Origin of the sequence: Actinoplanes sp. NPDC020271 (assembly GCF_044388125.1) — a bacterium.
GTDB lineage: Bacteria > Actinomycetota > Actinomycetes > Mycobacteriales > Micromonosporaceae > Actinoplanes.
In genome coordinates this window covers 1-113678 of sequence record NZ_JBIRWQ010000029.1, presented here as the reverse complement: position 1 = coordinate 113678, position 113678 = coordinate 1, and the positions used below count along the sequence as shown (strand labels likewise).

The following is a 113678-nucleotide window of genomic DNA, read 5'->3' as shown; positions in this document are numbered from 1 at the left end:
TCCAGGTCCGCGGCCCCAAGCCGGCTTGGCTCCCGGTCATGCTCGTCCAGCCCTTCGGCCCCCTCGCCTACCTTGCCTGGGGCCGCCGCCGCCCATGAGGGCACCGCGACATCCTCGGGCTCCGGGCCGGCGACGGCGGCGAGGTCGCCAAGTGCTGGCTACAGGTGCTCACCGTGGTGATCGAGCCCGGACAGCCACAGTGGGAATCAGCCGGGGAGGGTGACCGGCGGTCAGAGGGTGACCCAGGTGCCGGGGGTGTCGCGGAGGGCGTCGACGACAGCCGGCGCGGCACGGTAGGTGACGTGGCCGCGCGGGCACATCAGCTCGTAGATCAGATCGGCGTGGTACCGCAGCAGCATGTCGCGCAGCGTCTGCTCGTCGGGCACCCCGGCCAGGGTGCCCTCGAGGAGGTCGCGTTCGACGGCGCCACTGCGGCGGGGCATCACCTCGTAGCCCGCGGTCGCGAGGACCGTGAGCATGGCCGGGAACCGCCGATGGATCGCCTCCGCCATGACGTCACCGCAGGCCGGGCAGAGCAGCTGCTTGCGCACCGTCCATCCCATCCGCCCAGCCTGCCCCAACCGCCACCGCGGCACCACCGGAGATTGCCGGGCGAACGGATCGGGTAAGCCGATCCCGTGACCACGCCGTACCCCAGCATCGAGCTGATCAAGCTGAGCGACAGCGACCGGATGGTCGGCGACCCGGCCGAGGACATCCGCGGGCGCAAGGTCCAGGACCGGGACGGTCACGAGCTCGGGCGCGTCGACGACCTGCTGATCGACCCGGACGAGCAGAAGGTCCGGATGCTGCACGTCGCGCACGGCGGGATCCTGGGCTTCGGCGCGAGCCACTCCTATGTGCCGATCGAGGCGATCCGGGCGATCGACGACGAGGTGGTGCACGTGGCCGAGCCGAAGCAGATCGTGGCCGAGGCGCCGGTCTACGACCCCGAGCTGATCGACGCCACCGAGTACTACAACGAGCTGTACCGGCACTACGGTTATTCGCCGTACTGGAGCGCCGGGTACCTCTACCCGGGCTACCCCTATTACCGCATTTGATCGGCCTGGTGCCACGAGCGCCACAGCGCGGCGTAGGGGCCGTCGGCGGCGAGCAGTTCGTCGTGCGTGCCGAGCTCGATGATCCGTCCGTCGTCCATCACGGCCACCCGATCGGCGTCGTGAGCGGTCTGCAGCCGGTGGGCGACGGCTATGACGGTACGGCCGTGGAGCACCGCCGCCAGCGCCCGTTCCGCGTCGCGGGCCGCGGTCGGGTCGAGCAGCGCGGTCGCCTCGTCGAGGATGATCGTGTGCGGGCCGGCCAGCAGCACCCGCGCCAGTGCGAGCTGCTGGGCCTGAGCCCCGTCGAGCGGCTGTTCGCCCAGGTCACGGTCGAGGTCGTCGGCCCAGTCAGCGCCGACCGTGGCCAGGGCCGCCCGCAGTTCGGCGTCGGGGGCGGGCACCATCAGGTTGTCGCGCACCGACTCGCGGAACACGTGGTGTTCCTGTGTCACCAGGACGACGTGGCTCCGGAGCTGCTCGGGCGGGAGATCCGCGACCGGGACGCCGCCGACCGTGACGGTGCCCGCGGTGGGGCGGTCGACGCCGGCCAGCAGACGGGCCAGGGTGGACTTGCCGGCGCCGCTGAGTCCGACGACGGCGAGGCGCTCGCCCGGGCGTACCGTCAGATCGACGTCGTGCAGAACGTCGCGCCCGGCGTCGTAGGAGAAGCGGACCCCGCGCACCTCGATCCGGTCACTGTCCGGAAGTGATCCGGCGAACGCCGGCGGTGGCGGGGTCGCCGCCAGACCCTCGACCCGGGCGAACGACGCGGCCGCCGACTGCAACTGCTCGATCCGGATCAGCAGCGTGTCGAGGGGATTGACCAGCTGGCGCAGGTACAGAACGGCCGCGCCGAGCGTGCCGAGCGTCACCCGATGGTCCATGTAGAGCACCCCGCCGAGCAACAGGACCAGAACCACCGGCATCGCGTACGACGTCTCGACCACCGGAAAGAACACGCTCCGCAGTCCGAGGGTGATCAGTCGTGTCCGGCGGGTGTCGGCGATCGCGGCGTGCCCGGCCGCGAGCCGCCGGCCGGCCAGCCCGAACGCCTCGATGGTCCGGGCGCCCGACGTGGTCGCGGCCAACTCCTCGGCCAGCCACGAGTTCGCCTCGCCCTCCCGCAGGTACGCGTCCCGGGCGCGCCGCAGATACCACCGGGTCACGAACCAGACGCCGGCGAGGCCGAGCACGCCGGCGACGCCGAGCAACGGGTTCAGGACGATCACCGCGACGATGATGAACGCCATCTCGGCCAGGCCGATCAGGATGCGCGGCAGGATGTCGCGCAACGTGGTCGCGACCGCGTCGACGTCCGTGGTGCCGCGGGCCGCGACGTCACCGCTCGGCACCCGCTCGACGATCGACGCCGGGAGGGCGAGCGCGCGCCGCAGGAACGTCTCGCGGATCCGGGCCGAGGTGCGTTCCCCGAAGCGGAACGCCAGGGCCAGCGCCCAGCGGGACAGCAGCATCTGGACGATCGCGCAGGCCAGGACGGCCAGGGCCAGCCGGTCCACCGCGTCGGCACCGCCACCGGCGGCGACCGTGTCGATGACCCGGCCCAGCAGCCACGGTGCGCCGAGACCGGCGATCGCGGCCAGCGAGTTCAGGGCGATCATGGCGGCGACCGAGCGTTTGTCGGCGGCGATCAGGCGGGCGGTGGCCCTGACCACCAGCCGCTGGCCGGCGACCGGAAGTGCGGTGCTCATTCGTCGCCTCCGAAGACGCGGGTCACCAGGGCGCGGTAGCCGGGTTCGGCAACCAGCAGCTCACGATGGGTCCCGGTCGCGGCGACCCGGCCGTCGACCAGATAGTGCACGGTGTCGGCGCGGTCCAGCAGCACCGGGGAGGTGGTCGCCACGACCGTGCCCCGGCCGGCCCGGGCGGCGGCGAGACGTTCGGCGATGGCCGACTCGGTGTGCGCGTCGACCGCCGACGTGGGTTCGGCGAGCAGGAGCATCTCCGGGTCGGCGTGCAGGGCGCGGGCCAGCCGGAGCCGCTGGCGCTGGCCGCCGGAGAGGTTGCGGCCACCCCACTCGACCGGGCGGGCCAGGTCGTCGGCGACGTCGTGGGCGACCGCGGTGTCGATCGCGGCGCGGATCAGGTCGTCGTCAGGGTCACGGCGGCCGGCGACGACCTCGCGCAGCGGGCCGGCGAACAGGTCGGCGTGGTTCTCGGCGACCAGGATCCGGTCCCGCACGACGTCCCGCGCGACGTCCTCCAGCCGCTGCCCGCCCCAGCTCACCGGCTGATGCTCAGGGGTACCCCCGGCCTGCGGAAACACCCCGGAGGGCCAGCCGTGCTCGTCGGCCGTCCCGGTCGGCTCGGCCGGGAGGTAGCGGCCGAGCCGATCGAGGATCTCGACGGCGTCGGCGGGGCGGGTACCGGCGAGGGCGGTCAGCCGTCCCGGCTCGGCGGTCACGCCCGACACCGGGTCGTGCAGGCGGGACGGCCCGACCGGCCCCTCCCCGCCCCGCGGATCGTCCAGCGGCAGATCGAGGAAGCCGGTCACGCGACGGGCCGCGACCAGTCCGTACGTCACGTCGAACCCGCAGAAGATCAGCACACTGACCGGGATGATCAGCATCGCGGTGTACCCGTAGACCGCCACCAGTTGCCCCGCGCTGATCTGCCCGGCCGCCGCCATCCGCGCCGCCACCCAGATCACGATCGCCAGGAACACCATCGGCAACCCGTCGCCGAGCGCGTTCACCCAGCTCGACGGGCGGCCCACCCGGTAGCCCTGGTCGCGCAGCCGGGCCGACTCCCGCACGTACCGCTCGAGGTGGGTGGCGCTGCCGCCGAGCCCGTTGAGCACCCGCAGCCCACCGACCACGTCGACGAGCCGGGCGTTGAGCGCGCCCTGCCGCTCCCGGTACCGCGAACCGGCCCGCTGGGTGCCGTTGAGCAGCGGCCCGACCAGCACGCCGAGCGCCGGCACGCCGATCAGCACGACCAGCGCGAGCTGCGGCGCCGTCCGGTGCAGCAGGGTGGCGACGACCGCGCAGGCCAGGACCGCGGCGACGCCGACACCGCCGACGTTCATGGCCCGGCCGATCAGCCACACGTCGGAGATGCCGATGGTGACGACCTCACCGGCGGTGATCCGGCGGGGCAGGGCGGCACCGAGCCGGGTGGCGTGGGTCAGCACCTGGTCGGCGGTGCGCAGGGCGGCGGCGATGCGCAGTTTGGTCATGCTGCGGTGGCGCATGATGCCGAGCCCGGCGCCGGCCAGCCCGCAGGCGAACACCGCGGCGGTCCAGAGGATCAGCGGGCCGGGCCGGCGCGGGGTGATGCCGCGGTCGATCGCCTGCGAGATCAGGTACGGCATGGTGGCCAGGCTGAGGAACCACAGTGACCCGAACAGCGCGCCGAGCGCCACCCGGCCCTTCAACTGGCGTGCAAGCCACCACAGGTACTGACCGGGTCCCTGTTCCACACCGGACATCCTGCCGCCGGAGCCCAGCCGTCCGGAACCGATTTATCCGGCTTGCGTCATCGAGGTTTCAACCGAGAAGACAGCGCATGCGCAGGCTGCGGATGTGGTCGTCGGTGCGGGACAGGTCGGCCTGCACCGTCTCCACCGGCTGGAATCCGCGCGCCCGGTAGAACCCGATCCCCTTCGCGTCGCCGAGGAAGACCGACAGCCACACCTCGGTTCCACCGGCCGACCGGATCTGCTCGATCACCCGGTCGAGCAGCAGCGTGCCGAGGCCGCGCCCGCGCTCGGCCGGGTCCAGGTAGATCAGGTGCAGCTCGCCGACCCCGTCGCCGGTCATCCCGCCGCCGGCCGCGCCGACCAGCCGCCCGTCCTCCTCGGCGACCTGGTAACCGAACCACTTGGGCGGGTTCGGCGGCACTTGCCGGGCGACCCGGGCCTGACCGAAATAGATCTCGACGGTCCGGTCGATGTACCCGGCCGGCAGCAACTCGCTGTACGCGGCCCGATACGCCGAGGTGCAGATCTCCGCGATCCGATCGGCATCGGCGCTGGTCGCGGAGCGGGCAACGGCGGTCAACGATGATCGAGGCACCTCGACACCTTAAAGAATGTCCCGCAGTACGGCGATCACGCGGTCGACGTCCGCGGGCCGCGTGCGCCAGTTGCTGAACGCGGCCCGCAGCGCCGGCACGCCGCGGTGGACGGTCGGCGTCAGGAACGCCTCCCCCGACGCCGCGACCGCCTTCAGCACCGCCGCCGGGTCACCCTCCACGGCAAAACACACAACATTGAGGCGTACGGGCGAAAGCAGCCTCACCCCGGGAAGAGTCGCCACCGCGTCGCCGAACCGGTGCGCCAGCGCCACGTTGCGTTCCACGATCTCGCGATGCCCGGCCGTGCCGTAGGCGGCGAGCGCGAACCAGGCCGGCAGCGCGCGCAGGCGCCGCGAGTTCTCCGGCGTGAGGTGGAAGGGATCCGGGTCGGGGCCGGGCTCGGTGAGGTAGGCGGCCGAGTTCTGGAAGACGCTGACCTGCAGATCCGGGCGGCGGGTGAACTGGACGGCGGCGTCGTAGGGGACGTTGAGCCACTTGTGCAGGTCGATGCAGAGGGAGTCGGCGAGGTCCAGGCCGGCGACGAGATGCCGGTGCGCGGGGGTGAGAGCGGCGAACCCGCCGAACGCGGCGTCCACGTGCAGCCAGAAGTCGTGTCTCTCCTTCAGCGCGGCGATCGCGACCAGGTCGTCGAAGTCGACGGTGTTGACGGTTCCGGCGTTGGCGACCACGATCGCGGGTCCTTCATGCTTCGACAGAGCCGCGTCGAGCGCCGCGACGTCCACCGCTTCCCGGTCCTGGCCGACCGGCACGAGACGAAGCTGGTCGCGACCGATGCCGAGCATCGACAGCGCCTTGTAGACGCTCGAGTGCGGCGAGCCGGACAGGACCGAGACGTCACCCAGAGCGGCCACGCCCTGCCGCGCGACGCTGACGCCGCGGCGCTCGCCGAGCCACTCCCGGCCGATCGCCAGGCCGACCGTGTTCGACATCGTCGCGCCGGTCACGAACGTACCGGAGAAATCGCCCTTCAACCGGAACAGGGAGCGCAGCCAGGCGACGGTCTCGCGCTCCAGATCGACCGCCGACGAGTCCTGCCGGGTGCACGCGTTCTGGTCGAACGTGCCGGTCAGCCAGTCGCCGACCAGCGCCGCCGGGGTCGCCCCGCCGGTGACGAACCCCAGGTAACGAGGACCCGCGCTGCCGGAGAAACCGGGCGCCCAGCGGTCACGGAACAACTCCAGCGCCTTCGCGCCGCCGAGCCCCTGCACCGGCAGCGGCACCGGGATGGCCGCGGGCGGCGGCACCGCGGCCGGCCGCTGGTCGAGGCCGTCCAGGATGCCGGCGGCGTAGTCACGCGCGGCGGTCAGCAGGTCGGGCAGGTCACCGAGGTCGGCGGCGAGGCGAGAGTCCACCAGGGCACGGTAGGCCGGTCGGGACAGTGTCGTCGCGGGCCACTTCGTCGCGGCCGGCTCTCTCAGCCGTCGCCCCGCTCGTTGACGCTCGGGACGCCGTTGGTGCAGGTTAGCTGGACTTTCACCCGTACCTGGCCGTCACGGGCACTGCGGAACTCGCCTTCGGTCCGCTGCGTCTCGTGCACCCCGAAACCCTGCGCCGGCGACATCGAGAGGATGCCGTCGCAGTCGGCGACGACCGTCCCGCCGCTGGTCCGGAACGACTGCTTCGTGACCACCGCCGACCGGGTCACCGACGGCTCCGCGGCCGGCTCGGCGGACGGAGTTGCGGCGGCTGAGACCCGCGGCAACGCCCGCTCGACGTCCGCCTCGCTCACCGTGTCGGTCTCCCGGCCGGTCAACCCGGCCAGACCGATCCCGACCACCCCGACGAGCACGGCGAGGATCGCCGCCACCAACCACCCGGCGACGATCACCACGCGCTGCCCCGACCGACTCATCGGGCCACTATGCGCCCGCGAACGCTAAGGCGCCCCCGGGACAGGGATAAAGCAAGGTTAAGAACGAGGCGTACGGCCGTGGGAGCGGATACCTTGCAGCCGTGGCGAGACTCCTGGTGATCGAGGACGATCCGGCGATCCGGAACACGCTGCTGCGGGCCCTGCGGGAGCGGGGCCACGCGGTGGCGGCGTCGCCGGCGGCGATGGACGGCCTGCAGACCGCGCTGGCCGAGCGACCGGATCTGATCGTCCTGGACCTGGGACTTCCCGACCTCGACGGGCGGGAGTTGCTGCGGATGCTGCGGGCGGTCAGCCGCATCCCGGTGATCATCGCGACCGCGCGGGACGAGGAGACCGAGATGGTGCGGCTGCTCGACGCGGGCGCCGACGACTATGTGGTGAAACCGTTCACGGCGGCACAGCTGGACGCGCGGATCCGGGCCGTACTGCGGCGGGGATCCGCCCTTGACGACGCCGACCCGGCGCTGGTCGTCGGCGGGCTGCGCATCGACGTGGCCGCACGCGAGGTGACCCTGGACGGGACGGCGGTCGACCTCACCCCGCGCGAGTTCGACCTGCTGCACCACCTCGCGCAGCGGGCCGGGCAGGTCGTCACCAAACGTGAACTGCTCGGCGAGGTGTGGCAAGTGCCGTACGGCGGGGCCGACAAGACGGTCGACGTGCACCTGTCGTGGCTGCGGCGCAAACTCGGGGAGACCGCGCAGGAGCCGCGCTATCTGCACACGATCCGTGGCGTCGGCGTCAAACTGAGCGAGCCGGCGTGAGGGCGCGGCTGGCGCTGCTGGTCGCGGCGACGACAGTCCTGGTGCTGCTCGCGTTCCTGGTGCCGATCGCGCTGCTGCTGCGACAGGTCGCCCATGAGCAGGCGATGAACCGGGCCAACGCGGTGGTGCAGGCCATCGTGCCGATCGCCGGAGGTGACGTGCGAGCGCTGGGGCTGGCGGTGACGACCACGGCCGTACCGGTGACGGTCTTCCTCCCCGACGGCACCCCGGTCGGCGCGCCCGCGACCGTGACACCCGCGGTCCGGCTCGCCGCGGCCGGCCGGCAGGCCCTGACGGTCGCCACCGGTGACGGACGGGAACTGGTGGTACCGGTCGTCGGCGAGACCGGCACCCTGGTCGTACGGGCCGTGGTCACGAACGCCGAACTCGGGCGCGGCGTGTCCCGGGCGTGGCTGACCCTGGCCGGGCTCGGCATCGCCCTGCTCCTGGTCGGCCTGGTCGTCGCCGACCGCCTGGCGCGCACCATCGTCGCACCGATCACCCAGCTCAGCGAGGTGTCACACCGTCTCGCCGGCGCCGAGCTGACCGCGCGCGCCGCACCCGCCGGCCCCCCGGAACTGCGTGAGGTGGCCGGCGCCCTCAACCACCTCGCCGGGCGGATCCAGGACCTGCTCGCCGCCGAACGCGAACGGGTCGCCGACCTGTCCCACCGGCTGCGGACCCCGCTGACCGCGCTGCGGCTCGAGGCCGAGTCACTGCGGAACCCGGACGAGGCGGCCCGCGTCGCGTCGGCCGCCGACGGCGTCGCCCGGGCCGTCACCGCGGTCATCCGGCAGGCCCGGCGCGAGGTCTCGGCCGCCACGGCGCGGTGCGACGCGACGGCAGTGGTCGCCGGCCGGGTCGCGTTCTGGCGGGTGCTCGCCGAGGACACCGGGCGGGCCGTCACCGAATCACTCCCGGACAACCCGCTGCCGGTCGCGGTCGCCCCCGACGACCTCGCCGCGGCGTTGGACGCGCTGCTCGGAAACGTTTTCGCGCACACGCCGGACGAGACGCCGTTCTCGGTCACACTCACGTCCCGCCCGGCCGGCGGCGCCGTGCTCACCGTCGCAGACTCGGGCCCGGGCTTCCCGCCGTCAGCGGCCCGGCGCGGCTCCTCCGGCGGCGACTCGACCGGGCTGGGCCTCGACATCGCCGGCCAGATCGCCACCACCATCGACATCAGCGGCGGCCCCACCGGCGCCGTGGTCACCCTGGAACTCGCCGGCCCCTGACGCCCCGAGCCGTCGCGCAGCGCAGGGTCGCGGCATACCTTCGCAGCCGATATATTGCGGGGGTGGAGACGCCGCTGCGGGAACCGACGTTCCTGATCCTGACCGCGCTCGCCGGGGAGCCGTTGCACGGCTACGGGCTGATCGCCGAGGTCGACCGGCTGTCGGAGGGGCGGATCGCGCTGCGGCCCGGCACCCTCTACGGCGCGCTCGACCGGCTCACCGACGCCGGCCTGGTCGACGTCGACCGGGAGGAGACCGTGGACGGGCGGCTGCGGCGCTACTACCGGCTGTCGGCGCCGGGAGCCACGCTGCTGACCGAGGAGACCGAACGGATGCGGCGCAACGTCGAGGCGGCCAGTTCCCGGCTGAGCCTGCGGGTCAACCCGGCCGGAGGGCTCGCATGACCTCGCTGGAGCGCCGCTACGCCCGGCTGGTTCGCTGGTTCTATCCGGCCGGTCCCCGGCAGGCCGAGCTCGTCGGGACCTGTCTGGACTTCGCCGAACCGTCCCGCCACTGGCCGGCGTGGCGCGACGTCACCGACCTGGCCGCCGGGGGCCTGCGGGAACGCATCCGAGGGACCGGGCTGGAGGCGGGTGCGCGACTGGCCGGTGTCCTGTCGCTGATCACGCTGACCGCGCTGGCCGCCGGGTGGTTCGTGACGGAGCTGATCACGCCGACGACGATCTGGTGCCCCGGGTTCGGCCCGTTCCTCACGCCGGCCGGCCTGGTCTGGACGTCCTGGCTGCTCGCGGCCGTGACCCATGTCCTGTCGCCGGGTCGCTGGGCCCGGCACGCGATAGCCGTGGCTCTTCTGCTCACCGTCGCTGTCCTCCCGTTCGCGGCGCTCATCGGGCAGATCCGCCCGCCGGTCTTCGTGCTGCTCCCCCAGTTCGCGCTGGGCGTGGTGGCTCTGGCCGCCACCGCGCCGACCCCGATCGGCGCCGTTCCGGGACGGCGTCGCATCACTTCGGGCTCGCTGTGGGTCCGCCTGCTCCCGATCGCCGGTGTCGCCGCACCTGCCCTGGTGGCGCGGGAAAGGGCCGGCGAAGCGTTCGATCCGGCATTCGACTACGTCATGGGCGCGAGAGTGCTGATGCCCGCCGTCGGCGAGATCCTGCTGCTGGTCGCGCTGCTGCTCGCGGTCGGTCTCGCGGTCCGCGGCGACTACCGCGGTGGCTGGACCCTGCTGGTGCTGGCCGGCCCGATCGGCATGCTCCTGCTCCACGTGATCGCCCCCGAGGTGAACGGATACGCGACCGGCTCCTACAACGCGACCTACTCCTCGCTGGCCGCCTCCGCCCTGGTCATCGCCGTCGTCGCGCCTGCCCTCGTCCTCCTTGCCGTGGCCTCCCGCCGCCGCAAACCCGCCGCCACCGCCACACACTGCGGGTCATGCGGTGCTCCGCTGCGCCGGTCACCCGAAGCAGACACACCGAGATGAGCGCCGCCGGCTCCGTCCCCCGCGGTGAACCCGCCCGGACAGCGCCGCCCGGCGCGACCCCTCAGCCGAACGCCGCCCGGCGCGACCCCTCGGCCGAACGCCGCCCGGCGCGACCCCTCGGACAAGCGCCGCCCGAAGTGGACCCGTCCGGACGGGGTGCCGCCCGGACGGGCGCCGTCCGGTCAGCCGCCCGGAGTGGACGCGCCCAAGTAGGTCAGGACTGCCCGGACGCGTCGGTTCGTGTCGTCGTGCGGGTGCAGGTTCAGCTTGGCGAAGATCGACGTCGTGTACTTGCTGATCGCGCCCTCGCTCAGGAACAACCGGGCCGCGATCGCCGTGTTCGAGATGCCTTCCGCCATCAGCCCGAGCACCTGCCGTTCCCGCTCGGTCAGCGCGCCGAGCGGGTCGGCCCGCCGAGGCCCGCCGAGGAGTTTCGCGACCACGGCCGGGTCGAGCGCGGTCCCACCGTTCGCCACCCGGGTGAGCGAGTCCATGAAGTCGTCGGCGTCGAGCACCCGGTCCTTCAACTGGTACCCGACCCCGCCGTGCTCGTCGGCGAGCAGCTCACGGGCGTAGAGCTGCTCGACGTGCTGGGAGAGGATCAGGACCGGCAGGCCGGGGATCTCGCGACGGGCGGCGAGCGCGGCCTGCAACCCCTCGTCGGAGAAGGTCGGCGGCAGCCGGACGTCCACGACGGCGATGTCGGGCCGCTCCTCGACGAGGGCTGTGAGGGTGGCCGGTCCGCTGCCGACGGCGGCGACCACCTCGTGCCCGTAGGCCTGGACGAGGCGGACCAGCCCGTCCCGGAGCAGGAACAGGTCCTCGGCGATCACCACACGCATGGCACCGACACCGTAGCGCGCGTCGGCCCGCCGGCCGGACTGACCACCTGCAGGCTGCCGCCGAACGCCGCCATCCGCCGCGCGATCCCGGCCAGCCCGGACCCGTCCGGCATCGCCGGGATGCCACCCACCCCGTCGTCGGTCACGGTCGCGACCAGGGCATTTCCGGTGTACGCGAGGTCGACCGTCACGTGCTCGGCGTGCGCGTGCTTGGCCACGTTCGCCAGCAGCTCGGCGACCGCGAAGTAGATCGCCGACTCGACGGGCCGTTCCGGGCGGGCCGGCACCCCGGCGTGCACCTGCACCTCGACGGGGACGTCCAGCGCGAGCGCCCGCACCGCGTCGACCAGCCCGCGCTCGACCAGGACCGGCGGGTTGATGCCCCGGACCAGCGACCGCAGCTCCTCCAGCGCGGCCCGCGACGACGCGCGGGCATCGGCGAGGACGGCCTTGGCCGCTTCCGGGTCGCGGTCGATCATCCGCTCGGCGGCCTGCATCGACATGCCCATCGCGACCAGCCGGGCCTGCGCGCCGTCGTGCAGGCCGCGCTCGATCCGTTCCAGCTCGGCGGCCTGGGTCTGTGTCAGGTCGGCCTGGATCGTCTCCAGCTCCTGAACGCGCCGCCCGAGCCGGACCCCCGCGTCCGGCCCGAGGAACCGTTCCGCCACCGGCCGGAGGATCCGCCACGAGAAGGCCGATGCCACCAGGGACAACACCAAGATCAAAAGCCCGATGGGGGTACGCCCGGAAACCACCAGCCCGAGCCCACCCGCCACACCGAGCAGCGGCAGCGCCGTCACCGGGAACACGGTCACGCCCGCCACGGCCGCCCACAGCCCGTCCCGTTTCACCTGCGGATCGTGGAAGCGCGCGTTCATCCCCGCCCGCCGTCGCGCCTCGCGCTGGGACCTGTGGTACTCCACCCCGTCCCACCAGAAGCCGGTGGCCATCCGCGTGACCGGCACCGGCGCACGGTAGGTGACGTCCCGATCGAGCCCGAGCCATCGCCGCGACAATCGTCGCGCGGCTTGTGCGAGCGGCCGGCTGGTCAGCGCATGCGTCATCCACAGCGCACCGGCCAGCCACAGCAGAACCGCGCCCACCTGCCCGATCCCGACCCCGATCCGGCCGATCAGCGGCGCGCCCGGCCCCGGGCTCCAGGTCCCGGCGAACAGTGCCCCGCCCCACCCGACCACCAGCGCGACCAGTGGCAGCGCGGATGTCAGCCCGGCCAGGACCGGTCCTCTGCAGAACCCGGCGGTGATCTGTCGCAACCTCATGCCGGAGAAACTACGACCGCCGGGCCCTCGCCCGACACCAGGCGAGCCCCCGTCCCGGGTGGGGCTGTCCCCACCACCGGTCCGGTGACCGGTTTCATCACATCGGAGTGATCCTGAGCGGGGTCGCGCTCGGCGCCACGGTGCGCGCGCTGTTCCTCGCCCCGATCCGGCAACCGAGGTGACAGCCGGCTCGTTCCGTACGTCGTGAGTCTCCCGATCTTGCTTGCCACCGCTCTGCTGGCCGTCCCGTCAGCGCCCGTGGCCCCCTCGTCACCCGGCGCCGGCCTGAACTGCACCGGGAACCCGGCGGCCAGTGCCCGCGCCGGCCGCACCCCGGTCCTGCTGATCCACGGCACCACCTCGAACTCGCGGTCGAACTTCTCCTGGAACTGGGACCGGGCGTTCGACGCCGAGGGTCGCGCGCACTGCGACGTCGACCTGCCCGACAGCGGCAACAGCGACATCCAGGTCGCCGCCGAGCACGTCGTGCACGCCATCCGCCGGTTGCACCGGCTTTCCGGTACGAAGATCGACCTGCTCGGCCACAGTCAGGGCGGGATGATCGGGCGCTGGGCGATGAAGTACCACCCGGACACGCGCGCCATGGTCGACGACTATGTTTCCCTGGCCGCGTCCAACCACGGCACGCAGGAGTTCGTCGTGCAGTGCGCGGCGCAGACGGTGTGCTCGGCGGCGTACTGGCAGCAGCGGGCCGGTTCGGCGTTCCTGACCGCGCTCAACGACGGCCCGGAGACGTGGCCGGGGGTCAGCTACACACAGATCTACACGCGCTACGACGAGATCATCCTGCCGTACGGGCTGGCGGCCCTGCCGGCCGCGCCGAACGTCACCAACGTCGCCGTCCAGGAACTGTGCCCGCTGGAGACCGTGGAGCACTTCGGGATGGCGTACGACAACGCGGCCTGGCTGCTGGGCATGGACGCCATCCGCCATCCCGGGCCGGCCCGCCTGTCCCGGGTCAGCCGGGCGACCTGCGGCCGGCCGCTGATGCCGGCCGTCGACCCGCTCCAGTTCCCGGCGAACTCGGCGGCGGCCCTGGCCCAGTCCGCCAAGTCCATGCTCACCACCCCGCAACTCCCGGCCGAACCCCCACTGCGCCACCCCTGACCCCGTCAGCCGCGCCCCGGAGGCCTCCCCCGACCCGCACCGGCCCGTGCCGCGAGTCCCCGCCCGCGGACGGGTCTGTTGCTCTGACCTCGACCCGCCACGGAGGCCGCCCTTCCGGCCTGAGCGTTCTGGGCGCCCCGCGCCCTGCTCAGGCCGGAAGGGTCCCCGCGGGAGCGGCGGAGAAGGACCACAGCGGACACGGGACCTGAATCTCTTGAAGTTGATCTTATGGATCGGATTAATCGACTTGACCTGAACCTAGGGTGAGGTGGAACCGTTCCGGCATGAGCATGGAGATGGCGGCCTGGAACTCGATGTACCACGCGATGCACCAGAAGGACGACAAGCGACCGTTCTCCCTGGCCACACTGAGACGCATCGCCGGGTTCGCCCGGCCGCACCGGCGCGCGCTGACCGGCTTCCTGCTGGTCAGCGTCGTCGCCGCGGTTCTCGCGGTGGCCAGTCCGGTGCTCGCCGGGCGCGTGGTGAACGCGATCGTCGACGGCGCCGACACGGATCTCGTCGTGAAGCTGGCGGTGGCGATCGGGGTGGTGGCGCTCGGCGAGTCCGGGTTGTTGCTGGTGCAGCGGTGGTTCTCGTCGCGGATCGGCGAGGGGCTGATCCTGGACCTGCGGACGGCCGTTTTTGATCACGTGCAGCGGATGCCGGTGGCGTTCTTCACCCGGACCAGGACGGGTGCGCTGGTCAGCCGGCTGAACAACGACGTGATCGGGGCGCAGCGGGCGTTCAGCGACACGTTGTCCGGCGTGGCCGGGAACGTGGTGACGCTGATCCTGACGCTGATCGTGATGCTCGGGATCTCGTGGCAGATCACGCTACTGGCGCTGGTGCTGCTGCCGATCTTCGTCTGGCCGGCGCGACGGATGGGCGGGCGCCTGGCGAAGCTGGAGCGGGAGGCCGCGGAGCACAACGCGGCGATGAACACGCAGATGACCGAGCGGTTCTCGGCGCCCGGTGCGACGCTGGTGAAGCTGTACGGGCGGCCGGATGCCGAGTCGGCCGAGTTCGCGGCGCGGGCCCGGCGGGTGCGGGACATCGGCGTGCGGACGGCGATGGCGCAGTGGCTCTTCCTGACCGCGCTGGTGTCCGTTTCCGGCGTCGCGATCGCGCTGGTCTACGGCCTCGGCGGATATTACGCGCTGCGCGGAACGCTCGACCCGGGCAACGTGGTGGCCCTGGCGATCCTGCTGACCAGGCTCTACGCGCCGCTGACCTCGCTCGCGAGCGCGCGGGTCGAGGTGATGAGCGCGCTGGTGAGCTTCGAACGCGTGTTCGAAGTCCTCGACCTGAAGCCACTGATCGAGGAGAAACCGGACGCGCGGGCGGTGCCGGACGGGCCGGTGTCGGTGGAGTTCGACGGGGTCCGCTTCGCGTATCCGTCGGCCGACAAGGTCTCGCTGGCCTCGCTGGAGGAGGTGGCGATGCTGGACACGCGCGGCGGGACGGAGGTGCTGCACGGTGTGTCGTTCACGGCCGCGCCCGGCGAGATGGTCGCGCTGGTCGGCTCGTCCGGGGCCGGCAAGTCCACGATGGCGAGCCTGCTGCCGAGGCTCTACGACGCGGGCGAGGGCGCGGTCCGGCTGGGCGGCGTCGACGTGCGCGACCTGAGCGCCGCGTCGCTGCGGGCCACGCTCGGCATGGTCACGCAGGACGGGCACCTGTTCCACGACTCGGTGCGGGCGAACCTGTTGCTGGCCCGGCCCGAGGCGACCGAGGCGGAGATCTGGGCCGTGCTGGACCGCGCGCACATCGCCGACCTGGTGAAATCCTTGCCGGACGGGTTGGACACGGTGATCGGCGAGCGGGGGTACAGGTTGTCCGGCGGCGAGCGGCAGCGACTCACGATCGCGCGGTTGTTGCTGGCCCGGCCACAGGTCGTGGTCCTCGACGAGGCGACCGCGCACCTGGACTCCACCTCCGAGCAGGCGGTCCAGGCGGCGCTCGGGGAAGCCCTCGCCGGGCGGACCGCGGTGGTGATCGCGCACCGGCTGTCGACGGTCCGGGCCGCCGACCAGATCCTGGTGATCGAGGAGGGCCGTGTGGTGGAACGCGGCACCCACGACACGCTGCTCGAGGCGGGCGGGCGCTACGAGGAGCTCTATCGGACGCAGTTCGCCGCCGCCTAACCGCGGAATCGGTCCCGGAAGCCGTCGGGGCGGATCGGGACCCCGTCGATCACGTGACGGCGGCCGTCGTGCAGGAGGCTGAGGTCCAGCCCGGGCACACGGTCGCCGTGGTCGAGGCCGGCCACCCGCTCAGCCAGCGCGCGGGCGTCGACCAGCTCGGCGAAGACCTCGCGCAGCGCCGCCACGTCCTCGTCCGGGACGAACAGCACACCCTGCGCCCGGCTCGCCTGCAACACCCGGGCCGCGACCGGGTGCCGCTCGGCGTGATAGGTGTCGAGCAGTTCGTCGCCGGCCTCGCCCCGGATCACCTCGGCCAGCTTCCAGCCGAGGTTGAACGCGTCCTGCAGGCCGAGGTTCAGCCCCTGCCCGCCGGCCGGTGAGTGGAGGTGCGCGGCGTCCCCGGCCAGGAACAGCCGGCCTGACCGGTACTGCACAGCCTGCCGGGTGGTGTCGGTGAACCGGCTCGCCCACCGCACCTCGCCCAGCGTGAGCCCGTCACGGGCCAGCGCGTCGGCGAGTTCGGCGTCCGGGATCGGGTCGTCCCGCCCGGCCGCCGCCTGCACCGGGCCGGCCGCGAGCATCCGGAACACGCCGTCGCCGAGCGGCAGCACGGTCAGCATCCCGTCGCCCTTCGGGGCCGGCAACTCCCAGTCGGCCGGACCCGCGCCGGCCAGCGTCACATCGGCGACCAGCGCACACACCCGGGCGTCACGACCTTCAAAGGCGAAACCGGCCTGCTTGCGTACGGCACTGCGCGCCCCGTCGCAGCCGACCAGCCACGCCGCGCGGACCCCGTCGACCGTCACCCCGGTCTCGTCCTGGCCGAAGGCGGTGACCGCGGTGCCGTAGCGGATCTCGGCGCCGAGCGAGACCGCCCACTCGGCCAGTCGCTCCTCCACCCGGGCCTGCGGGATTCCGACCTGATAGGGGTAGGGAGTGTCCAGTGTTGAATAGTCCAGCGGGATGCCCGCGAAGTGCCCGCGTGGCAGCAGCACCGGCGCCTTCGCCAGGATGTCGTCGAGCAGCCCGCGGGAGGCGAGCACCTCGGCCGAGCGGGGCTGCAGATTGAGCGCCTTGGACTGTCCGCTGCGGGCGGCCAGCCTCTCCAGCACCAGGACACGGGCGCCGCCGAGCGCCAGCTCCCCGGCCAGCATCAGCCCGGTCGGCCCGGCCCCGGCAATGATCACGTCGTAACTCATTCTCTGTCCTCTCCGGCATGCTCTTCAGAACCTTGCGCGCGGCCTCGATCGGTGCCGGCGGTCATGCCCTGAGGTCCGCCTTCTTCGTGTAGTAGAGGTGGAAGATCAGGGTAGGGGCGAGGATCACCGGCCAGCTGACGTTGAGCACGGCCGGCGCCAGGTCCAGCGGCAGCAGGTAGGCCGCGAGCAGCGTGACCACCACGTTGACGACGCTGGCGCAGCCCCAGACGAAGGTGATCACCCGCAGACCGTGCCGGAAAGCCGCGTCGGACTCCCACCGGTTTTCCCATTTCCGCAGTCCGTCCGGGCCGACCTTGGCGAGCACGAACGCGCGGATCAGGTACATCAGCGCGGGCCGCCCGACCCACACGGACGCCAGCAGCCACACCCCGAGCAGGCCGCCGAGCAGCCCGCCCCACGCGTCGCGGATCAGCATGGTGCGCGGGTCGCCGGTCATCGCCGAGACGCCGACGCTGAGCGCGACGATCGAGAGCACGAACAGGGCCAGGTAGTCGATCTTGCGGGACCGGACGAACCGGACGACCACCACGGCGGCCGGGACGACCGCGGAGAGCAGCAGCGACCACCACTGGTCGACGCCGGCGGCGCGCAGGCCGTAGAAGACGACGAGCGGCAGCCCGAAGTCGACGATCATCGGGAGGAACAGGGATTTCCGGGTGGCGACCGTGGTCATGCGGGATCCTTCCGAACGGCGCGGGTGAAGAGGGCGACCAGCTCGGCCGCGTAGGCGTGCGGGTCGAGATCGGGCGTGCCGGCCGCGGCGTCGATCGCCGCGCGCAGCGTGACCGCCATGACGACCGGGTCGAAGGCGCGGAACTCGCCGGCCTCCTGCCCCTCGCGGAACATCGTGGCCAGCCGCGCGGTCGGATCGTCGACGTCGGACGGCCGCACCAGCGGCACCCCGTCGTCGGTGCGTGCCGACGTCGCGATCTCGATGACCGCGCGGATGGCGGCCGGGTGCTCCGCGATGAATTCAAGGTTCGATTCGACGTACGCCGTGAGCAGCTCGGTGCGGTTGCCGGCCGCCCGCATCCGCTTGCCCATGTGCTCCGCGGCCTCGGTCAGCACCGCCCCGACGACGGCCCGCACCAGCTCGGCCTTGTCGTCGAAGTGGTACGAGATCAGCCGGGTGCTGCTGATCCCGGCCCGTTTGGCGATCCGCGCGAAGGACGCGTTGCCGTAGCCCAGCTCGGCGATCGTGTCGATCGCGGCCGTGACGATCTGCGCCCGTCGCGCGCTCGCCGCCACCGTGTCGTTTACTCGCATGAGTAAATTTTTACTCGAACGAGTAACAAACGTCAAGCATCGATTGAGAGAGCGGTGCTCTTGACAGAGAGCAGAGGTACGCGTTTCACTGTTAACAGCAGAGAGCAGTGCTCTCACGATCGAGGGAGAACGTCATGCGATACCTGGCCCCGAAGCGCGCGTCGAACGCTTTCAACGACTTCGCCAAGTGGCTCACCGCCCGCGGCGTCAGCCTGCTGGGCAGCCGCGTGCTGGCGGTGCGCGGCCGCCGGAGCGGCGAGGTCCGCACCACGGTCGTCAACGTGTTCACGCACGTAGGCGAGCGCTACCTGCTCGCGCCGCGCGGGCACACCCAGTGGGTGCGCAACCTGCGCGCCGCCGGTGAGGGCGAGCTGCGGCTGGGCCGGCGCTCCCAGCGGTTCGTCCCGGTCGAGATCGCGGACCGGGAGAAGCCCGAGCTGATCCGGCTCTACCTGCGCAAGTGGGCGTGGGAGACCGGCGCGTTCTTCGACGGGCTCAAGGCCGACTCGCCCGAGGCCGACATCGAGGCGGCCGCGCCCGGCTTCCCGGTCTTCCGCATCGCCGGGATCTAGCAGACCGCGCTGACCTTGCCGTCGTTCCAGTGCCAGATCGTGCCGTGCTGGAAATGCTGGTAACGCCCCTTGCCGTCCGGGGTGTCCGACTCCTCGTCGATCGGGTAACCGATGCAGCCGGCCTCACCCCGGTTGCCCTGCCACAGCTCGAGGATCCGCCCGGAGACGATGTGCGCCCCGGTCCCCGCCGACCAGTAGATCGAGCCACCGTCGAACTGCTGCATCCGCCCGCCCCCGTGCGCGGACTGCTCGATGCCGAAGGGGCAGCCCAGCCGCCCCTTGTCCGAGCCCAGCGCCACGAACTTGGCCAGGATCCCGCCGTGCACCCGGAGCCGGCAGTAGGTCGCGCTCTTGTCCGAGGATTTGCTCTCGTCAGCCCGGGCGGTCGTGGCTCCGCACACCGTCGCGGCGGCAAGACCGAGGGCGACCGCTGTCAATGCTCCCAGTTTCATGGCCATCCAGAGGGGTCGGGCGATCAATACCCGGATATTCCTATCATTTCGGATTGCGCCGGGTGAGGCTTTCGCCCCATGATCAGCCAGCCGCAACACATCCAGCGCCGTTCGTCCCCACCGCGCCCCTGACCACCGCAAACACCTGGAAAGCCCGCCTGCCACGAGCACCGGCCACACTGACGCAGAACGGCTGAACGCGCAGCCGAGCCGCCCTGCCGCGGGACGGCCGCGAGGTCCCCTGGACTCCGGTGGGCGAGCCGCTTCGACTCGAGACAGGACCGGATCGCACGGGTATCACGGCGGGGCACAGCAGTGGGGGCGGGCCGGGTCGCGTGGGATCACGACGGGGGCTGTCGGTGGGACGGGGCGGGGCGTGGGGCTGCCGGGGCGGGGCGAAAGGCTGGAAGGGTCGGGCGGGGAGACGTACGTCGTACGTGGGGAGATCTTGTTTTTGGGGTTTGGCTATTAACATTGCCCGGTGCTCTCCCCCGGAATCGTGCTCAACAACCGCTACCAACTGACCCAGCGCATCGCCGCGGGCGGGATGGGCGAGGTGTGGCGCGGCGGTGACCTGCTGCTGCATCGCGAGGTCGCGGTCAAGGTGCTGCTCCCGGCGCTGATGAACGACCGTGAGTTCATCACCCGGTTCCGTTCCGAGGCGCGGATGATGGCGCAGCTGCGGCACCCCGGGATCGTGCAGGTCTACGACTACGGCGAGAACGCGGTGGTGAACGGCGAACGCTTCGACTACCTGGTGATGGAGTTCATCGAGGGTGTCTCGCTGTCGCAGAAGATCCAGCAGGCGGGGCGGCTCAGCCCGGGCGAGACCATGCAGATCGTCGCCGGGATGGCCGACGCGCTGCACACCGCGCACCAGTCGGGCATCATCCACCGTGACGTGAAGCCGGGGAACCTGCTGGTCCGGCCGGGTGGCGCGCTCGTCCTGGTCGACTTCGGCATCGCCCGCTCGGTCGGTGTCACCAGCATGACCGGGACGAACGTGGTGCTGGGCTCGGTCAACTACATGGCGCCGGAGCAGGCCGAGGGCAAACCGGTCACCGCCGCCACCGACGTGTACGCGCTGGGCGCCGTCGCGTTCGCGTGTCTCACCGGCCGCCCGCCGTACGTCGGCGACAACCCCCTGGCCGTGCTCGGTCAACTGGTCCACGGGCAGCCGCCGGTGCTGCCGCCGGACGTGCCCCGCGGGGTCGCGTCGGTGGTGCTGCGCGCGCTCGCCAAGGATCCGGCGCAGCGTTTCCCGAGCGGGGCCGCCCTGGCCGACGCCGCCCGCAACGCGCTGCGGGCCCCGGCCGCCCCGCAGTTCCCGCCGACGCAGCAGCACCAGGCGCAGCAACCGCCGGGGAACTGGGGCACGCAGACGATGCGGCGTCAGCCCGAGCCGCAGGGCTATCCGACGTACGCGTCGGCGGCCGCTCGTCCGGTGTCGCCGGTCCCGGCCCCGGCCGCCTACGAGCCGCCGCTGCCGTCCGCCGACGAGGAGCCCGCTCGCAAGCGCAACACCGGGATCATCGCGGCCGCGGCCGGCCTGATCCTGGTCGGTGGTGGCGTGCTGTGGGCCGTCACCCACGACTCCGGCAAACCGGCCGATGCCTCACCGACCGGTGCCATCGAGCAGGTGGTGCCGACCGGGAAACCGGCGCCGGCGAGCCCGACCCACAAGGGCGGCAAGAACGGCGGCCAGAAGGCGACGCCGGCGAAGACCACCCCGCCGGCCGACCTGGACGAGGGCGACGTCACGCTGCCGGACGAGGACGAGCCGTCCAGTGCCCCCGCCGCGACCAACAAGTACGATCCGGCCCAGGTGTGCGGCGACGGCTACAAGGAACTGGACTCGCAGGCCCTGAAGTCGGGCGGCGTGGTCCAGGGCCAGGTCTACTTCCTCTACCGGGACTCGGACGGGTCGAACTGCGTGGTCACGCTCCGCACCACGGGGCTGGACAAGAAGGGCACGGCGTCCTCGTTCCTGGAGGTCCAGGGGCAGGCTCCCAAGACGCAGGCCGGCAACGTCCAGTACTACGCCGGCCCGGTCATCGCGGTCGCACCGTCGACCTGCGTGAAGTGGGGCGGCTCGGTCGGGACGGCGACGTTCAAGAGCGAATTCGACCACTGCCCGTAATTTCCTCAACGCCGCCCGCCGGTCGCCGATCACAAGCGGCATGACCGGCGGAGACGTACGAGGAAAGGCGATGGCCCGCACCGTGGTGCTCGGCCTGACAGTCGGCGTGTGCGCGCTGGCCGCCCTGGCCATGTGCGGCGTCACCGACCTGTGGGCGATCGGGAGTGTGCTCGCCGCCGACCTGGCGCTGCTCGCGACCTGTGCCCGCCTGCTGCTCCCCGCGACGGCGGACGACCCCTCGGCTGCGGTCGCCCCGCAGGACGGGCTGACCGGCCTGCCCAACCGGGCCGCGATGATGGCCCGGGTCGAGCGGGCGCTGCCGATCGCCGACTCCGAACAGGAAGCGGCCGGCCTGGTCGTGCTCGACCTCGACGACCTCGCCGACGTCAACGACACCCTCGGCCGCCGCACCGGCGACCTGCTGCTCCAGTCGGTGGCGGCCCGGCTGCTCGCCGCGGTACGCGACACCGACATGGTCGCCCGGATCGGCGACGACGAGTTCGCGGTGCTGCTCCCCCAGGTCGGCTCGGCCCCCGCCTGCCTGGAGACCGCCCGCCGGCTGCTCGACGCGGTGCAGGGCCCGGCCGACCTGGACGGCTTCCAGGTCCGGATCAACGCGGCGATCGGCGGCGCGGTCTTCCCGGCCCACGCGGCGACGCCGACCGAGCTTTTCCAGCGGGCCGAGGCGGCGATGCGGTACGCGAAGCAGTCGCGGACGCACGCCGCGCTCTACGAGGTGGGGCTGGAGGGCGACCTGGCGCCGCGCAAACGGTCCACGGCCGTCCCGGCCCGGACGAAGCGCCCGGCCCTCCCCTTCCGCTGACGGCTCAGAGGCGGTCGATCTCGGTCAGGTCGATGTCGATCGCAAACGGGACGGTCAAGGCCACCCGATCGTGGAAGATGCCGAGCGGCACATACTGACGCGTGGTCGGATCCAGCTCGTAGACGTAGAGGACGATCTTGCCGTCGGCGTCCTCGACCCGCCAGAACCACTCGATGCCGGCCTCCGCGTAGAGCTGGGGCTTCCGCTTGCGGTCGCGTTCCTCCGAGTCGGGTGAGACGACCTCGACGGCCAGCAGCACGGCATCCGCTGGATACCATGTTCCCTCCGGGCCGATCTCGGCGGCCGCGTCGACCACCATGACGTCCGGCTCCACCCGCTGGCGTGGCCCGAGCACCACCGACATCTCCGTCGGACCCGGTACTGCTCGAAGGGCGCGAGCCGCAGTAGCGCGTGCGCCAGCAGGCTGACCGCCTTCATGCGGAACAGCTTCTGCGGGCTCATCGTGATGATCGCTCCATCGATGAGCTCGGTGTGCGGCGGCAGGTCGGGGAGCTGATCGAGATCATCAGCGAAATACCCCTCCGTCGGCGGCCGGTGCCATCCGGCCATCGGTTCGGCGCCCATACATTCGACCTCCTGATGAAGCGGCCTTCCGCCGCCCAGGCTAGACACTACGCGCGGGCTATACGTCAGCCCAGGAGGCCGGGGCGGCGCCAGGGGTGGCCGTGGACGTGGTGGGCGAGGAACGCGAACGCCGTCGCGTACCAGACCTTGGCGTGTCCCGGTGTCAGGATCCAGTGGTTCTCGTCGGGGAAGAACAGGAACTTGTGCGGGCTCGACCCGTCCTCCGCCTTCGACCGGGACAGCAGGTCCCACCAGAGGCGCAGCCCCTCGCCGATCGGCACCCGGTAGTCCTTGTCGCCGTGGATGACCAGCATCGGCGTGGTGATCTCGCCGGCGAAGCGGTGTGGTGAGTTCGCCTCGATCGCCGCCGGGGTCATCTCCCGCGCCCAGTAGTCGGAGTGGTCGGTGGTCGCCCACATCTGGTCGAGCGCCCACAGCGACGCGTGGGTGACGATCGCGGCGAACCGGTCGGTGTGCCCGGCGATCCAGTTGGCCATGTAGCCGCCGAAGCTGCCGCCCATCGCCGCGGTCCGGGTCTCGTCGACGTCGGCCCGCTGCACGGCGGCGTCGGTCAGGGACATCAGATCGGTGTACGGCGCGGCCCCCCACTGTCCCCAGCCGCGCCGGATGAACTCGTGGCCGTAGCCGGTGGACAGCGCCGGGTCGGGCATCAGCACGGCGTACCCCTGAGCGACCGCGAGCCACGGGCACCAGCGCCACGACCAGCCGGTCCAGGAGGCGAGCGGCCCGCCGTGGATCCACAGCAACAGCGGCGCGGGAGTGCCGGCGCCGGCGTCGTGCGGCAGGGCGAGCCAGGCCCGCAGCGGGGTGCCGTCCGCCGCCGTGGTGGTCACCTCGGTGAGTGTGCCGGGCAGTTCCGGTGCCGGGGCGGGCCCGTTCAGGACGGTGATCGCGCCGTCGAGGGTGACCCGCACGGGCTGCGGCGGGCTGTCGATCGCCGAGCGCAGCGCGTAGGCCGCGTGGCCGTCCGGCGCGACCACCACGTCCCTGTACGACGCGTTGTCACCGGTCAGCCGGGTGACGTCACCGCTCGCCACGTCGACCAGGAACAGCGGCGCCCGGCCGTCGTGGTCGGCGCTCACCACGAGCGTGGCGTTGTCCGGGGTCCAGGCGAACCCGGACGGCCACCGGTCCCACGCCTCGGTCAGCGCCCGGAGCGGGCCGCCGGCCAGCGGGAGCACGGCGAGCCGGCGGTCGCCGGGGTCGGTCGCGGTCGACCGGCGGTAGACGACGACGGCGACCTGCGTGCCGTCGGGCGAGATCCGCGGTGACTCGAACTCGTGCGCGGGATCGTCGGCGAGGGTGCGGCGCTCGCCGGTCGCCACGTCGACGGCGACGAGAGTGGCACGGCGGGCGGCGGCGGGCTCGGGCACGCTCCAGACCGCCACGACGGTACGGCCGTCGGGCGCCACGTCCCAGCCGCCCTCGGCCGGGAACGCGCCGCCCACGTGCCCGGTGAGGTCACGCGGCGGCTCGCCGTCGAGCCCGGTGGCGAACAGCCGGGTGCGGTCGGCGCCGAACGCGTGGTCCCAGTGCCGGATCGGGTAGTCCTCGTAGAGCACCGCGTTGACGCCCGCGTCCTTGCGTTTGTCGCGGAGTTCACGGTCGGCGGTCTCACTGCCGGCGGACGGCAGCATCGTGGTGCCGAACACGACCGTGCCGGACGGGCTGATCGTCGCGCCGGTCACGCCCCCGGGCGGGGACGCGATCACCCGGGCGTCGCCGCCACCGGCCGGGAGCAGCCACAACGCGGCCGAGGGCTCCACCGCGGGGTCCGCCGCCGGGTCCGGGCGAGCCGAGGTGAACAGCAGGTCGCCACCGGCGCTGAACCCGGCCACGGACTCGCCCTTGTCGCTGTGGGTCAGCCGCCGGGCCGGGCGGGTGCCCTCCGGGTCGACCTCCCACAGCGCGCTGACGTACCGGGTCTTCGTGCGATCCGGCGCACTCACGCCGATCACCAGCCGGCGGCCGTCCGGGGAGATCCGCAGCCCGGCGAGCCGGGGAAGGCTGACATAGGCGTCGAGGTCATCGAAGATCACAAAACCCTTTCTATCACCGTACGGCGGTGAGCGGCGGCCGTCGTCGTCCCGCGGCCGCCGCCCGGGGCGGGCTCAGTCGTCCGAGCCGTGCCCACCACGCCCGTGGTCGTCGGCCCGGCCGCGACTGCCGTGGTCGTCGCCGGCCTCGGTGCCGCGGGTCCGCGTGCCACCGTTGTCGTCGCCGGGCTCGGCGTGCCGGGTCCGCGTGCCACCGTTGTCGTCACCGGGCTCGGCGTGCCGGGTCCGCGTGCCACCGTTGTCGTCACCGGGCTCGGCAGCGCGAGTGCGGTTGCGGTTGCGGTCGCCGCCCTTGTCGTCGCCGGCCTCGTCGTGACGGCCACGGTCGTCCGACGCGGCGGGCGAGACGGCGGACGAGGCGGACGGCGACGCGGACGGCGACGCGGAGGCCGTGCCGCCCCCGTCGGCGGCGAGGGCGGTGCCGGCCACCCCGAAGGCGGCGAGAGCACCGGTGGCGACGAAGACAGCAGTACGGATCTTGAACATGTGCGGAACCTTCCAGTCGTTCGGACCCGCAAAGAATCACCGGGGGAGGGCTATGCGCACGCTGTCCGACAGTTAAGGCCGGGCTAAGAAGGTCGGGAAACCGTCCGGGGCCGGGGACTCGACGCTGCCGGGCGCGCACCGTGACGGCGTCATCGGTGCCGGCCCTTCGCACGGCTTCCTCCCGTACGGATGATGAGACGCAGCCGGGCGGCCGACCACGATGACCGGATGACGATGCGGCACGGCGTGAGTTGCCTCCTGGTCCTGCTGTTCGGCGCCGGTGTGCCGGCCGGGTGTGGCCGGTCGGCGGCACCGAGCCCGGCCGCGACCAGCCCGGCGGCCCGTGACCGCTCCGTGGTTGCGCTCGGTGACTCGGTGCCGCACGGCACGAACTGCGACTGCGTCCCGTACCCGTCGCTGACGGCTGACATGCTGAGCGCCGCCGGCGGGTCTCCGGTGACCGTCAGGAACGACTCGGTCAACGGCACCACGACCGACGGGGTGCTGCGCCGGCTCACGGGGTGACCGGGCCGTCGCGGCCGACGTCGCGGGCGCCGACGTGGTGGAGATCGAGGTCGGTGCGAACGACGTGGCGCACCGGGACTCGTGCGGCGCCACGCTGACGTGCTACTCCGCCGACGTGCCGCAGGTGGAGAAGAATCTCTCCGCGATCGTCGCCCGGGTGCACGAGCTGACCCCGGCCCGGGTGGTGCTGCTCGACTACTGGAGCGTCTGGCTGGGCGGAGCGTACGCGACGGCCGAGGGTGACGCCTACGTCGCGACCGCGCAGGAACTGACCGGCGAGATCAACGACGTCATCGCCTCGGTGGCGGCCGCCTCCGGCTCCGTTTACGTCGACCTGCGGGCCGCCTTCAAGGGACCCGACTACGCCTACGACGAGACGCATTACCTCTCGGACGACGGTGACCATCCGAACGCCGCCGGTCATCAGAGGATCGCCGAGGCCGTCGCCGCCGCGGTCGAACAGCAGAGCGCGGCATCACCGCGTGCGGGCCGCTGAACGGGCCTGCCGGTCAGGCCGGCTCGCCGAGGCGGCGGGTGGCCGGGCCCACCTCGGCGCGGCGGCACCGGCCGGGCTCGACGCCGTGGTCGTGCTGCCCGCGGGGCGAAGGGTCAGGCGTCGTTGAGCGCGGCGAGGCGGTCCACCAGCCGGTCGATCTCGCCGACGGTGTTGTGGACGTGCAGGCTCACCCGTACCGAGGTGGTCTTCTCGCCCTGTTCTCCCTGGCAGTGACCGTCGGCGCGGACCAGGAAGCCGTCGGCGGCCAGGATGAAGCCGAGGTCGTGCGAGCCGATCGTGCGGTGGCGGAACGTCACGATGCCCTGCCGGCGCTGGACCGTGGAGTCCGCGGCCAGGCTCGTCCGGCAGCCCAGCACCTCGTACCCGTTCAGGCCGGCGAGTGCGCCGGTCAGCCGCGCGCCGAGGTCCCGGGTCCACGCGGCGATCCGGTCCACCCCGGCCGCGTCGAGCCAGTCCAGGGCCGCGGTCAGGCTGACGATCCCGGCGGTGTTCGGGGTGCCCGGCCAGCCACCCGGCCGGAAGAGCGGGCCGCGCCGGTTCCGGGCCCAGATCGCGCCGGTGCCGGGCAGCGCCATCGCCTTGTGGCCGGAGAAGACCAGGAAGTCGGCGTCGAGCCCGGCGACCGACACCGGCAGGTGGCCGATGCTCTGCGCGGCGTCGAGGCAGATCGGGACGCCCGGGCCGGCCGCGGCCCGCAACCGGGACACGTGCATGTCGTTGCCGTAGACGTGGTGCACGTGGGTCGCCGCGATCATCCTGGTCCGGGGCGTCAGCAGGTCGGCCAGGCGGCCCGCGTCGTAGTCGTGGGCGGCGTCGTACGGCATCGGGATCAGCGTGACCCGGTCGCCCCGGGCCCGGGCCAGGGCCGCCACCTCCTGCCACGGCAGGATGTTGGCCTGGTGGTCGGCGTGCGCGACGACGATCTCGTCACCGTCGCGCAGTTGCGGGGCGAGCCAGTCGCGGGCGACGGCGCGCAGGCCCTCGGTGGCGCCGCTGACGAAGTGCACCCCGCTGCGGTCCGGTTCCGGGTCGCCGAGGAACGCGCGCAGCCGGTCGCGGGCCTGCTCGACGCGGGTGGTGGTGCGGTTCGCCCACGGGTAGGTGCCCCGGGCGGCGTTGGCGTTCTCGCCGGTCAGATACGTCATCACGGCGTCGAGGACCGGTTGCGGCTTCTGGGCGGTGGCGGCGCTGTCCAGGTAGGCGACGCCCGGGTTCGCCGTGATGATCGGGAACTGGGCGCGCAACTCCCGCTGCCAGGTGGTGAGCGAGTGATCAGTCACGGACGAGCTCGGCTCCGGCGTCGCGCCAGGCGATGATCCCGCCGGCCAGGGAGTGCACGTCCGGGTGGCCCATCCGGCGCAGCAGGGCCGCGTACCGCGCCGACTTCTCGCCGACCGGGCAGACCAGCAGGACGGGCCGGCGGCGGCTGAACGGCAGACCGGCGTGGAGCAGATCGGCGAACACCTCGTCGACCAGGTTGATCGAGCCGGCGATGTGCAGAGCCTGATACGCGTACGGGTTCCGCAGGTCAACCACCAGCGCATCCGTCGCGCCGAGCCAGCGCTGGGCGGCGTCGACCCCCATCGCCGGCGCGGCGGTGACCTCGGCGTCGGTCAGCGTACGCGTGGAGTTGCGCCGCGGCGGGCGGCCGAAGACCTCGGGGCGGCGGTCACGGACGTACGAAAGATAGCTCTCGATCCTGTCGCAGACGATGAACACGCAACTCTTGCGGCTGGTCAGGGCGGCGTCGACAGTCCGCAGGTGGCGAACCGCGCCGGCGAACGCGCCCCCACCGGTCGGCCCGCTGAGGATCCCGCAGCGCCGCGCGAGTGTGAGCAGCCCGTCGATGGCGTCCTGCGCGGTGACCGTGGCCATCGTGTCGTAGACGCCCGGGTCGAAGAGCCCGACCTCGTGCACCTCGTCGATCGTCCGGATCCCCGGGATGAAGTCGCTTTTCTCCGCGACCAGGCCCACCACTCGCACGTCCGGGTTGTGCTGGCGCAGCACCCGGGCCACGCCGGTCGACGAGCCGGCCGTGCCGACGCAGGCGACGAACCAGTCGGGGGCCTGGCCGTCGAGGTCCTTGACGATCTCCGGGCCGGTGCCGTGCACGTGGGCGTCGACGTTGCGCTGGTTGAAGTACTGGTCGGTGTGCAGGTAGCCGGTGCCGGAGGAGGCCAGCTGCCGGTGCATCAGGGTGAGCGGGTCGTCGGTGTCGGCCGGGTCGAGGCACTCGGACCGGCCGGGCAGCTCGTCGATCTCCGCGCCGAGCAGGAGCAGCAGCTCCTTGATCTCGGGCACCTTCATCCGGTTGGTGACGCTCCTGAACGGCAGGCCGTGCAGGCCGGCCAGCAGCGCGAGCGCCTTCGCGGTGTTGCCGCTGGAGAGCTCGACCACGGTGTCGCCGGACTGCGCGCCGGCCAGCAGCGGACGGGCCATGTTCCAGGCGGCGCGGTCCTTCACCGAGCCGAACGGGTTCAGCAGCTCCAGCTTGGCGTACAGGTCGATGTTGGCCAGGCCGTGCACGGCCGGATCGATCCGTACGAGCGGCGTGTCGCCGATCGCCTCGGTGATGTCGTCGTGTCTCACGGGACCTCCTGCCGGGTGTGGACCGGCCAGTACTGCTCGTCCAGGCACCACCGGCGGGCGCCGCCGGACCGGTAGACCGCGACTTTGCGGGCGATCGGCTGGTGCAGGGCGTGCGTGGCGCTGAAATCCATGACGTAGCCGGCGGTGTTGACGAAGGCGAGCAGGTCGCCGGGGCGCGGCACGATCGGCAGGTGCACCTTGCGCCGGGTGATCAGGTCGGACTCCAGGCAGAGGTTGCCGAAGAGGTAGACGCTCACCGGGCCGGCGCGGCGGTCTCCCGTCCGGGGGATCACGATCGGGTCCATCTGGACACCGTGTTCTTCGAGGCTGACGTCGCGAGCGTTGAGATCGAGCCCGATTCTTCCGTCATCGCTGGACAGGACGCGCGCCACGATCAGTCCGCACTGATCGAGCAGGGCGCGTCCGGGCTCGACGTCCAGGTCATACATGTGGTCCAGGAGCAGATCACCCAGTGGCCGTCCGCGTTCCGGGGCCGGCGTGCCGAGCAGGCGGTCGAGGTAGGCCGCGCCGGCAACGGGCCGATATGCCGGATACAACGCCAGATTGCCACGCAAGGTGCCGTTCTCCGACCGCAGGCCGTAGCCGTGGTTCTCCCAGGTCATCGGCGACCGCCGGCCCAGCACGGCCTGCCCCAGCTCGGAGGTCCAGCGATCCCACTCGGCGCCGTCGGCCAGGTAGTTCACCCCGAAGCCGCCGCCGATGTCGAGCGACCGCGGCCGCAGGCCCCGCGCCCGGCACTCGTCGAGCGCGACCAGGCAGTTCTCCATGGCGACGGCTTTCTCCGGCAGCCCGATGGTGTCCAGGTGATAGGCCATCCCGGTCAGCTCCAGGTGGTCGGCGCGTTTCTCCAGCAGGTCGAGCAGGTCGGCCAGCTCGCCGGCCGGGGTGCCGAAGCGGCTGCGCCGGGTCAGCACCCGCACGCCGGCCGAGGCGAAGCCGGACAACCGCAGCGTCACCGGCACCCGCGGCAGGCGGTGAGCGGCGACGATGCCGGCCAGCTCGGCCAGTTCGTCGTAGGAGTCGGCGCTGACCGTCACCCCGGTGCGGGCCGCCAGCCAGAGGAACTCGCGGCTCTTCGGCCCGGTCGCGACGATGCGGTCCGGGGTGAAGCCGGCGCTCAGCGCGTGCTGCAACTCGCCGAGCGAGGCCACGTCGACCCCGGTGTCACCGGCGGCGAGTTCGCGCAGCAGAGCACTCGAACGGTTCGCCTTGTGCGCGTAGTAGAGACGGCCGGACAGGCGGTGCCGGCGGAACGTCTCACGGAAGGCCGTGACGTTTTTCTGCAACCGTTGCGGCAGGACCACCGCGAGGGGTGAGCCCAGGGCATCGAGCAGTTCGGCCAGGTAGTCGCGGTCGTCGAGCAGGGACTGAATGGTCGTGTCGATTCTCGGCGTGAGACTGAGCATGTACGTCTCCCGAATTCACCGGCGCTTTTCTCAACGTATCCGACTGCGCGTTTACCCGCCAGCCGGGAAAGGGGTGAAAAAATGCGTCAACAGTTCTGTCCAAGATTTGTTACATACGCATTTGACAATTCATTCATTTCAAGCACCTTGCAAACCGTACGTACGTCTTGTTAGATGAGCACATGCGTGTGCTGCTCCTCGCCACGCTGGTGAACGCGTTCGGCAACGGTGCCTACCTGACCACCAGCGTGCTGTTCCTGACCACGGTCGCCGGGCTGAGCCCCGCGACGATCGCCACCGGGCTCAGCGCGGGCGCGGCCGCCGGGGTGCTCGCCGTCACGCCGCTCGGCTACCTGGCCGACCGCCACGGCCCGAAACGCCTGTCGATCCTGTCGATGATCGTGCTCGCCGGGGCGTACACCGCCCTGCTCGCGGTGCACTCGCTCGTCCCGTTCATCCTGCTGTCCTGCCTCGTCGCCGTCGGGACCGCGCTGGTCAAGAGCGCCAACGGGGCCCTCGCCGCCGGGTCCGGGCCGGCCGCGGAACGGCTCACGACGCGGGCCCGGCTGCGCACCATGACCAACGCCGGGATCGGGCTCGGCACCCTGGCCGGCAGCATCCCCTTGCTGATCCACACCCGATTCGCGTACGCCGTGATCCTGCTCATCAACGCGGCCACGTTCCTGCTGGCAGCCGCCCTGGTCGCGCGCGTCCCGGCCGTCGCTCCCCAGTCCACGCCGACCGGCGGCCCCCGCCTGGTCGCCCTGCGCGACCGCCCGTTCCTGGCGTTCGCCGCCCTCGACGGGCTGATCGCCAGCACGTACAACGACCTGCTCGGCATCGGCCTGCCCCTGTGGCTGGCGGCCGGCGCGCACGCCCCGCTCTGGCTGATCTCGGTCGCCCTGGTCATCAACACGGCCGGCTGTGTCCTGCTGCAGGTCCGGATGACCCGCGGCGTCGACGGTCTCCCCGCGGCCCGGAAGGTCGCCGTCCGCGGCAGCGCACTCGTCGCTCTGTCCTGCGCGATCTTCGCCGTCGCGGCCGGCCGCCCCGCGTGGCTCGCCGGAACCCTGATCGCCGCCGCCGCCGTCGTCCACGTCCTCGGCGAACTGTGGCTGTCCACCGGCAGCTGGGGCATCCTGTTCGAGATGGCGCCGGCCTGGGCGCAGGGCCAGTACCAGGGCGCCTACTTCGCCGGCCGCGGCCTGGGCGACATGGTCGCCCCGCCCCTGATCACCGCGTGCGTCCTCGGCCTGCACGCCGGCGGCTGGCTGGTCCTGGCCGCCCTCTTCGCCGCCGGCGGCCTGCTCTACCTCCCCCTGACCCGCTGGGCCACCACCACCCGCCCCGCCCCGGCTCCCCGGACCCCAGCCCCCGCTCGGCTTCTCCACGGGCCCGCCCCTGCCTCGCGGCGCGCCCGGCGCGAGCACCGCGCTGCCCCGGCCGCGGCCGAGAGGTCCGTCGGGACGCGCGAGCACCCCTGACAACCAGCCGGGATCTTGCCGCCGACCGCCCGGCCGGCTCCCCGCGATGCGTCCTCGACCCGGCAGCACCCCGGACACCCGCCCGGTCACCCCGGCCGGGCGTCCGAGGTGCCTCGTGCGGCCGGAAGGACGGCTGACGCCCAGCCGGAGCGGGCCGGCTGGGCGTCAGGGGTGTATCGCGGGACAGAACCTAGGGGTGGTAGCCCGGTGAGTGGACCTGGTGGACCGGGACTCCGCCGCGGACGCTGTTCAGGGTCGTGAGCCGGACGTTCTCCAGCGTTGTCCCGCCGTCGCTCGTGACGGCCAGCGACAGCGTGTTCCGGCCGCGCGTGTTCAGGATGCCGTTCGGCAGTACGAACGTGTGCTGCGGCCCCACGTCAGCGAGGTACTGACCCAGGTTCCACCCGTTCAGGAAGATCAGCACCCGGTACTTCCCGCCCTTGACCCCGGGCGTCCCGATCGTCAGCCCGATCGACGTGTCGTTCGCCGGCGGGACGCGCAGGTCGAAGCCGGTCCGGTACCAGGAGGTCCCGGCCGGTGAGGTGGCCGGCGGTGCCGTCCACGAGCGGTCGGGGAAGCCGGGCAGGGTCCACCCGTTGCGTTCCCCGTAGAGCCCGCCGTTGTTGACCACGCCGCGCACCGGGTCGGCCACCGCTCCCTGGATCTTCCAGGTCGCGGGGACGCCGGCCGAGATCAGCCCCCGCCCTTCCTTGTGGGCGTCGTTGACCCCGCCGTCCTCGTTGTGCGAGTCGTTGCGCACCATCACCGACAGTTCGTGGGCCCCGCCGGTCCGCAGCGTTTCCGGGATCGTGAACGTCGCGGTTCCCCGCGTCGGCGGTGCGGAGACGCCGGTGGCCAGCACGTTCTGTCCCAGGTAGGTTCCGTCGAGCCAGGCCTGGAGCATCCCGGCCCCGCCTCCGCCGTAGTCGAACGTGACGCTCTCCTGGCTTCCGTCGTAGTGTCCGCGGTACCAGACGTCCCCGTGGTGGAAGCCGTAGTCGTCGGCGGTCAGCACCGGCTGCCCCGCGGGCGGCTTGGTCGTGCTGTTCGTGCTGGTCAGGTTCGCGTCGACCCAGCCGGCGTCGGATTCGTGGGGTTCGGCCGACCACTTCCAGCGGTCGAGCGCGGGCAACGTGACCGGGGCGGGGCCGGGCACCGGGCCGGTGACGCGCCGGCCGTTCCAGGTCAGCGTGCGATAGGAGCGGGGCGCCCACACCCGCAGGGAGGTCGCCGACGAGGTGTCGCCGGTGAGCCGCAACTCGCCGCCGGCGAAACGGGCGTCGCGCAGCAGGGCGGGCCCTTGGACGAGCACATCACCGGACTTCCAGAACGTGTCGGCGGTCGACTGGCCGGCGATCAGCAGCGTGACCGCTTTCCGCCCGCCCCCGGAGATCCGCACCTCGGCGAGCCCGGCATGCGTGTAGGTGAGCTTGAGATCCCCGGTGGAGGCGTCGTAACTGCTGCTCACCGGCCCACTGACCACGGGAGCCGACGGATAGTCGAGCACGGTCTCGCCGGTCTCGCCGTCACGTCCGTACAGAAGCAGGGTTTGCGAGGTGTGGGTCATCAACTCCGACGTGGAGTAGACCAGGCGCTGCCCGGCGACGTCGTAGCCCGCGACCAGAATCTTGGCGTCCTGCCCGTTGAGGCGCAGCGGCACGGTGTAGTCACGCCCGTCGACGCTGATCGGGAACGTGAACGAGTCGTCGGTCCGCGCGCTCGACGGGTTGTGCATGGCGATCAGGAACTGGGTGCCGTCGTCCGGGTTGACGGGGTGGTAGACCTTCACGTTCGGTGCCGACGGGACGATGTCCGGGCCGCGGTCGATCTTCGTGATCGGCTCGGTGCTCTGCAGGAAGTAGCCGAGCTGGCGCATGGTGTTCGCCTTCGGCCGCAGGGACCGGTCCTCGGCGATGGCCGCGCCGTAGTCGTACGAGGTGTAGACGACGGGTGCGGGCAGCCAGCCCCACGACGTACCGCCGAAGGTCATGTAGAAATTCTGGATGCTGAGCCGATTGGCGATGTTGGTGCCGTAGAACACCCGCTCGTATCCGGGGCCCTGACGCTCGGCGGTGCAGGGGTACGTGCCGACGCTGCCCCAGTAGTCGAACCAGCCTCCGCCGAACTCGGCGACGAAACCGGGCGTGTTCGGTGACGCGGTCGCGCCGCCCTTGGCGCCGCCCGTGCCGTACATCCCCCAGTCGGGCGCGACCGACGGCGAGCCGACCGTGCCGTCGGTGCGGCAGGTGCCGCCGGGGTAGCCGTCGAAGGCGTACATGTCGACCGCGCCCTCGACGGTGCCGGTGACGCCGGACCCGGCCGGCACCCAGTAACCGTTGCGGCCCTTGTCGTTGTGGAAGACCGGAACGGTGATCCCGTCACTGCGCACCTTGTCGTAGAGGTGCTGCAGGTAGCGTTTCTGCGAGTCACCGGTCGCGGCCAGCTCGTTCTCGATCTGGTAGAGCACGATCGACCCGCCGCCGTCGGTGAGCTGGTGCTTCCTCAGGATCGTGTCGATGGCGCCGAGCCACTCGTCGCTCGCCGCGAGATAGTCGGGGGCGTCGCTGCGGGCACGCCCGGCCTGCGTGGTCAGCCAGCCGGGGAAGCCACCGGCGTCGACCTCGGCGTTGATGTAGGGGCCGGGGCGCGCGATCACGTAGAGCCCGACCTCCTCGGCGATGTCGAGCAGCCGGTCCATGTCACGCACGCCGCGGAAGTCGTAGACCCCGGGCGCCGGCGAGTGGTAACCCCAGTCGAAGTAGATGCTGGTCGCGTTGTAGCCGCTCGCCTTCATCTTCTGCAGGATGTCGCGCCACAGGTCCGGGCTGGGCAGCCGGTAGGGGTGGAACTCGCCCGACCAGACGAAGGTCCGCTTCCCGTCGATCATCAGCGAGTACTTGTCGTAGGCGATCGTGTGCGCCTGATGCTTCTGATGAGCGGCGGCCGGCTGCGCGGCGCAGATCACCATCAACAGAATTGCGATGGTACGCGCGAAGAAGCGCCTCATTTCACGATCCGCCCGCAGCTCGGCACCCAGCCGTCGGAGCCGCGCAGGAAATCGCTGATCTCGTTCGTGGCGGCCTCGGCACGGGTCAGCTGCGGACGGTCCGCGGACGGCAGAGCGCCCGGCCCGTAGTTGCGGTACTCCGCGAACCGCGCGTCGTGCCACGGCCACGTCCCGAAGTCGCTCCACGCGGTGGCGCCGATGTGGTCGCCGATCCACGAGTCGCGGATGATCGTCTGCCCGATCGCGTTCGGGTCGTTGCTCGGGTGCCACGGCCGGCCCAGGTACACCGTGCCGGCGGGCGCGTCCGAGGTGAACCGGCACCGGCTGAACAGGAAGCCGTGCGGGTTCGCGACGTCGGTGCTCGGCGCGGTGACGTACCCGTTGGGGGTGCTGCCGCGGTCCAGCGAGTGGATCCGGCAGCGGGCGAAGACCGCGGTCGCGCGCCCGAAGATGAAGTCGACGTCGCCCTCGACGTAACAGTCCCGGAAGTACGCGCGAGCGATCACGCCCGCCGCGGTGCTGTTGACGTAGAGCGTGTCCTGGTTGGCCACGAACCGCACCCGGTCGAAGACCAGCCGGTCGGCGCGCGTCAGTACGGCCACCGCCTGCCGGTTGGTGATCTCCGGGTGCGCGACCTCGTCGAACAGGTTCGCGAAGGTCAGGTTCGTGGCGCGGAAGTCGGCACCGTTCAGCGTCACCGACGCGCTGCCCGACGTGCCCCACGGCGTCCCGTCCGGTTTCAGCGTCCCGTTGGCCCGGTCGTCGGCGATCACCACGTCCTCGGGCCGGCGCCCGAGCCCACGGAGTTCGAGGAACGTCCGGTCCGCGGGCACGATCACCTGACCTCGATGGATTCCGGGACGAAGCCCGATGGTGTACGGCGTGAGCGCACCGGCGGGTGCCGCGTCCACCGCGGACTGGATGCTCGTGCCGGGCTCGACGATCACGTCCGGCCGGCGCTGGGCGGCCAGTGCCGGGGCGGGCCAGGCAACCGCACCGAGGGCCGCTGCGGAAAGGAGGGTTCGTCGGCGCATGGTCGCCTCCGGGCTGGGGGAAAGGGCTTTCCTTCGGACGACCGTAGGCGACCTCATCCAGAGTCGTCAATCATCTCCGGCGTAACACGTCGGCAATACCCGTGATAGCTTGAGGCCACATCACATCGAGCGGCACCGATGACCCATCCCCGTCGTCGAAGCGCTTCGACGAGCCGGTCGCCGGTGCTGCCATCCCCCGAGGAGGCGCTTGATGCGCAAACTACGGATCCTGGTGGCCGCGTGGGTCGCCGCCGCGCTGCTGTTCGCCGCCCCGCAGGCCGCGTACGCCGCGGTCTGGGGTTCCTCCGACCAGTGGGCCACCTGGAGCAACGGCGGTTACACGCTGTACAACAACATCTGGGGCAGCGGGGCCGGGCCGCAGAGCATCTGGGCGAACTCGTACAGCAACTGGGGCGTCTGGGCGAACCACCCGAACACCGGCGGGGTGAAGGCGTACCCGAACGCCGGCAAGAGCGTGAACAAGAGGTTGAGCGCGCTCGGCAGCGCCACCAGCAGCTTCAACGTGACCGTCCCGAGCAGCGGGGCGTACACCACCGCGTACGACATCTGGGCGAACGACAACGCGTACGAGATCATGCTCTGGATGAACCGGACGGGCGCGGTCGGACCGATCGGGTCGCTGCAGACCTCCGTCACGGTCGGTGGCCATTCGTGGAACGTCTACAGCGGGTCGAACGGCGCGAACGCGGTGTACTCCTTCGTCCGCACGAGCAACACCAGCGCCGGCACGGTCGACATCAAGGCGATCATGAACTGGATCAGGAGCAAGGGCTGGTTCGGGGACGTGACGCTGGGCAACATCCAGTTCGGCTACGAGATCACGTCGTCGAGCGGTGGCCTGAACTTCGTCACCAACAGCTACTCGGCCTCCGCGAGCTGACACACCGCTGGGGCCCGGCCGGCGCTGCCCGGCCGGGCCCCAGCGGTCGAACGCGACTGCCGGAACACCCCTCGCACCCGGCCGCGGCGTGACCGGCGGCCGGGGCGGGGTCAGGCAGGGGTGAGGATCAGGGCGGCGTTCTGGCCGCCGAAGCCGAACGACGTGCTCAGCGCCGGCGCCCAGCGGGCCTGCCGGGGGCGGTCGACCACCACGTTCAGGTCGATCGCCGGGTCGAGCTTGTCGAGGTTGGCGACCGGCGGGAGCAGGCCGCGCTCCAGCGACATGACCACCCCGGCCGCCTCGATCGCCCCGGCCGCGCCCATCGCATGGCCGATCACGCCCTTGAACGCGGTGACCGGTGGCATCAGGCCGCCGAACACCTCGCCGAGCGCCGCCGCCTCGATCACGTCGTTCATGGGTGTGCTGGTGGCGTGGGCGTTGACGTGCCCGATGTCGGCCGGGGTGAGCCCGGCGTCGGCGAGCGCGGCCCGGATCGCCCGGACGGCGCCGCGGCCCTCCGGGTGCGGGGCGGTGATGTGGTGCGCGTCCGCGGAAGCGCCGTACCCGGCCAGGTAGGCGCGGACCTCGGCCCCGCGCGCCCGGGCGTCGTCGGCTCGTTCCAGCACGAGCACCCCGGCGCCCTCGCCGAGCACGAACCCGTCCCGGTCCAGGTCGAACGGCCGGGACGCCAGGTGCGGCTCGTCGCCGCGGGTGGAGAGCGCCCCGATCCGGGCGAAGGACGCGGCCGACGTACGGCTGCGGCCGGACTCCGCCCCACCGGCCACGACGACGTCACACGCCCCGGAGAGCAGCAGGTCACGGGCCACGCCGAGCGCGTGCGCCCCGGAGGCGCAGGCGCTGCTGACGGTGAAGCACGGCCCCTGCGTGCCGAGATCGAGCGCGGCTTCGGCGGCGGCCATGTTCGGCAGGGTCCGCGGCAGCGCGAACGGGGACACCCGGTCGGGCTGGCCGCCGAGGACCATCGCGACCGCGGATTCGGTGCCGCTCATGCTGCTGGCGCCGACCCCGAGGACTACGGCGACCCGCTCGGGTTCCCAGAGCGTGGGGCCCAGGCCGGCATCGGCTACGGCTTCCCGGGCGGCGGCGACCGCGAACCGGCCGAACGGGTCGAGCCGCCGGTTGAGCCGGTGCCCGAGCAGGGCCACGCCGTCGAAGTCACCGACCCGGCAGCTGAACGCGACCGGCAGGCCGTCGAGGTCCGGGTCCGGTGCGGCCACGGAACGGCCTGCGATCAGGCCGGCCCAGGTGGCGGCGGTGCCCACTCCGGCCGGGGTGATCAGACCGAGGCCGGTCACCGCCACGGCCTCGCGGGCGCTCATCGGTTCCCGGCCAGGATCCAGGGAGTGTCATGCCGTTCCGGTGTGCGCGCGTACGAGGAGTCCATCCTCCAGCACCTTTCCTGTGTTCCGGGGGAGACGAGCCTCGGTCACGCGACGTGGCGGAGGCCGCGCGGCACCGTCCGCCTGGTGAGCCGGGGTAACGAGTGACCGCTGCACCAGCATTGCAATCTCCGCATAACGTGACAAATCAGACACGCCGTGCGGTGAACATGGCATGCCCCCCCGAGCCGGCCGGTGCCGGAACTGATCGGGCCGCGCCTCGGCAGCGACCCGATCGCTTTCAGCCGGCCGGCTTCTCCCCTGGGCCCGGGACGTTCCAGGCCGGTGGGGCACTGCGCCAATGATCGTCGGACGGCAGGGTGTTCTGGTCCTGCTCCCCGGGGGACCCCACCCGCCGTACCGCGGAATGCTCCTCGGCCGGAACCGGAGGCGGCGCGGAAGCCGGCAGCGGACCCGGAGCCTCTGGCGCCGCGGAAGCCGGCGGCGCGGGCGGCGCGACAACCCCGGAGGGCGCCGGCGGCACGGGCGGCGCGACCACCCCGGGCGGCGCCGGCGGCACGGGCGGCGCGACCACCCCGGGCGGCGCCGGGTGCTCGGACGGCGCGACCACCCCGGGCGGCGCCGGGTCCACTGCGGACGCCACGGGCGCCAGGTCCGAGGTGGGATCGGAGTCGGTCACCGGCTCCGGGTCGCTCGGCGCCCAGGCGAACGACAGGGCCGACCCCACCAGCGTGAACAGCAGGCCGAGGATGAACCCGCCCATGTTCGAGGTGATGAACGAGCCCAGCGCACAGAGCAGCGCGATCAGCGAGTAGAAGATCCGCTGAGCCGGGTTGAACAAGAGCAGCACGCCCAGGATCACGATCACCCACGGGACCAGGTAACCGATGAAGTTCTGCATCCCGACGTGCAGCACGACGCCCAGCGGCGCCCAGACCGTGAAGAGGATCTCCGCCCCGCCGAGCAGCACGAACAGCCCGCCCCAGAACGGGCGGGTGCGCCGCCAGTCGCGGAAACCCCGCCAGGCGCGAGTGCCTGGCGAGGCCCGGTGGTGCGTGATGCCGGACACGGTCAGCAGCCGTCGCCGGTGAACGACATGTGCAGGCTGGGCAGCTTGAACGTGGCCGCGGTGGTGGCGTAGTTGTTCTGCCGCAGGTTGGTCAGCGTGACCTCGTCGGCCTGCTGGCCGAAGACGCCGATCGCGCCCTTCTTGCCGGGGACCGCGTCGAGCGTGCTGGCGTCCCGGCCGATCTCGATCGACTTGAAGTCGGCGTTCGCGGTGATCAGGTCGGAGTCGACGACGAGCGTGTCGGCGGTGACCTTGTTCGTCGGGCTGCCCGCGGTGATCTTCAGGTTGATGCCGCCGAGCGCGATGCTCTGGCACAGCCCGTCGAGCTCGGCGTCGCGGATCGCGGAGACGATGACCAGCACCTGGCCACCGGTGTCACCCGCGTTGGGGCTGCCCTCGACCATGTTGTCCATCTCCGCGTACTGCGCGAAGCCGTAACCGTGGAGTTTGGGCGAGGTGACGACGAACGGCATGCCGGAGATCGAGAAGGAGGCCGCGAGCACCCCCTGACCGGTCAGCAGCACCAGACCGGCGGTCGCCGCGAGGCCACCGAGCAGCATCGCGGTGAACCGGCGCCAGCGGGTGCGGCCGTGACGTATGGCGGACATGCGCTCTCCTTTGCGGGCGTTTGCGCCGGTCACGGCACTGCGGATGCCGTTCCGGCGAGATTATTCGCAGATCTCGATGGATTTCGGCGAAGTTACGCCTCAGTAACGAGAGGCGTCAAGCGCAGCGGCCCGCATTCCAGTCAGTGAAAAACCTCGCCGGTATCTGATGCCGCGCACGGCGGCACGACCCGCTCACCGGCGGGCCGCACGGTCAGCTCGGCGGCGGCACTCTCGCGCCCCACGAACGGCGCCATCATGAAGTAGCCCAGCATCGGCGCCAGCCCGGGCAACTCGGCGACGCGACCGGCCGAGACGTGGCCGTAGATGGTCGAGTAGACCCCGCCGACCACGGTGTCGACCAGCCCCTCCGGCACTTCGGGGGCCTCGGCGAAGAACCGGGCGAAACGGCCCAGCAGCTCGGTGCGCTCCCGCCGGGCGAGCGGGCCGGCCGCGTCGATCTCCACGATCGCCATCGTGGCGAACGCGGGCACACCGGCGAGCACGTCGAGCAGCACCTTCAGCGCGGCGCGCGCGCCGGTGCGCCAGTCGCCGGCCCCGGCATACGCGTCGTCCATGAACCGCAGCAGCAGACTCGTCCCGTGCCGGTACGTGTCCAGGAACGCGTCCTCCTTGCCGGCGAAGAGCGCGTAGAACGCCGGGCGGGTCACCCCGGCCGCCGTGCAGATGTCGCTGACCCGGGCACTCGCGTAGCCCTTCTCGGCAACCGTGTGCACCAGCGCGTCGTAGAGCCGCTCCCGCTGGGTCGCGGCCACGGCCTCGGGCGTCATCGAGCGCGGACCGCGTTTGATCGCCCGGGCGGGGTCCCGGCCGGCGCGTGCGCCCGGCAGCGGGCTGATTACGGAATTCGTCATCGTCGTCCCTCAATGTCTTGACATGACATACCGCTGGGGTTTCTCATACGTCCACGGATCTCGATGGTGCACGAAGCGGGTCATCCCAGTATCACCTCCCGCTCAAGCCCCCGGAACGCTGCGGAAACGTCCGGGCCCCGATCCCAACGAGGTATTTCGAAGGAGTGGCGCCATGACAGCGTCACGGCTGAAATCCGCCCTCGCCATGATCGCCACCGCAGCCGCGGTCGTGGCCCTCACCCCCGGGGTCGCCCGGGCCGCCGCCTACGACGGGCTGGAGAACTGCCCGCTCACCGCGGCGACCATGAAGGACCCGACGAACCTGCAGGTCGGCTGCGTCCAATCGGTCACCAACGGCGGCAGCGTCACCATCGGCAGCAACGTCGTGCCGTTCACCAGCCCGATCACCGTCCAGTTCGGCGTCTACTGGCCGGCGTCCGCGCCGACCCGGCAGTTCCCGGACGGCAGCGAGGCCAACGTCTACTCGACCGTCCCGGCGGCCAGGGGCAAGACGCTGGTGGCCAAGCCGCTGCAGGTCAGCATTCCCGGCATCGCCAACATCATCCCGGGCGTGACCAGCGTGTTCGCCCAGGTCGAGCTGGCCGGGCCGATCACCGAGTTCGTGCCGCTGGCCACCGGCGAGAACACCCCGGTGTTCGTGCTGCCGATCAAACTGCACCTGTACAACGCGCTGTTCGGCGCGAAGTGCTACATCGGATCGGACACCAGCCCGATCAAGTTCAGCCCGACCACCGGGACGACCAGCCCCCCGCCGCCGAACCAGCCGGTCACCGGCGACTCCGGCACCATCACCATCGAGCAGGACGCGAACGGCTACCAGACCCTCGGCGTCGGCCTCGCCGGCGCGAAGCTGGTCGACAATGCGTACTCGGTACCGAAGGCGAACGGCTGCGGCCTGATCCCGGGCAGCCTCGACGGGCTGATCAACCTGGCCTTCGGCCTGCCCAGCGCGGCCGGCAAGAACGCGGTGGTGTTCAGCGGCAACAACACCACGATCGCACTCTCCCCCAGCCTCGACGACCTCACCCAGGCGCTCGCCGCCTCCTAGGAAAGGTGCACCCCCATGCACGTCAAGAACCGCATCGCCGCCGCCGTCGTCACCGGCGCGGCCGCATCTCTGCTGCTCACCGCCCCGGCCCTGGCCGACGACACGGCGGTCCTGACCACCGGCACGCTGGCCGGCCCGGCCGTCGCCGCCGGTGACACCATCTCGGCGTCGATCGTCTCCGGCGCCAAGGCCGTCTTCGCCACCGCGGCCGGCGGCTCGAACGGCATGAAGTGCGCCGCGTCCAGCTTCAGCGCGGCCGTCAACGACAACCCGGTCGCACCCGGCGCCGCGGCGCTCGGCTCCACCCTCGCCGTCTCCAGCTGCACGATCAGCGGCGTACCCGGGGTCACCGGCGTCAACAGCGTCACGATCAACAATCAGCCCTACGCCACCACGGTCGCCAGCGACGGCACCGTGACGGTCACCGGCACCGACGCGGCGCCGATCTCCGCCACCCTCAACCTGAAGACCCTGCTCGGCTCGGTGACCTGCGTCTTCGTCGCCAACGGCAACGCGATCTCGGCCGTCGCCGACAACACCGACAACTCGATCACCTTCACCGACCAGCAGTTCAACAAGACGACCGGGCCGTCGGCGTGCGTCGCCAACGGCTTCTTCACCGCCAAGTACACGCCCGTGGTGACCTCGGCGGGCGCCCCGGTCTTCGTCAACTGAGTCCCCCGGCGGTCGCGTCCCCCGCGCCGGCCGCCGGCTCCCGGGGCCCTGCCCGCGTCACCACGGCAGGGCCCCGGCTTCAACCCCAGGTGCCCGTACGTCGTGAGCCCGGCCCCGCCCGTCCGCCTTCGCGAGGCCGGCGCGGGGTCACGGTGGTCGCCGCGACGCAGCCCTCCGGCTGGTTCCCACCGTGGTGATCAAGCTTGAATGACCACGGTGAGAACCGGCCGGACGGGTGCGTCGCGCTAGTCACCGCAGTCCGTTGCCCACCTCGCGGGCGGGCGTGGGGACGGGCGGGCTCACGGCGTACGCGCACCTGGGGTTGATCCCGGGGTTCAGGGTTTCCGGGCGACGCCGCCGTAGAGGGCCACCTGGGCGTCGGTGAACGGCACGTCCTGCTCCGGGCGCCAGCGCAGGATCGGGACGACGCCCGGCTCGACCAGGTCGAGACCGTCGAAGAAGCGGGTCACCTCGTCGTGATCGCGCAGGCGGGCCGGGATGCCCTGGGCGCGCATCACCTCGGTGAACCGCGCCCACGACTCGGGGTCGTAGTCGGCGGTGATGTGCGACAGGACGAGGTAGCTGCCGGACGGGACGGCGGCCATGATCCGGCGGACGATCGTGTACGGGTCGTCGGCGTCCTCGAGGAAGTGCAGGATCGCGAAGAGCAACACCCCGACCGGCTGATCCAGGTCGAGGGTCTCCCGCAGCTCGGGGGCGGCCAGGATCTCGTCGACGCGGCGCAGGTCACCGTCGACGTAGGCGGTCCGGCCCTGCGGAGCGCTGGTCAGCAGCGCGCGGGCGTGGGCGAGCACCAGTTGGTCGTTGTCGGCGTAGACGATCCGCGACTCGGGGGCGGCGGCCTGCGCGACCTCGTGCACGTTCGGCGAGGTGGGCAGCCCGGTGCCGATGTCCAGGAACTGGCGGATCCCCTGCGCGGCGAGGAACCGCACGGTGCGCTGGAGGAACGCGCGGTTCTGCCGGGGCGCGGTGGCGGCGTTCGGGTTGACCTCGAGGCCCTGCTCGGCGGCGGCCCGGTCGGCGGCGAAGTTGTCCTTCCCGCCCAGCAGCACGTCGTAGACCCGGGCCGGATGTGGTCGTCCGGTGTCCAGCGGCTCGGTCACGGTCCCCTCCCGACAGTTCGACTGCCCTGGAGGATAGGGCGAAATGCGTGGCGGTGGGTGGCACGTACGTGCGATACCTGAGCGCATGGCCGACTTCGACATGCGGACCGCCGACCTGAAGGCGCTCAACTCGCTGACCAAGTACCCGTCGATCCCGACGTTTCACGAGCTGGACCCCCGCAACGGCGGCCTGACCGAAACCGTCACCCCGTTCGCCGGGCCGGTGATCGGCACCGAAAAAGTCGACGGGAGCAATGCGCGGATCGTCGTGCTGCCGGACGGCAACTACCTGCTCGGCTCGCGTGAGGAGCTGCTCTACGCGCGCGGTGACCTGATCGGCAACCCGTCGCAGGGCATCGTGGCGAGCCTGCGTGACGTCGCCGACGCGCTGCCCGGCCGGCGGCTGCCGGTGGACACGCTGCGGGTCTACTTCCTGGAGCTGTACGGTGGCCGGATCGGCGCCCAGGCGAAGCAGTACAGCACGCGCGGGAATGTCGGCTGGCGGCTGTTCGACGTGGCCGAGGTGGGTGAGCTCACCGAGCGGCTGACCTGGCCGGCCCAGCGGATCGCGGCGTGGCGCGACGGTGGCGGCCAGACCTGGGCGACCGAGGACGAGCTGCAGGCGGTGACCGTCTTCGATCTCACCCCGCGGCTGTTCACGATCGACGGCTCGGAGTTGCCGGCCGACGTGGCCGGGATGCACGCGTTCCTCGGCGAGCGGCTGCCGGGCACGCTGGTCGCGCTCGACGAGAGCGGTCAGGGGCGACCCGAGGGCATCGTGCTGCGCACCCCGGACCGTTCGGTGATCGCGAAGGCGCGCTTCCAGGACTACGAGCGCACCCTCAATCGCCGCCGCTAGCTCTTGCCGTCGGCTTCCTGCTGGCGGCGGAGCCGGCGCTCGTGCAGCCGCCGCCAGCGCTCGTAGATGTCGGCGGCGGCGGCCGGGGGCTCGGCGGCACGTCCGGCGTTCCACTGGCGCGGCAGGAAGGCCTCGGCGCCGGCCCAGAGCAGTTCGCTCATCGGGACTGTGCCGCCGTGCAGCTTCATCAGTTCGGCCGCGACGGCGACCGCGTGGTCACTGCGCCGCCACTTCTCGACCATCGACTGACCGTGCAACAGAGCGTCGTAGTCCTGTGGATCCAGTTCCATCCCGGTCCCCTCACCGTGTGTAACCATTTGCCGACTGGCATGTTGCCGGAGGGCGTGGTGCGCAAGACGTCCGAGATCAACAGGCCTAGGCGCTACACCCTGCTGCGATAGACGATTCCTGTCAAGGTCGAAGGTCACCTCGCGGCACCCTGATGCCAAACAGTCATCCGTACGGTCAGTGACATCACGGGCTCAACGGTCTGACCGGATGCCGACAACGGAATCGCCCGGACGGTGCGGAAACGCCCATTCGGAGGACCACGGGAGAGCGATTACCGACGGACCGGGATCGACCTAGGGTTCTTTCTCGTCCGATCAAGTTCAGCGACGGCAAGGAGTCACCGTCATCGCCACCACACCCGAGCCCGCCGCGTACGGCTACCGCGTCGCCGTCGTCGGGCAGGACGCCGCCGGCCTGTCCCTCGCCCGGACCGCGATCATCGCCGGGCACACCGTCGCCGGCTTCGACACCGATCCGGAGCTGATAGCCCGGCTCCGGTCGGGGCGGTCACCGCTGGGCCACGAACTCGTGGCGATGCACGAGACCGGGCGCTACCACGCCACCGACGACCCGGCGTGGCTGGCCGAGTGCACGGTCTATCTCGTGGCGGCGCCGGTGCCGCTGCGGCGGGGCCGCCCGGATCTCGGGCCGGTGCTGGCCGCCGCGGACCTGATCGCGGGGCACGTGCGGGACGGTGATCTGGTCGTACTCGAATCGTGGGTTCCGCCCGGGACGACGCGCGGGGTGTTCCAGGACGCGCTGGCCGCCCGGACCAGCGCCCGGTATCTGCTGGGGTTCGCGCCGCAGCGGGAGCCGCACCGGAACGGGCGGGCGAAGCTCATCGGGGGCGTCGATCGGCGGTCCACGCTGGCGGCGTCGGCGTTCTACCGCACGATGCACGACGTGGTGGTGGCCTGCGCCAACACCGAGGAGGCGGAGGCGGCGAATCTGGCCGCGGCGGCGGACCGGCGTACGGCCTGAGCGTTCCCCGGCCGCTGGTCCGGGCTCTCCCGGGAGGTGCCGCGCCCGGCAGGTCCACACGCGACCTGCCGGGCGTTCTTGACAGGGCCGCAATCTGAGCGCAATCATTCAGAAACTTCGAACCGAAGTTACCCCCATCCCCCTGTTCTCCCAGCGACACATCCCCTTGGGCGCAACTTTGTTAGCGCTAACAAGTCGTGAAGGGCACGGTATGAGACGTCGAACCCTCCTCGCCGGCGCGGCCGCCTCCCTCGTCGTGCCGTCCGCGGCCCAGGCCGCCGGCTACTCCGGTTACGCCATGGCCTACTTCACCGAGTCCCCCTCGATGACCGCCGCCAACTACGGCCTGCACCTGGCGGTCAGCACCGACGGTCTGAACTGGACACCCCTCGCCCAGAACAACGCCGTCGCCACCCCGACCGCCGGGAGCCTCGGCCTGCGCGACCCGTTCCTGCTGCGCAAACAGGACGGCACGTTCGTCGTGCTCGCCACCGACCTGTACGGCACCGACTGGTCGTACCAGAGCCAGTACCTGCACGTCTGGGACTCGGCCGACCTGCGCGCGTTCACCGGGTACCGCCGGATCAAGGTGCACTCGCTCGCGACGCACGCCTGGGCGCCGGAGGCGTACTGGGACGCGGCGCGCGGGCAGTACGCGATCGTCTACTCCGCGGTGAACAGCACCGGCCACAACGTCCTGATGATCAACTACACGAGCGACTTCGTGACCGCCTCGGCGAACGCGGTCTACTACGACCCCGGGTACGACGCGATCGACGGCACGTTCGTGACGGCCGGCGGCGTGAACTACATGTACTACAAGAACAACACCAACAGCACGCTGCTCGGGACGAAGAACCTCAGCGTCTACACCAGCGCGATCACTCCCGGGCGCGGCGTCGAGGCGCCACAGATCGTCAAGTCGAACACGTCCGACGTCTGGTACATGTGGGGCGACACATGGAGCCCCAACGGACGGTTCTTCTGCTGGCAGACCACGAACGTGGCCGGGGGCTCGTGGACACTGCTCAACGACCGCGCGTACACGCAGCCGTTGAACTCGAAGCACTGCGGCATCGTGCCGATCACCTCCGGCGAACTGTCCGCCCTCACCACCAAGTGGGGCACGCCGGCGTGGAACCGGATCAAGTCCTACAACTACCCCGACCGTTACCTCCGGCACGCCGACGGTGTGGGGCGCATCGACACGTACCCCTTCGATCCCTACCAGGACCAGCAGTGGACCCTCGTCCCCGGGCTGGCCGACTCGTCCGGGGTGTCGTTCCGGTCGGTCAACTACCCCGACCGGTACCTGCGGCACAAGAACTACGCCCTGGTCCTGGCCGCGAACGACGGCAGTAGCACGTTCAACGCCGACGCCACGTTCTACCGGACGTCCGGGTTCGCCGACTCCTCCTGGACGTCGTTCCGCTCCTACAACTACCCCGACCGCTACCTGCGGCACAACAACTACGTCCTGCGCATCGACCCGATCACCAGCAGCTCCGCCGCGACGGACAAACAGGACGCCACGTTCCGCATCGGCTACTGACCCCATCCCCGGGCCCGGCCCGGCGATCCCCCACGCCGGGCCGGGCCCACAAGATCAACCCCATGTGCGCGTACGCCCGCAGCAGTCCCGCCCCCAAGTCTCCGGCCGTCCGCAACCCCGCTACCACTCACGAGTGCTGACCCGCCGGAGCACGAGGTGCGGCCGGGTCTCGCACGCGGCGTCGCGCCGGCCGGAGCGCAAGGCCCGCACGCGGCGTCGCGCCCGCCGGGGCACAAAGCCCGGCCCGGTCTCGCACGCGGCGTCGCGCCCGCCGGAGCACAAAGCCCGGCCCCGGTCTCGCACGCGGCGCGGCTCACGCCGGCCGGCCGGCGCTCAGGGATGTTTCCAGCTCCGGGAAACACCGCTCAGAGCCGGCCGAGGGGTGAGTCGCGGGACGAGGGCGAGTGGCAGCGGCTTCGCGTCGTGCTCGGCGCGAGGTTCGCTGTGATCCGGGTGGCGGCGCGGGGTGAGGGTCAGGCGAGGCGGCCGACGGCGGTGGGGAGTTCCCGGCGGGACGTGATGCCGAGTTTGGTGAAGATCTTGCGGAGGTGCCACTCGACGGTGCGGGGGCTCAGGAACAGGACGGCGCCGATCTCCGGGTTGGTGCGGCCGGCGGCGGCCAGGCGCGCGATCTGGGACTCCTGCGCGGTCAGCTCCTCCCGGGTGCCGGTGGAGCGTTTGCGGACAGTCTCGCCCGTCGCGGTCAGTTCGCGGCCGGCCCGCTCGGCGAAACCTTCGGCGCCCATGGTGCTGAACGCCTCGTACGCGGGTCGCAGTTGATCTCTTGCTTCGGCCCGGCGGTTGGCTCGGCGCAGCCACTCGCCGTAGAGGAGCCGGGCCCGGGCCAGGGACAGCTTGTGGCGGCTGGCGCCGAACTCCTCGACCGCTGTCCGGTAGTCCTTCTCGGCGTCGTCGACCAGCGCGTCGGCCAGCGCCCGCACCCCGCGGGACCAGGGCGTGCCGGCGACGGCGGCGCGGGCGACGAGCCGGTCACGCGCCTCGGCCGCTTCCTTGGACGCGCCGGTTCGGGCGGCCGCCTCGACGAGTTCGCCGAGCGACCACTGCAGGACGGCGAGGTCCTCGTGGCTGACCGCCTCCTGGGCCGCGGCCAGGGCGGCCGCGTAGTCGCCGTGACCGTTGTGCAGGACGGCCCGGCTGTACCCGGCGACGCCGAGCAGCCAGCCGACCCCGCCGTCCCGCGCGTCCCGGGTCAGCTCGTCGATCAGGGCGAGTGCCTCGTCGGTCTTGCCGCGGTAGGCGGCGAGGATGCTGCCGCTGGCCGGGTGCGGGGCGGGCCCGACTGCCCGGGCCAGCGCGGCGGCTTCGTCGATCAGATCGGACGCGTCGGCGAACCGGCCCGCGTAGATCAGCGCGGTGGACCGGAACGTGAGGGCGCTCGGCAGCCGCGACAGTGCCCCGGCGGCGCGGGCGAACGTGACCGCCTGCTCGGTCCGTTCGAGGAACGCCTCGTCGTCGAAGACCTCGTTGACCAGCATCCCGGTGAGCCAGAGCAGGTCGAGTTCGTTGTCCGCGGGGACGGCGGCGAGCGCCCGCTGGAACGCCGGCACCGCGGCCGCGTGGCCCTCACGGGCCCAGGTGATCAGCGCGGCGAGCAGCAGCCCGGCCGGTTCGGGGTCGGCGACGAGGGATCCGGCGGCCGCGTCGACGGCGTGCCGCAGGTCGTCCCGGCCGAGCCGGCCGGCGTTGATCGCCGCCCCGACCGCGGACAGGTACGTCTCCCGGGCCGCGACCGGGTCCAGGCTCTCCAGCCGTCCGGCCGCCGTGAGCAGCGGCGGCACCACTTCCCGGCCGGTGTTGAGGACGAACGCGATCTGCGCCCGGAGCCGTTCGACGGTCGCGGCCTGAACCGCGTCGAGCGGTCCCTGTTCCACGGCGGCGAGCAGGCCGGGGACGGCGGCGGCCGCGCCCGAGGCGAGGCGGGCCTGGGCGGCGGCGAGCATCCGGGCGGCGCGGCGACCGGGTTCCGGGGTCAGTTCGGCGGCCCGCTCGAGGAAGGCGGCCGCAGCGGCGCGACCGCCGCGGGACAGGGCCCGGCCGGCCGAGTTCTCCAGTTCCTCGGCGACTTCCTCGTCGGGGCCGACGGCGGCGTGCCCACGGTGCCAGGCGTGGCGGTCCGGGTCCTCCTCGGCGTCGGTGACCTCGGCCAGCGCCCGGTGCACGGCGCGCAGCTGGGCCGGGTCGGCGCCGTGCCAGGCGGCGGAGCGGGCCAGCGGGTGCCGGAAGCGGACCCGGGCGCCGATCTCGACCAGGCCGGCGGCCTCGGCCGGGCCGGCCGCGTCGGCGCTGACGCCGAGCAGGTCGGCGGCGCGCCAGAGCAGGGGCACGTTGCCGACCGGTTCGACGGCGGCGGCCAGCAGCAGGGTCCGGGTCGGCGCGGGCAGGGCGGCGATCCGGCGGCCGAAGTCCTCCTCGAGGTGGCCGGCGACGGTGGTGGCGGCCGGGATGCCGAACCCGAAGGCCGGGTCGGTGCCGCGGGGCAGTTCGAGCAGGGCCAGGGGGTTGCCGCGGGTCTCGGCGACGATCCGGTCGCGGACCCGGGCGTCGACGAGGCCGGGCAGCACGGTGTCGAGCAGCGCACGGGCGTCGGCCTCGGGCAGGCCTTCGACGCGCAGCTCGGGCAGGCCGGTGAGCAGCGCGTCGTCGGCCGGGGTACGGGCCGCGAAGACCAGCGCGACCGACTCGGCGTCGAGCCGGCGGGCCACGAACGTGAGGATCACCTCGGACATCCGGTCGAGCCACTGGGCGTCGTCGACGACCACGACGAGGGGCTGGTCGACGGCGGCCTCGGCGAGCAGACCGAGCACGGCCAGCCCGATCAGCAGGGCTTCCGGGGGCGGGCCGGAGCTGAGGCCGAACGCGGTGGAGAGCGCGACCCGCTGCGGCTCGGGCAGCCGGTCCAGGTGCGGCATGAGCGGAGCGACCAGCTGCTGCAACGCCGAGTACGCGAGCTCGGTCTCCGGCTCGACCCCGGCGGCCCGTACGACGCGGGTGGTCGGCGCGTGGCCGACCAGGTAGTCGAGGAGCGCCGACTTGCCGGTGCCGGCCTCGCCGCGCAGCACCAGGACCCGGCTCCGGCCCGTCCGGATGTCGCGGATCAGGCGTTCGAGCTGTTCACGTTCGCGCGACCGGCCTCGGAGTTCGACTGATCTCAGCACGCTGGGAGCGTACCCGGCGCTCGTTCGGTGACCTCCTGCAGCAAGTAGCCGTTACCGTCCGGATCGGTGAAGGAAGCGAACGACCCGTACGACGAACGCCCTGGGTAGAGCCCCGGCACGCGCTTCTCCGTTCCCGCGTGGTGGAACACCCCGTCCGCGTCGTGGAAGATCTCGCTGATCTGGACGCCCCGCCGGGTCAGCTCGGCCCGGGCCTCCTCGATGTCGCGCACGATGAGGTGGACGTTCTCCACGGTGCCGGGCGCGGCGGTGCCGATCCCGACGCCGAACGCGATCGAGCAGTGCGACCCGGGCGGGGTGAACTGCACGACGCGGTAGTCGTCGCCGCACACGTAGTCGAGGTCCTCCCGCCAGCCGAGCTGGTTGTAGAACTTCTTGGCCCGGTCGATGTCGGTCACCGGCACGGCGATCAGTTCCAGTTGATATTCCACGGTCAGATCCCGAGGGCGTCGAAGAGGTGGAGCCAGATCTCGCTGCGGGTGGGAAAGGCCGGGATCGCGTGCCGCAGGCGGCTGATCGGCACCTCGCCGACCACGGCGATCGTCGCGGCCTGCAGGAAGTCGGCGACGCCGGCGCCGGTCAGGGTGACGCCGACGAGCACGTCACGGTCGGTGTCGACGAGGAATCGGGCGGTGCCGCGCGGGCCGCCGGTGAACGCGCCTCCGGCGTTGCCGTCGGTCGGCACGTCGACGACCCGGACGGCCAGCCCGGCCGCGGCGGCGGTCACGGTGGTGTGCCCGACCGCGGCGACCTGCGGTTCGGTGAAGATCACCCGGGGCGCGCCGGGGCCGTCCCCGAGGTGCTCGGCGGCCATGCCGCGGCCGAGGACGTCCCCGGAGGCGATCGCCGCCTGGTACTTGGCCATGTGCGTGAACAGCGCCTTCCCGTTCAGGTCGCCGACCACGTAGAGCCAGTCGAGCCCGGGCACGCGCATGTTCTCGTCGACCTTGACGTAACCGGTCTCGTCGATCCCCAGCCCGGCCAGGCCCAGGCCGGCCGCCTGCGGCTCGCGGCCGGCGGCGACCAGGATCTCCGCGCCGGTCACGCTGGTCCCGTCGCTCAAGGTCACCGTCACTCCGGCTTCCGGATCCCGGCGTACGGCCGTGGCCCGCCCCGCGGCCCGGATGTCCACCCCCTGCTCGGCCAGGGACGCGGCCACCTGCTCCCCGGCGAACCGCTCCTCGCGGGGCAGCAGCCCCCGCTCCCCCGGGATCAGCGTCACCCGGGCCCCGAGCGAGGTGAACGCCTGACTCATCTCCACGCCGACGACCCCGCCGCCGATGATGATCAGCGACTCGGGCACGGCCGGCGTGGTGACGGCCTGCCGGTTCGTCCACGGCTTCGCCTCGGCCAGCCCGTCGATCGCGGGCCGCGCGGCCCGGGTGCCACCGGCCAGGATGACCGCGCGCCGAGCGTCGAGGATCTCGTCGCCGACCGCGACCCGCTTCTCGCCGGCGAGCCGCCCCCAGCCGCGGACCAGGGTGACCCCGCGCTCGGTCAGCCACGGCACCTGGCCGGCGTCGTCGAGGTGACCGATCAGCTCGTCGCGGCGGCGCAGCACGGCCGCCACGTCCAGGTCGCCGGTGACCGCGGCGCTCACCCCGGCCGTCCTGCGGGCCTCGGCGAGCAGTTCGCCGGGACGCAGCAGCGCCTTCGACGGCATGCACGCGTAGAACGAGCACTCGCCGCCGACCTTGTCGGCCTCCACGATCGCCACGTCGAGCCCGGCCTCGGCCAGCCGTCCGGCCGCCACCTCGCCGCCGGGTCCGGCGCCGATCACCACTACGTCAAAGGTTCGCATGACGAAAATTCTGGCTCGCCGGTCGGGCCGTTCGAACCCGGGACTCACCCTGGGGACGGCCGCCCGGGTACCCGGGTGCCCGGGGTGATCCCGCTGAACCGGTAGCACTCCTCGTCGTCGATCCCGTTCGGGTCCGGGTCGATCGTGAGCCGCGCGGGCAGCCCGGCGGCGTCCGCCTCGAACTCGACGTGAGCGTCGGCTCCGGCGCCGAGCGCGCTGTCGAGCAACTCGGCGACGGCCGGGTACTCGGGCGGCACGGCCAGGATCTCCGGAGCGTCGATCCGCGTGCCGGACACCACCCGGCCCTGGACGACGACGATCTCGTAGGTGCCGAGCAGCGCCCGCTCGCCGCAGCTGGACGTCAGCACGTAGGAGTAGTCCGGCGGCAGTTTCGCCTCAGCCGCGCGAAGGGGCTCGGCGGACTTCTCCGCCGTACCGGAAGAAATGCCACCACAAGCGGAAAGCGCAAGGGCGGAGATCACAGTGAGGAGCGCGGCCGGGCGTTGTCGGGATTCCACCATGAGCCATTCGACGAACGATTACCGCCCGCGGTTCCGCTCTTTCCGTCGTTCGCGGTAAATCGCACCGTTTTCGGGACTTTATCCGGCACGAACAAGATCAAATCGTCGCAATACCGTGAAGAGAGTCACTATTCAGGGCGAAAAATTTGGTCGCCGGCCCTTCGCTGTGGTTACCGTCGGTCGTCCCGCGAAATCGCGGGCACTGTGGACGGTCCGCCGAATCCCGCCGCCGATCCGCACAAGAAACTCAGGCGGGAGCGGGGGACCCACTTTCCGGCGCGATGAAAGGAACTCGCGCCTCGGCCCTGGTCGGACCACGCGACCGGGCCTCGGGGTGAAGCCGCATGTGACGCGGCCGGGCCACTCTGCCCGAACCCGACAGCTCACCTCGTAGGCGTGGAGGAGAAACCCCATGTCTCGGATCGGTAGACGAACGCGCCTTGCTGCCCTCGGCCTGATGACCGCGAGCGGCATGCTGCTCGCCACGGCCGCCCCGGCCAGCGCTTCCAGTGTGAACTGGGACCGGGTCGCGCAGTGCGAGTCCGGCGGCAACTGGCACATCAACACCGGCAACGGGTATTACGGCGGCCTGCAGTTCAACCGCAGCACGTGGATCGCCAACGGCGGCGGCAAGTACGCGTCGACCGCGAACAGGGCCAGCAAGTCGGAGCAGATCAGGATCGCCGAGAAGCTGTACGCCAAGCGTGGCCTGAGCCCGTGGCCGGTCTGCGGCAAGAAGGCCGGCGTGAAGTCCCCGGCCAAGTCGAAGCCGAAGACCACGAAGAAGAAGACCACGAAGAAGACCACGGTCAAGAGCAACGGCAAGACGTACGTGGTCAGGTCCGGCGACACCCTGGCCACCATCGCCAAGCGGCACCACGTGGCCGGTGGCTGGCGCACGCTCTACAAGCTGAACAAGGGCGTGCTGCACTCGCCGAGCCTGATCCACCCCGGTCAGCGCATCAGGCTGTAGCCGCGGGCGGCCGGGTCACCGCAGGTACTGCACGACCCCCGGGTCGAGCGGGATGGTGACCCGGCCGGACCGGTCCCAGCGTTCCAGGGTCCACCAGTTGCGCTGCTGACGGATGGTGACCTGGACGTTCGGGGACTCGCCGTGCCAGGCCGAGCCGCCGGCGCCCACCCCGTACTTCGCGCGGGCGAACACGCCGACCTTGGTCAGGGTGGCGCAGGCGCGGCAGCGGCCGTCCTCGGTGACGACGCAGTCGCCGCAGGTGGCACCCTGGCAGAGCCGGCACGGGCGGACCGCCTCGGGGCAGGCCGGGCAGGTGGGGAGCAGGCAGTGCGCGCACCACGCGAGCGTGCCGGCCAGGTGGTGGTTGCGGCAGGCCTGCAGGCTGGTCAGGGCCGTGCCGGTGGACTCGTCGACGACGTACCCCTGAGTCCTACCCGGCGCGACGTCGTAGACGATCGGCAGCTGGACGCCGTCGGCGAGCTGCCAGGTCTCGGCGACGCGCAGGCCGACCGCGATCCGGGTGACGTCGACCGGCCGGCGGCGCAGCCGTCGCAGCAACGCCTCGGTCAGCTCCTCGGGCAGGTCCAGCGGGGCGGCCGGAGCCTGCGCGGCCGGGGCGCCGATCGCGAAACGGGCCTCGGCCGGCTCCAGCTCCTCGCCCGGCGGGTGCTCGACGATCCGCGGGACGACGAGCTGCTGGACGCGCTGCGCGCCCTGCACGTGGATGCCGGTGAAGTCCTCCTGGCGGGTCACGGCGGTGACGTCGGCGAGGCGGCCCGCGGTCAGCAGGGTGGCGCCGACCATGCCGCGGTTCATGTCGCCCGGGGACTTGCTCAGTCCGTGCCAGGCGGGGCGGCCGGCGTCGCGACGAACACCGAGCTGGGCGTGCCGGCCGATCCGGGCGAGGACCGCCTCCCACGCGCCGAGCTGGGCATACGCCACGATCTCGGGCTCGGGCTGCCAGTCCTCGGCGGCCCAGGCGGCGCGACCGGCGGGCTCTTCCCACTCGGCGACGGCGTCGCCTGCCGCGATGCCGCGTTCATCGACGCCGGTGATGTCATCGAGTATCAGCCGGCTCACGGTAGGTGATCTTACTCGGGCGACGCTTGCCCGACGATTTCTCGCCATGCGCCGGTCCTCTGCGGACAGCAGGATCATCGCAATGATCAACATTCCGTCCAGAAGAGCGCTGCTGGCCGCGGCGCTCGGGCCGGTCCTGTCGCTGACGGCGCTCGCGGCGCCCGCGGCCGCCTCGGAGCTCTCGCCGTTCGCCGCGGTGAACCAGTTCATCGGCACCGAGATGGACACGACGCAGAACAAGAGCAACGACGCGTACGGCAACACGTTCCCCGGCGCGGCCGTCCCGTTCGGCATGGTGCAGCCGAGCCCGACGACGTACCGGGCCGGCAACGCCCTGGTCGGCGAGAAGGGCGGGTACGAGTACACCGCGAACCTGATCCGCGGATTCGGCATGACGCGCTACTCCGGCACCGGCTGCACCGGGCGGTTCGGTGGCTACGAGTTCCCCACCATCCCGTACGCCGGTGAGGTCCTGCCGGTCGATCCGGCCACCGACATCAAGGGCTACTACCTCGGGTTCAGCCACGACGACGAGGTGTCCCAGCCCGGCTACTACAAGGTGGCGCTGGACAACGGGATCACCACCGAGCTGACCGCGACCACGCGGACCTCGGTGAGCCGCTTCACCTTCCCGGCGTCGTCCGACGGCACGCTCATCCTCGACGTGTCGGGGCAGAACAACCGGTCGTTCGGCAGCGAGATCACGATCGACCCGGCCACGCGGACGGTCTCCGGCTGGATGTACGGCGCCGACGTGTGCGACGTGGGCAACACCTACAAGGCGTACTTCTCGACGACCTACGACAAGCCGTTCGCCTCCTACGGCACCTGGAACGACACCGAACTGACCACCGGCAGCACGCACGCGGTCAAGGCCGGCACCGACACGAGCGTCGACTACCGTCACGACACGGGCGGCTGGGTGACGTTCGAACCCGGCGCCAAGGTCACCGCGAAGACCGGTTTCAGCTATGTGAGCGTGGAGAACGCGGCGCTCAACCGGGACGAGGAAACCTCGAAAGCCGACTTCGACGACGTACGTCGGGAAGCCGGAAAATCCTGGGAAGAAGCGCTCGGCACCATCGACGCGCGCGGTGGCGACGCCGCCCGGCGGACCTCTTTCTACACCGCGCTCTACCACGCCTATCTGCAGCCGAACGTGCGCGAGGACGTCAACGGGCAGTACGTCGGCTTCGACGGTCTGGCCCACGCCGTGGACCGCGGGCACCACTTCTACCGCAACATCAACTTCGCCGGCTCCGGCTGGGACATGTACCGCAGTCAGGCGCAACTGCTCGCGCTGACCTTCCCCGAGGTGGCGAACGACATCCAGCGCTCGATCGTGGCGATGGTCCAGCAGACCGGGCGGTGGGCGCCCGGGGCGGCCCGCATGCAGGGCGACAACTACCAGGTCATCCTGGCGACGCTCGACGACATGGGCGCCACCGGCTACGACCGGGGAGCCGCGCTCGCGTCGATGATCGCGACCCAGAGGCTGCCGGCGACGTCGACCACGCGCAGCGACGGGTACCAGTACTTCTCGACCGGCCTGATCGAGAACCGCAAGGGGGACTTCGCGACCTCCCGGGTCCTGGAGTACGCGATCGACGACTTCGCCGTCGCGCAGCTCGCGTCGCGACTCGGGGACTCATCGTCCTCGGAGTTCTTCATGGGCCGGGCCCAGAACTGGATGAACGTGTTCGACCCGGTCACCCGGCACATCCGGCCGCGCGAGCGGACCGGCTTCGACCGGACGACGGACCTGCGCGTCCGCGAGGACACGTCCGGGCGCGGGCAGTTCAACCAGTCGACCGGCTACCAGTACGGATGGATGGTGCCGCAGAACCTGTCGACGCTGATCGCCAGGCGCGGCGGGGTCGCGGCGGCCACCGCGCAGCTGGACACGCTGATGGCGCAACTGGACGCCGGGGCCTACACACAGACCGGCAACTACCTGTCGAACCAGGTCGCGTTCAACACGCCGTGGGTCTACAACTGGCTGCAACGGCCGGCGTCGACCTCGGACGTGCTGCACCGGGCCGTGTCGGAAATGTACGACACCACCCCGTCCGGGTTGCCCGGCAACGACGACCAGGGCTCGTTGAGCTCCTGGTACGTGTTCGCACAGCTCGGCTTCTACCCGGCGATCTACGGCACCGGCGATCTCGTGATCAGCGGGCCGATGTTCTCCAAGGTGAAGATCGACCCGATCGGCGGCGGGCACAGCATCAAGATCAAGACGAAGGGCAACGGCCGGTACGTCGCGAGCCTGCGCGTGAATGGTCACGGACAGACCGCGAGCTGGCTCGACGCGTCGTTCGCGCGGCACGGCGGGACGCTCGACTTCACCATGTCGGACACCCCGGGGACGTGGGGCACCGGGCCGGCCGACGTCCCGCCGTCCTACCCGGCCGGGGCGGACGCCCGGAACAACGCCGGCACCACGCCGGACGGGCAGGGCAACCTGGGCTCGATGGACCTCAGTGACTGGTCGCTGTCCCGCACCGCGCTGGCCGCCGCCGGCGCCACGCCCGGCGCCGCGCTGACCGTCGGCGGGACGACCTTCACCTGGCCGTCGGCCGCGCCCGGCATGCCGGACAACTGGATCCCGCACGGCCAGAAGGTCACCGTCGGCAAGGCCGCGAGCAGCGTGTCCTTCCTCGGGCTGGCCACCAACGGACCGGCCACCGGCATCGCGACCGTCCAGTACACGGACGGCACCTCCCAGCCGGTGACCGTCACGTTCGGCGACTGGGCCGGAGCCGCGCCGGCCGGGAACGTCGAGGCGTTGACGCTCCCGGGTCGTAACAACGTCAACGGGACAGCGGGAACCGGAACGTTCCGGGTGTTCGCGACGACGCCGGTGGCGCTGGACGCGGGCAAGACGGTGGCCTCGGTGGCCCTGCCCGAGCACACCGACAAGGGCATCATGCACGTCTTCGACGTGGCCGTCTCCTGAGCTCTCGGCTGGTCCCGGCCCTCCGGTGGGTCCGCCCACCGGAGGGTCATTCCTATAGGTCGCTTGACGATATATATCGGTGAACGTAGTGTGACTGTCATGCAGGAACCGACGTTTCTCATCCTGGCCGCGCTCGCGGCTCAACCCCGGCACGGGTACGGGATCGTGCAGGCCGTCGCGGAACTCTCCGCCGACGAGGTGAAGCTCAAGCCCGGGACCCTCTACGGCGCTCTCGAACGCCTCACCGAGCAGGGGCTGATCGAGGTCGACCGGGAAGAAGCGGTGGAAGGGCGGCTGCGCCGTTACTACCGGCTCACCGTGGACGGGACCGGTGCGCTGACCGCGGAGATCGCCCGGCTGGACCGGCGGGCGTCGGCGGCCCGGAGTGAGCTTCGGCAGCGGCCGGGCTTCGCTTTCCACGGCCTCTCTTCGCGGCTCGGGCTGCGCGGGGAAGCCGGCCTCTCTTCGCGGCTCGGGCTGCGTGGGGGTGCCGCATGACCAGCAACGCATGGCCGGCCGCTGACCCGCGGCTCGAACGGCGTTACCGGTGGCTGCTGCTGGCGTACTCCCGCCGCTACCGTCGACGCCACGGCACCGAGATCGTCACGACGCTGCTGGAGATGGCCGGGCCCGACCGGGCCCGGCCGTCGGCGGCCGAGACGTGGCACCTGATCAGCAGCGGGATCCGGCAGCGGTTCCGGCTCCCGTCCGGGCGGCCGCTCGCCCTGGTCGCGGCCGTGCTGATGACGGTGACGCTGGGAGTCTTCGGCGCGGCCGCCGGCAGTTGGGCCGGCCAGCGCACGCTCACGGAGCTCCCCTCGCCCGAAGTCGTCCGTCAGATCGGGGTCGCCGCGCTCCCCGACGCGGCCTTCGGCCCGGACTACGGCATCGCGGACCAGCCGGGAAGTGCCGGCTACGGGCACTTCACCGCCCTCCCCCGCGCCCAGGGCCCCGGGCCTGCGCCGACCTGGACCGTCGAGCAGACCCGCGACGGGCTGGCCGCAGCCGGCTGGAAGATCACCCGGTTCGAGTTGCACCCGTTGCTTGCCATGAAGTCGCCGACGGACGCGGACCCGCTCGCGGAACTCTCCTGCTGCCAGCCGGCGGACCCGACCCCGTTCGAGCTGAGCATCTCGCCGTACAACCACCTGCGCCGCTACGCGATCATCACCGCCGAGCGGAACGGCCTGGTCGTGCACGCGACGGCGACCGACGCGATCGGCGGGGACACCTCGAAGGCGGAGGTGAAGTCCTACTCCGGGGGCGTCGACGGCAAGGTGTTCGCCGCTCGCAGTACCGCCTACCTCCCGCTGGTCGTCGCCGGTGCTCTGCTCGGCGGGCTGGCCGGCTGGCTGCTGACGGCAACCGGCGCCCACCGGGTCCGCCCGATGCGCCCCGCCCGCCGCTGGACGACGGCGGTACTCACCGGTGCGGCGCCGACCGCCGCGGTACTGCCGGTCTACGCCATCGTCCGCAACGCCATGCTGCTGGCCGCGCACCTGGGCGACGGGCGGCCGGTCTACACGCTGCACTCGGTGCTGCGCCCCGGCTGGTGGTACCTCGAGAACCTCCCGGCCCCGTCCGTGCCCGCCTGCGCCGTCGCCGCCGGCGTGGCCGCGCTGCTGGCCCTGGCCAGCACCTGGGGCCGCACCCCGGAACTCGCACAGAACGCCGCGCAGCCCTCCTGACCTACCCAGCCACCAACCAGCGCGGCCGACCGGCACCCGGAGGACCGCCGGCCATGTGATCCACCCAGCCGGACCGGCCGGCTCGAATCGCCGGACCGGGTTTGATCGGCTTGAACCGTTCGGCCGGATCTTCCGCCCGCGTCCGCTCCCCCGGCGCGGGCGGATCGGCGGGCCGCTGGACGACAGCACTCGGGGGCGTCCAGCGGAAACGACTCCGGCGATCGCCCGCACCCTTGGCGACTAGGGTGCGCGTGGGCGATCGCCGGAGTTCGTCGACCTCAACCGTTCCGCGCGACCGTTCGAGCAGTGCACACGAGTCGGGAGGCGACTTTCGAGTAAGTCTTTGAAGTGTGGGAATGCGCTTTCCGGCACAACCTACGGCAACAATCCAGAAACGTCAATCAACAGCCGGTCGGGGCCGGGACGGGTTGTCGGCGACGACCTGTCGGCCCGGGTGACGCGAGACCGCCACCAGGTCCAGCCGGGCGGGTCAGTTGACCCGGCGTACCGTGATGACGCCCTTGATGATCCGGTAGGTGCCGTAGAGCATCGGGCCCCACGCGACGATGAAGACCGACGCGTCGGACGCCATCGTGGCCAGGGTGATGATCGCGCCTACGGCGAACCAGATCACGCCGACGGTGATGTCGCGCTTGCCCTGGGCGGCGTTCTCGGCCCGGTTGATCTGGCGCTGCGCGAAGTCGCCCGAGGCGCCCTGACCGGTCCAGTTCTGGTAGGGCATCGCCGGGGCACCGTTCTGCGCGGCCGGCTGACCGTATTGTCCCGCCTGGCCGGGCTGCGCGGGCGGCTCACCGTATTGTCCCGGCCGGCCGGGCAGCGGGGCCGGCTGACCGTAGTGCCCGGGCGGCGCGGGCGGCTGACCGTACTGCGCGGGCGGTTGGCCGTATTGAGCAGGTGACGGCTGACCGTGCTGCGCAGGTGACGACTGCTGAGGCGTCGGCTGGCGCGGCGCGGGCGGTGCGGGCCGCGCGGGCGGCTGGTACGCGGGCGGCTGGTACGCGGGCGAGTCGTAGGACGGCGGCGAGTAGTTCGGGCCGGCAGTCGGGTCGGAGTACGTCATGTGGCACCTTCTCCAGGTCGAGGACACGGCGATCGGCGGGGTACTCAACCGGTCATCCAGGAGTACCGCCCCTTCACTCCCCCGGTTCAACCGGTCACCGCCACGGAGCGATGAATCGAAGCAGATCGCTGCCGAGTGTGCCGTCCCCCGGCAACGTCAGGCGCCGTCGCTGAAGTGGACCGCGGCGGCGACCGCTCGGCGCCAGGTGGCGTGACCGGCGGCCCGTTTCTCGGCCGGCATGCGGGGTGACCAGCGCGCCGCCCGGTGCCGGTTGCCGCGCAGGTCGCGCAGGTCGGACCAGTAGCCGACGGCGAGCCCGGCCGCGTAGGCGGCGCCGAGGGAGACCGTCTCGGCGACCATCGGGCGGGACACCGGCACGTCGAGGACGTCGGCGACGATCTGCATCAGCAGGTTGTCGGCGGTCATCCCGCCGTCGACGTTGAGGCCGGTCAGCGCGAGCCCCGAGTCGGCGTTCATCGCGTCGACGACGTCGCGGGTCTGCCAGGCGGTTGCTTCGAGGACGGCGCGGGCCAGGTGACCTTTGGTGATGTACGAGGTCAGCCCCACGATCACACCACGGGTGTCGCTGCGCCAGTGCGGGGCGAACAGCCCGGAGAACGCCGGCACGATGTAGCACCCGCCGTTGTCCTTGACGCTCGCGGCGAGCGTCTCGATCTCGGCGGGCGTGCCGATGAGGCCGAGGCCGTCGCGCATCCACTGCACGAGCGACCCGGCGATGGCGATGGACCCTTCGAGCGCGAAGACGGGCGGCGCGGCCCCGATGCGGTAGCCGACTGTCGTGATGAGTCCGTGCGCTGACCGGATCGGATCAGTTCCGGTGTTCAGCAGGAGAAAACCGCCTGTGCCGTACGTGCACTTGGCGTCCCCCGGCTCGAAACACGTCTGCCCGAACAGCGCCGCCTGCTGGTCGCCGATCGCCGCCGCGATCGGCACTCCGCCGAGCGCCGTACCGTACACCTCCGACGACGAGCGGATCACGGGCAGCACGGCCGCCGGGATGTCGAAGAGCGACAGCAGTGCGGGATCCCAGTCCAGGGTCGCGAGGTTCATCAGCTGGGTCCGGCTGGCGTTGGTCACGTCGGTCACGTGCAGCTCGCCGCCGGTCAGGTTCCAGATCAGCCAGCTGTCCATCGTCCCGAACAGGATCTGGCCCTGCGCGGCGCGGAACCGCAGCCCGGGTGTGTTGTCGAGCAGCCACCGGATCTTGGTCGCGGAGAAGTAGGTGGCGGCCGGGAGACCCGTCCGCTCCAGGAGCGGGCCGTCGGGCAGGGCCGCTGCCGTCCGGGTGTCCTGCCAGACGATCGCCGGTGCGACCGGCCTGCCCGTCGCCCGGTCCCACAGGACCACGGTCTCGCGCTGGTTGGCGATCCCGATCGCGGCGATCCGGTCCGTGGAGAGGCCGGCCAGCGCCCGGCTGATGACCTTCTGGGTGTCCTTCCAGATCCGCGTGGCGTCGTGCTCGACCCAGCCGGGCCGCGGATACGACTGCGGGTGCTCGGCCCGGGCGACGGCGACGACGGTGGCGCGGCGGTCGAAGACGATGCACCGGGTGCTGGTCGTGCCCTGGTCGATCGCCAGGACGTAGCGGTCGGTCACGAGCCGGCCAGGTCGCGGGAGACCGCCCGGGCGGCCGCGACCACGTGCTCGACCAGGGCGGGACGGGCCTGGCGGCGGGTGTCGCAGAGCCGCTCGACGGGGCCCCTGATGCCGATCGCACCGATCACCAGTCCACCGTACGACCGCAGGGGCGCGGCGATCCCGGCTCGGTCCGCCTCCCACTCCTCGACCGATAGTGACCATCCTTGGGCGCGGGTTTCGGCGAGCGTGCGGGCCAGGGCCGGCCGGGTGGTGACGGTGGTCCGGGTGTACGCGTCGAGCCCGCCCGCGACGGCGTCCTCCGCGGCCGCCGCCCGGTAGGCGAGCAGCACCTTGCCGAGCGCGGTGGCGTGCGCCGGCACGACGCTGCCGGTGTCCATCGACTGCGCCGAGTCGTCGGGGCGGAACACGTGGTGGACGATCAGCACCCCGCCGTCGTGCAGCGCCCCGACGTGCACCTCCTCGCCGCTGCGGGAGGCGAGCGCGTCGGCCCAGTTCAGGGCGCGGGCGCGCAGTTCGTTGGCGTCCAGGCCGGTGGAGGCGAGGTCGAGCAGGCCGCGGCCCAGGCGGTACCGGGCGGTGCGCGGGTCCTGCTCGGCGAAACCGATGGCCACGAGCGTACGAAGAATGCTCTGGGCCGTTGATTTGGGCAGGCCGAGGGCGTCGGCGATCTCCTTGACCCGCAGCCGGCCGGGGCCGGTGGCGAGCAGCCGCAGGACGGCCGACGACCGCTCGATGGACTGGATCAGGCCGGGCATCGTGCGACATTGTCGCACGCCGGGCGTTGTCGCGGGCCGGAACGCTGCTTAGCGTCGCGGTCGAGACAGGGAGGCTTTGTGGCGGACTTCGTAGGCGCGATCGACCAGGGCACGACCAGCACCCGGTTCATGATCTTCGACCGGGCGGGCACGGAGATCGGCCGCAGCCAGATCGAGCACCGGCAGATCCTCCCGGCCGCCGGGTGGGTCGAGCACGACGCGCGGGAGATCTGGGAGAACGTCCGCAAGACCGTCGACGGCGCGTTGGCCAATGCCGGACTCGTCACCGCCGACCTGGCCGCGATCGGGATCGCCAATCAGCGCGAGACGGTGGTGTTGTGGGACCGGACGACCGGTGAGCCGGTTGCCCCCGCGATCGTCTGGCAGGACACCCGTACCGCCGCGGATCTCAAGGAACTCGATGCGGAACTGCTCCGGGAACGCACGGGACTGCCGCCGGCGACGTATTTCTCGGCGACGAAAGCGCGCTGGCTGCTCGACCGGGACCCGGAACTGCGAAAACGGGCCGAGCGCGGGGACGTGCTGTTCGGGACGATGGACAGCTGGCTGATCTGGAACCTGACCGGCGGCGAGCTGCACGCGACCGACGTGACGAATGCCAGCCGCACGCAGCTGATGAATCTGACGACGCTCGACTGGGATCCCGTACTGACGGAGATCTTCGACATTCCGCGGGCGATGCTGCCGGAGATCCGGTCGTCGGCCGGGACCTACGGGGTGACCTCGTCGAACGTGCCGCTCGCGGCGGCGATCGGCGACCAGCAGGCGGCGCTGTTCGGGCAGACGTGTTTCGAGCCGGGGGACGCCAAATGCACGTACGGCACCGGGAATTTCGTTCTTCTCAACACCGGGACCACGCCGGTCCGATCCACGCACGGTCTCCTGACGACGGTCGCCTATCAGTTCGAGAGCCAATTGCCGGTGTACGCCCTGGAAGGCTCCGTCGCGGCGACCGGCTCGGCCATTCAATGGCTGCGTGACCAGCTCGGCATCCTGGAATCCGCGGCCGACAGCGAAACGTTCGCCGCCCGCGTCGACGACACCGCCGGCGTCTATTTCGTGCCCGCGTTCTCGGGACTGTTCGCGCCCTACTGGCGGCCGGACGCGCGCGCCGCGATCGTCGGCCTGTCCCGTTTCCACAATGCCGCGCACCTCACCCGGGCCGCGCTCGAAGCCATCTGCTACCAGACGCGCGACGTCGTGGCGGCGATGGCGCAGGACTCCGGCACCGAGCTGGACTGCCTGCAGGTCGACGGCGGGGTGACCGCGAACGCGCTCTGCATGCAGTTGCAGGCGGACATCCTCGGCGTGCCGGTGAGCAGGCCGGCCGTCGCCGAGACCACGGCGCTGGGCGCGGCCTACGCGGCCGGGCTGGCCGTCGGTTTCTGGAAGTCCGAGGAGGAGTTGCGCGCCAACCGCCGGGAGGACCGGCAGTGGTCGCCGGCCTGGACCGGGCAACGTCGCACCGAAGGCATCGCCCGCTGGAAAGCGGCCGTGAACCGCACCCTCGACTGGGTCTAGGAAGGATCGGCAATGAACACGGGAAAGATCTCATCGCAGTCGCGTGCGGCCGCATACAAGACCATGGCCGGTGAAGAACTCGACGTGCTGGTCGTCGGCGCCGGCGTGGTCGGCGCGGGCGCGGCCCTGGACGCGGCGACCCGCGGGCTGTCGGTCGGCCTGCTGGAGGCGCGCGACTTCGCCAGCGGCACGTCGAGCCGGTCCAGCAAGCTGATCCACGGTGGCCTGCGCTACCTCGAGATGCTCGACTTCGCACTGGTCCGGGAGGCGCTCAAGGAGCGTGGCCTGCTGATCAACCGGCTCGCGCCGCACCTGGTCCGGCCGGTGCCGTTCCTCTACCCGCTGCAGCACCGCGCGTGGGAGCGGCTCTACGTCGGGGCCGGCATCGCGCTCTACGACACCCTGGCCCTGGCCGGCAGCGCCGGGGTCGGCGTGCCGATGCACAAGCACCTGAGCCGGACCGAGGCACTGCGGGCGTTCCCGTCGCTGCGGCCGGAGTCGCTGGTCGGCGCGATCCGGTACTACGACGCGCAGGTGGACGACGCGCGGCACACGATGTTCCTGGTGCGGACCGCGGCCGCGTACGGCGCGCAGGTCGCCGCCCGCACCGAGGTGATCGCGTTCCTGCGCGAGGGCCGCCGGGTCGTCGGGGTCCGTGCCCGGGACGCCGAGAGCGGCGCCGAGTTCGAGGTCCGGGCCCGCACGCTGATCAACGCGACCGGCGTGTGGACCGGCGACAGCCAGGCGCTCCTCGAGGGCGAGCAGGGGCAGTTCCGGATCACGGCCAGCAAGGGCATCCACATCGTGGTGCCGCGCGAGAAGATCTCCGGGCACACCGGGATGATCCTGCGCACGTCGAAGAGCGTGCTGTTCGTGATCCCGTGGGACACCCACTGGATCATCGGCACCACCGACACCGAGTGGGACCTGGACAAGGCGCACCCGGCCGCGTCCCGGGCCGACGTCGACTACCTGCTCGACGAGGTCAACAAGGCGCTGGCGACGCCGCTGACCGCCGACGACGTGCAAGGGGTGTACGCCGGGCTGCGCCCGTTGCTGTCGGCGCAGGCGGACAGCACGGCCAAGCTGTCGCGTGAGCACGCGGTCGGGACGCCCGTGCCCGGCATGGTCGTGGTGGCGGGCGGCAAGTACACGACGTACCGGGTGATGGCCAAGGACGCGGTGGACGCCGCCGTGAAACAGCTCGGCACCCGGGTCCCGGCGTCGTGCACCGAGCAGGTGCCGCTGCTGGGCGCGGACGGATACCGCGCGGCGTGGAACCGGCGCTCGCAGCTGGCCCGCATCCATCGCGTGCCGGTGTTCCGCATCGAGCGCCTGCTGCGCCGGTACGGGACGCTCGCCGACGAGGTGCTGGCGCTGGTCGAGGCGGACCCGGCGCTCGGTCAGCCGCTCGACGGGGCGGCCGACTACCTCAAGGCCGAGGTCGTCTACGCGGCCACCCACGAGGGCGCTCGCCACCTCGAGGATGTGCTGACCCGGCGGACCCGGATCTCGATCGAGACCCCCGACCGGGGCGTCGCCGCCGCCCGGACCACCGCGAGGCTGATCGCCGAGGCGCTGGGCTGGGACGACGCCGAGGTGGAGAAGGAGATTTCGCTGTACGAGGCCCGGGTGGTCGCCGAGCTGGCCGCCCAGGAGCAGCCGGACGACGAGACCGCCGCCGCCACCCGGCGCGATGCCCCGGACGTGGCGCCCCTCGCGGTGTGATGCCGTGGGCGGACCGGCCCCGGTAAGGTCGGGGCCGGTCCAGCCCGTGGAGAGGTAACGATGAGCATCAGCACCAGTGAGAGCACCGCGCGGCTGGCGGTGCTCGTCGACGCGGACAACGCACAGCCGGCGATCGTCGAGGGGCTGCTCGCCGAGGTCGCCAAGTACGGGACGGCGCACGTCAAACGCGCCTACGGCGACTGGACCGGGACGAACCTGCGCGGCTGGAAGGAACACCTGCTGGCGTACAGCATCCAGCCGATCCAGCAGTTCGCGTACACCACCGGGAAGAACGCGACCGACGCGGCGATGGTGATCGACGCGATGGACCTGCTCTACTCCGGGCGGCTCGACGGGTTCTGCATCGTCTCCAGCGACAGCGACTTCACCCGGCTGGCGGCGCGCATCCGCGAGTCCGGGCTGATCGTGTACGGCTTCGGCGAGCGCAAGACCCCGAAGCCGTTCGTGGCGGCGTGCGACAAGTTCATCTACACCGAGAACCTGACCGCCCCGCACAACCCGGCCGAGCCGGCCGACGCCCCGGCGGAAACCCGCACTCCGGTGGCCGGCGTCCGCCTCAAGTCGGACAGCGCACTGGTCAACAAGCTGCGCAACGCGGTCGAGGCGGCCTCCGACGACGACGGCTGGGCGTCCCTGGCCGCGGCCGGGCACATCCTGATCAAGCAGAGCCCCGACTTCGACGCGCGCAACTGGGGCTACACCAAGCTCAGCGACCTGCTCGCGGCGACCGGGCTGTTCGAGTCGGAGCGCCGGCAGCCGGAGAAGGGCAAGAACGCCGTCATCTACGTGAAAGACCGCCGCCGCCGCGGTTAGCCGCGGGATCCGGACAGGTCGATCCGGACGTCGCCGGCGCTGCTGACCCCGGCCCAGGCGCACTCCCGGGTCCGGTCCAGGATCCAGCCGGCCGGGCGGCAGCCGCCGTGCCAGCCGCGAGCCTCGAGGTGCCGGTTCACCTCGGCCAGCAGCTCGGCGGAACTCTGCCCGGGACGGCCGGCGACCGTGATGCCCCGGTGCACGTGCCACTGCCGCAGCCGACGTCCTCCACGGTCGCGGTCAGACCGCCCGGCATCGGCAACACCTCCTCGGCCGAGGGGTAGAACGGCGCCGGGCGCAGCCCCACCCCGGCGAGGCAGAGGACCGGTATCGTCAGGACGCCGACGAGAACCATCGGCCAGGTGCGGCGCGGCTCCCGGCCCCAGGCCACGACCATGATCAGGACGGCCAGCCCGAAACCGCCGAACGTGGCCTCGGCCGTCGCCCGCGGGAACAGATGGGCCAGGAGCGCGGCGGCCACGGCGACGACGGCGAGGACGGCGGCGACCGGCCGGCGGCGGCGCGGATCAGGGGTGGCCGGAAGCCACAGGAGCAGGATCAGTCCGATGAGGATCAGCTGCGGCACGCCGTGATCCTGCTATTCCAGGTCAAGCTGGAGGTGGCCGGGCAGGCGGTAGCCGTGGTCGTCGAGGTGGCAGGCGGCGCGGACCCGCTTGGTGTGGCCCGTGGGCAAGGTGACCAGGGAGCCCGGCGGGACGTCGGTGTCCGGTGGGCAGAAGACGACCTTGCGGTTGACGACGCACGGGCCGACCGTGGTGGGCTCGGCCCAACGGTTGCCGCGGCGCGCCGCGACCCGGACCGTGGTCGGTTCCGGGGTGTGCAGCAGCGCGAACTCCAGCCAGGTCATGACGTTCTCCCTCCCACGGTGTCCCCTTCCGGGCCGTCGCCGACCGTCGCCGCCCAGGCCTCGGCGTCGTCGCGCGGTTCGTAGCCGATCGCCGCTCCTCCGGCCCGCGACCACCACCGGCGGGTGTTCGCCGAGACACCCCAGACCAGGTGGTAACCGGTCGCGGTCAGGGACGCCTCGACCAGGCGGGCCAGGTCGTCCGGGGAGAGCCAGACGCACAGGTCTCGCGGCTCGACCGGCTCCGGCTTGCAGGCGCCGATCCGCAGGCAGATCACGTGCAGGCCGTACCGGTCGTGGTAGAGCCGGCCGAGGCTCTCGATCGCGGTCTTGCTCCAGCCGTAGAACGAATCCGGCCACGGCATCACGTCGTCGGCCAGGTCGTCGCAGCGCGGATGACGGCCCACCGCGTGGTTGCTGGAAGCGAGAACCACCCGGGGCACACCGGCCCGCTGGGCGGCGGCCAGCACCCGCTCGGAGCCGCGCACGTTGACTTCCAGCAGGTCGTCGAAAGGCCGCTCGTCCGGGAACCCACCCAGGTGCACCACCGCGTCCACGCCCTGGCACGCCTTCTCGACCGCGTCGCCGTCGGTGACGTCCAGCGCCTCGATCCCCTCGGCCGGGCGCGGATCGGTCAGACGCAGCTCGTGGCCGCCGAGCCGGTCGCGGAGCATGCCGCCGACCGCGCCCGCGGCACCGGTGATCAGCAGAACAGCCATGGAGATCCAGTGCCCGCCGGAGCCGGGCGGAAACTTACGCCTCGCCGCTCTCCCGGTTCTGCCGCAGACTGTCCAGCCGGGCCTGGGCCCGCTCGACAGCCGCGCGGGACCGCTCCAGGAACGCGTTGCTGCGGTCGAGCCGGGCGACCTCGCGGGCGAACGCGTCCTCCATGCCGCCGATCGGATCCTCCGGAGGGTGGCCGACCGTCTCGCGGCGGTTGAGATCCCGCTCGCGGGCGGTCTGCGAATGCTCCCGCTCGTTGGCCCGCACCTCCCGGGCATCCGCCGCGATGACCTGCTCGTCGAGCAGATGCTCACGGATCAGCACCAGGCGCTCCCGCTCCGCGACGGTCTCCTCCCGCAGGTGAAGGGCAGCCTCCCGACGCTCGAGTTCGTGCCGGAGGGAATCCAGCCGCCGGTGTTCGGCAGAGTCGTCGGGAGCCACACCACGATGATAGGAAGCCGACGGGTCAACGCGACAACACGAAGTCGGAAAGTGCCTTGGCGTCGCCGGCGTCGATCCACTCGAACGTACCCCGCAACTGGTCCGACCGCTGATCGACGGTCGACACCGCGGCCGTCATCTCGCCCCACGGCATGGACACGTGCAGCAGCGTGCGCAGGATCGCGCTCGGCAGGTGCGGGCGGTCGTCGTCCGCGGTCGCCTGCAGCAGCAGCCCACTGGTGGAGACGTCCTGCACGTGGCCGGCGATCGCGACCAGGCGCTGGGCGTCACCGGTGTCGACCTGCGCGGTGCCCTTCGCCGGATAGCTTCCCGGGCGGCGGGGCGAAGCACGCCGCTGGACGACCCCGGTCGGGCTGTCGCCGAGCACCGTCATCAGGCCGCCGCGCAACTCCGCCTCGACCCAGGCGACGCCGGCGCTGCTGGTCAACTCCAGGATGCCGTACCGCCGGACGCCCGGCTCGTCGAGGCTGAGCACCGGCAGCGGCGGCAGCTCGGCGATGAACGGCGCCTTCACGTCGGCGAGGCAGACCAGCGGGATCGCCTCGATCCCCGGACAACGCAGCGTGAGCGTGCTCCCGGCGGCAACGGTGATCATCGGCTCCTCCTGACTCCCCTCTGACGTTCTCACGCAGAACGGCCCGGCTCAGCCGGTTGCCAGGATCCGGCCGGTCGGGCCGCGGCCGGGGCTTGCGCCGGGAGCGGCTCGTGGGCCACCGGCTCACGCCGGACGGACGCGCCGCGGCCCGGTGCCGGGATCAGCTCGCGAATTACGCACGGGACGCCGTAGCCGCGCTCGGGAACGACCGTTGATTCCGTACCGCCGGGATTTAAGGTTCTTTAAGGGTTTGATCGGGACCGATCCGTTGACCCGGCACCGGCCCGCCTGATTTATTGGCAACCATCTTGCCAATTCCCCCGCGGCAAGGCCATCCCTAACCCTCCCGAGGTCTTCCATGCGTAAGCGCACCCTGCTCACGATCGCCCTCAGCGCCGTCGTCGTCACCGGGCTCGGCGTCGCGGGCATCACCGACGCGTCCGCCGCGACCCTCGACCCGGCGTTGCCGCCCGGCGGGAACTTCGACCTGTCGGTGTGGCAGCTGCAGCTGCCGACCGGGTCACCGGGCAAGCCCGACACGATCCAGCCCGCGCAGCTCAAGGGCGCTAACGGGTACAGCAACCCGGCCTACTTCTGGACCGACAAGAACGACGGATCGATGACGTTCTGGGCACCGGAGAAGGGCGTCACCACGCCGAACAGCAACTATGCCCGCTCCGAGCTGCGTGAGATGAACGCGAACGGCAGCGCCGCGGACTGGACGCTCGCCGGGAACCACACGCTCAGCGCGCAGCTGCGCATCCCGTCGGTGACCAAGAACGTCTGCGTGGGGCAGGTGCATCTGGGTTCCGGCGGGTCGTCGACGAAGCCGCTGCTGGAGCTCTACTACCGGCCGAACGGCGACATCTACCTGGGCACGGAGAACTCGCCGGACGGCGGGCAGACCCTGCACAAGGTCGGAAACGTGGCGCTCGGCGTGAAGTGGACCTACGTCATCAACGTCACCGGCAACACGATCAACCTGACCGTCGACGGGACGAGGACCAGCTATGCGATCCCGGCCTCGTTCAACCCGTACAAGCAGTACTTCAAGGCCGGGTCCTACAACCAGTCCTCGTCGGAGAGCACCAGCAACGGCGCGAAGGTCAAGTTCTACAGCCTGACCGTCAAGCACTCGTGACGACCGGGGGCTCGCTCGACCAGGGGAAATCGATCCACTTGACGGTGTGGGCCCACGCGTAGTCGGGCTTCACCACCGACTGCGGCTTCTCGTAGATCACCGCGGTCCGCACCTGCGCCGCGTGCCCCGAGCAGAAGTTTGCCGACCAGCTTCACCGTGGCCCCGGTGTCGGCGACGTCGTCGACGATCAGGACGTTCGCACCGTCCAGCGCCGACGACTCCGGCGCCGGGGACAGCATCACCGGCAGATCGAGACGCTCATCGACCCCGGTGTAGAACTCGACGTTGATCAGCTGCGTGTTCTTCACGTCCAGCGCTTAGCTGATCGAGCCCGCGGCGAACAACCCGCCCCGCGCGACCGCCAGGATCAGATCGGGCCGGAAGCCGCTGTCCACGACCACCTGCGCCGGCTCCCGGCTGACCCGGCCGAACGCCTCCCAGGTCAGCGTCTCCCGCTCGCTCATCGCCCGCACCCCTCCGTCGATCTTGCGGGACACCTTGGGTCAGGGCACGATCGAAATCAGGAAATCGCGACGGTACGGAATCAGCTGCCGTTCACGACCGCAGCTACGGCGTCCCGTGCGTGATTCGCGAGCTGATCCGGGTGCCGGGCCGCAGCGCGTCCATCCGGCGTGAGTCCGTGGCCCGCAAGCCCGTCCCGCCTCGGCCCCCGGTCGCGCCTCGCTGTCCCGGCTGGTTCGCACGGGCGTCATTCGAGCCTCACGCGCTGGGGCGGTGCCGGATCGGGGGTCGAGGGTTTGACGGGGCGGGGGTTCGGGCGGGGTGAGGCGCAGGCGCGCGCTGCGGGGCGGCACCGGGACGGGGTCGCGGCCCGCGCTACGGGACCGCGGGGGTGTGGTGGGGCGACGATGCTCACTCGTACCGAAGCGGGGTTTTGATCTTGGGGCTGTCGGGGCAAGCGAGGCGCATGACGAATGACGGCTCCGCGCAAACGCTGCTGATCCTGGGCGCCTCCGGGGATCTGACCGCGCGACTGCTGCTGCCCGGGCTGGGGGCGCTGCTCGCGGCGGGGGACGCACCGCCGCTGACGTTGCTGGGCGCCGGGACCGACGCGTGGGACGAGGACCGCTGGCGGCAGCGGGTGAGTGACGCGTTCGGGGAGCATCGGGACGCCGAGCAGGCGGCCAGGACCTTGGCGAGTACGCGCTACCACAGTGCGGACGTGACGAAGGCCGAGGATCTGCGGCGGCTGCTGGCCGACGCCGACGGGACGGTGTCGATCTTCTTCGCGCTGCCGCCGGCGGTGACCGGGAAGGCGTGTGAGGCGCTGCTCGACGTGGACCTGCCGGAGGGTACGCGACTGGTGCTGGAGAAGCCGTTCGGGACGAGCGCGTCGTCGGCGGCGTCGCTGAACCGGCTGCTGAACCGCATCGCGCCGGAGGAGAGGATCCACCGGATCGACCACTTCCTCGGTAAGTCGACGGTGCTGAACATTCTCGGTCTCCGGTTCGCGAACCGGATCTTCGAGCCGCTGCTCTCGTCGGAGCACGTGGAGAGCGTCGACATCGTGTTCGACGAGGCCCTGGCGCTGGAGGGGCGGGCCGGGTACTACGACAAGGCGGGCGCGCTCGCCGACATGATCCAGAGTCATCTGCTGCAGATCCTCGGGCTGCTCACGATGGAGGCGCCGCAGTCGCTGGAGCCGGGCGAGTTCCGCGACGCCAAGGCTCAGGCGCTGCGTGCGACCCGGCTGTGGGGTGGCGATGCGAAGGAGTCGAGCCTGCGGGCGCGGTACACGGCGGGCAAGCTCGGTGACCGGCAACTGCCGGACTACGTGGCCGAGGAGGGCGTGGACCCGTCGCGGGAGACCGAGACGCTCGCCGAGCTGGTCCTGGCCGTGGACACGTGGCGCTGGGCCGGGGTGCCGTTCCGGCTGCGGTCGGGCAAGGCGGTCGCGAACAGCCGCAAGGAAGCGGTGATCACGTTCAAGGAGCCGCAGCGGATCCCGGACGGCCTGAACGGGCCGGAACGGCCGAACCGGCTGCGGATCGGCTTCGGGCCGGACTGCCTGGCCCTGGACTTCACGATCAACGGGCCGGGCGATCCGTTCGAGCTGGACCCGATCACGTTGCAGGCCGACTTCGGGCCGGGAGATCTTCCGGCGTACGGGGAGGTCCTGCGCGGCGTCTTCGACGACGACCCGCTGCTGTCGGTGCGCGGTGACGTGGCCGAGCAGTGCTGGCGCATCGTCGAGCCGGTGACGAAGGCGTGGCACGCCGGCGAGGTGCCGATCGTGGAGTACCCGGCGGGCAGCGACGGCCCGGACGGCTCACACCTCGATGTGTGAGCCCATGATGACGGTGCGGTCGCGGGGCAGGCGGAAGTGTTCGGCGGCGTCGGCGGTCAGGTAGGACGTGGCGATGAACAGCCGTTTGCGCCAGGCCGCCATCGTCGGCGCGTCCCCGCGACGCAGCTCGATCTTGGAGAGGAAGAACGACGCCTGGTCGATCTGCAGCTTGCCCTCGGTGCTCTCGTCGTCGAGGGTGCGCAGGGCGGGCAGCAGGTCGGGCGTCTCGGCGTAGCCGAACCGGACGGTCACGTGAATGATCCCGTCGTCGGCGTAGCCGAGGCCGTCGACGACCGTGCGGCACTCGCCGTCCTCGATCCGCGGCACCGTCTCCACCTTGATCGCGCAGATCAGGACGTGTTCGTGCCGCACGTGGTTGTGCTCGACGTTGGCCCGCAGCGCCAGCGGCGCGCTCGCGCTGCCCCGGTTGAGGAAGACCGCGGTGCCCGGCACCAGCACGGTCCGGTCGGGGTGTTCGCGCAGGTCGGTGATGAAGTCGCGCAGTGACCCCTCCTGCTGGTCGCGCTCGGCGGTGATCACCTGCCGGCCGCGCTGCCAGGTGGTCATGATGGTGAACGCGGTCAGCGCGATCAGCAGCGGCAGCCAGGCGCCGTGCACGAGTTTGGTCAGGTTCGCCGACACGAACAGCAGGTCCACCGCGAGCAGCGCGACCGCGCCGGCGGTGAGCAACCACGGCGGGGTGCGCCAGGTGTCCCGGGCGACCCGGAAGAACAGCAGCGTGGTGATGCTGATCGTGCCGGTCGCGGCCATGCCGTACGCGTAGGCCAGCGCGGCCGACGAGCGGAACGCGAACACCAGCGTGAGCACCGAGAACAGCAGCAGCCAGTTGATCCAGGGAACGTAGATCTGCCCGATCGACGAGTCCGAGGTGTGCGCGATCCGCAGCCGCGGCAGGTAGCCGAGCTGGGCGGCCTGCGAGGTGACCGAGTACGCCCCGGTGATCACCGCCTGGGACGCGATGACGGTGGCCGCGGTGGCCAGCAGGACCAGCGGCAGGCGGGCCCACTCCGGTGCCAGCAGGAAGAACGGGCCGCTGATGTTGGCGTTGTCGTCGAGGATCAGCGCGCCCTGCCCGAGGTAGCTGAGCACGCAGGCGGGCAGGGTGAGGAACAGCCAGCCGCGGACGATGGCCCGGCGCCCGAAATGGCCCATGTCGGCGTACAGGGCCTCGGCGCCGGTGACGGCGAGCACGATCGCGGCCAGCGCGAAGAAGGCGATGCCGAAATGCCCGATCAAGAACCCGACGGCGTACGTCGGGGACAGTGCCCGCAGGATGCCCGGGTGTTTCGCGATGCCGCCGATCCCGAGCACCCCGATCGTCGTGAACCAGGTGATCATGATCGGGCCGAAGATCCGCCCGACCGCGGCCGTCCCGTGTTTCTGCACCAGGAACAGCACCAGGATGATGACGGCGGTGACCGGGATGACGAAGTCACCCAGCGACGGCTCGACGACCTTCAACCCCTCGACCGCGGAGAGCACCGAGATCGCCGGCGTGATCATGCTGTCGCCGAAGAACAGGGCGGCGCCGAAGATGCCGAGCACGGCCAGCGCCATCGTGGTCCGGCGGCCCCGCTGACTGCCGGAGCCGCGCAGCAGCGTGATCAGCGCCATGATGCCGCCCTCGCCGTGGTTGTCGGCGCGCAGGGCGAGCAGCACGTACGAGACCGTCACGATGATCGTCACGGACCAGAAGATCAGCGAGACGACGCCGTACACGTTGGCGTCGCCGACCGGGACGGGGTGCGGGTCCTCGGGGTTGAACACGGTCTGCAGCGTGTAGATCGGGCTGGTGCCGATGTCGCCGAAGACGACACCGAGCGCCCCGACCACCACGGCGAGACGAACGGGGTCACTCGCTGAGGGACCGGACACGAGATCGAGCGTACGGCCGTGGTCATCGCCCCGGGACGGGATCGCGGGTTCTCCCGCGCGCGGCCCGCGTTGACAGCCCGCCATCTCATATCGATACTCGATGCATCGACTTTCGATAAGGAGATCTCTCGTGGCGCCATCCCCTCGCCGCTCCGGCGCCCTGCGCCCCCTGCGGGCCCTGCTGACCCTCACCGTCATCGGCAACGTCCTGTTCCTGCTCGTCACGCCGGCCCACTGGGTCCGCAGCTGGCGAGCCCCACTGGAGTTCTGGGCACCGCTCGACGCGCTGAAGGATCCGGCGCCCGACCCCCTGCAGCCGGCCTTCACGACGAAGGTCGGCCACGCCGACAACCATGTGCTGGTCACGGTCCTCGACCCCACCCCCGCGCAGACCACGCTGGAGATCATCGCCATGGGGGCGGTGAGCGCGGTCGCCTGGCTCGTGATAGCGATCCTGGCCCGCCGGATCGTCACGTCGGCTCTGCACACGGACCCGTTCACCACCACCACCGCTGACCGGCTCCGCGGGCTGGGCATCGTCATCCTCGCCGCCGGCGGCCTGGCCGGGCTCATCCGCCTGGCCGCCTCGTACGCGCTGTTCCACAGCGTGTTCCCGTCCTCCACCTACCAGGGCGACCTGATCGATCTCAGCCTCTGGTGGCTGCCGCTGGGCCTCGCCGTGCTGGCGTTCGCCGCTGTGGTCCGGCACGCCTGCGCGCTGCGCGCCGAGCTCGACGAGGTCATCTGATGCCTCCCGAGGAGCAGCACCGCGTCGACATCCACATCGATCGGCTGCTGGCGGCCCGCGGCATGACCCTCACCGAGCTCGCCGGGCAGGTCGGCCTCACCCTGGCCAACCTGTCCATCCTCAAGAACGGGCGCGCCCGCGCCATCCGCTTCAGCACCCTGACCGCGCTCTGCGACGCGCTCGACTGCCAGCCCAGCGACCTGATCACCGTCCGGAAGGCGTCGTCGGAGCCGACCACGAATGAGCAGTGACGCCGGCGCCGCGGATCAGTCGACGGGCAGTTCGCGGCGCAGGAGTTTGCCGGTGGGGTTGCGGGGGAGCTCGTCGAGGAAGACGACGTCGCGCGGCACTTTGTAGCGCGCGAGCAGCGCCCTCACGTAGTCGCGGATCTCCTGCGGGTCGCGGGCCGCGCCCTCGGCCGGGACGATGAAGGCGCGCAGCCGGGTGCCGAACTCGGGGTCGTCGACGCCGATCACGGCGGCCTCGATCACGTCGTCGCGCTCGGCCAGGAGGTTCTCGACCTCGAGCGGATAGACGTTCTCCCCGCCGGAAATGATCATGTCGTCGTCGCGGCCGTCGATGAAGAGCAGGCCGTCGTCGTCGAGGTGGCCGCGGTCGCCGGTGGACATGAAACCGTCGATGACCTGCTTGTGCCGGCCGTCGGTGTAGCCCTCGAACGGGATGCCGGTGCGCACGAAGACCCGTCCGGTCTCGTGCGGCCGGGTGATCCGGGTGTCGCGGTCGTCGTAGAGCGCGACGTGCACGGTGACCGGCGGTTTGCCGACCGTGCCGGGAGCGCGGCGGGACTCGGCCGGCTGGGCGACCGACGCGACGGCCACCTCCGTGGAGCCGTACACGTTGTAGATGACGTCGCCGAACGTGTCCTGGAAGCGATGGGTGAGGTCCGGCGCGAGGGGTGATCCGGCGACGAAGACCGTGCGGAGCGCCGACACGTCGTACCCGGCAATGATCCCGGGTCCCAGCGAGAGGATCCGGGTGAGCATCGTGGGCACGGCGACCAGCATCGATGCCCGATGGTCGGCGATCGCCCGCAGGATGCGCTCGGGGTCGAAGCGGCGCAACAGGATCGCGTGGTCGGCGAGCGAGAGCCCGACCGTCCACGCGCCGAAGCCGGTGCTGTGGAACAGCGGGGAGGCGACGACGATCGCGCCCCGCCGCGGGAACGGGATGCGGTCCGCGATCAGGGCGCTGGCCAGCGGGGACACCTTGGTACGGGGTGCGCCCTTGGGCAGGCCGGTGGTGCCGCTGGTGAGAATGATGAACCCGGGTGGGCGGTCCGGCATCGGCAGCGGCGTGACCGGGCGACCGGCCATCAGCATGTCGATGGTCTTGTCCGCGGCGCCCTCGTCGGCCCAGGTCAGGTAGCGCGGGACGTCGTCCGGAAGGGCGTCGATCAGGGGCGTGAACTCGCTGTCGTAGAGCACCGCGCGGACGTTCTCGCGGGCGACGACCTCGGCGAACTGTTGCGGCGCGAGCCCGGTGTTCATCAGTGCGAGGCGCAGGTTGGCGCGGGCGGCGGCGCTGATCGTGAGGACCAGGCCGCGGTGGTCGCGGGCGAGCACGCCGATCACCGAGCGTTCCGGGAGGTCCAGGTCCTTGAGCGCGTGGGCGAGGGCGTTGGACTGCTCGTCGAGCTGCCGGTAGTTGAGCGTGCCGCGCTCGTCGGTCAGGGCCGGGGCGTGGGGGTTCTCGGCGGCCGCTTTCATGATCAGAGCGGCCTGCGGGCCCAGTCGCGCGTTGCGGATCGCGGCGCTGACCAGGTGATCGGGGCGCAGCAGGTTGACGATGCCGATCTGGTGCATGCGCAGCACCGCGTGCAGGTTCTCCAGAGCGCTCACGAGCGGGCCTCTCGCAGGTCGAAGTTCGCGTCGCCGAGGACCTCACCGGCGATCTCGGAAAGGTGGTCGAACGCGTCGTCGCCGGTCCAGTCGTGGTGCTCGTCGACGATGCGCTTGGAGAGCCGGACGGCGGTCACCGGATGGGAGGCAATCACCTTCGCAAGATCAATTGCTTGCGCGTACGTCGTACCGGGCGCGACGACCCGGTTGATCAGTCCCAGGTCGTGGAGTCGCCGCGCGCTCATCGGCTCGCCGGTCAGCGCGAGTTCGAGCGCGGTGGCCCGGGGCAGGCTGCGGGCCAGCCGGAGCACCCCGCCGGCCGCGGCGACCAGGCCGCGCTTGACCTCGGGAATGCCGAACACGCTGTCGTCGGCGGCCACGATCAGGTCCGCGGCCAGCGCGAGTTCGCACCCGCCGGCGAGCGCGGCCCCTTCGACGGCGGCGATCAATGGCTTCTCCGGCGGTCGGGCGGTGAGCCCGAGCAGGCCCCGGCCCTCGGTCAGCGGGTATTCGCCGCGCGCGGCGGCTTTCAGGTCCATGCCGGCGCAGAAGATCGGGCCGGTGCCGGTGAGCACCGCGACGCGGGCCTCGGGGTCGGCCTCGAAGGCGTCGATCGCGCGTTCCAGCCGGCGGGCGGTGGCCAGGTCGACGGCGTTGCGGACCTCGGGGCGGTTGAGCCGGATGACGGTGACCGGGCCGTGCCGCTCGACCACCACCGGCGGCTCCCCCGGCGGTGGCAGCGGCGTGTCGTCGAACGGGTCGCCGGCCAGGTCGGCGGGGTCGACGGTGCGGACGGTGCGTGCGCCGTTCTTCAGCAGCTCGGTGACGATGCCGGTGTCCGGGGTGCCGTCGCGCCGGTAGGTGACGGTGTACGCCTCCACGACCCCGGTCTCCCGCGGCTCGGCGGCCACCGGGCGGGCCGGTCCGAGCAGGCGCGGGTTCGCGTCGAGGTCACGGAACCCGGCGCTCGGCGGGCGGGCGGAGAGCACCGTGGCGGCGTGCTTGGTCAGGTACCAGCCGAGCGCGGTCGCCAGCCCGAACTCGTCAGGATCGGACCGCAGGCGCGGTACGAGGTTGGCCACGGCGTGACTCGCGTAGTTGTTGCCCGGTCCACCGGCGAACGTCAGTCCACCGGTCACGGTCAGTTGCCGGTCGAGCGGGATGCCCAGTTCCGTGGCGGCGATCTGCACCGCGGACGGGAAGCATGCGTACAGGTCGAGGTGTTCGATCTCCTCGATCGCCCGCCCGACGTGTCCGAGGACCGCTTCGCCGATCGCGTGGATCGCCGGTGAGGCGGCGAGGTCGGCGCGCTCGGTGACGAACCATTCGTCCTCGGCGTGCGCGCCCGCGTGCACGAAGATCCACCGGTCCTGCGGGATGCCGGCCTCGTGCGCGGCCCGGGCACTGCACACGATCAGGCCGGCGGCCTGGTTGACCTGCAGGTTCGCGGTCAGCAGCTTGGTGTAGGGGGCGCAGACCGGCCGGTTGTCGTCGTCCGCGGTGGCAAGCTCGGCGGCGGTGCGGGGTTGCGGCAACCAGGCGTACGGGTTGGTGGCGGCGACCTCGGAGAACCGGGCCCACAACCGCGTGATCGCGGCCTGGTGCTCCTCGGGGGTGCGGCCCAGCCTGCGGCGGATCGCGGTCTCGATCAGGGCGTACAGATGCAGCGGGGAGGTCAGGCCGGCGGCGGTCTCGGCGTCGTTGTTCGGCTCGCGGTCGGTGCCGAGGACGCGGGTGGGTGCGGTGCCGTCGGGCTGGCGGGGCCAGTCGAGGTGCTTGCCGGAGCGTTCGGTGGCGGCGGCTTCGGCTCCGGCGATCAGCGCGATGCCGGTCTCGCCGCGGGTGATCGCGGCAGCGATGTCGTTGAGCAGCTGGAGTGGGCCGTCGCCGCCGAACAGGCTGGTCTGGACGGTCCGGGTGGGGGTGGCTCCCAGCCGCTGCGCGATCAAGGCGCCGGCGTCGGAGTACTGCCACGAGACGCTGGCGACCCAGCCGACCGTGTCCGCTTCCCTCGTGATGTCCACGGTGGCGTCTTCGGCGGCTCGGCGGAGCGCGCGGACGGCCAGGGACGCCGGGTCACCGTTCTGCGGCTCGGTGGAACGCTCGGTGACCTGACCCGCTCCGACGATCACGGGGGTCCACGGGTCGACCTCCCTGCCCGTACGTACGTGGGTGATTTTCGGGGTTCTCCGGGGTTCTGACGCGGGTCGACCGAGGTCGGCCGCGGCCAGGCGCCGCAGGGAGCTCCGCAACGCGTCGGTCAGGCTGCGGGCGACCATCGAGCCGAGCGGCCCGTCGGTCGGCCCGCCCTGGACGCCGCCGCCGAGGTGGACCACGGTCGTGTCGCCGATGGTGGCGAGTGAGAGGTAGAGGCCGACCTCGATGCCCATCGGGCCGGTGCCGTCGAGCCAGATCGCCTGCCCCGGAGTGAGGCCGGTGACCGTCCAGCGGACCTCGACGGGCGTGTTCATCAGCTTGACGCGCTGGCGGAACCGGGCTCCCGCGGTGAGCCCGGCGGGTGGGCCCGCGGGCCAGCCGGCGTGCATGACCAGCCAGTCCGCCATGGTGGACGCGTCGGTCAGGTAGGCGAAGACGCGCCCGGCGGGCGCCGGGACCGGCACCGACGACGTCCACGGGCGGCGCAACCGGCGCGGCGGCTCCACGGGCGCGGGTGGGGTGACGGGTGTTGCTCGGCGCCGGAAGCGCATCGACACCTCCCAACAGTCTGGCGTGACGGTAAGCCAGTGACGTGCATCACGACAAGACCGAAAACGGTCGGAAAAAATCCTGGGTGGACCTCAGATACAGTCAGGCCGTACGGTAAGTGCGATGAGGCGCACCCAAGCCCAGCGCAGCGAGAGCACGCGAGCCCGCATCCTCGACGCGACCCTGCAGGCCCTGGTCGAGCGGGGTTACGCGGAGACGACCACCGCCGAGGTGCAGGCGCGCGCCGACGTGCCCCGCGGCACCCTGCTGCACCACTTCCCGACCAAGGTCGACCTGCTGGTCGCCTCGGTGCAACACGTCGCCCGGCGACGGCTCGCCGCGCTGGACAGCGAGTTGTCGGCGCTGCCGGCCGGCGCCGACGAACTGGACGCGTTCGTCGACGCGGTCTGGCGCCAGTTCTCGACGCCGCTGTTCTGGGCCGCGCTGGAGCTGTGGAACGCGGCCCGCACCGACCCCGGGCTGCGGGCGGCACTGATGCCGGTGGAGAAGGAGATCTTCGGGGTGCTGCACGAGCGGGCGCAGGCGCTGCTCGGGCCGGACCGGCGCGTGGCGACCGTCGTCCAGATGACCTTCGAGATGATGACCGGCCTGGTCATGACCGGCATCGTCAGCGGTGAACTGGGCCGTCGCGAGTTGTTGATCCGCCGGTGGAAACGGGCGGCCGCGATCCTGCTCGGGCGGCGCGACCCGGACACCCTCGTCGAACGCACGAAGGGACCGTGAGAGATGTACGACGACCCGTTCGAGACCACGGAGCGACAATCGCTGCGGGAGGCGGTGGCTTCCTTCGTACACAGGGAGGTCTTTCCGTTCCTGAACGACTGGGAGAGCGCCGGGGAGATCCCGCGGGAGCTGCACGTCAGCGCGGCCGAGGCCGGGCTCTACGGCGTCGGGTTCCCCGAAGAGGCCGGTGGGGACGGCGGCGACATCGTGGACATGGTGGTCGCGACCGAGGCGTTCATCGAGGCCGGCGGCTCGTCCGGGGCGCACGCGGCGCTGTTCACGCACGGCATCGCGCTCCCCCACATGATCGCCACCGGCGACCCGGACCTGATCGAGCGGTTCGTCCGCCCGGCGCTGTCCGGCGCCAGGATCGGCTCGCTGGGCGTGACCGAACCGGACACCGGGTCCGACGTCGGGTCGCTGCGCACCACCGCGGTCCGCGACGGCGACGAGTACGTGGTCAACGGCGCGAAGATGTTCATCACCTCGGGCACCCGCGCCGACTTCGTGACCACCGCCGTGCGGACCGGCGGGCCGGGCTCGGCCGGGATCAGCCTGATCGCGATCGAGCGCGGGACGCCCGGGTTCACGGTCTCGCGCAAGCTCGACAAGATGGGCTGGCTCTGCTCGGACACCGCGGAACTGTCGTTCGCCGACTGCCGGGTGCCGGCCGCGAACCTGATCGGGGCCGAGAACGGCGGGTTCCCGCTGATCGCCCAGGTCTTCGTGCCGGAACGGATCGTCGCGGCGGTGCACGCGTACTCGGTGGCGCAGCGCTGCCTCGACCTGTCGCTGGAACAGGTGCGGCGGCGGGAGACGTTCGGGCGGCCGCTGATCAGCCGGCAGGTGGTGCGGCACAAACTGGTCGGGATGCGGCAGCGGATCGAACTGGCCCGCACGTACACCCGGCGGGTCGCGGCCCGGCACGCCGCCGGTGAATGGGTGGCCGGCGAGGCGTGCCTGGCCAAGAACGCCGCGGTCGACGCCGCGCGGCACGTCGTCGACGAGGCGGTCCAGTTGCACGGCGGCTCGGGTTACCTGCGCGACTCCGAGGTGGAACGCCACTACCGCGACGTGCGGATCCTGCCGATCGGGGCGGGCGCGACCGAGGTGATGACCGATCTGGCGGCCAAAATTTTCCAGTACGATCACTGACAGCAACCGTATCCAGGGGTAGGTTGCCGCCCCCGCATCGCGCCGGTCGGTGCGGCCGAGTCGTACGTCAGATCGGCGAGCTCGGCGTCGACCTGTTCGCGGGCGGAGCGTTCCACCTCCGCAAGGCCTTGCGAGCACTTCGGGCGCCGTTCCTCGTCGCCCTTCGACCAGGCGGCGAACGGCGGCCGTCCGGGAGGAAAGCCGCACGTTCGGAGGAGACGTCCTCCACATCGGACACGCTAGGGTCGGGCCCGTGACGGCTCGCCCCACCCTCGACTCCGCCCGGCGCCACGTCCTGGCCGCGGCCACGGTCGTCGTGCTGGGCATCGTCTGGTGCGTGCTGCACCTGGGGTCCGGCGCCGGCGTCGAAGCGGTTGCGTACGTCTTCGCCCCGCTCGGCGGCGTCTTCTCCACCGCGGCCGTCGCCCACCTGGTCCGCCGCAGTCCCGGCCTGGATCCGGTCGCCGCCCGGTTCTGGCGAGGCATCCTGGTCGCCGTCACCGTCATCGCGGCCGGATATGCCTGGATGGCCGCCGACATGCTGGCCCACGCCTCGCAGTCGGCCACCCGCAGCATGCCGCCGGCGGCCGCGGCCGTCTCCGCCGCCGGTTTCCTGATCGCGATCTGGTCGCTGGCCCGGGTCCCGGTCGTCACGTCGGGTGCCGCCGAGCGCTGGCGGATGGCGCTGGACCGGACGATCGTGTTCCTCGGCTGCGCGGCGATGCTCTGGTACGCCGGTCTGGCCCCGATGCTGTCCGCCCGTGAACCGTGGAGCCGGCAGGCGATGCTGCTGGTCGGGCTGGGTCTGCTGGTCGCGGCCGGCGCGGCGACGAAGGTGTCGTACATCGCCGGTGGTCCGGTCGACCGGGTGGCGATGCGGTTCGTCGCGGCCGCCGGCGGGCTGCCGTCCGCGGTCTCGGCCGTGCTCGCGGTGCAGTTCGGGGTGGCCGGGAGCATTCCGGCCCAGGCGTGCGTGCTGCCGTTCGCACCGCTGCTGATCACGTTGGGTGTCGCCGCGCAGGTCCGTGCCGATCACGGGTTGCGCCGTGGCCCGGCCCGCCCCGGCACCCTCCTGCCGTACCTGGCGACGGTCCTGGCCGACGTGCCGCTGATCGCGGTGGCGTCCGGCGCGCCGCTGCGCTGGCCGGTACGGGTGGTCCTGATCGCCGCGGTGGTGGTGACCGCTCTGGTCATGGTCCGGCAGTACCTGGCGTACCGGGAGAACGCCCGCCTGCTGCGGACCGCGCAGATCCAGGAAGAGCAATTGAAGTACGAGGTGAGCCACGACAACCTGACCGGGCTCGCCAACCGGGCGTTGTTCCGGGTGCGGCTCGCCGCGGCGCTGACCGGCGGGCCGGTGTCGGTGCTGCTGATCGACCTGGACGACTTCAAGACCGTGAACGATCTGCTCGGTCACGGGGTCGGCGACGATCTGCTGGTGGCGGTGGCACGGTTGCTGCGGGCCGAGGCGGGCGACGACGGCCTGGCCGTGCGGGTGGGCGGCGACGAGTTCGCGGTGCTGATGACCGGCCCCGATCCCGGGGAACTCGCCGCACGGCTGCTGGCCGCCCTGTCGTACCCGATCAGTGATCACCGGCTCCTGGTCCAGGCCAGCATCGGGATCGCCGACGCCGCCCCCGACGCCACCACCGACTCCGTCCTCCGGGACGCCGACGTCGCGTTGTACCTGGCCAAGCAGGGCGGCAAGGCCGGCTCGGTACGGTACGCGGACGGCATGGGCGAACCCGTCCTGGCTCACATGCAACTGGGCGGCGAGTTGCGGCGCGCCCTCGACGACGGCGAGTTCCGGGTCGTCTACCAGCCGATCGTGCGGCTCGACTGCAACCTGGTGATCGGCGTCGAGGCCCTGGTCCGCTGGCATCACCCGGAGCGTGGCGTGGTCAGCCCGGCCGAGTTCATCCCGGTCGCCGAGCGCACCGGCCTGATCGTGCCACTGGGCCGGTTCGTGCTGCGCGAGACGTGCCGGCAGGCGGCGGCCTGGCGGGCCGAGTTCGGGCCGGACGGGCTGGCCGAGACCGGGTTGAACGTCTCGGCCCGGCAGTTGCACGACCCCGATTTCGTGGCCGACGTGGCGCAGGCGCTCGCCGACACCGGCCTGCCCTGCGAGCGTCTGGTCCTGGAGGTGACCGAGTCGGCCGTGCTGCGCGGCCAGCAGGTGTCGCGGGCGTTGTCCGAGCTGGATCGGATGGGCATCCGGCTCGCCCTCGACGATTTCGGCACCGGTGAGTCGTCGCTGAGCCTGTTGCGCGCCTTCCCGGCGTCGATCGTCAAGCTGGACAAGTCGTTCGTCGACGGCATCGAGGTCGACGACGGCCGGCCCGCCGACGCGGACGCCCGCCAGGCCGTGGCCCGCGCGGTGATCCAGCTGGCGAACGCGTTGCGCCTGGACACGGTGGCCGAGGGGATCGAGAGTCCCGAGCAGGTGGCCGCGCTGCTGGAGCTCGGCTACACCCGCGGTCAGGGGTTCTACCTCGGTGAGCCGATGAGCGCGGACGCCGTCTCGGGTCTGCTGGCCCGGCAGCGGCAGACCGCGCCACGGGTGTCCGAAGAGATGGTTGCCTTCCGGAGCCATGAGCGATAGACATTTGTGGTTCTTGGCGGGTTGTCCGAAGAGGATCGTAGGGAGTTCGCGGTGACGGAGTCGAACGACTGGGTGCCGGCGGGAATCGACGTCACCGTGCCGAGCGCCGCGCGGGTGTACGACTACTTCCTCGGCGGCGCGCACAACTTCGCCGTCGACCGGGCGCTCGCCGGGCAGATCGCCTCGATGACGCCGAACATCGGTGAGACGATGCGCTCCAACCGGGTCTTCCTGCGCCGCGCCGTGCGTTACCTGGCCGCGCAGGGTGTCCGCCAGTTCCTCGACATCGGCTCCGGCATCCCCACCGCGGGGAACGTGCACGAGATCGCCCTCGAGGCCGCGCCCGGCGCGCGGGTCGTCTACGTCGACATCGACCCGGTGGCGGTCGAGCACAGCCGCGCGATCCTGGCCGGGGTCGACGGGACCGGGGTGGTCCTGGCCGACATGCGCGACGTGGACCGGGTGCTGGCCGAGGCCGAGAAACTGGGCCTGGACCTGACCGAGCCGGTCGCGGTGCTGCTCGCCGGGGTGCTGCACTTCGTGCCGGACGGTGACGGCCCGCAGGCCCTGGTCGCGGCGCTCGGTGCGGCCGTGGCGCCGGGCAGCTACCTGCTGATCTCGCACGCCACCGCGGACGGCCAGCCGCCGGAGGTGGTCGAGGCGCAGCGCCTGTCCGGGCGCACCGGTACCGAGATCGTGCTGCGCCCGGCCGCGGAGATCACGGCGTACTTCGCCGGCTTCGATCTGGTCGAACCGGGTCTGGTCTTCATCCCGCGGTGGCGGCCGGATCCGAGCGACCCAGTCGACGAGCATCCCGAGCGAGTGGGGGCGTACGCCGGCGTCGGCCGCAAACCGTGACCGAATTCGCCCGTCTCTGGTCGCAGCGGATCGCGTACGAGGGTTTCGTCCCGCTCGACGGCGCCGACCTGGAGGCGCTTCTGAAACGCCTGGCCGTCCGGTTGCCGCACGCGGGTCGTGAGGTCGGCGCGGCCCTGGTCGCCGCTCACCTGACCGACCCGTCCGTGCTGAGCGAGACGATCACCCTGATCGGCAGCCACTTCCACGACCCGATGGCGATCCAGGCCGCGGTCGCCGCCGGGTTCGCACAGGCCCTGCGCGAGACCACGATGGCCGAGCAGGAGCAGCTGACCCGGGCCGTGCTCGACGCGCACGCGGGCGTCGAACGGGCGTTGCGCGACAGCGAGTCCCGGCTGCGGGCGATCTTCGACAACGCCGCGGTCGGCATCGGGGTCAGCACCATGGACGGGCAGATCGTGCGGGTCAACCAGGCCTTCGCCGACCTGCTCGGCTTCACGCACGAGCAGTTGTGCGCGATGACCGTCCCGCAGCTGGGTCACCCTAGTGATCCGCCCGGCATGTGGCGGCTCTACGAGGAGATGATCCGCGGCGAGCGCGACCACGTGCGGCTGGAGAAGGCGTACTTCCGCTGTGACGGCAGCGCGGTCTGGACCGACATGACGTCGTCGCTGATCCGCGACGAGCACGGCGCCCCCGAGCTGACCATGGTGATGCTGCAGGACATCACCGACCGGCGCCGGCTCAAGGACAGCCTGCAGCACCAGGCGACCCACGACCCGCTGACCGGCCTGCCGAACCGGACGATGATCGCCGCGCACCTCGACACGATCTTCGAGCACGCGCGGCGGGTGGGCCTCTGCTACCTGGACCTGGACGGGTTCAAGCGGGTCAACGACACGCTCGGCCACCAGGTCGGTGACGCGCTGCTGGTCGCGGTGGCCGAGCGGCTCACCGGCTGCGCCGACGAGCCGTGCCGGATCGCCGGTCGGATGAGTGGCGACGAGTTCGTGCTCGCCGTCCGCGACCCGTCCGGGCCCGACGAGATGCGTGAGCTCGCCGAACGTGCTTTCACGGCATTGACCCGGCCGTACGAGATTGGCCGCCACCGCCTGCGCGTCTCCGCCAGCATCGGTGTCGTCGACAGCGACGTCGCCGGGACCACGCCGGCCGAGCTGATGAAGGCCGCGGACCTCACCCTCTACACCGCCAAGTCCGAGGGCCGCGCCCGTTACGTCATGTACGACGCGGACCGTAACGCCCGGCAGGCCGCCCGGTACGCCCTGGCCGCGGACATGCCCGACGCGCTGGACCGCGACGAGTTCACCGTCGTCTACCAACCCCTGGTCTCGCTCGCCGACGAACGGTTACGCGGCGTCGAGGCGCTGGTCCGCTGGCAGCATCCCACGCTCGGCCCGCTGTCGCCGGACTCGTTCATCCCGCTCGCCGAGGAGACCGGGGTGATCGTCGCGCTCGGCCGGCACGTGCTGCAGCAGGCGTGCGCGCAGGCCGCCGAGTGGGCCCGCCGGTTCCCCGACAACCCGGTCTTCATGAGCGTGAACGTGACCGTCGCCCAGGCCCGCGAACCGGCCTTCCCGTCCGAGGTCGCCAAGATCCTCGCCGACACCGGCCTCGACCCGCGCCTGCTCGTCCTCGAACTGACCGAGAGCGCGATCATGGACACCGACGGCGCGCCGCTCGCGGCCCTCGACGTGCTCGCGGCCGGCGGCATCCGGATCGCCATCGACGACTTCGGCACCGGCTACTCGAACCTCGCCTACCTGCGCCGCCTCCCGATCCACATTCTGAAACTGGCCGGCCCGTTCGTCGACGGCCTGCGTGATCCCGCGTCGATGGCCACCGCCGACGAGCAGATCGTCGAGACGATCATCCGGCTCGCGCATGTACTCGGCGTCACGGTCACCGCCGAGGCCGTCGAGACGCGCCCGCAGGCCGATCGGCTGCGTCACCTGGGCTGCGACACCGGTCAGGGCTACCTCTTCTCCCGCCCGCTGCCGGCCGCCGCGATGCCTCCGCTGTTGCACAACTCCGGCCCCGCCCTCACCCTCCGCTGATTTTCTTCCCGTACGCCGTGAGCCCGCCCCGGCGCACTCCGGCCCCTCGGCTGGTTCTCGCCGTGGCTACGAGCCACGAATACCCACGGTCAGGGCCGGCCGGGAGAGCGGGCGCGCCGGCTCGGTGACCAACTTGCCTGCCTCGCGGGCTCCGGCGAGCGGGTTCGTTGCTCTGACCGTGGCCACCCGCGGACGCCGCCCTTGCGGGCTGAGCGTTCAGGGGCGCCCCGCGCCCCTGCTCAGACCGGAAGGGTCCCCGCGGGAGCGGCGGAGAAGGACCACAGCGGACGTGGGACATGAAGATCTTGATGGTGGTGTGCCGCGAGGGGTTGCCCGGGAGCGGTCTCTTGTAGGCTCGGCCGGTCATCCACGTCGATGCGAGTCGAGGGACCAGCTACATGAACGACGAGTCCGAGTTCCACGCGGACCGTACGCAGGAGATGCGCCTTCCTGCGGTGGCGCACGCGCAGGCGATGCCGCCGCAGCACGGTGGGGCCGAGGTGATCGAGGCGGCCGCGTATCGCGGGGACACCGTGTTCGAGCGGGAGGTGGTGGAGAAACTTGCCGCCGCCGCGGCGCGGTCCGTGCCCGGGGTGGCGGAGCTGGGCGGGGACGTGGCCCGGTTCTTCAACACGGTGCTGGACAAGGTCGGCCTGGACAAGGTCGGCGACGCGACGCGCGGGGTGTCGGCGAGGGTCGACGGGACCTACGTGGACATCACCGTGGTGCTGTGCCTGCGGGCCGGTGAGGTGGTGTCCGAGGTCACCAGCGAGGTGCGGACGCGGGTGATCGAGGCGGTGGAGAAGTACGGCGTGCACGTCAACAACTGCAAGGTCAAGGTCGACGACATCCTGATGCCGGAGTGATCCAGCAGCAGTTGATCGCGCGCGTCCGGGAGTTGTGCCGGGCAGATGATCGGCTGTCGGCGGCGCTGATGTACGGCTCGTTCGTGACCGGTGAGGCGGACGAGCACAGTGACGTCGAGTTCTGGTTGTTCAGCGACGTCGAGCCGGAGCCGGTCGAGTGGCTGCGCCGGGTCGGGCCGGTCCAGCACGTGGTCGTGAACGAGTTCGGCGCGCATGTGGCCTTCTTCCCGGGCCTGATCCGCGGCGAGTTCCACTTCTGCCGGGATATTTCCGTGGTGGCGACGTGGCCGCACCGGGACGTGGAGATCATCGTCGACCGCACCGGCGCCCTGCGAGCCGCCGTCGACCAGCCACCACCCGAGACGGATGAACACGATCTGGGTGGGCGATTCGCCAACTGGCTCATCCTCACCCACCGTGTCGCCCAGCGCGGCGAACTGCTGAGAGCCGTCGACGCCCTGACCCAGGTCCAACGCCACCTGCTGTGGATGACCCGCCTGGCCCAAGGCCGGGCAGAGCACTGGCTCACCCCGTCCCGAGCTGCCGAAACAGACCTGCCGCAGCCGGTCGTCGACGCCCTGCACCGAGCCACCGCCACCGCCGGCCCCGAGTCGATCACCGCCGCCCTGCGAGCGGCCTGGACTCTCGGGCGGGACTACGCCCATCTACCCCCGGCGCTCACCGCCGAACTGGACGCCGCCCTGCGGTGACGCCGTGCTCTCCCGCACGATCAGGTTCGTGTTCATCTCCACGTGCGTGTCGACCGAGTCGCCGCGGGCCAGCGCGAGCAACGTCCCGGCGGCACGGCCGCCCATGTCGCGCAGCGGCTGCCGGACCGTGGTCAGCGGCGGCGACGCCCACCGCGCACCCGGCAGATCGTCGAACCCGACCACGCTGAGCTGCGCCGGAACGGAGACCCCGGCCCGCCGGGCCGCCTCGTAGACCCCGAGCGCCATGTAGTCGTTGGCCGCGAAGATCGCCGTCGGCGGCTCGGCCCCGGCCAGCAGTCTCCGCGCGGCGTCGTAGCCGGACTGGAAGTAGAAGTTCCCGGCCTCGACGACACCCTCCCCGCCGAGCGCCGCCCGGTAGCCGTCGAGGCGGGCCTGGCTGCCCCGGATCTCCGGATGCCCGGCGATCATCGCGATCCGCCGGTGACCGAGATCCATCAGGTGGCGGGTCGCACTGTAGGCCCCGGCGAAGTTCGTGGTGTCGACCGTCGGCACCTCGCCGGAGACCCGGGACGCCGGGGCGAGCGCCACGACCGGGACGTTGAGGCTGCTCAGCGCGGCCCGCATGGTGCCGGCCGAGCTGCTCGCGGCGAGGATCACCCCGTCGGTGCGACCGAGTCGCAGCCGTCGCAGCAGCTGCTCGGTCGCGTCCGGGCCGCCGGTGAGCGAGGAGACCACCATCGCGACGCCGGCCGCGCTCGCCGTCGCCTCGATGCCCCGGATGTGCTCGGACTCCCAGGCACAGTCGATCTCCGGGAAGATGACGTCGATCAGCCGGATCCCGCCGGGCCGGGTCGGGAGGCGCGCGCGATACCCGTGCTCGCGCAGCAGCTCCTCGACCCGGTCGCGGGTCAGCGCGGAAACACCGTCGCGCCCGTTGAGCACGCGGGACACGGTCGGCACGGACACACCGGCGAGGCGCGCGATGTCGTCCATCGTCACCCTTGACGAAGTCATGATTGACCTTTGTCCATGCCGGGGCGACCCGTCAACCGGAATCACGCGCGCCACCATGGGCGGAACCGGTCAGAACTGGGGGCAGAGCCGCGTCCGTACCACCTTGATGATCTTCGTGGCGTCCGCCGGCTGGGTGCTGAACCGCTGGCTGGCGACGGTCACCCATTCCTTCTCCGGGCGCGCCTTGAGGTCGCGGCACTGGTCCCGGCCGCGGTTGACCAGCGCCTCCGCGTCCTGCGTGGAGACCAGCCCCGGGTCGATGCTCTTGAGATCGGCCAGGTAGGCCCGGGTGGTCGTCGCGTCCGGCTTCGGCGGGAACCCGAGCTGCGCCTCCATGCTGGCCCGCAGGTCGGGCTGCGACGGGACCGCGGCGGAGTTCTGCGCGGCCGGGGCGACCGTCGAACTGGCGCCGCTGGAGCACCCGGTGAGGCAGACGGCGAACGCGGCAACGGCGATGACAAGCTTGCGAGACATGCCCGGCTCAACGATGCCGACGCGCGATCAGGAACGGACGAACCTAGATCAAGATCTCTATGTCCTCGCTTCGTTGTGGTGCGGGCCGTCGCTCCCGCGAACCCTTACGGGCTTCGCAGGGTGATCCGCACCGGCACCGCCACCGGCCCGGGCCCGGCGATATCGACCTCACGCAGCAGGAACGGCCCACCGGCCGGCTCGACGAGCGCCGCCCGGATGCACATCCGTCAACGTCGATGCCGTGGCAGAAATGCTCCGCCGCGGATGAAGCAGACAAGGCGCCCCGAGCGGTCCACTGGTGCCATGTTCGACGACAACGGATCGTTTCTGCTGGCGACACTGGAGTTCTTCATCTTCCTGGCCTGGTTCATGTGTCTCTTCTGGATCTTCGGGGACCTGTTCCGGAGCAAGGACCTCGGTGGTGGGGGAAAGACGCTGTGGTCCGTCTTCCTGATCATCCTTCCGCTCATCGGGATGCTGTCCTACCTGATCGCCCGCGGTAACGGCATGACCGAGCGCTCGATGGCCGCGCAGGTCGACATGCGGGACCGGCAGGAGGCCTACATCCGGTCGGTGGCCACGCCGGCCCGCGGCGACAGCCCAGCCGACCAGATCGCCTCGGCCAAGGGACTGCTGGACTCGGGCGCGATCAACGCGGCGGAGTTCGAGCAGCTCAAGGCGAAGGCGCTGAACTCGGTGCCGGCTTAGTCACTGCCGGGCCGGTCTCGTCCGATCGTCGCTCCGGGCCCGGCTCCTCACTCCCGGTCGAGCCGGAAGCAGTGGAACCGGCCCCGATCGCGGACACCCTTACCGTCCATGACGCCGAGCAGGCTGTTCTCCCCCGCCCCCGGGAAGTGGCCGAGAACAGGCTGCCCGTCGTGGACCGTCGTCGCGGTCGACTCCCCTCGGAACTCGACCGTCCACCGGCTCGCCCCGCCCTTGGCCGTCTCCCCACCGTCGCAGAGGTGGCCGCCGGCGCGGCGGCCTACCGACGAATCAACGAGATCGGCGATCGACTGCTCGGTGTGGCCACGCGCCGATCGCCGCCACGGCATGCCCGCCGTCCCCGGAGCACCACCAGACCGCGGCACCGTCGCGGCCGCGGGCGTGGACACCACGCTCGTGCCCGGGACACACCGGCCACGCCGCCCACAGCATGTGCATCACCGCGTCCTGCGCGTCGTCGGCCACCGCCACCAGCGCGGTGATCGGATCGGCGCCGGCGCTCGGGAACACGCCCTGTCCGGTACCCGAGTACCCGTTCCAGGTCGTCGGGTAGGCGTTGCCGTTGAGGCCGAACTCGTCGTCCCGCACCACGAGCCGGCATTCCTGGCGCAGCCCGGTCGCGATCACGTCCCGGTTCAGCACCCGCATGGCGTCCTCGACGCGCGCCAGCCATTCCGGTTCCTCGGCGAAACCCGGCTGGAAGTCGATCTCCGCGAGCAGCGCCAGGGCGAGCTCGGCCGTCCGGGAGCGGTTCACGCCGTCGAGACTCGACAACGCCAGCTCGGTGGCGACCGGGTCCGTCCGCTTCCATTCCAGCACCGAGGCGGCCAGGTCGAACGCGTCCGCGCAGTTCAGAGAACCTGACCGGGCCGCCACGTAAACGGTCCGGCAGAGGCGGTCGAACTCCTGGTCAACCATCGGTGGTCCGGCGCAGGTAGGACGGGGTGAGGACCAGCACGGCGGTGATCGCGTACGCGAGGGCGCCCTGCAACCCGTACACCCCGGCCGGCCAGAGTCGCCCGCCGGACTGGTGGAGCAGGCGGATCACCACTGCCAGCATCACCGGCCCCAGCAGCGCGGCCACCCACGCCGGCCGGGTGCCGACGAGCCGCAACAGCAGCCAGCCCACCGGTGGCAGCACGAAGATCCAGATGAGAGCCATGTCGGCGACGGCCTCGAGCCCGCCGAATCCGCTCGCCGATTGCCGGTGCAGATCTTTCAGGAAGACGGCGGCGGGGAGCACCATGGCGAACCCGACCGCCGCCGAGCCGAGAGTCCGCAGTAACGACTGCCGCAAGGTCACCCGCCGAGGGTACGACCACCGGGCTTGCACGCTCCCGCAAGATCATTCACCGGCGGGCGTGGCGATCCGGGTCAATGGATCGGCAACTGCCCGGCAAACGCGCCATCGTCACCGGCCGCGGTATCGGCCGCAGCGTGGCCGTCGACGGCGGCGGCATCAAGGGACCGATCCACTACTGACGCGCACCCTGTGCTGGACTGACACCCGTGGCAAGCATGGACGATCTGACGCAACGGGTACGGGCGTTCGCCCGCGAACGGGACTGGGAGCAGTTCCACACCCCGAAGAACCTGGCGATGGCGCTGGCCGGCGAGGTCGGTGAGCTGCTGGCGGAGCTGCAGTGGCTGACGCCGGAGCAGTCGGCCGCGGTGATGGCCGATCCGGAGCTGGGTCCGCGGGTCCGGGCCGAGATCGGTGACGTCACGGTCTACCTGGTGCGGCTCGCGGACGTGCTCGGCCTCGACCTGGTCGACGCGGCGCTCGACAAACTGGCGGAGGCCGGCCGCCGCTACACGGTCGAGGCCGCCCGCGCAACGCCGCCAAGATCACCGATTAGAGGGTACGCCGATCATCCGCCAGCCGCCGTGTGACGCCCGTGCGGTCGAGCAGCTCCAGCAGCGGGACGGCCACGCGACGGCTCGTGCCGAGCGCCTGCCGTGCCTCACTGAGCGTGAACGGTTGCGGGATCGCGGCCAGGACCGCGGCCGCCTCCTCGGCCGCACCGGCGCGCAGCACCACGTTCGGGGCGAGCTGGACCACGAGTCCGAGCCGGACGGCGGCGGCGAGTTGACGGGCGCCGAGTCCGAGGGCGGCCAGCCGATACGTCTCGGGGGCCACGAACGGCTCGGCCGAGTCGAATGCCTTCTCCACCGCCTCGACCAGTCCGGCCGGCAGTGATCGTCCCGCCGGAGCGACCCGCCCGCCCGTGACGGTCAGTGGTGGCCGGACGAGCGCGTCCACGATCTCCCGCGCCGGTAGTCCCAGCCGGTGCCGCAGATCCTCCACGGCAATGCCGGTTTCCAGCGGATTTCTCGCGACATAGTCGTTGACCTCATCCGCCAGCCGCGCGGCCAGCGCCTCCCGGTACGCCGGATCCGCGAACCAATCGCCCGCTACCGGCACCCCGAGCGGCACTCCCATCCGCTCCAACTCGTCCCGGTGCACCAGTCGCCGTCGCCGCAGCTCCCCCGCGAGATCCGGCACCCCGGTCATCGCGTCCAGCTCGGCCGCCCGTACCGCCGCAGCTCCCCGCCGCTGCAACCCCGGCGGCACCACGTCGAGCACGGTCACCCCACCGGCGACATGGTGCCGTCCGGGATCCCGCAGCAGAGCCCGGTCCCCGATCCGCAGGGGAAGCGCCCGCCCCAGCCGCAACCGAGCCGTGTCCACCCCCAGCGGCCGCACCCGCACCGGCACCGCGGCCGATCCGACGTGCAGCATCAGCGTCGACGCCAGGTCCGCCACCGCGTCCCCGTGCACCCGGACGTCGATCAACTCGGTCAGCCGGAACCGCCCCGGCGTCAGCAGCGCCGTCCCCCGCCCGACAGCGTCCTTGTCCACGCCCCGCAGGTTCACCGCCACCCGGGCGACGCCCGGCACCTCGGAAGCGGTCACCCCGAGAGTCTGCAGCCCTCGCACCCGAACCGGCCGATCGAAACCGGTCAGCTCCAGCCCGTCCCCGACCCGCAGAATTCCCGCCCCGAGCGTCCCGGTGACCACGGTCCCGGCGCCCTTAATGGTGAACGCCCGGTCGATCCACAACCGCACGGCCGCGCCGGCGTCCGCCGACGGCAGCTGCGCGACCAGCCGATCCAGCGCCGCCCGCAGTTCCGGGAGCCCGTCCCCGGTCACCCCGCTGACCGCCACGGACTCGACCTGGCCGAGGGAGGTGGCGGCGATCTCGGCTAGGGCGGCCGTGGTCGCCGGCCCGGGGTCGGCCAGATCGGAACGGGTCACGACGAGCAGCCCGTGCCGCACCCCCAGGGCACCGAGGGCCGCCAGGTGCTCGGCCGACTGCGGCTTCCACCCCTCGTCGGCGGCGACCACGATCATCGCGGCGGGGACCGGGCCCACCCCGGCCAGCATGTTCGGCACGAACCGTTCGTGCCCCGGCACGTCCACGAACGCCACCGTCGCCCCGGACTCCAGCGTCGTCCACGCGAACCCCAGGTCGATGGTCATGCCGCGGCGGCGCTCCTCCGCCCAGCGGTCCGGTTCCATCCCGGTCAACGCCCTGACCAGCGTCGACTTCCCATGATCGACGTGCCCGGCGGTCGCGATCACGTGCACGGCAGCCTCCCGCCACGACAACGATCGGCCCGTTCCGGCCCACCGCCCGCGATCACGTGCACGGATGGTCCCCGGCCGCGAGGATCGCGTGCGCGATCAGGTCGTCCGCGGGCTGCGGGACGCATCGCAGGTCGAGCAGCAGACGACCCTGCTCGACCCGGCCCACGATCGGCGGTTCGGAGAGTCGCAGTTTCACGGCGTACGCGGAAGGAATCGACAGCGACCAGGAGGGCAGCTGGAGTTCCGGCGCTCCTCCCCCGCCGACGACCGCGACCGACGCGACGACCTCGGCCGTCGGCAGCCGCGACGCCAGTGCGAGCGTGCGTTCCCGCAACTCGTCGACGTCGTAGCGGAGGGCCCGCCACGTCGGCGTGACCGGCCCGGCCAGCGTCGCCTGCAACGCCGCGAGCGTCAGTTTGTCCACACGCAACGCCCGGGCGAGAGGATGCCGGCGCAGGCGTTCGACCAGGTCGGCATCGCCGAGCAGCAGCCCGGCCTGCGGACCGCCGAGCAGTTTGTCGCCGCTGGCGATGACCAGGTCGGCGCCGGCCCGCAGCGTGCTCGCCGCATCGGGCTCGTCGGGCAGCAACGGGTCGGGCGCGAGCAGCCCGGAGCCGATGTCCGCGACGACCGGCACGCCGAAACCGGTCAGCGCGCGAATCTCGGCCGCGCTGGTGAAGCCCCGGACCACGAAGTTCGACGGATGCACCTTCAGGATGAACCCGGTCCGCGGGCCGACCGCCGCCGCATAATCCTTCTCCGACGTACGGTTCGTCGTGCCGACCTCCCGCAGCCGCGCCCCGGTGGACTCGAGAAGGTCCGGCAGCCGGAACCCGTCGCCGATCTCCACCATCTCGCCGCGGCTGACGATGATCTCCCGTCCGGCCGCGAGCGCCGTGGCCGCCAGGACCAGCGCCGCCGCACCGTTGTTGACCACGTGCACGCCGCCGGCCGCCGGAACCGCGCCGGCGAGGGTGGCCAGTGCCGTCCGTCCGCGGCGGGCCCGTTTGCCGGTCGTCAGGTCCAGCTCGACATCGGTGTTTCCGCCGGCCGCGACGATCGCGTCGACGGCGGCGGGCGACAGCGCGGCCCGGCCGAGGTTGGTGTGCAGGACGACGCCGGTCGCGTTGAGCACCGGCCGGAGCCCGCCCGCGGTCGCCGGCAGCGCCGCCACCGCCGCGTCAGCGACACCGTCGGGCTCCAGCTCACCGGCCCGAACCCGGGCCTGAGCGGCGCGGATCGCGTCCTTGACCAGCCCCCGCCCGAGCCGCTCGGCCGCGGCGCGCAGCCTGGGGTCCTCGAGCACGACGTCCGTACGCGCGATCCGTCTCCGGAAGTCGGCACGTGACGGAGTCGCGTCGCGGACCTCGCGCCGGGAACCCGCCGCGGCTTTTCCGGTCACCATGCCTCCAAGAAGTGCGCGGCCTTCAAGAGGTGCGCGGCCTCCCGAGGATGCTGGCGGAGGCGGACGGGAATCGAACCCGCCTGACCCGGATCCCGGGTCACGTCGGTTTTGAAGACCGCGAGGAGCACCAGCCGCCTGAACGCCTCCACGATCACCGTATCGGATCGTCCGGATTGCGCTCGCCGGGACATGTGCGAGAGTGCGATGGTGACGATCCGGTTGACGCAGTACGCGCACGGCGGTGGCTGTGCCTGCAAGATCCCGCCCGGTGAGCTGGAGTCGGTGGTCGCCGGGCTGATCGGGGGCGAGGCACCGCAGGGGCCGGGTGAGCTGCTGGTCGGCCTGGACGACGGGGACGACGCGGCCGTGGTGCGGATCGCGGCCGGCACCGCGGTGGTGGCGACGGCGGATTTCTTCACACCGGTGGTCGACGACGCGTACGACTGGGGCCGGATCGCCGCCGCGAACGCGCTCTCCGACGTGTACGCGATGGGCGGCACTCCGGTCGTCGCCGTGAACCTGCTCGGCTGGCCCCGCGACGTGCTGCCGATGGAGCTGGCCGGGGAGGTGCTGCGCGGCGGCCTGGACGTGGCGCGCGCCGCGGGTTGTCACGTGGCCGGCGGGCACAGCGTCGACGATCCCGAGCCGAAATACGGCATGGCGGTCACCGGTGTCGCCGACCCGGCCCGGCTGATGCGCAACGACGCCGGTAAGCCGGGGGTGCCGCTGACCCTGACCAAGCCGCTCGGCGTCGGCGTGCTCAACTCCCGGCACAAGCAGACCGGTGAGGCGTTCCCGCAGGCGGTCGCGGCGATGACCGAGTTGAACCGGGCCGCGTCCGAGGCCGCCCTGGCGGCAGGCGTGGTCTGCGCGACTGACGTGACCGGTTTCGGACTCCTCGGCCACCTGCACAAGCTGGCGCGGGCCAGTGGCGTGACGGCGCGGGTCGACGCGGCGGCGGTGCCCTACCTGGACGGCGCTCGGCAGGCTCTCGCCGACGGGTTCGTCAGCGGCGGCACCCGGCGCAACCTGGACTGGGTCCGCCCGCACCTGGACGGCGGCGCGACCGGCGAGGACGAATTGCTGCTGCTCGCGGACGCGCAGACCTCGGGTGGACTGCTCGTGGCCGGCGAGGTGCCCGGCTTCCCGGTCATCGGCGAACTGCTTCCCGCGTACGAGGGGATCACCGTTCAAGTCAGATGACCCTCGGGCGACCCGCCCGTTCCCGGGACACAGGAAAGGGCGGGGCCGGATGACCCCGCCCTTTCCCTCGGACTACTTCACGATCAACTTCTGGAACTGGGCCCGGACGTCGGCCGCGTCCACCGACACGTCCATGTGACGCGGCGGCCCGAAGTCGGTCCCGAGCGTCGACGTGTAGTGCACCGTCGACGGGCAGCTCGACCCGCCGAACTGCAGCGTCTGGTTGATGATCAACCGGCCGGTGCGGATCTCGTAGCCCTTCACGGTCACCTTCACCTTGTGGAACGTGACCGGGTAGAGGCCCTGGCCGAGCCCGTTGTGGTAGTCACAGGTACGGACCGCGGTGCCCTGCGCGTCGGAGCTGAGGCACAGGATCAGGTTCGCCCCCTCCGGGTCGGTGGTCTTCCACGCGCCCGGAAGCCGGTCGGACTGCGTGCTGTTGCCGAAGACCATCGCCTTGTTGACGCCCTTGCCGTACGGCTTCGCGGCACTGTACTTCGAGGGGTTCTCGCAGTAGGTCGGGGAGGAATCCCGGGTCCGCTCGCGCAGCGTGTCCAGCTCGATGGCCAGCTCCGCCTTGGCGATGCCCTCCTCGGCGCGGCCCTTGTTCGGGTCGTTCGGGTACTTGTTGATCAGTGCCTGGTAGGCGCCCTTCGCCGACTCCCAGCTCTTCGCCGTCATGTAGCTGTCGGCGCAGCCGAGCATCGCCGTCGGCTCGTGCTGCGGCACCACGTCGGCCGAACGGTCCAACTGGTTGCCGGACTTCGCCCGGTCACCGAGCCACTGCGTGATCTTCACGGTGTTGCAGGCGTCGGAGACCGGCAGCCCGGCCAGGAACTGGTCCAGCACCTTGTCGGTCATCCGCTCATGGCCCGGCTTGGTCGCCAGCACCGAGTTGAGCTGGCTGAAACCGTTGTTCAGCTCGGTGGTGTCGGCCGAGATCAGGCCGATTCTCAGCTTCTCCCGCGCCTCGTTCAGCTCGTGGCACGCGGTGACCGTGTCGTCGTCCTTGGCGGCCAGTGGCGCGTCCGCGATCCGCAGACCCAGCCACACCTTGTCGAGTTTCTCCAGCGCGTGCGTGCAGTCACCGTTGGCCTTGGCGTCGGTGACGGCCTGGCCGATGCCACCCGCCTGCACCCGCAGCAGGCCCAGGATCAGCAGGACCACCACGGCAGCGGCGACCCCGATGATCCGCTGGCGCAGCCGGGCCGACGGCTCGACCGGGCCCTTGGCCAGGAACCAGCCGTGCACGATCATCGCGAGCCACCAGAGGACGGCGACGACCTCGATCAGGACGGTGTGCACCGACGGGACCACGAAGAACAGCAGGATGAACGACACGGCCAGGGTCAGCAGGCCCAGGCCGGGGCGGCGCATCAGGAAGTAGCCCAGGCTCAGGAACGAGGCGTTGCCGGCGGCCGCGGCGAGGCGGTCGGTCTTGGCCGGCTCCTTCGGCGGGGGCGGGGCCATCGGGGGCGGGGCCTGCTGCCAGCCCTGCTGGTCCCAGCCGGCGGGCGGCTGCTGCGACCACGGCTGACCGGGCTGCGGCTGACCGGGCCAGGGCTGCTGGGGCTGGCCCGGGACCTGCGCGCCGGGCCACGGCTGCTGAGGCTGGCCCGAAACCGGCTGACCAGGCCACGGTTGCTGCGGCTGACCCGGAACCGGCTGACCAGGCCACGGCTGCTGCGGCTGACCCGAAACCGGCTGACCGGGCCACGGCTGGCCGGAAACGGGCTGACCAGGCCACGGCTGCTGCGGGGGCTGGGGTTGCTGCCAGGGGTCCTGCTGCTGCGGCCAGCCCGGCGCGGCGGCGGCGAGCGGGTCGGAGCCCGGCTGCGGCAGACCGGAGATCGGCGTGGTGGGCTCGGAGTGCGCCGCGGGCTGCGGCACCTCGGGCTGCGGCGCCGTCGACTGCGGCGTCGCGGAGAGTGGCGTCGCCGAGAGTGGCGTCGTCGGATCCGCGTCCTTCGGCGCCTGGTCAGGCGTCCCGGCGGCCGATGCCGTCGACTCCGGATGCGCTGCCGGAACACCGGAGATCGGCGTCGTCGGCTCCGATTGCGGCGTCGAGTCGGCCGGAACCGGCGTCGAGTCGGCCGGAACCGGCGTCGAGTCGGCCGGAACCGGCGTCGGGTCGGCCGGAGCCGGCGTCGTCGGCTCGGACGGCTGCGCCGAGGCGGCCGGGGTCGGCGTGGTCGGCGCGGGCGCGGCGGAGACCGGCGTCGTCGGTTCCGACGAGACTCCCGAGATCGGCGTGGTCGGCTCCGACGGCGTGGCCGGAACCGGCGTCGTCGGCTCCGATTCCGGTGCCGGGTCGTCCGGAACCGGCGTCGTCGGCTCCGGCTGCTGCGCCGGGGCGGCGGAGGCCGGCGTCGTCGGCTCCGATTCCGGTGCAGGGTCGTCCGGAACCGGCGTCGTCGGCTCCGGCTGCTGCGCCGGGGCGGCGGAGGCCGGCGTGGTCGGCTCGTCGTGCGTCCGGCGCTGCTGCGGGATCGACGGCTGCGGCGGCTTCCAGGCCTGGTCGGGCGGCGGCTGTTCCGGTGGTTGCCACGGCGGCGGCTGAGTCATGTGTTCCCCCGAGCGGAAGGCGGTTCGTAAGATCGGTAGGAATGGATTTCACATTCGGCACGACATCAGCGTCGCTACAATGATCGATGGCCTTCAGTCGGACGAATCCCGCGCGCTCAAGTCCATTACCTCCCCGGTGGCCGATCGATGATCCATCGACCAGGATTGCAGCCTACCGGACGCCCGCCAGCCAGTTTCTGACCGGCCATTACCGTAAGAAATGGTGCGATTACCACTTTCGCAAACGGCTCACCAGGTCCGAAACGCCCCACCGGTGACGATTCGTGCGCGCGCCCTCCGACCGTTCCGGGAACACACGCCGAGGCCGTCCGATCACGGTGCGACGGGACCCGCGGCACTCCCGGGGTCACTCTTCTTGGCGGCCAGTCGCTCGCGCTGCGGCACCACCGTGTACTTCGGATCCTCGGCCGACGCGACCCCGCCCTCGAAGATCCCGAATCGGGTCGCCAGTGATGCCGCCAGCAGCGACACCCCGGACAGCGCCGACACCACCCGGCTGCGCCGCCCGAGGACCGCCCCCACCACCCCGGCCGCGGTCAACGCCCGCCCGGCCCGCAGCAACCGGCCCGGCCGTCCTTCGGCGTAGGGCTCGCTCAGAATCCCCTTGCTGGTCTCGACGCGATGCGCGCCGTACAACTCCATCGCCGCGCCGAGCACCGCCATCCGCCGCGCCGGCCCGGCCTGCTCCACCGGCGCGGCCAGCAGCCCGACCCCGGCTCCGCTGGCCAGCGCGCTGCCGGCAAAGACAAAAGGCAATTCCGGGTACGCCGCATGCCAGCTCGGTGTCGCGGTGTCGGCGAGCAGCACCGCGGTGTACGTCGCCAGCGCCGGCGCCACGACCGCCGCACCGTACTGCCCCGCGGTCCCGAGCGGCGGCAGCAGTCTCCGCGCCAGCCCGGTCACCCCGCGCTCGGGCAGCAGCGGCGCGGCCTCGGCCACCGCGGCGACACCGGCCGCCGCCCCGAACGCGCTCAGAATCCACGTACCCATCGACATCGGCGACGTCGGTTTCGCCACCCGCAGCATGTGATGGAACCGAGCCGGCTGCCCCAAGTCGTTGACCAGGAAATACGTGCTGGCGACGAGTGCACCGAGCGCGGTCGTCCGACCGGCACGGCGCAACGCGGGCCGCCCGGTCGCGTCGCCGCCCGCGGCGAGGAGCGCCGACCCGGCGGCGAGTCCACCGGTGAACAGATAGGCGGCGATGTCGTGATGCCAGACCGCCGGACGCACGATCGGCCGCCCGTAGTACGACCGGAAATCGGCCTTCGGCACCATCCGGCGTTCTTTCACGACCTGCCTCCCACAAATGACACGACCACCGCGGCGGCCATCGCGAGCCCGGCCAGTCCGGCGCGTTTCCACATTTTCGGCAGATCGCGCGTGGTGACGATCGGGTCGGGCGGCAGCCCGTACACCTCGGGTTCGTCGAGCAGCAGGAAGAACGCGCCGTCCCCGCCGACCCCGTCCTCCGGGTCGTGACCGTAGAGCCGGGCCTCGGCCACGCCCTGCTCGTGCAGTTTCTCCACCCGGTGCTGCGCCCGCCCGCGCAATTCTTCCAGTTCCCCGTATTGAATGGACTGGGTCGGGCAGGCTTTCGCGCACGCCGGCATCAGACCGTCACCGATCCGGTCGTAACACATCGTGCACTTCCACGCGCGACCGTCGTCCTTGCGCTGGTCGATGACGCCGTAGGGACAGGCCGGAATGCAGTAGCCGCACCCGTTGCAGATGTCCTCCTGCACGACCACGGTGCCGAACTCGGTGCGGAACAGCGCCCCGGTCGGGCACACGTCCAGGCAGCCGGCGTGTGTGCAGTGCTTGCACACATTGGACATCATCAGCCAGCGGAAATCGGTGCGCGGCGCATCCGGCGTCCGCCCCGGAAGATCCTTCCCGGGCATTCCCAGGAATTGCGGTCCGACCGGGGCCGAGGCCGCTGCGAAAACATCAATTGCTTCCGGTACGTCGTGAGCCGTCACCGGCTGCTCGATGAACGCCACATGACGCCACGAGTTCGCGCTCAGCCCACCGGTGTTGTCGTACGAGTGCCCGAGCAGGTCGAACCCGTCGTCCGGGACGGCGTTCCATTCCTTGCAGGCGACCTCGCACGCCTTGCAGCCGATGCACACGCTCGTGTCGGTGAAGAATCCCATCCGCGGCGGCGCGTCGACATAGCCCGCGTCGGTGGCCGGGTCGATCGGGCCGAAGAAGCTGTTCTCCCCCACCTCAGTGCCCCTCCGGGTCGATTCCGGCCCGCTCCCGGTAGTCCCGGACCAGGTCGAGCAGTGCGGGACCGGTCGGGCGGCGGCCGGGCTGGATGTCGCACGTGCCGACCTTGCTCTCCTGGATGAGCACGTTCGGGTCCAGGGTGATGCCGAGCAGGTCGTTGGCCGAGTCACCGGTGACCAGGCCGCTGCTGCCCCAGTGGTAGGGCAGCCAGATCTGGTGGATGACCTGCCCTTCCACGCGCAGCGGCGTGAGCCGGTCGGTGACCATCACGCGTGCCTCGATCGCGGCGCGGGCGGTGACGATGTGCGCCCAGCCGAGGTGTTCCAGGCCGCGCTCGGCGGCCAGCGCCGGCGACACCTCGACGAACATCTCCGGTTGCAGTTCGGACAGGTACGCCAACTGGCGGCTCATGCCGCCCGCGGTGTGGTGTTCCGTCAGCCGGCTGGTGCTGAAGACGTACGGGAAGATCTCGCTCCTGGGGTTGGTCGGATTGTCCGGTCGCGCATATGTCTTGCGGGTCGGATTCACCTGCTGGCCGTAGAGCGGGTTGGTGATCACGGACTCGATCGGCTCGTAATGTGCCGGCATCGGACCGTCGATCAGGCCGCTGGGTGCGTAGAGCCAGCCCTTCCCGTCGCCCTGCATGATGAACGGGTCGTCGCCGGCAATCGCCTCGACCCCGGACGCACCTTCCGGCGGCCGATAGTCGGGCGCCTTGTTCTTCTCGAAGTCGGGCACGTCGTAACCGGTCCATTCACCGGCCTCGGCGTCCCACCAGACGTATTTCTTCCGCTCGGACCACGGGCGTCCCTGCGGGTCGGCGGAGGCGCGGTTGTAAAGGGTGCGGCGGTCGGACGGCCACGCCCAGCCCCATTCTCGGGCCACCCAGTCCTGTTCCGATCCGGGTTTGCGGCGGGCGGCCTGGTTCACGCCGTCCTTGAACACGCCCGAATAGATCCAGCAGCCGCACGCGGTCGAGCCGTCAGCTTTGAGCGCGGTGAAGTTCGGCACGGGCTCGCCGGTAGCGACGTCGTAGCCGTTGATCTCGCGCAGCACTTCCTCGCCGTCGTCGCCCGAGTAATCCCATTTCAGCGACAGCAGGCCTCGGTCGCGCGGCAGCGTCGAATCGGCCAGTTTCTCGCGCATCAACTGGCCGAGCCGGGTGAAGAACCACAGCTCGGAACGGCAGTCGCCCGGCGGATCCAGAGCCTTCTCCCGCCACTGCAACATGCGCTGCGTCTGCGTGAACGTGCCCTCCTTCTCGGCATGTGACGCGGCCGGCATGAAGAACACCTCGGTCCGGCACTGCTCGGGGACGATCTCCCCGGTCGCGATCTCCGGGCCGTCCTTCCAGAACGTCGCCGACTCGATCATGAACAGGTCGCGGACGACGAGCCAGTCCAGGTTGGCCATGCCCAGCCGCTGGGCGCGACCGTGCGCCGAACCGACCGCGGGGTTCTGCCCCAGCAGGAAATAGCCCTTCACCTTGCCGTCGATCATGTTCAGGACCTGCTGGTACGTGCCGTGGTCGCCGGTCAGGCGCGGCAGGAAGTCGTACCCCCAATTGTTTTCCGCGGTTGCCGCGTCGCCCCAATAGGCTTTGAGCAGACTGACGGCATAGGACTCGGCGTCCGCCCAGAAACCTTTCTGCTCGGGGTGGCGGATCGCGTCGATCCATTTCCGGAACGTCTCGTGCTGCTCGTGGTGCGGCATCGGCAGATAGCCCGGGAGCAGGTTGAACAGCGTCGGGATGTCGGTCGAGCCCTGGATGCTGGCGTGGCCGCGCAACGCCATCACGCCACCACCGGGCCGGCCCATGTTGCCCAGCAGCAGCTGAATGATCGCGCCCGTGCGGATGTACTGCACGCCGACACTGTGCTGCGTCCACCCGACCGAATAGACCAGTGCGGTGGTCCGTTCCCGGCCGGAATTGCTCGTCCACGCCTCGCAGACCTCGAGGAATTTGTCCTGCGGGACCCCGCAGAGACGTTCCACCAGCTCGGGCGTGTACCGCGCATAGTGTCCCCGCAGGATCTGGTAGACGCACCGCGGGTGCTGCAGCGTCGGATCGCGCGGCACGTCAGCCGGAATCGGCGGGCCGTGCGATTCCTGTTCCAGGCCCGACGCGGTCTCCCGGTCGACGTGCGCCTCACCGTGGCTCTGACCGTGCTCCTCATGACCCTCATAGGTCCAGGTGCTCTGGTCATACGCCCGGGTCTCCGGGTTGAAACCGGAGAACAACCCGTCCAGGTCCTCGGTGTCACGGAAGTCCTCGCTGACGATCATCGAGGCATTCGTGTACGCGACCACATACTCCCGGAAGTCCAACTCGTTCTCGAGAATGTAGTTGATCACGCCGCCCAGGAAAGCGATGTCCGCCCCGGCCCGCACCGGCACATACGTGTGCGCGAGCGCGCTGGTCCGGGTGAACCGCGGGTCGATGTGAATGACCTTCGCGCCACGGTTCTTCGCGTCCACCACATACTGGAAACCCACCGGGTGGGCCTCCGCCATGTTGGAACCCTGGATGATGATGCAGTCCGCGTTAGCCAGATCCTGGAGGAATCCGGTGGCCCCGCCACGGCCGAAGCTGGTTCCCAGACCGGGAACGGTGGAGGAGTGTCAAATACGCGCCTGGTTCTCGATCTGAATCGCACCGGCCGCCGTGAACAGCTTCTTGATCAGGTAGTTCTCTTCGTTGTCGAGCGTGGCCCCGCCCAGGCTGGAAATGCCCAGCGTCCGATTCAGCGGACGGCCCTCGTCGTCGACGTCCTCCCAGGTCTCCTCGCGAGCCTTCAGCACCCGATCCGCGATCATGTCCATCGCGGTGTCGAGGTCCAGCTCCTCCCAGTCGGTCCCGTAGGGCCGCCGGTAGAGCACCTTCCTCTGCCGGCGATCGCTGGTGACCAGGCTCTTGCTCGCCGAACCCTTCGGGCAGAGACGGCCCTTGGAGATCGGGCTGTCCGGATCGCCCTCGATCTGGATGACCTCGCCGTCCTTCACGAAGATCCGCTGACCGCAGCCGACCGCGCAATACGGACACACGGAGCGCGCCATCGAATCGGCGTCCTCGGTGCGAGCACTCAAGCTCTTCGAACGCGCACTCTGGGCCGCGGCGCCCCGGCCCAGCGGGTCGGTGCCGGTGAGCTGCCGGTAGACCGGCCAGCCCTCGATCCAGGTGCGAACGCCCATACCGACGACCCTAACCCCGTCGCCGATCAACCGCACGGGTTGCGCTTTGTGCCAGAAATCTCGCCGTCCCGGCGTTTATGGACTTCGGTCACTAGGATCGTCCCGTCCGGTCACGGATGGGAGTTGTCGGTGGGTTCGGAACGCGACGAAGGCGAGCGGGAGCACTACCCGGGGCCGTGGGACACGCCGCCTCGTAAGGGTGGGCCCGCTGATCCGGATCCGCCTGCGCAGGTGCCGTCACCACCGCCGCGGGTCCATCCGCCGAGGCGACAGCCGCCGGCTGCCGAGGCAGCGGATTCGCCCGAGGAACCGGTCGGACGGCACGCGGCCGACAGCGCGGGACCAGCGGAAACGCCGGCTGGGCGGCACTCGGCCGACCGCACCGGAGCCCCCGGCCCGGCCCCCTCGCCTCCGACGCCTCCGGCGTCGGCCACCACCCCGGTTCCGCAGTCCGGTTCACCGGCTCAGCGCGCCAGTTCGTCGCCTTGGCAGTCCGGGCCGCCGACGACCAGCAATCCGTGGGCCGGTGCCGCGCCGCCCCGGAAAGCCGCATCCCCACCTGCGAAAGCCCCGGCTGAGCAGCCCCGGGTGGCAGCACCGCCGCCGCAACGATCGCCGGCCGCGCCGCCCCCTTCCGAGACCCCGCCACTGCAAGCTCCTTTTCTTGTCACGCCGCCTCCGAAAGCGCCACCGCGAGCAGTTCCGCAGCAACGAACCCCGCGCACCGTGGAGCCACCCTGGAGCAGCCCGCCGCCCCGGACTCCGACGCCGATGCAGCCTCCACCGCAGGCCCCGGAACCCGTCGCGCCGCCACCCCGAGCGCCGTCCACGCCGGCCGCGCCTCTCATCCCTCCCGCGCCTCTCATGCCTCCCGCGCCGTCCGTTCCGCAGCAACGGACGGCTCCCCCACCGCCCGCACCGCGGGTTCCGCCTCCACCCGTCGTACCCCCGGAAGAAAGCGGAGTCGAAGCGGAGCCGGAATCGCGCCGCCTGCCCTATCTGCTGATCGCGCTCGCGTTGTTCCTGGCTCTCGCCGCCGGTGCCGGCCTCGTCTATCTGCGCGGTCACGACAACACCTCGGCGAAACCGTCGTCGATCGCGGCGCAGGCAGCGACCGCATTGCTCGGCCAGGAAGCCTCCGCGGTGAAGGTGACCTATTTCGATCAGAACAGATGGGACGTGACCGGCGACCTCACCATCGCGAAAGGCGGCGACGCCACCGGCACCCTCACCGACGCCGGCAGTGGCGGAAGAGCCGAATACCTCGCCTCCGGCGAGAATGCCACGGTCCGCGGCGATCAGGCCTGGTGGGCACGTCGCGACCCGGCCCGCACCGCCGTTCTTCAAGCCAATTGGGTACGGCCTGACAGTTTCGCCTTCCCGATGAACAGCGCCGACCTCGCCCCGGAATCGCTGGCCGGACTCATCGATTGGGTGCGCGACGGCGGCAAAGCGACCACGGACGTGACCTCGGTGGCCGGCGAACCCGTGACCGGCATGCGGCGCAACGACTGGACGATGCTGTTCACCAGCGAGAAACCGTACCGGCTGGTGTGGCTCGGCGGCCCGTTGCGCGAGGACTCACCGCTGCACGCGCTGGCCCCGTCGAACGGACCGACCCCGCCCTATTTCAGTGCCCAGGTCAATCCACCGCCGGACGAGGCGAAAACCGTCGAACTCCCGAAAGACGCCCTGGCCGAGAAAACGGACGCGAAACTGCCGGCCTTCGACGTGACCGTCAACGCCGACACGTGCCGGACCGTGAACTGCTCCTGGACCGTCACGGTGAAGAACGTCGGCACCGCCCCTGGCGACGCCTCCGTGATCGCGTCGGTGTCCCCCGGAATGACGACGACCGAGGTGGAATCCGTCGGCGAGCTCCAGCCCGGCCAGACCGTCACGACACCGGCGATGAGCTTCCCGAACCCGGCGCCCACCAACAAGAACGTCTCCGCCGACTACCGGGCCCAGGTCTACACCCCACAACTGCACGGCGACCACCTCAAACTGATGCGCGAACTGCAGGAGAAAGGTCTCGTGCCCGGCCGCTCACAGATTCTGAGCCGGCTCGACCCCAGCCAAGTACCCGCCATGCTGTTCACACTCGACGCCATGACCGGCAACTCGGCATTCGACCCCGACAAGGCGATCGAAGCCACCGAGAACGCCGTCAGCCAAGGTCTGCTCCCGGAAATCGGCGAACTGGTCACCTCCCGCCGCGTCGACAACCCCGCAGTCCTCTACACCGAACTGCAGAACCCGATCTTCGAGTACGACACCGGAGTCCCCGGAACACCGGTCACCGAGAAGACCGGCTGCCGCCGCCAGTTGCAGATCGCCGCCGACGTCCTGCACGCCGACCCGGACGCGACCGTGACCCTCGACAGCAACGGCATCGACCTGCTCGTGCACAGCAAGGATCCGAAACTCACCGCGATCCCGATCAGATCGGTGAGCAGCGACTCCATCGCCGCGAACGTCAAAAGCGCGCTCGCTGACCTGGCCGGACACGCACCGGCCGACAGCAGACGGATCGTCGAGCTGTACATCGACGCGCCCGCCGGATATCCCCAGACGGCCGGCCGCGACTACTTCGACGCCGAGTTCAAGGCGCTCGCCAGATCCATCTGCCCGGACGGCGCCGACGAGATCGTCGTGGTCAACCAGAACGGTCCCCAACGCTGGAACCACGACCAGATCACCGGCTGCTGAGACACCACGGTCACTAGTTATCCACAGGCCACGAATTGCTTGTCGCGGACCTGTGCCCGTTCGCCTACGTTGAGATCCGGCCGGCCGGCCAGACCCTCCCGCACCATTGACGAGGAGTTTCGCATGGCCTCAGAACCGCTGCTCGAACCCGGCATGGCACTGGAACGCCTCGCCGCCTGGCACGACGACATGGAACGGCTCGTCACCCGCACCCGGGCGATGAGCGACCGGCTCGGCGCCCTGCGCATCACCGCGAGCGACCCGCGCCGCCTGGTCGAGCTGACCATCGACACACAGGGCGCGCTGACCGACCTCCGGTTCGGCCCGGGCGCCATCCAGCACGGGCCGGACACGCTGGCCCGCACCGTCCTGGCGACGCTCAACGACGCCCGCCGCCAAGCCGCCGAACAGACCCGGCGGATCATCCTGGAGAGCATCGGCCCGGACTCGGCAGCGGCCCGCGAGATGCTGACCCGGATGGCCGACCGCCTCGGCCGGCCCGGGAGTCCACAATGATCGCCTCGGCCGACGGGGTCCTCGCCGACCCGTTCCAGATCCGCCGGCACGCCACCGACGTGCGCGCCCTCCAGGACCGTCTCGCCGCGGTGCGGGCCGCCAGCTCCGCCATCGAGCACGACAGCGCCGCGTTCGGACTGCTGTGCAGCTGGCTGCCGGCGGTCCTCGCTGCCCGGCACCGCCGGCAGGACGAGTTGACCGCCTACCTCGCCGAGAACCTCGGCCTGCTGGCCGAGGACCTGCACGCCACCGCCACCGACTACGAGTCGACCGACTCGCGCTCCGCCACCACCATCCGCGACGCCGGCGGCCTCCCATGACGTCGCCGGCCCCACCGGTCGCTGCCGTGCCGGATCCGGGCTCCGCTCTCGGCGCGACCATGATCGGGGACATGGCCGACCTGGTCACCACCATCCGCGGCGGCGACTGGGTGGACGGCCTCCTGACCGGCGCGACCACCGGCGTCAGCGTGGCCTCAGCCGCCATCGACCCGTTCGGAACCCTGCTGGCCAACGGCCTCGCCTGGGCCATGGAATACTTCGAGCCCCTGCGTCACATGCTCGACCAGCTGACCGGCGCACCGGAACGAGTCACCGCCGACGCCGCCACCTGGCAGAACATCGCCACGTCACTCAACGACACCGCAGCCGACCTCCAGCACGCAACAGCCGGCGGCCTGCCGGACTGGCAGGGCACCGCGGCCACGGCCTACACGTCGATGATGTCCCACAACGTGACCGCCCTGGGAATCCTGAGCGGCACCGCCGCCGCCCTGTCCGCCGCCACCGAAGCCGCCGGCAACCTGGTCCGCTTCACCCGGGACGTGGTCCGCGACCTGATCGCCGACCTGGTGGCCCGAGTCGTCGTCTGGACCCTGGAGTCCCTGGCCATCATCACCATCCCGGCGATCGCCACCCAGATCGTCGCGGCGGTGGCCAAGTGGGGGGCCCGAATAGCCGGCTACACCACCGCCCTGACCACCAGCCTCACCAACCTCTCCCGCCTGATCAACGGGTAGGCGCCGATGTCACGCTCGAAGCCGCCCGGCGACAGCGGTGGGCCCCCGCACGCACGGCCACACGGCTCGCCCGGTGCCGCGAGCATCGGTACCGGGCATGATTCCGCGTCCGACAGCATTCGGGGTGGCCGCTCGCAGAGGTCTCGGAAACACCCGGGCCAGTCGCGTCCGGCGCCCACCGAGCAGCATCCCGGCGAGCCGTCCACCGCCGAGGGACGGGCGGCCAAGACGTTCGTCGACCAGATCGCCACCAGCCCTCTGTCCGTGAAGGGGAAGTCCGCGCAGGAACTCGCGGACCAGTTCACCGCCGCGGGCTACACCTCGTATCCCGAGCAGACCTTCAAGGCGGGCACGTCCGGCAAGGCCGTCCAGGTGCGCGTCCTCGGCCACCCGATGATCACCAACATCGAGGTGCACCCGGGCGGCGGACGACACACGCCGGAGGGGTCGCCGTACTGGAGAATCTCTTTGAACGTGAACGGGAAGATCTGGGTTGTGCCCGGCGACTTCCGCGGCGCTGAAAGGCTGGCTGGCCAGGTGGTGCGTTATGACGAATAAGATCATCAAGGTCGACCGCGTGCAATCGGCCTCCGAGGCGGCCGCGCTCGAAGCCCGGGGCGTCACCATGATCGCCGTCGACCTGGCCGTGAACGCCCGCTTCGCCGACCACCGGACACTGACCGTCGGCCAGGCCGTCGAGGTCACCGCCGCGGTCCGGGCAGCAACAGTGGTGGCGGCCATGGACCTCTCCAACGACGAACCCGACCGCCTGATCGCCGCCGCGCGGCGTGTCGGCGCCAGTCTCGTTCAGCCCTTGGTGAATGCCGTGCCCCCGCATGCCGTGCGTTCGGCCCTCCGCGCAGCTCATCTCGGCATCGTCTACGCGGGCATCGAGGTGTCTCACGACGACGATCCCAGCTGGGTCTTCAGCGGCCACGACGATTATCCCGACCTCAACGCCACCCTTTTCCAGGTCGATGTGTTCTCGGAATACCGGGACGCCTGGCAGTTCCTCCGCGACGAATCCCCCGAATACCCGGAAGAGTTCCAGATCGACGACCTCAACGGCTTGGCCGGTGGCCGTCCGATCCTCGCCACTCTCGATTTCACGCCCGCCAACATCGGCGAAATCCTCGCAAAACTCCCGCGAATTGCCGGTATCACCATCGTCCTGGCCGATCAGACGTCCCGGACCGACCTGCATTTTCATTCGTATCCTGATGCCCTCAGCACCTTGGCGGCCCTCCCCGAGTGACCTTCGGCTACAGCGAGCCGCGAGCACGTCGCTCGGTGTTGCGGGAGTGTGTCGTGGATCGCCCGATGTGCGGATCGGTGCCTGCACTCCGTATTCTGCCCACATGGACGTAGACCCCGCTACCAGCACCGATACAGGTTTCGCCGAGCTGGGGTTGCGTCCCGAACTGTTGCGCGCCCTTGCTGATCTCGGTTACGAGGAGCCCACCCCGATCCAGCGGGAGGCCATCGCCCCCATCGTGGCCGGGCATGACCTGGTCGGGCAGGCCGCGACCGGCACCGGCAAGACGGCCGCGTTCGCGCTGCCGCTGCTGCAGAGCCTGACCCCGGGCAACTCCGACGGGCCGACCGCGTTGGTGCTCGTCCCGACCCGGGAGCTTGCCGAGCAGGTCTCACAGGCGGTTCACCGGTACGGGCGGGAGCTCAACGTCCGGGTGCTCCCGGTCTACGGCGGGCAGCCGATCAGCCGGCAGCTCCAGGTACTGCGGCGCGGCGTGGACGTGGTCGTCGGCACGCCCGGCCGGATCCTCGACCACATCGAGCGGGAGACCCTGCGTCTCGACGGCGTCAAGACCGTCGTCCTGGACGAGGCCGACGAGATGCTCGACATGGGCTTCGCCGAGGACATCGAGGCGATCCTCACGGAGACGCCCGAGGAGCGGCAGACCGTCCTGTTCTCGGCGACCATGCCGCCGCGGATCGACGCGATCGCCAAACGTCACCTGCGTGAACCGCTGCGGATCACGATGCGCCGAGAGCCCACGGCCGCGGATGCGCTGCCGTCGGTGCGCCAGAGCGCCTACCTGGTCGCGCGTCCGCACAAGGCGGCGGCGCTCGGCCGCGTGCTCGATGTCGAGGCACCGACGGCGGCGATCGTTTTCTGCCGTACGCGGGAAGAAGTCGAAGAGGTCACGGAGAGCCTCAACGGCCGCGGGTTCCGCGCCGAGGCCCTGCACGGCGGCCTGAGCCAGGACCAGCGTGACCGCGTGATGGGCCGCCTGCGCGCCGGCTCGACAGAACTGCTGGTCGCGACGGATGTGGCGGCCCGCGGCCTGGACGTCGAGCAGCTGACCCACGTGATCAACTTCAACGTGCCGTCGGCCCCGGAGGCGTACGTGCACCGCATCGGCCGGGTCGGCCGCGCCGGGCGCACCGGCGCCGCGATCACCCTGGCCGAGCCGCGCGAGCAGCGCATGCTGAAGGCGATCGAGCGCCTCACCGGCCAGCGGATCGCCCTGGAGAAGCTGCCCACCGTGACCGACCTGCGCGCCCGCCGCCTGGAACTGGTCCGCAACACGGTGCAGACCGCCATGGACGCCGACGACCTCGACCGGTTCCGATCAGTTCTGGACTCGCTGACCGACGACGCGGACCTGGAGCAGGTCGCGCTCGCCTGCCTGAAGCTGATCCACGAGGCGAACGGCGGCGACGTCGACGAGCCGGAGATCCCGTCGGTCGCGCCGCAGCGCGAACGCGAATTCGACAACCGCGCCGGTCGCCGTAACGGCCCTGGTGGCGAACGCTTCGACAACCGGCGGCCGGGCCGCAACCGGCCCGGTGGCGACTCCGTGACCCGGGTCTTCGTCGGCCTGGGTCGCCGTGCCGGGCTGCGCCCGCAGGACCTGGTCGGCGCGATCGCCGGCGAGGCCGGCCTGCCGGCCCGGGATGTCGGCGCCATCCAGATCACTGACCGCTTTTCACTGGTCGAGGTCCCCGAGGCTGACGCCGATCGGGTGATTCGCGCCCTGAGCCACAGCACGATCCGTGGCCGCCGCCCCACCGTCCGCCGGGACCGCCCCGGCAACTGAGCATCGTTCCCCCTCTTGTCGCACGTCACTTGCTCCGCGTAGGGTAGTCGCACGACATATACCGCACAGTGACGTGGCGGAAGAGGGGGACATGTCCGACAGATCCACGTCGCGCGACTACGACGGTTTGCACAAGGCGCCCGAAGCACCGGATTCATCAGACCGTCGTGTGGCCCGTCGGCGGCGGCCATCCCGGATCCTTCCAGCGTGACCGGCTGAAGCTGGAATACCGCTCGGTCAGCGTCCCGACGACCTCGAACCCGGCGTGTTGCTGACGAGCCCGATGGCACCCCTCGCCCTGTGGTCGAGCAAGCGACCGCCGGACGTCGCCGACAGGGTCGCCGAACGAATCGCCGCGGTGGCGAATCCGGAGCAACGTTTGGTTCTCGTCGACCTTAGACCGCATCTCGTTTGGGGTTGTTGTAGCGCAAGGTCATTCGTTGTACGGGTGTGGGTGATGTAGAGAAGTTCTGCCCGGAAGCGTTGTGGCACCTCGCGCAGCCGCTGCTGCCCGAGCACCCGAAAAGGCATCAAGGCGGTG

The 113678-nt window shown here is 71.4% G+C and carries 104 protein-coding genes, 1 tRNA gene, 1 pseudogene and 1 riboswitch (1 of these 107 running past the window's edge); of the genes and pseudogenes, 49 read left to right on the top strand and 57 right to left on the bottom strand.

Going from position 1 to position 113678, the window contains the following annotated elements; all coding sequences use genetic code 11:
• On the top strand, positions 1-98 hold the 3' portion of the coding sequence (locus ACH442_RS40105; protein WP_396343366.1) for a PLD nuclease N-terminal domain-containing protein. The gene continues 124 nt to the left of window position 1, outside the view; 98 of the gene's 222 nt are visible here — the last part of the coding sequence; its start codon lies off the left edge, out of view; the stop codon is at positions 96-98.
• A 132-nt stretch (positions 99-230) separates the two neighbouring features.
• On the opposite strand, the gene ACH442_RS40100 is transcribed toward ACH442_RS40105, so the two are convergent.
• The gene (locus ACH442_RS40100; RefSeq protein ID WP_396343365.1) at positions 231-563 is read right to left on the bottom strand and encodes a hypothetical protein; all 333 of its coding nucleotides are present in this window, start codon (positions 561-563) and stop codon (positions 231-233) included.
• 75 nt (positions 564-638) lie between these two features.
• Here ACH442_RS40100 and ACH442_RS40095 point away from each other — a divergent pair, with 75 nt between their 5' ends.
• Complete coding sequence (locus tag ACH442_RS40095; protein WP_396343364.1) at positions 639-1064, top strand: PRC-barrel domain-containing protein; 426 nt, start codon at positions 639-641, stop codon at positions 1062-1064.
• Here ACH442_RS40095 and ACH442_RS40090 read toward each other — a convergent pair.
• From ACH442_RS40090 to ACH442_RS40070, 5 genes are all read right to left on the bottom strand, one after another.
• Entirely contained in the window at positions 1052-2773 is a 1722-nt protein-coding gene (locus ACH442_RS40090) for an ABC transporter ATP-binding protein (RefSeq protein WP_396343363.1), read from the bottom strand. The genes ACH442_RS40095 and ACH442_RS40090 overlap by 13 nt on opposite strands.
• Positions 2770-4446 carry an ABC transporter transmembrane domain-containing protein gene (locus ACH442_RS40085; RefSeq protein ID WP_396343385.1) on the bottom strand — a complete coding sequence of 559 codons (1677 nt, stop codon included), beginning with the start codon at positions 4444-4446 and terminating at the stop codon, positions 2770-2772. Before ACH442_RS40085 ends, ACH442_RS40090 begins: the two co-directional genes overlap by 4 nt.
• A 124-nt stretch (positions 4447-4570) precedes the next feature.
• Positions 4571-5098, bottom strand: a complete 528-nt coding sequence (locus ACH442_RS40080; RefSeq protein ID WP_396343362.1) for a GNAT family N-acetyltransferase — start codon at positions 5096-5098, stop codon at positions 4571-4573.
• Between the two features lie 9 nt (positions 5099-5107).
• Positions 5108-6472, bottom strand: a complete 1365-nt coding sequence (locus ACH442_RS40075) for a pyridoxal phosphate-dependent decarboxylase family protein (RefSeq protein WP_396343361.1) — start codon at positions 6470-6472, stop codon at positions 5108-5110.
• 62 nt (positions 6473-6534) lie between these two features.
• Positions 6535-6972, bottom strand: a complete 438-nt coding sequence (locus ACH442_RS40070; protein ID WP_396343360.1) for a hypothetical protein — start codon at positions 6970-6972, stop codon at positions 6535-6537.
• A 101-nt stretch (positions 6973-7073) separates the two neighbouring features.
• Between ACH442_RS40070 and ACH442_RS40065 the strand changes: the two genes are divergently transcribed.
• From ACH442_RS40065 to ACH442_RS40050, 4 genes are all read left to right on the top strand, one after another.
• A complete protein-coding gene (locus ACH442_RS40065) occupies positions 7074-7757 on the top strand; it encodes a response regulator transcription factor (RefSeq protein ID WP_396343359.1) in 684 nt (227 codons plus the stop codon).
• Complete coding sequence (locus tag ACH442_RS40060) at positions 7754-8992, top strand: HAMP domain-containing protein (RefSeq protein WP_396343358.1); 1239 nt, start codon at positions 7754-7756, stop codon at positions 8990-8992. The genes ACH442_RS40065 and ACH442_RS40060 overlap by 4 nt, the downstream gene beginning before the upstream one ends.
• A gap of 62 nt (positions 8993-9054) precedes the next feature.
• Complete coding sequence (locus ACH442_RS40055) at positions 9055-9396, top strand: PadR family transcriptional regulator (RefSeq protein WP_396343357.1); 342 nt, start codon at positions 9055-9057, stop codon at positions 9394-9396.
• Positions 9393-10433, top strand: coding sequence for a hypothetical protein (locus ACH442_RS40050; RefSeq protein ID WP_396343356.1), 1041 nt, complete (start codon positions 9393-9395; stop codon positions 10431-10433). Before ACH442_RS40055 ends, ACH442_RS40050 begins: the two co-directional genes overlap by 4 nt.
• 182 nt (positions 10434-10615) lie before the next feature.
• Here ACH442_RS40050 and ACH442_RS40045 read toward each other — a convergent pair whose 3' ends face one another.
• Both ACH442_RS40045 and ACH442_RS40040 read right to left on the bottom strand, forming a co-directional pair.
• Positions 10616-11275, bottom strand: coding sequence for a LuxR C-terminal-related transcriptional regulator (locus ACH442_RS40045; protein ID WP_396343355.1), 660 nt, complete (start codon positions 11273-11275; stop codon positions 10616-10618).
• Entirely contained in the window at positions 11263-12555 is a 1293-nt protein-coding gene (locus ACH442_RS40040) for a sensor histidine kinase (protein WP_396343354.1), read from the bottom strand. The genes ACH442_RS40045 and ACH442_RS40040 overlap by 13 nt, the downstream gene beginning before the upstream one ends.
• 204 nt (positions 12556-12759) lie before the next feature.
• On the opposite strand from ACH442_RS40040, the gene ACH442_RS40035 reads away from it, so the two are divergent.
• Together ACH442_RS40035 and ACH442_RS40030 are read left to right on the top strand one after the other, a co-directional pair.
• Positions 12760-13683: an esterase/lipase family protein gene (locus tag ACH442_RS40035; RefSeq protein WP_396343353.1), complete on the top strand. Its 924-nt coding sequence runs from the start codon at positions 12760-12762 to the stop codon at positions 13681-13683.
• 284 nt (positions 13684-13967) lie between these two features.
• Positions 13968-15830 (top strand): ABC transporter ATP-binding protein, encoded by a 1863-nt coding sequence (locus tag ACH442_RS40030; protein WP_396343352.1) that lies wholly within the window; start codon positions 13968-13970, stop codon positions 15828-15830.
• Here the strand turns inward: ACH442_RS40030 and ACH442_RS40025 are convergent.
• From ACH442_RS40025 to ACH442_RS40015, 3 genes are all read right to left on the bottom strand, one after another.
• Positions 15827-17029, bottom strand: coding sequence for an FAD-dependent monooxygenase (locus ACH442_RS40025; RefSeq protein WP_396343351.1), 1203 nt, complete (start codon positions 17027-17029; stop codon positions 15827-15829). The genes ACH442_RS40030 and ACH442_RS40025 overlap by 4 nt on opposite strands.
• 61 nt (positions 17030-17090) lie before the next feature.
• Positions 17091-17723, bottom strand: coding sequence for a VC0807 family protein (locus tag ACH442_RS40020; protein WP_396343350.1), 633 nt, complete (start codon positions 17721-17723; stop codon positions 17091-17093).
• Entirely contained in the window at positions 17720-18316 is a 597-nt protein-coding gene (locus tag ACH442_RS40015) for a TetR/AcrR family transcriptional regulator (RefSeq protein ID WP_396343349.1), read from the bottom strand. The genes ACH442_RS40020 and ACH442_RS40015 overlap by 4 nt, the downstream gene beginning before the upstream one ends.
• A gap of 134 nt (positions 18317-18450) precedes the next feature.
• Here ACH442_RS40015 and ACH442_RS40010 point away from each other — a divergent pair, with 134 nt between their 5' ends.
• A complete protein-coding gene (locus ACH442_RS40010) occupies positions 18451-18888 on the top strand; it encodes a nitroreductase family deazaflavin-dependent oxidoreductase (RefSeq protein ID WP_396343348.1) in 438 nt (145 codons plus the stop codon).
• Here ACH442_RS40010 and ACH442_RS40005 read toward each other — a convergent pair.
• Positions 18885-19367, bottom strand: a complete 483-nt coding sequence (locus ACH442_RS40005; protein ID WP_396343347.1) for an LGFP repeat-containing protein — start codon at positions 19365-19367, stop codon at positions 18885-18887. The two genes, ACH442_RS40010 and ACH442_RS40005, sit on opposite strands and share 4 nt — an antisense overlap.
• Positions 19368-19821: 454 nt before the next feature.
• Here ACH442_RS40005 and ACH442_RS40000 point away from each other — a divergent pair, with 454 nt between their 5' ends.
• Together ACH442_RS40000 and ACH442_RS39995 are read left to right on the top strand one after the other, a co-directional pair.
• Entirely contained in the window at positions 19822-21480 is a 1659-nt protein-coding gene (locus tag ACH442_RS40000) for a protein kinase (protein WP_396343346.1), read from the top strand.
• Positions 21481-21550: 70 nt separating this feature from the next.
• Complete coding sequence (locus ACH442_RS39995; RefSeq protein ID WP_396343345.1) at positions 21551-22303, top strand: diguanylate cyclase domain-containing protein; 753 nt, start codon at positions 21551-21553, stop codon at positions 22301-22303.
• 4 nt (positions 22304-22307) lie between these two features.
• Here the strand turns inward: ACH442_RS39995 and ACH442_RS39990 are convergent, their stop codons facing one another.
• From ACH442_RS39990 to ACH442_RS39980, 3 genes are all read right to left on the bottom strand, one after another.
• Positions 22308-22661: a Uma2 family endonuclease gene (locus ACH442_RS39990; protein WP_396343344.1), complete on the bottom strand. Its 354-nt coding sequence runs from the start codon at positions 22659-22661 to the stop codon at positions 22308-22310.
• A gap of 292 nt (positions 22662-22953) precedes the next feature.
• Positions 22954-24948 (bottom strand): S9 family peptidase, encoded by a 1995-nt coding sequence (locus ACH442_RS39985; RefSeq protein WP_396343343.1) that lies wholly within the window; start codon positions 24946-24948, stop codon positions 22954-22956.
• 72 nt (positions 24949-25020) lie between these two features.
• Complete coding sequence (locus tag ACH442_RS39980) at positions 25021-25452, bottom strand: hypothetical protein (protein WP_396343342.1); 432 nt, start codon at positions 25450-25452, stop codon at positions 25021-25023.
• Between the two features lie 228 nt (positions 25453-25680).
• Between ACH442_RS39980 and ACH442_RS39975 the strand changes: the two genes are divergently transcribed.
• Both ACH442_RS39975 and ACH442_RS39970 read left to right on the top strand, forming a co-directional pair.
• On the top strand, positions 25681-25977 hold the full coding sequence (locus tag ACH442_RS39975) for a hypothetical protein (RefSeq protein ID WP_396343341.1): 297 nt from the start codon (positions 25681-25683) through the stop codon (positions 25975-25977).
• Positions 25978-25999: 22 nt separating this feature from the next.
• Positions 26000-26473: pseudogene (locus ACH442_RS39970) on the top strand (SGNH/GDSL hydrolase family protein); the annotation flags it as partial.
• A 113-nt stretch (positions 26474-26586) separates the two neighbouring features.
• Here ACH442_RS39970 and ACH442_RS39965 read toward each other — a convergent pair.
• Genes ACH442_RS39965 through ACH442_RS39955 form a run of 3 tightly spaced genes read right to left on the bottom strand, consistent with a single transcriptional unit; the run spans position 26587 to position 30510 of the window.
• A complete protein-coding gene (locus ACH442_RS39965; protein WP_396343340.1) occupies positions 26587-27774 on the bottom strand; it encodes an aminotransferase class V-fold PLP-dependent enzyme in 1188 nt (395 codons plus the stop codon).
• A complete protein-coding gene (locus ACH442_RS39960; RefSeq protein ID WP_396343339.1) occupies positions 27767-29083 on the bottom strand; it encodes a pyridoxal-phosphate dependent enzyme in 1317 nt (438 codons plus the stop codon). The genes ACH442_RS39965 and ACH442_RS39960 overlap by 8 nt, the downstream gene beginning before the upstream one ends.
• Entirely contained in the window at positions 29080-30510 is a 1431-nt protein-coding gene (locus ACH442_RS39955; RefSeq protein WP_396343338.1) for a Y4yA family PLP-dependent enzyme, read from the bottom strand. Before ACH442_RS39955 ends, ACH442_RS39960 begins: the two co-directional genes overlap by 4 nt.
• Positions 30511-30692: 182 nt before the next feature.
• On the opposite strand from ACH442_RS39955, the gene ACH442_RS39950 reads away from it, so the two are divergent.
• On the top strand, positions 30693-31994 hold the full coding sequence (locus ACH442_RS39950) for an MFS transporter (RefSeq protein WP_396343337.1): 1302 nt from the start codon (positions 30693-30695) through the stop codon (positions 31992-31994).
• A 190-nt stretch (positions 31995-32184) separates the two neighbouring features.
• Here ACH442_RS39950 and ACH442_RS39945 read toward each other — a convergent pair whose 3' ends face one another.
• Both ACH442_RS39945 and ACH442_RS39940 read right to left on the bottom strand, forming a co-directional pair.
• Complete coding sequence (locus tag ACH442_RS39945; protein ID WP_396343336.1) at positions 32185-35001, bottom strand: beta-galactosidase; 2817 nt, start codon at positions 34999-35001, stop codon at positions 32185-32187.
• Positions 34998-36035 carry a pectinesterase family protein gene (locus ACH442_RS39940; protein WP_396343335.1) on the bottom strand — a complete coding sequence of 346 codons (1038 nt, stop codon included), beginning with the start codon at positions 36033-36035 and terminating at the stop codon, positions 34998-35000. The genes ACH442_RS39945 and ACH442_RS39940 overlap by 4 nt, the downstream gene beginning before the upstream one ends.
• A gap of 211 nt (positions 36036-36246) precedes the next feature.
• Between ACH442_RS39940 and ACH442_RS39935 the strand changes: the two genes are divergently transcribed.
• Positions 36247-36936 (top strand): hypothetical protein, encoded by a 690-nt coding sequence (locus ACH442_RS39935; protein ID WP_396343334.1) that lies wholly within the window; start codon positions 36247-36249, stop codon positions 36934-36936.
• Positions 36937-37046: 110 nt separating this feature from the next.
• Here ACH442_RS39935 and ACH442_RS39930 read toward each other — a convergent pair whose 3' ends face one another.
• From ACH442_RS39930 to ACH442_RS39915, 4 genes are all read right to left on the bottom strand, one after another.
• The gene (locus ACH442_RS39930) at positions 37047-38276 is read right to left on the bottom strand and encodes a beta-ketoacyl-[acyl-carrier-protein] synthase family protein (RefSeq protein WP_396343333.1); all 1230 of its coding nucleotides are present in this window, start codon (positions 38274-38276) and stop codon (positions 37047-37049) included.
• Positions 38277-38577: 301 nt separating this feature from the next.
• A complete protein-coding gene (locus ACH442_RS39925) occupies positions 38578-39366 on the bottom strand; it encodes a DUF6114 domain-containing protein (RefSeq protein ID WP_396343332.1) in 789 nt (262 codons plus the stop codon).
• Between the two features lie 2 nt (positions 39367-39368).
• The gene (locus tag ACH442_RS39920; protein ID WP_396343331.1) at positions 39369-39974 is read right to left on the bottom strand and encodes a DUF6230 family protein; all 606 of its coding nucleotides are present in this window, start codon (positions 39972-39974) and stop codon (positions 39369-39371) included.
• Positions 39975-40114: 140 nt separating this feature from the next.
• Positions 40115-40846 (bottom strand): TetR/AcrR family transcriptional regulator, encoded by a 732-nt coding sequence (locus ACH442_RS39915; protein WP_396343330.1) that lies wholly within the window; start codon positions 40844-40846, stop codon positions 40115-40117.
• 172 nt (positions 40847-41018) lie between these two features.
• Between ACH442_RS39915 and ACH442_RS39910 the strand changes: the two genes are divergently transcribed.
• Together ACH442_RS39910 and ACH442_RS39905 are read left to right on the top strand one after the other, a co-directional pair.
• Positions 41019-41915 (top strand): hypothetical protein, encoded by an 897-nt coding sequence (locus ACH442_RS39910; protein ID WP_396343329.1) that lies wholly within the window; start codon positions 41019-41021, stop codon positions 41913-41915.
• 15 nt (positions 41916-41930) lie between these two features.
• Entirely contained in the window at positions 41931-42590 is a 660-nt protein-coding gene (locus ACH442_RS39905) for a Tat pathway signal sequence domain protein (protein ID WP_396343328.1), read from the top strand.
• A gap of 335 nt (positions 42591-42925) precedes the next feature.
• Here ACH442_RS39905 and ACH442_RS39900 read toward each other — a convergent pair whose 3' ends face one another.
• Positions 42926-43714 (bottom strand): SAM-dependent methyltransferase, encoded by a 789-nt coding sequence (locus tag ACH442_RS39900; RefSeq protein WP_396343327.1) that lies wholly within the window; start codon positions 43712-43714, stop codon positions 42926-42928.
• An 85-nt stretch (positions 43715-43799) separates the two neighbouring features.
• On the opposite strand from ACH442_RS39900, the gene ACH442_RS39895 reads away from it, so the two are divergent.
• On the top strand, positions 43800-44573 hold the full coding sequence (locus ACH442_RS39895; protein ID WP_396343326.1) for an RNA ligase family protein: 774 nt from the start codon (positions 43800-43802) through the stop codon (positions 44571-44573).
• Here ACH442_RS39895 and ACH442_RS39890 read toward each other — a convergent pair.
• A complete protein-coding gene (locus ACH442_RS39890) occupies positions 44570-44863 on the bottom strand; it encodes a hypothetical protein (RefSeq protein ID WP_396343325.1) in 294 nt (97 codons plus the stop codon). The two genes, ACH442_RS39895 and ACH442_RS39890, sit on opposite strands and share 4 nt — an antisense overlap.
• 346 nt (positions 44864-45209) lie before the next feature.
• Here ACH442_RS39890 and ACH442_RS39885 point away from each other — a divergent pair, with 346 nt between their 5' ends.
• Entirely contained in the window at positions 45210-45845 is a 636-nt protein-coding gene (locus tag ACH442_RS39885; protein WP_396343384.1) for a hypothetical protein, read from the top strand.
• Positions 45846-46056: 211 nt separating this feature from the next.
• Positions 46057-47397, top strand: a complete 1341-nt coding sequence (locus ACH442_RS39880) for an AbfB domain-containing protein (protein ID WP_396343324.1) — start codon at positions 46057-46059, stop codon at positions 47395-47397.
• Between the two features lie 473 nt (positions 47398-47870).
• Here ACH442_RS39880 and ACH442_RS39875 read toward each other — a convergent pair whose 3' ends face one another.
• From ACH442_RS39875 to ACH442_RS39860, 4 genes are read right to left on the bottom strand one after another with little or no spacing between them, the layout of a single operon-like run.
• Positions 47871-50573 carry an AAA family ATPase gene (locus tag ACH442_RS39875; protein WP_396343323.1) on the bottom strand — a complete coding sequence of 901 codons (2703 nt, stop codon included), beginning with the start codon at positions 50571-50573 and terminating at the stop codon, positions 47871-47873.
• Entirely contained in the window at positions 50567-51022 is a 456-nt protein-coding gene (locus ACH442_RS39870; protein WP_396343322.1) for a VOC family protein, read from the bottom strand. The genes ACH442_RS39875 and ACH442_RS39870 overlap by 7 nt, the downstream gene beginning before the upstream one ends.
• Before the next feature lie 2 nt (positions 51023-51024).
• Positions 51025-52392, bottom strand: a complete 1368-nt coding sequence (locus ACH442_RS39865; protein WP_396343321.1) for a dihydrolipoyl dehydrogenase family protein — start codon at positions 52390-52392, stop codon at positions 51025-51027.
• 44 nt (positions 52393-52436) lie between these two features.
• Positions 52437-52874: a DUF6174 domain-containing protein gene (locus ACH442_RS39860; protein WP_396343320.1), complete on the bottom strand. Its 438-nt coding sequence runs from the start codon at positions 52872-52874 to the stop codon at positions 52437-52439.
• Between the two features lie 243 nt (positions 52875-53117).
• A riboswitch (cyclic di-AMP (ydaO/yuaA leader) is annotated at positions 53118-53325 on the top strand.
• A 45-nt stretch (positions 53326-53370) separates the two neighbouring features.
• Here ACH442_RS39860 and ACH442_RS39855 point away from each other — a divergent pair.
• On the top strand, positions 53371-53886 hold the full coding sequence (locus ACH442_RS39855) for a transglycosylase family protein (protein ID WP_396343319.1): 516 nt from the start codon (positions 53371-53373) through the stop codon (positions 53884-53886).
• Positions 53887-53901: 15 nt separating this feature from the next.
• Here the strand turns inward: ACH442_RS39855 and ACH442_RS39850 are convergent, their stop codons facing one another.
• Entirely contained in the window at positions 53902-54966 is a 1065-nt protein-coding gene (locus tag ACH442_RS39850; protein ID WP_396343318.1) for a hypothetical protein, read from the bottom strand.
• Positions 54967-55048: 82 nt separating this feature from the next.
• Here ACH442_RS39850 and ACH442_RS39845 point away from each other — a divergent pair, with 82 nt between their 5' ends.
• The 3 genes from ACH442_RS39845 to ACH442_RS39835 all read left to right on the top strand — a co-directional run bounded on the left by ACH442_RS39845 (position 55049) and on the right by ACH442_RS39835 (position 59613).
• Positions 55049-57925, top strand: coding sequence for a GH92 family glycosyl hydrolase (locus ACH442_RS39845; protein ID WP_396343317.1), 2877 nt, complete (start codon positions 55049-55051; stop codon positions 57923-57925).
• A 99-nt stretch (positions 57926-58024) separates the two neighbouring features.
• Entirely contained in the window at positions 58025-58423 is a 399-nt protein-coding gene (locus ACH442_RS39840) for a PadR family transcriptional regulator (RefSeq protein WP_396343316.1), read from the top strand.
• The gene (locus ACH442_RS39835; RefSeq protein WP_396343315.1) at positions 58420-59613 is read left to right on the top strand and encodes a hypothetical protein; all 1194 of its coding nucleotides are present in this window, start codon (positions 58420-58422) and stop codon (positions 59611-59613) included. The genes ACH442_RS39840 and ACH442_RS39835 overlap by 4 nt, the downstream gene beginning before the upstream one ends.
• A gap of 490 nt (positions 59614-60103) precedes the next feature.
• On the opposite strand, the gene ACH442_RS39830 is transcribed toward ACH442_RS39835, so the two are convergent.
• The 3 genes from ACH442_RS39830 to ACH442_RS39820 form a co-directional block, all read right to left on the bottom strand.
• Complete coding sequence (locus ACH442_RS39830; protein ID WP_396343314.1) at positions 60104-60694, bottom strand: hypothetical protein; 591 nt, start codon at positions 60692-60694, stop codon at positions 60104-60106.
• A 156-nt stretch (positions 60695-60850) separates the two neighbouring features.
• Positions 60851-62311: a glycerol kinase GlpK gene (gene glpK, locus ACH442_RS39825; protein WP_396343313.1), complete on the bottom strand. Its 1461-nt coding sequence runs from the start codon at positions 62309-62311 to the stop codon at positions 60851-60853.
• On the bottom strand, positions 62308-63069 hold the full coding sequence (locus ACH442_RS39820) for an IclR family transcriptional regulator (protein WP_396343312.1): 762 nt from the start codon (positions 63067-63069) through the stop codon (positions 62308-62310). Before ACH442_RS39820 ends, glpK (ACH442_RS39825) begins: the two co-directional genes overlap by 4 nt.
• Positions 63070-63147: 78 nt before the next feature.
• Between ACH442_RS39820 and glpK (ACH442_RS39815) the strand changes: the two genes are divergently transcribed.
• From glpK (ACH442_RS39815) to ACH442_RS39805, 3 genes are read left to right on the top strand one after another with little or no spacing between them, the layout of a single operon-like run.
• A complete protein-coding gene (gene glpK, locus ACH442_RS39815) occupies positions 63148-64611 on the top strand; it encodes a glycerol kinase GlpK (RefSeq protein WP_396343311.1) in 1464 nt (487 codons plus the stop codon).
• 12 nt (positions 64612-64623) lie between these two features.
• The gene (locus ACH442_RS39810) at positions 64624-66339 is read left to right on the top strand and encodes a glycerol-3-phosphate dehydrogenase/oxidase (protein ID WP_396343310.1); all 1716 of its coding nucleotides are present in this window, start codon (positions 64624-64626) and stop codon (positions 66337-66339) included.
• 60 nt (positions 66340-66399) lie between these two features.
• The gene (locus ACH442_RS39805; protein WP_396343309.1) at positions 66400-67173 is read left to right on the top strand and encodes an NYN domain-containing protein; all 774 of its coding nucleotides are present in this window, start codon (positions 66400-66402) and stop codon (positions 67171-67173) included.
• Here the strand turns inward: ACH442_RS39805 and ACH442_RS39800 are convergent.
• From ACH442_RS39800 to ACH442_RS39775, 6 genes are read right to left on the bottom strand one after another with little or no spacing between them, the layout of a single operon-like run.
• A complete protein-coding gene (locus tag ACH442_RS39800; protein ID WP_396343308.1) occupies positions 67170-67313 on the bottom strand; it encodes a hypothetical protein in 144 nt (47 codons plus the stop codon). The genes ACH442_RS39805 and ACH442_RS39800 overlap by 4 nt on opposite strands.
• Complete coding sequence (locus ACH442_RS39795) at positions 67310-67759, bottom strand: hypothetical protein (RefSeq protein ID WP_396343307.1); 450 nt, start codon at positions 67757-67759, stop codon at positions 67310-67312. The genes ACH442_RS39800 and ACH442_RS39795 overlap by 4 nt, the downstream gene beginning before the upstream one ends.
• Positions 67760-67771: 12 nt before the next feature.
• Positions 67772-68041 (bottom strand): hypothetical protein, encoded by a 270-nt coding sequence (locus tag ACH442_RS39790; protein ID WP_396343306.1) that lies wholly within the window; start codon positions 68039-68041, stop codon positions 67772-67774.
• Positions 68038-68757: an NAD-dependent epimerase/dehydratase family protein gene (locus tag ACH442_RS39785; protein ID WP_396343305.1), complete on the bottom strand. Its 720-nt coding sequence runs from the start codon at positions 68755-68757 to the stop codon at positions 68038-68040. Before ACH442_RS39785 ends, ACH442_RS39790 begins: the two co-directional genes overlap by 4 nt.
• A 34-nt stretch (positions 68758-68791) precedes the next feature.
• On the bottom strand, positions 68792-69202 hold the full coding sequence (locus ACH442_RS39780; RefSeq protein ID WP_396343304.1) for a hypothetical protein: 411 nt from the start codon (positions 69200-69202) through the stop codon (positions 68792-68794).
• Between the two features lie 25 nt (positions 69203-69227).
• Complete coding sequence (locus ACH442_RS39775; RefSeq protein ID WP_396343303.1) at positions 69228-69818, bottom strand: PilZ domain-containing protein; 591 nt, start codon at positions 69816-69818, stop codon at positions 69228-69230.
• 358 nt (positions 69819-70176) lie between these two features.
• Between ACH442_RS39775 and ACH442_RS39770 the strand changes: the two genes are divergently transcribed.
• Positions 70177-70959, top strand: a complete 783-nt coding sequence (locus tag ACH442_RS39770; protein WP_396343302.1) for a polysaccharide lyase family 7 protein — start codon at positions 70177-70179, stop codon at positions 70957-70959.
• Here the strand turns inward: ACH442_RS39770 and ACH442_RS39765 are convergent.
• Together ACH442_RS39765 and ACH442_RS39760 are read right to left on the bottom strand one after the other, a co-directional pair.
• Positions 70932-71267: a phosphoribosyltransferase family protein gene (locus tag ACH442_RS39765; RefSeq protein ID WP_396343301.1), complete on the bottom strand. Its 336-nt coding sequence runs from the start codon at positions 71265-71267 to the stop codon at positions 70932-70934. The two genes, ACH442_RS39770 and ACH442_RS39765, sit on opposite strands and share 28 nt — an antisense overlap.
• 9 nt (positions 71268-71276) lie before the next feature.
• On the bottom strand, positions 71277-71423 hold the full coding sequence (locus ACH442_RS39760) for a hypothetical protein (protein ID WP_396343300.1): 147 nt from the start codon (positions 71421-71423) through the stop codon (positions 71277-71279).
• Between the two features lie 464 nt (positions 71424-71887).
• On the opposite strand from ACH442_RS39760, the gene ACH442_RS39755 reads away from it, so the two are divergent.
• The gene (locus ACH442_RS39755; RefSeq protein ID WP_396343299.1) at positions 71888-73267 is read left to right on the top strand and encodes a glucose-6-phosphate dehydrogenase; all 1380 of its coding nucleotides are present in this window, start codon (positions 71888-71890) and stop codon (positions 73265-73267) included.
• On the opposite strand, the gene ACH442_RS39750 is transcribed toward ACH442_RS39755, so the two are convergent.
• Positions 73250-75163, bottom strand: a complete 1914-nt coding sequence (locus ACH442_RS39750; protein WP_396343298.1) for a potassium transporter Kup — start codon at positions 75161-75163, stop codon at positions 73250-73252. The genes ACH442_RS39755 and ACH442_RS39750 overlap by 18 nt on opposite strands.
• 130 nt (positions 75164-75293) lie before the next feature.
• Between ACH442_RS39750 and ACH442_RS39745 the strand changes: the two genes are divergently transcribed.
• Both ACH442_RS39745 and ACH442_RS39740 read left to right on the top strand, forming a co-directional pair.
• Entirely contained in the window at positions 75294-75911 is a 618-nt protein-coding gene (locus tag ACH442_RS39745; protein ID WP_396343297.1) for a DUF2975 domain-containing protein, read from the top strand.
• Positions 75911-76162: a helix-turn-helix domain-containing protein gene (locus ACH442_RS39740; RefSeq protein ID WP_396343296.1), complete on the top strand. Its 252-nt coding sequence runs from the start codon at positions 75911-75913 to the stop codon at positions 76160-76162. The genes ACH442_RS39745 and ACH442_RS39740 overlap by 1 nt, the downstream gene beginning before the upstream one ends.
• Positions 76163-76177: 15 nt before the next feature.
• Here ACH442_RS39740 and ACH442_RS39735 read toward each other — a convergent pair whose 3' ends face one another.
• Both ACH442_RS39735 and ACH442_RS39730 read right to left on the bottom strand, forming a co-directional pair.
• On the bottom strand, positions 76178-77770 hold the full coding sequence (locus tag ACH442_RS39735; RefSeq protein WP_396343295.1) for an acyl-CoA synthetase: 1593 nt from the start codon (positions 77768-77770) through the stop codon (positions 76178-76180).
• Positions 77767-80478, bottom strand: coding sequence for a crotonase/enoyl-CoA hydratase family protein (locus tag ACH442_RS39730; protein WP_396343294.1), 2712 nt, complete (start codon positions 80476-80478; stop codon positions 77767-77769). Before ACH442_RS39730 ends, ACH442_RS39735 begins: the two co-directional genes overlap by 4 nt.
• A 121-nt stretch (positions 80479-80599) precedes the next feature.
• Here ACH442_RS39730 and ACH442_RS39725 point away from each other — a divergent pair, with 121 nt between their 5' ends.
• From ACH442_RS39725 to ACH442_RS39695, 7 genes are all read left to right on the top strand, one after another.
• Positions 80600-81220 (top strand): TetR/AcrR family transcriptional regulator, encoded by a 621-nt coding sequence (locus tag ACH442_RS39725; RefSeq protein ID WP_396343293.1) that lies wholly within the window; start codon positions 80600-80602, stop codon positions 81218-81220.
• A gap of 3 nt (positions 81221-81223) precedes the next feature.
• A complete protein-coding gene (locus ACH442_RS39720) occupies positions 81224-82375 on the top strand; it encodes an acyl-CoA dehydrogenase family protein (RefSeq protein ID WP_396343292.1) in 1152 nt (383 codons plus the stop codon).
• A gap of 253 nt (positions 82376-82628) precedes the next feature.
• Entirely contained in the window at positions 82629-84977 is a 2349-nt protein-coding gene (locus ACH442_RS39715) for a putative bifunctional diguanylate cyclase/phosphodiesterase (protein WP_396343291.1), read from the top strand.
• A 51-nt stretch (positions 84978-85028) separates the two neighbouring features.
• Complete coding sequence (locus ACH442_RS39710) at positions 85029-85835, top strand: SAM-dependent methyltransferase (RefSeq protein WP_396343290.1); 807 nt, start codon at positions 85029-85031, stop codon at positions 85833-85835.
• Entirely contained in the window at positions 85832-87868 is a 2037-nt protein-coding gene (locus tag ACH442_RS39705; RefSeq protein ID WP_396343289.1) for a putative bifunctional diguanylate cyclase/phosphodiesterase, read from the top strand. The genes ACH442_RS39710 and ACH442_RS39705 overlap by 4 nt, the downstream gene beginning before the upstream one ends.
• Before the next feature lie 398 nt (positions 87869-88266).
• A complete protein-coding gene (locus ACH442_RS39700) occupies positions 88267-88734 on the top strand; it encodes an Asp23/Gls24 family envelope stress response protein (protein ID WP_396343288.1) in 468 nt (155 codons plus the stop codon).
• A complete protein-coding gene (locus ACH442_RS39695; protein WP_396343287.1) occupies positions 88731-89444 on the top strand; it encodes a hypothetical protein in 714 nt (237 codons plus the stop codon). Before ACH442_RS39700 ends, ACH442_RS39695 begins: the two co-directional genes overlap by 4 nt.
• Here ACH442_RS39695 and ACH442_RS39690 read toward each other — a convergent pair.
• Both ACH442_RS39690 and ACH442_RS39685 read right to left on the bottom strand, forming a co-directional pair.
• Complete coding sequence (locus ACH442_RS39690; protein WP_396343286.1) at positions 89400-90419, bottom strand: LacI family DNA-binding transcriptional regulator; 1020 nt, start codon at positions 90417-90419, stop codon at positions 89400-89402. The two genes, ACH442_RS39695 and ACH442_RS39690, sit on opposite strands and share 45 nt — an antisense overlap.
• A 69-nt stretch (positions 90420-90488) precedes the next feature.
• On the bottom strand, positions 90489-90893 hold the full coding sequence (locus ACH442_RS39685) for a DUF732 domain-containing protein (protein ID WP_396343285.1): 405 nt from the start codon (positions 90891-90893) through the stop codon (positions 90489-90491).
• Between the two features lie 303 nt (positions 90894-91196).
• Here ACH442_RS39685 and ACH442_RS39680 point away from each other — a divergent pair, with 303 nt between their 5' ends.
• Complete coding sequence (locus tag ACH442_RS39680) at positions 91197-91601, top strand: SHOCT domain-containing protein (RefSeq protein WP_396343284.1); 405 nt, start codon at positions 91197-91199, stop codon at positions 91599-91601.
• A 47-nt stretch (positions 91602-91648) separates the two neighbouring features.
• Here the strand turns inward: ACH442_RS39680 and ACH442_RS39675 are convergent, their stop codons facing one another.
• Genes ACH442_RS39675 through ACH442_RS39665 form a run of 3 tightly spaced genes read right to left on the bottom strand, consistent with a single transcriptional unit; the run spans position 91649 to position 92922 of the window.
• Positions 91649-91948 (bottom strand): DUF4334 domain-containing protein, encoded by a 300-nt coding sequence (locus tag ACH442_RS39675; protein ID WP_396343283.1) that lies wholly within the window; start codon positions 91946-91948, stop codon positions 91649-91651.
• Entirely contained in the window at positions 91890-92537 is a 648-nt protein-coding gene (locus ACH442_RS39670; RefSeq protein ID WP_396343282.1) for a hypothetical protein, read from the bottom strand. The genes ACH442_RS39675 and ACH442_RS39670 overlap by 59 nt, the downstream gene beginning before the upstream one ends.
• Complete coding sequence (locus ACH442_RS39665; protein ID WP_396343281.1) at positions 92530-92922, bottom strand: hypothetical protein; 393 nt, start codon at positions 92920-92922, stop codon at positions 92530-92532. Before ACH442_RS39665 ends, ACH442_RS39670 begins: the two co-directional genes overlap by 8 nt.
• Before the next feature lie 215 nt (positions 92923-93137).
• On the opposite strand from ACH442_RS39665, the gene ACH442_RS39660 reads away from it, so the two are divergent.
• A complete protein-coding gene (locus ACH442_RS39660; RefSeq protein WP_396343383.1) occupies positions 93138-93512 on the top strand; it encodes a nucleotide pyrophosphohydrolase in 375 nt (124 codons plus the stop codon).
• Here the strand turns inward: ACH442_RS39660 and selB are convergent.
• From selB to ACH442_RS39645, 3 genes are all read right to left on the bottom strand, one after another.
• The gene (selB, locus tag ACH442_RS39655; protein ID WP_396343280.1) at positions 93475-95211 is read right to left on the bottom strand and encodes a selenocysteine-specific translation elongation factor; all 1737 of its coding nucleotides are present in this window, start codon (positions 95209-95211) and stop codon (positions 93475-93477) included. The genes ACH442_RS39660 and selB overlap by 38 nt on opposite strands.
• A 52-nt stretch (positions 95212-95263) precedes the next feature.
• Positions 95264-96616 (bottom strand): L-seryl-tRNA(Sec) selenium transferase, encoded by a 1353-nt coding sequence (gene selA / locus ACH442_RS39650; RefSeq protein ID WP_396343279.1) that lies wholly within the window; start codon positions 96614-96616, stop codon positions 95264-95266.
• 51 nt (positions 96617-96667) lie between these two features.
• Positions 96668-96763, bottom strand: a tRNA-Sec gene (locus tag ACH442_RS39645).
• A gap of 57 nt (positions 96764-96820) precedes the next feature.
• Between ACH442_RS39645 and selD the strand changes: the two genes are divergently transcribed.
• Positions 96821-97819 carry a selenide, water dikinase SelD gene (selD, locus tag ACH442_RS39640; RefSeq protein WP_396343278.1) on the top strand — a complete coding sequence of 333 codons (999 nt, stop codon included), beginning with the start codon at positions 96821-96823 and terminating at the stop codon, positions 97817-97819.
• A 72-nt stretch (positions 97820-97891) separates the two neighbouring features.
• Here the strand turns inward: selD and ACH442_RS39635 are convergent, their stop codons facing one another.
• Positions 97892-99709 (bottom strand): hypothetical protein, encoded by a 1818-nt coding sequence (locus ACH442_RS39635; protein WP_396343277.1) that lies wholly within the window; start codon positions 99707-99709, stop codon positions 97892-97894.
• Between ACH442_RS39635 and ACH442_RS39630 the strand changes: the two genes are divergently transcribed.
• Positions 99675-100379: a hypothetical protein gene (locus ACH442_RS39630; RefSeq protein WP_396343275.1), complete on the top strand. Its 705-nt coding sequence runs from the start codon at positions 99675-99677 to the stop codon at positions 100377-100379. The two genes, ACH442_RS39635 and ACH442_RS39630, sit on opposite strands and share 35 nt — an antisense overlap.
• 338 nt (positions 100380-100717) lie before the next feature.
• On the opposite strand, the gene nrfD is transcribed toward ACH442_RS39630, so the two are convergent.
• Genes nrfD through fdh form a run of 3 tightly spaced genes read right to left on the bottom strand, consistent with a single transcriptional unit; the run spans position 100718 to position 105829 of the window.
• Positions 100718-101683 carry an NrfD/PsrC family molybdoenzyme membrane anchor subunit gene (gene nrfD, locus ACH442_RS39625; RefSeq protein WP_396343382.1) on the bottom strand — a complete coding sequence of 322 codons (966 nt, stop codon included), beginning with the start codon at positions 101681-101683 and terminating at the stop codon, positions 100718-100720.
• An 11-nt stretch (positions 101684-101694) separates the two neighbouring features.
• A complete protein-coding gene (locus ACH442_RS39620; protein WP_396343274.1) occupies positions 101695-102633 on the bottom strand; it encodes a 4Fe-4S dicluster domain-containing protein in 939 nt (312 codons plus the stop codon).
• Position 102634: 1 nt separating this feature from the next.
• On the bottom strand, positions 102635-105829 hold the full coding sequence (fdh, locus tag ACH442_RS39615) for a formate dehydrogenase (protein WP_396343273.1): 3195 nt from the start codon (positions 105827-105829) through the stop codon (positions 102635-102637).
• 1017 nt (positions 105830-106846) lie between these two features.
• Here fdh and ACH442_RS39610 point away from each other — a divergent pair.
• The 7 genes from ACH442_RS39610 (at position 106847) to ACH442_RS39580 (ending at position 113137) form a co-directional block, all read left to right on the top strand.
• Complete coding sequence (locus ACH442_RS39610; RefSeq protein ID WP_396343272.1) at positions 106847-108541, top strand: hypothetical protein; 1695 nt, start codon at positions 106847-106849, stop codon at positions 108539-108541.
• A gap of 123 nt (positions 108542-108664) precedes the next feature.
• On the top strand, positions 108665-109057 hold the full coding sequence (locus tag ACH442_RS39605; protein ID WP_396343271.1) for a YbaB/EbfC family nucleoid-associated protein: 393 nt from the start codon (positions 108665-108667) through the stop codon (positions 109055-109057).
• Positions 109054-109377 (top strand): type VII secretion target, encoded by a 324-nt coding sequence (locus ACH442_RS39600; protein WP_396343270.1) that lies wholly within the window; start codon positions 109054-109056, stop codon positions 109375-109377. The genes ACH442_RS39605 and ACH442_RS39600 overlap by 4 nt, the downstream gene beginning before the upstream one ends.
• 71 nt (positions 109378-109448) lie before the next feature.
• Complete coding sequence (locus ACH442_RS39595) at positions 109449-110075, top strand: WXG100 family type VII secretion target (protein WP_396343269.1); 627 nt, start codon at positions 109449-109451, stop codon at positions 110073-110075.
• A gap of 6 nt (positions 110076-110081) precedes the next feature.
• Entirely contained in the window at positions 110082-110633 is a 552-nt protein-coding gene (locus ACH442_RS39590) for a hypothetical protein (protein WP_396343268.1), read from the top strand.
• Positions 110623-111330, top strand: coding sequence for a hypothetical protein (locus tag ACH442_RS39585; protein ID WP_396343267.1), 708 nt, complete (start codon positions 110623-110625; stop codon positions 111328-111330). Before ACH442_RS39590 ends, ACH442_RS39585 begins: the two co-directional genes overlap by 11 nt.
• A gap of 103 nt (positions 111331-111433) precedes the next feature.
• Positions 111434-113137, top strand: a complete 1704-nt coding sequence (locus ACH442_RS39580) for a DEAD/DEAH box helicase (protein WP_396343266.1) — start codon at positions 111434-111436, stop codon at positions 113135-113137.
• The last annotated feature ends 541 nt before the right edge of the window (positions 113138-113678 follow it).

What these genes read in the sequence shown, in the direction of transcription:
- ACH442_RS40020 (WP_396343350.1), bottom strand. Translation starts at nt 17,723, where the DNA reads ATGACCACGGTCGCCACCCGGAAATCCCTGTTCCTCCCGATGATCGTC.
- ACH442_RS39890 (WP_396343325.1), bottom strand. Translation starts at nt 44,863, where the DNA reads ATGGAACTGGATCCACAGGACTACGACGCTCTGTTGCACGGTCAGTCG.
- ACH442_RS39790 (WP_396343306.1), bottom strand. Translation starts at nt 68,041, where the DNA reads ATGACCTGGCTGGAGTTCGCGCTGCTGCACACCCCGGAACCGACCACG.
- ACH442_RS40030 (WP_396343352.1), top strand. Translation starts at nt 13,968, where the DNA reads ATGAGCATGGAGATGGCGGCCTGGAACTCGATGTACCACGCGATGCAC.
- ACH442_RS39865 (WP_396343321.1), bottom strand. Translation starts at nt 52,392, where the DNA reads ATGCGAACCTTTGACGTAGTGGTGATCGGCGCCGGACCCGGCGGCGAG.
- ACH442_RS39775 (WP_396343303.1), bottom strand. Translation starts at nt 69,818, where the DNA reads ATGATCACCGTTGCCGCCGGGAGCACGCTCACGCTGCGTTGTCCGGGG.
- ACH442_RS39605 (WP_396343271.1), top strand. Translation starts at nt 108,665, where the DNA reads ATGGCCTCAGAACCGCTGCTCGAACCCGGCATGGCACTGGAACGCCTC.
- ACH442_RS39660 (WP_396343383.1), top strand. Translation starts at nt 93,138, where the DNA reads ATGGACGATCTGACGCAACGGGTACGGGCGTTCGCCCGCGAACGGGAC.
- ACH442_RS39980 (WP_396343342.1), bottom strand. Translation starts at nt 25,452, where the DNA reads ATGTTCAAGATCCGTACTGCTGTCTTCGTCGCCACCGGTGCTCTCGCC.
- ACH442_RS39920 (WP_396343331.1), bottom strand. Translation starts at nt 39,974, where the DNA reads ATGTCCGCCATACGTCACGGCCGCACCCGCTGGCGCCGGTTCACCGCG.
- ACH442_RS39580 (WP_396343266.1), top strand. Translation starts at nt 111,434, where the DNA reads ATGGACGTAGACCCCGCTACCAGCACCGATACAGGTTTCGCCGAGCTG.
- ACH442_RS39680 (WP_396343284.1), top strand. Translation starts at nt 91,197, where the DNA reads ATGTTCGACGACAACGGATCGTTTCTGCTGGCGACACTGGAGTTCTTC.
- ACH442_RS39945 (WP_396343336.1), bottom strand. Translation starts at nt 35,001, where the DNA reads ATGAGGCGCTTCTTCGCGCGTACCATCGCAATTCTGTTGATGGTGATC.
- ACH442_RS39675 (WP_396343283.1), bottom strand. Translation starts at nt 91,948, where the DNA reads ATGCCGTGGCGGCGATCGGCGCGTGGCCACACCGAGCAGTCGATCGCC.
- ACH442_RS39880 (WP_396343324.1), top strand. Translation starts at nt 46,057, where the DNA reads ATGAGACGTCGAACCCTCCTCGCCGGCGCGGCCGCCTCCCTCGTCGTG.
- ACH442_RS40090 (WP_396343363.1), bottom strand. Translation starts at nt 2,773, where the DNA reads ATGAGCACCGCACTTCCGGTCGCCGGCCAGCGGCTGGTGGTCAGGGCC.
- ACH442_RS39770 (WP_396343302.1), top strand. Translation starts at nt 70,177, where the DNA reads ATGCGTAAGCGCACCCTGCTCACGATCGCCCTCAGCGCCGTCGTCGTC.
- ACH442_RS40070 (WP_396343360.1), bottom strand. Translation starts at nt 6,972, where the DNA reads ATGAGTCGGTCGGGGCAGCGCGTGGTGATCGTCGCCGGGTGGTTGGTG.
- nrfD (WP_396343382.1), bottom strand. Translation starts at nt 101,683, where the DNA reads ATGGTGCCGAAGGCCGATTTCCGGTCGTACTACGGGCGGCCGATCGTG.
- ACH442_RS40040 (WP_396343354.1), bottom strand. Translation starts at nt 12,555, where the DNA reads ATGAGGTTGCGACAGATCACCGCCGGGTTCTGCAGAGGACCGGTCCTG.
- ACH442_RS39840 (WP_396343316.1), top strand. Translation starts at nt 58,025, where the DNA reads ATGCAGGAACCGACGTTTCTCATCCTGGCCGCGCTCGCGGCTCAACCC.
- ACH442_RS39845 (WP_396343317.1), top strand. Translation starts at nt 55,049, where the DNA reads ATGATCAACATTCCGTCCAGAAGAGCGCTGCTGGCCGCGGCGCTCGGG.
- ACH442_RS39910 (WP_396343329.1), top strand. Translation starts at nt 41,019, where the DNA reads ATGACAGCGTCACGGCTGAAATCCGCCCTCGCCATGATCGCCACCGCA.
- ACH442_RS39995 (WP_396343345.1), top strand. Translation starts at nt 21,551, where the DNA reads ATGGCCCGCACCGTGGTGCTCGGCCTGACAGTCGGCGTGTGCGCGCTG.
- ACH442_RS39740 (WP_396343296.1), top strand. Translation starts at nt 75,911, where the DNA reads ATGCCTCCCGAGGAGCAGCACCGCGTCGACATCCACATCGATCGGCTG.
- ACH442_RS40100 (WP_396343365.1), bottom strand. Translation starts at nt 563, where the DNA reads ATGGGATGGACGGTGCGCAAGCAGCTGCTCTGCCCGGCCTGCGGTGAC.
- ACH442_RS39975 (WP_396343341.1), top strand. Translation starts at nt 25,681, where the DNA reads ATGACGATGCGGCACGGCGTGAGTTGCCTCCTGGTCCTGCTGTTCGGC.
- ACH442_RS39915 (WP_396343330.1), bottom strand. Translation starts at nt 40,846, where the DNA reads ATGACGAATTCCGTAATCAGCCCGCTGCCGGGCGCACGCGCCGGCCGG.
- ACH442_RS39935 (WP_396343334.1), top strand. Translation starts at nt 36,247, where the DNA reads ATGCGCAAACTACGGATCCTGGTGGCCGCGTGGGTCGCCGCCGCGCTG.
- ACH442_RS39685 (WP_396343285.1), bottom strand. Translation starts at nt 90,893, where the DNA reads ATGTCTCGCAAGCTTGTCATCGCCGTTGCCGCGTTCGCCGTCTGCCTC.
- ACH442_RS39810 (WP_396343310.1), top strand. Translation starts at nt 64,624, where the DNA reads ATGAACACGGGAAAGATCTCATCGCAGTCGCGTGCGGCCGCATACAAG.
- ACH442_RS39820 (WP_396343312.1), bottom strand. Translation starts at nt 63,069, where the DNA reads ATGCCCGGCCTGATCCAGTCCATCGAGCGGTCGTCGGCCGTCCTGCGG.
- ACH442_RS39720 (WP_396343292.1), top strand. Translation starts at nt 81,224, where the DNA reads ATGTACGACGACCCGTTCGAGACCACGGAGCGACAATCGCTGCGGGAG.
- ACH442_RS39895 (WP_396343326.1), top strand. Translation starts at nt 43,800, where the DNA reads ATGGCCGACTTCGACATGCGGACCGCCGACCTGAAGGCGCTCAACTCG.
- ACH442_RS39940 (WP_396343335.1), bottom strand. Translation starts at nt 36,035, where the DNA reads ATGCGCCGACGAACCCTCCTTTCCGCAGCGGCCCTCGGTGCGGTTGCC.
- ACH442_RS39595 (WP_396343269.1), top strand. Translation starts at nt 109,449, where the DNA reads ATGGCCGACCTGGTCACCACCATCCGCGGCGGCGACTGGGTGGACGGC.
- ACH442_RS39830 (WP_396343314.1), bottom strand. Translation starts at nt 60,694, where the DNA reads ATGACGTACTCCGACCCGACTGCCGGCCCGAACTACTCGCCGCCGTCC.
- ACH442_RS39700 (WP_396343288.1), top strand. Translation starts at nt 88,267, where the DNA reads ATGAACGACGAGTCCGAGTTCCACGCGGACCGTACGCAGGAGATGCGC.
- ACH442_RS39755 (WP_396343299.1), top strand. Translation starts at nt 71,888, where the DNA reads ATGACGAATGACGGCTCCGCGCAAACGCTGCTGATCCTGGGCGCCTCC.
- ACH442_RS39955 (WP_396343338.1), bottom strand. Translation starts at nt 30,510, where the DNA reads ATGCTCAGTCTCACGCCGAGAATCGACACGACCATTCAGTCCCTGCTC.
- ACH442_RS39805 (WP_396343309.1), top strand. Translation starts at nt 66,400, where the DNA reads ATGAGCATCAGCACCAGTGAGAGCACCGCGCGGCTGGCGGTGCTCGTC.
- selA (WP_396343279.1), bottom strand. Translation starts at nt 96,616, where the DNA reads ATGGTGACCGGAAAAGCCGCGGCGGGTTCCCGGCGCGAGGTCCGCGAC.
- ACH442_RS40025 (WP_396343351.1), bottom strand. Translation starts at nt 17,029, where the DNA reads ATGAGTTACGACGTGATCATTGCCGGGGCCGGGCCGACCGGGCTGATG.
- ACH442_RS40010 (WP_396343348.1), top strand. Translation starts at nt 18,451, where the DNA reads ATGCGATACCTGGCCCCGAAGCGCGCGTCGAACGCTTTCAACGACTTC.
- ACH442_RS39950 (WP_396343337.1), top strand. Translation starts at nt 30,693, where the DNA reads ATGCGTGTGCTGCTCCTCGCCACGCTGGTGAACGCGTTCGGCAACGGT.
- ACH442_RS40015 (WP_396343349.1), bottom strand. Translation starts at nt 18,316, where the DNA reads ATGCGAGTAAACGACACGGTGGCGGCGAGCGCGCGACGGGCGCAGATC.
- selD (WP_396343278.1), top strand. Translation starts at nt 96,821, where the DNA reads ATGGTGACGATCCGGTTGACGCAGTACGCGCACGGCGGTGGCTGTGCC.
- ACH442_RS39905 (WP_396343328.1), top strand. Translation starts at nt 41,931, where the DNA reads ATGCACGTCAAGAACCGCATCGCCGCCGCCGTCGTCACCGGCGCGGCC.
- ACH442_RS39585 (WP_396343267.1), top strand. Translation starts at nt 110,623, where the DNA reads ATGACGAATAAGATCATCAAGGTCGACCGCGTGCAATCGGCCTCCGAG.
- ACH442_RS39690 (WP_396343286.1), bottom strand. Translation starts at nt 90,419, where the DNA reads ATGACTTCGTCAAGGGTGACGATGGACGACATCGCGCGCCTCGCCGGT.
- ACH442_RS39785 (WP_396343305.1), bottom strand. Translation starts at nt 68,757, where the DNA reads ATGGCTGTTCTGCTGATCACCGGTGCCGCGGGCGCGGTCGGCGGCATG.
- ACH442_RS39855 (WP_396343319.1), top strand. Translation starts at nt 53,371, where the DNA reads ATGACCGCGAGCGGCATGCTGCTCGCCACGGCCGCCCCGGCCAGCGCT.
- ACH442_RS39725 (WP_396343293.1), top strand. Translation starts at nt 80,600, where the DNA reads ATGAGGCGCACCCAAGCCCAGCGCAGCGAGAGCACGCGAGCCCGCATC.
- ACH442_RS40045 (WP_396343355.1), bottom strand. Translation starts at nt 11,275, where the DNA reads ATGCGTGTGGTGATCGCCGAGGACCTGTTCCTGCTCCGGGACGGGCTG.
- ACH442_RS39760 (WP_396343300.1), bottom strand. Translation starts at nt 71,423, where the DNA reads ATGAGCGAGCGGGAGACGCTGACCTGGGAGGCGTTCGGCCGGGTCAGC.
- ACH442_RS39590 (WP_396343268.1), top strand. Translation starts at nt 110,082, where the DNA reads ATGTCACGCTCGAAGCCGCCCGGCGACAGCGGTGGGCCCCCGCACGCA.
- ACH442_RS39835 (WP_396343315.1), top strand. Translation starts at nt 58,420, where the DNA reads ATGACCAGCAACGCATGGCCGGCCGCTGACCCGCGGCTCGAACGGCGT.
- ACH442_RS39670 (WP_396343282.1), bottom strand. Translation starts at nt 92,537, where the DNA reads ATGGTTGACCAGGAGTTCGACCGCCTCTGCCGGACCGTTTACGTGGCG.
- ACH442_RS39600 (WP_396343270.1), top strand. Translation starts at nt 109,054, where the DNA reads ATGATCGCCTCGGCCGACGGGGTCCTCGCCGACCCGTTCCAGATCCGC.
- ACH442_RS39730 (WP_396343294.1), bottom strand. Translation starts at nt 80,478, where the DNA reads ATGCGCTTCCGGCGCCGAGCAACACCCGTCACCCCACCCGCGCCCGTG.
- ACH442_RS39930 (WP_396343333.1), bottom strand. Translation starts at nt 38,276, where the DNA reads ATGAGCGCCCGCGAGGCCGTGGCGGTGACCGGCCTCGGTCTGATCACC.
- ACH442_RS40050 (WP_396343356.1), top strand. Translation starts at nt 9,393, where the DNA reads ATGACCTCGCTGGAGCGCCGCTACGCCCGGCTGGTTCGCTGGTTCTAT.